We start from the raw sequence: 115,343 nt of genomic DNA on the forward strand, positions 1-115,343 counted from the left end.
ACACCAGCACCGGAATCGTGTTGTCCGGGAGGCGATATCCGCCGTACCGCTCAGACATACCGCTCCTCCAGGACGGGCATGGCGACGACGGCGTGCGCGTTGGTACCCGCGACGCCGAACGAGGAGACCGCGCCGTAGCGCACGCCGTCGGCCGGATCCCACGCGGTCAGTTCGGTCGCCAACCGCAGGCTGGTGCCGTCCCAGTCGACCGCGTCGGTCGGGTTGTCGGCGAACAGGCTCGGCGGCACCTGACCGTGCGCGCCCGCCAGCAGCACCTTGATCAGGCCCAGCGCCCCGGATGCGGCCTGGGCGTGGCCCGCGTTGGATTTCACCGAACCCAGCAGCGGCCCGCGCTCACGCTCCGGCGCGCCGTACACCCGGCTCAGCGCGGTCAGTTCCAGCGGATCGCCGACCGGGGTGCCGGTGCCGTGGCCCTCGATGACCCCCACCTGATCGGCCGAAATGCCCGCGGCGGCAAGGGTTCTCTCGATGAGCCGTTGTTGCGCGCCCGCGCTCGGCACCGCCAGCGGGGCGCCCTTGCCATTGTGGTTGACACCGGTCGCCAGGAGGCGGCCGTAGATCCGGCGGCCCTGATCCCGCGCCCGCGACTCCCGTTCCAGCACGACCACGCCCGCGCCCTCGCCCCACAGGGTGCCGGTGGCGTCGGCGGCGTAGGCGCGGCAGTGGCCGTCGGTGGCGAGGGCGTTGTTCTTGGCGAATTCGAAGAACGCGGCGGGCGAACCCATGACGCACACGCCGCCCGCGAGCGCCCACTCGCATTCGCCGGTGCGAATCGCGGTGGCGGCCAGGTGAATCGCCGAGAGCGCCGAGGCGCAGGCGGTGTCGACGCTGAGCGACGGCCCGACCAGGCCGAGGCCGTGCGAGATGCGGCCCGCCACCGCGCCCAGCGCCGTGCCCGTGGCGCGGTAGCCGCTGTGTTCGGTGACCGCCGCGCTGCTCGGCCCGTATTCGGTGATCGATACGCCCATGAAGCAGCCCGCCTCCGCGCCGTCGAGCGCGCCCGGGTTGAGCCCGGCATGCTCGACCGCCCGCCAGGCGACCCGCATGGCGACGCGCTGCTGCGGATCCATCGCGATCGCCTCGCGCGGGGTGACGCCGAAGAACTGCGGATCGAATTCCGTTGCGCCGTCCAGGAATCCACCCGCGTCGCGGACCCGGCTCCAGCCGTCGAGCCGGTGCAGCGACAGCAGCCGCTCGATCGGCCACTCGCGGTCGCGCGGGAACGGGCCGATCAGTTCGCGGCCCTCGGCCAGCGCCGCCCAGAACTGGCCGGGCGTTTCGATACCGCCCGGCGCCTCGATCGCCATGCCCGACACCACGATCGGATCGTCGTGGTCGGTCATCGGACCGAACTCGGTTCGGGGGCGAGCAGTTCCACGATTCCGGCGATATTGGCGTCGAGGTAGAAGTGGCCGCCGTCGAAGAGGGTCACCTCCACGTCCTGCTCGCTGTGCCGGTCCCAGGCGTACAGATCGCGCGGCGTGACGAAGGTGTCCTCGCTGCCGCCGAGCACGTGGATCGCGGCGCGCACCGTGACATCCGGCGGGCAGCTGTAGGCGTCGAAGGCGCGGTAGTCGGCCTTGACCACCGGCAGCGCCATCCGCATCACCTCCCGGCTGGCCATCACCTCTTTACCGGTGCCCTCCAGGGAACCGAGATGGTCGAGAATTTGCTCGTCCTCGGTCGGATGCGGCGGCAATTCGGCGGCGCGGCCCGGGGCTACCGCGGCCGAGGCGGCCAGCAGCCGTACCGGCACATCGGCGGTCTCGGCGGCGCGGACCAGTTCGAAACCGACCATCGCGCCCATGCTGTGCCCGAAGACGGTCAACGGACGGCCCGAATGATGCTCGGAGGCAACGAAATCGGCGAACGCGCCCCGGGCGATCTCGGGGATCGTCGCGCACGCGGCCTCGCGGGCGCGGTCCTGGCGTCCGGGATACTGGAAGATCACGACGTCGAAGTGCGCGCTGAACGCCTTGGAGAACGTGCGGTAGGCCGAGGCACCGGTACCGGCGTGCGGGCAGATCAGAAGGGGCGGAAGGTCGGCGGACGCCGGCTTGTGGAACTGCCGGACCCAGCCGAGTGGTGCTGGCATGACGAAGAACTCCTGCGATACGGGCGGGTCACTCGGGCGCGTCGGTGAGATAGCCACCGCGAGCGAAGAATTCGGCGGCCGGACGCTCGCCTCCGGCCGCAGTGCGCACGCGCCGGATCACCAGTCCGTGATTGCCGCCGCGGAACGCGTCCGGGCCGCAGACGACCGCGCCGCCGCCCTCCTGCACGATCACCCGGCCGGGCGTGCCGCCGTAGCGGGCCTCCGACACCGCGGCCTCGAGCACCTCGACGCGTTCGCCGCGGTAGTAGGTGAACGCGCGCGGATACGGCGCGGACAACGCGCGCACGAAACGTTCCAGATCCGTTGCGGGCCAAGACCAGTCGATGCGGCTGTCGCGATCGGAGCGCTTGTGGAAGTAGGTGCGCTCGGCCTTGTTCTGCGGACGCCAGCGGGCGGTACCGGTGTCCAGGGCGTGGAGTGCCTCTTGGAGCGCGCCCGGGATGAGTTCCATGGCGGCCACGACCAATTCGGTGCCGGTGGCGCCCGGCGGCACCGGCAGCGCGCGCTGCACCAGGATGTCGCCGGTGTCCAGGCCGTCGTCCATGCGGTGGACGGTGAGGCCGATCTCTGATTCACCGCTGATCAGGGCCCACAGCACCGGGGAGAAGCCGGTGAACTTCGGCAGCAGCGAATCGTGCAGGTTCAGCGTGCCGTGCGGCGGCAGGTTGTACAGCTCGGCGGGCATCCACGTGTACCAGCTGTTGACCACGATGAGGTCGGGCTCGGCCCGCTTGACCAGATCGATGGTCTCGGCGTCGGCCCGCTCAGTGAGGTGGACCGGGATTCCGTGCTCGCGTGCCAGCTCCTCGACCGAGTCGTTCCAGATCGCCTTGTAGGACTGGGCGCTGGTCGGATGGGTGACGGCGAGCACCACCTCGTGTTCCGAATCGATGAGGGCCCGCAGGGTTTCACGACCCCAGGTCTGATAGCCGAACGACACGATACGCATTGAACCTCCAGTTAACTAAGCTGAGCCTAACCTATCTTCGCCCGCCCAGAACAGACCTCCCCCGCGAACGCGCGCCGCGGACCGGTGCGGGCGCGAGGACGCGATCGGACAGTTCGCCCAGGCAGCTGAGGTTCGGGAAGCCGGGACCCTGGGACAGTGCGGCGAGGTTGGGCAGGTAGAGCTTGGCGTCGAGACCGGTGACGGCGAGGTCGTAGCCGATGGCCGTCTCCACGCGCTGTTGGGTGAGCGGCCCGCCCACGGCGAGTTCGAGCAGATCGGCGGCGTCGGAGTCGAACAGCTCCAGGAACCACAGCGGCTGCCCGCCGGTGGCGTCGATGACCAGGTCGAAGGTGTGAATGTGGTCCGGGCGCGGCAGGTTTCGCAGGGTGAGCGCGACGCCGTCGCCGTGACCGGCGACGCGGATGACGCGGCCGCGCAGGTGGTGGACGCGATTGTCGCTCATCAGGCTTTCCTGCACGCGCACCGAGAACACGCCGCGGTCGGCACGCCGGATGACCTCGCGGCGTTCGTCGATGCTCAGACCCGCCCACGCGGTCGGATCGCTGAACAGGGCGTTCTCGAAATAGCTTTCGCCGCGGGTGTAGATGGTGGCGTTCGGGGAGATCACCGAGACGGTGAGCACGTCGTGGCGGACCAGTTCGTCCAGGGCCGAACCGGCGGTCTCGCCGCCGCCGATGACCGCCGCGCGCGAGGAGGCGGGCAGGCCGCGCTTACCCGCGAGGTCCCAGAAGTCGGCGATGCTGAGCACCCTGGGGTGGTCGGCGAGGGCGCGGCGGCTGTCGCCGGGGCCGGTGATCATCAGGGCGTCGGCGTCGATTTCGGCGGTGCCGCCGCCGGATTCGTCGACCGTGACCAGCCAGCCGTCCGTCGCGGGACGGATGCGGCGCACGGAGCCGGAGACGATCTCCGCGCCGGATCTGGCCGCGACCCATTGCAGATAGCGCGCCCACACGTGATGGCGGGGGCTGGGTCGCCCGCGGTCCACCCATTCGGCGTAGGTGCCGTTCTCGACGAGGAACGAGGTCCAGCTGTAGGCCGTCATCGCGGCATCGATCTCGCGATTGCGGCCGCGCGCCCAGGTGGACCGGTACGGGAACCCCACATCCTTCTCCGGGCTGGTCCCCAGCCGATGCTGCCCGTCGGTCCAGCCCCCACTGGGCAGCCAATTGCCGCCCACGGCATGGCTTTCCACCACGATCACCCGCGGCGCGGAAAGCCCCATCTCCCGAAGGACCCGCGCCTTCGCCGCGACCGCCATGGCCTTCGGCCCGGCCCCGACCACGAGAAGTGTGTCCACTGGGAGCTCCGATCCCTACGAGTAAGCGTTACCTACGTTTGCATAGGCTTACCTTATATCGCTCGGCGGGGCCAGCCGAGGGGTATGGGAGATCGGGGTGGTGCTCACCACGTACCGGTGGTGCGGGGCGGGTGCGTTCCGGTTATCCCAGGTTCTCGACGGTGATCGGCTCGATGCCTTCCTCCGGGGGCAGCGGGAAACCGAAGACCTGGCTGTAGAAGCTCAATTCGGCGTCGAGGGCGCGGCGGATGTTCTCGGCGCGGCGGAAGCCGTGTTGTTCGCCGTCGAAGACGAGGTACGCGACCGGGATTCGGCGTTCGCGCAGGGCCGCCACGATCATCTCGGACTGATTGGGCGGGACCACCGCGTCCTCGCTGCCCTGGAGGACGATCAGGGGCCTGCGGAGTTGGTCGACCCGATGGATGGGGGAACGGTCGCGGTAGACGTCCCGCCGGGCGGGGTATTCGCCGATGAGGCCGTCGAGGTATCGGCTCTCGAATTTATGGGTGTCGGCGGCGAGGGCCTCGAGGTCGGCGACGCCGAAATGGTCCGCGCCCGCGGCGAATACGGTGTCGGGGCGGGCCAGGGCGGCCAGGGTCGTGTAACCGCCCGCGGAGCCGCCCCGGATAGCGAGGCGGCGCGGATCGACGCGGCCCTGGTCGCCGAGCCAGCGGGCGGCGGCGAGGCAGTCGGCCACGTCCACGATTCCCCATGCGCCCGTGAGCAGTTCGCGGTAGGCCCGGCCGTAGCCGGTGGAACCGCCGTAGTTGACGTCGACGACGGCGAAGCCCCGGCTGGTCCAGTACTGGGTCTGCGGTGACAGGGCGGGGATCGCCAGCGCGGTCGGGCCGCCGTGGATCATGACCAGCAGCGGCGGGAGTTCGCCGTCCGGGCGGTCGAAGTCTCCATTCGCGGGCGGATAGAACAGGGCGTGCGCGGTCCGCGGCGCGCCGGAGCCGTCGACCGACGGGAAGGAGATCGGCTCGGGGACCGAGATCGACGCGGCGTCGAGCCCGAGGTCACGCGGTGGGCGCAGCACCTCGATACGCGGTGTGCCGTCGGCGATTTCGACGCGATACACCCCGGGTTCGGCGGTCGGGGTGGCGGCCACCACGACGACGGCGTCGGCCGCGACCCGCGCGACGGCGGCGATCGCGGAGAACGGCACCTCCAGATCCGTCACCGAGCCGTCCGGAGCGCGCAGTCCGAGTCCGTCGTAGCCGTCGCGCCAGCGCGCGAACACAATGCCCCCGTCGCCGAGCACGGCGTACCGCGCCGAACCCAATTGCCAAGCGGGCGTGCCGATCTCGGCGTTCATCTCGATCACCGGGGCGACCTCGCCGCCCGGCGTCCAGCGGTAGAGGTTCCACCACCCGTTCCGATCGGACAGGAACAGCAGCGAACCGTCGTCCTGCCAGCGCGGTTCCTGCACCGACTCCCCCGGCCCGCCCGCGACGATCGTGTCGGCGCCGCTGGTGAGATCACGCACCCGCAGCACGGTGTCGTCCCACGGCATGGCCGGGTGATCCCACGACACCACCGCGAGCGCGCGCCCGTCCGCGCTCACCCGCGGCGCGACGACGAAGTCCGGGCCGCTCACCAGCACCTCGGGCACGCCGTCCGCCGCCAGCCGGACGATCTCGTTGCGCACATCGACCGCCCCGCGCCCGCCGACCGGATGGTGCTCCCGCACGGCCACGACGGCGGTGCCGTCCGGGACGACCTCGCCGTCGCCGTATCGATCCCCGCGCGGCGCGGCGGGCACCGGGGTCATCGCCTCCGGCGCGCCCCCGGGCGTCAGCCGATACAGGCGCTGATCGGCCCAGTTCGCGAACCAGACCACGCCGTCGCGAACCCACCACGCCGCTCCCCCGTACTCGTGCACCGCCGTCCGCGCGTCCATGCCCTCCGGCAGCAGATCGGTCAGCGTTCCGTCCGGTTCCCGGCGCACGATCTGGGTGCGCCCGCCCTCGTCCGGTCGCCCCTCCGACCAGTAGACGTCGTCCCCGTCGACCCGCACCTCCCCCAATCGCACCGCCGCGGCGACGACGAGTTCGGAGGTGACCGGGGTCGGCCACGACCCGAAAGGCGACTGTGTGCGGTTCACGGACCCAGGCTAACCGGCGTTCGAGTCGGGACGCGTGCACGAGGCGGAATGGACTGGGCGGCAAGGGTGTTGTCGGACGCGACGGCGTTCTTCTATCGAGGAGGCGATATGACGGGTTCGGCGGTCATCGACGAGGGAACCGAGTTCGGGGGGCGTGTCGTGGAGCGCCTCGGGAAGGAGGCGCTGGGGTGGCTGACCACCGTGGGGCCGAGCGGGACGCCGCAGCCCAACCCGGTGTGGTTCCTGTGGCACGGCGGCGAACTGCTGGTGTTCAGCCGTCCGGACCAGGCGAAGCTGCGCAATATCGCGGCGAACCCGCGGGTCGCCCTGAACTTGAACAGCGGCCCCGACGGCGGTGACATCGTCGTGCTGACGGGTGCGGCGCGGATCGATCCGAGCGGGGCCACCGCCGACGAAATCGACTCGTACACAAGCAAATACCGCGAGAACATGGACCGGCTGAAGTACACCCCAGAGGGCTTCTACGGTGACTACTCGACCTTGATCCGAATCGTCCCCGATCGGGTGCGCGGCTTCTGAAACGACCGGTAGCCGGATCGTGTTACCCGCCAGCTACTGTCGTAGGCGATGAGACGCAGGCAGCGGCCGCCGTTGGGTAAGCGGCACGGATTGGATCCCGCGCGGCTCCGGCTCCCCGAGGACGGCGCGTGGGTGACCATTCGCGACCATCTGGTGGAACGGCTGCCGCGGGTGCCCGCCGACCGGATCGATCAGCTGCTGGCCGAGGGCGCGATCGTCGATCTGGACGGTCCGATCGCGCCCGACGCGGCGTATGTGCCCGGTGGGGCGGTCTGGTTCCACCGGGATCTGCCCGTCGAGACCGAGGTGCCCTTCGAGATCACGATCGTCCATCGGGACGACGCGTTGCTGGTGGTCGACAAGCCGCACTTCCTGTCGACGATTCCGCGCGGGCAGCACATCCTCCAGACCGCGCTGGTGCGGTTGCGCCGCGAACTGGATCTGCCCGATCTGATCCCCGCGCACCGGCTCGACCGGGCCACGGCCGGACTCGTGCTGTTCGTCATCGATCCGGCCCGCCGGGGCGCGTACCAGACGCTGTTCCACAAGCGGCGGGTGCACAAGGAGTACGAGGCGATCGCGCGCTACGATCCGGAGCTCACCCTTCCGCGCACGATCCGCAGCCGAATCGTCAAGGAGCGCAACATCCTTCGCGCGTTCGAGGTGGACGGCGAACCCAACGCCGAGACGCGGGTCGAACTGCTCGAGCACCGCGACGGCCTCGGGCGGTATCGGCTGGTCCCGGCGACCGGGCGCACCCATCAGCTGCGCCTGCACATGAACGGACTCGGCATCCCGATTCTGGGGGACGACTTCTATCCCGAGATCACCGACCGCCCGGTCGACGACTTCACCCGGCCGCTCCAGTTGCTCGCGACCGCAATGGAATTCACCGATCCGATCACGCGCGAACCCCGTCGCTTCCGGACCACCCGCACCTTGCAGGCGTGGACCGACCCGCGGGGCTGGGCCGCGGGCCGGTCCGGGTGAGGGATCGTCAGACTTCGACCGAGGGCCGAATGTCGGTGTCCTCCTTGGGTTCCCGTACCGCGTCACCGTGGCCGGGCCACCAGGCGATGTGTCCGATCAGCGCGGTCAGCGCCGGGGTGAAGAACATCGCCATGACGAACGCGGCGATCGCGATGCCGACCGAGATGGCGAATCCCATCTGCGACAACACCGTATTGCCCGCGAGCATCATGGAGGCGAACGTGCCCGCCAGGATGACACCGGCCGCCGCGATGGTCGGACCGGTGTGCCGGACGGCCAGCGCCGCCGCCTGCCGGGGTTCGTTGCCCTCGCGGGCCTCCTCCCGCAACCGCGCCACCATGAGGATGTTGTAGTCGGTGCCGAGCGCGACCACGAACAGGTACATGATCAACGGAAGCGTGAAGATCAGCCCGGTCTGGCCCTGGAGATGCTGGAACACCAGCACCGCCGCGCCCAGCGTCGCGGCGAAGCCCAGGAACACCGAGAACATGAGGTACCACGGCGCGACCAGGCTGCGCAGCAACAGCGCCAGCACGATCATGATCAGGATCGCCGCCACGGGGAACACCACGGCGTAGTCGTGATTCATGGCGGCCTGGAAGTCGACGAACACCGACGTCAGACCACCCACGACGGCCGTGCTGCCCGGTGGCGCCGCCGCGTGCGCCGCGTCCCGCAGCGGACCCCGCACGGTGGCGAGGGCGGCGTCGGATTCCGGCGCAGACGCCAGGGTGACCTTGAAGTCGGCGACCGTCTTGTCCACGGACACAACGGGATCGGCGACCTGCCCGACGCCGTCGACGCGCAGCGCGTTGCGATAGGCCGTCAGCTGTTCGTCGGTCAGTGGACCGGGCGATTTCAGCAGCACATCGGAGGGCTGGGTGACGCCCGCGGGCAGGCCCTTGAGCAGATCCCTGCTGTACACCACCGATTCCGAGGCGTCGGAGGTCGATCCGGAGGTGAGATCGAAGGTCGGGTTGAAGCCGATCGCGATGGCGCCGAAGGCGATCAGCAGCAGGCCGGACACCCCCGCGAAGACCGCCGGACGCCGTCCGAGCGCGCCGCCGACGGCGCCGAACCGCGCCCCCTTCGGCTCGGACTTCCACGCCTTCGACGGCCAGAACACCTTGGTGCCCAACAGCGATACGATCGCCGGAACCAGCGTCAGCCCCGCCAGCAACGCCACCGCGACCGCGATCGCCAGCGCCGGACCCAGCGAGCGGAACATGCCGAGCGTGGACAGGATCAGCGCCATGAAGGCGATGATCACCGCGCCCGCCGCCGAGGTGATGGCCTCGCCGACCCGGCTCACCGCCGACACCATGGCCGTCTTCGGATCCTCGCCCGCCCGCAACCGTTCTCGATAGCGGAACATCAGGAACAGTATGTAATCGGTACCGACGCCGTAGAGCACGACGACGAGGATCGAGCTGACCGAACTGTCGATCTTCAGATCGAAACCCTTGCTGACCCAACCGATCAGGCCGTTGACCACACCGGTGACCGCGCCGATCACCACGATCGGCAACAGCGCGATGACCGGGCTGCGGAAGATCACCAGGAGCAGGGCCAGGATCAGCACGATCGTGGCGATGCCGATGATGGCCAGACCCTTGGTCGAGGACTCCTGCGCGTCGAGACCCTGCGCGGCCTGACCGGTGATGCCCGCCTTCAGATCGGTGCCGTCGACCTTGGGGTGCAAGGCCTTTCGCAATGCCTTGACCGCGTCGGCCTGGCGCGTGTCCCCGGCGCTGGTGATCTTCGTCATCTGCACCGCGGCGATCTGGATCAGGCGGTTCTCCGACGGCGGCGTCGCCTGGATCGCGGTGACGTCGGCCAGGTGGGCATCGCTCAGCTGGGTGGTGACGGCCGCGACGGTCGCGGCGTCGGCGTCGGTGAGCGGCGCGCCGTCGGACCGTTCGAAGACGATGATCGCCGCGGGCGCGGACACCTGCGGGAACGCCTTCTCCTGGAGCTGCGCCGCCTGGATCGACTCGTAATGCGAAGGCAGGAAGTCGGATTGGTCGGTGGTGGAGGTGAGCTTCGGCGCCGTGGCGACCACGGCGATGACGATCAGCACCCACAGACCGATGGTCTTCCACGGATGGCGGACGACCAAGCGGCCCAACCGTGCGAACATGTCGAAAGTTCCTTTCCCGTCGACCGGGTGTCAGATGTTCAGATCCTCGGTGTACGGGGTCTCCACCGCGGCGACGACCCGGCGATGCAGTTTCGCCGGGATGTGCTCGCGCAGTTCGTCGATCGAGTCGACGATCTCGACGGAGTAGTCCCCCCAGTCCGGCTCCTCGGGCCCGAGGCCGAACAAGTTGCGCCAATTCTTCCAGCTCGAACCCAGGTCCGCCACAACATTTTTGCGGTTCGGAAACTCGGCCCATTCGGCCATGTGGCGCTGCACGACGAACTTGCCGGTGCGGCTGCGGTAGACCTCGTGACTCTCGATACCGACCTTGGTGCAGTCGCGCGTCCGGGCCAGGAAGCGGCCCATGAAGCGTTTGCCGCGCAGGCCGTTGGGGCCGTCCTTGACGACGATCTCGCGCAACGCGTCCTCGAGCACGTTCGCGGGTTCCGATTCGGTGGTCATGACTTCTCCATTCGCGGATTGACTCCTGTGACGCACCCGGGTCCGCGCGTCGGGCTCGACGGCCGTCGCGCCCTGCGCTGACTATACGTAGACGTATACATATAGAGCAAGGGGTAGTTCGGCCCGACATGCCCGCGGCGCCCCGAGCGGATGAACGTAGACTTGCCGCGATGTCTCGAAGCGATAACGCCGACCCGCCCCGACGCCTGCACGCCTGGCTCGACGTGGCCGTCGTTGTCGTCGTGCTGGCCGGGACGAATCTGATCGCGCACTTCACCTCGGCGTGGGCGAACGTCGTCACGGTGCCGCTCGCGGCGATCGCCCTGGTGGGCCTGATGCGGCGACGTGGACTCGGCTGGGCCGAACTCGGGCTCTCGCCGCGGCACTGGCGGCGCGGGACGGTGTACGCGCTCGGCTCGGTCGGCATCGTGCTGGCGGCCGTCGGCGTCGGCGCGCTGCTGCCGATCACGCGGCCGTTCTTTCTGGCCGATCGATATGCCACGGTGTCGGGCGCGCTGGTCGCCTCGATGATCGTCATTCCGTTGCAGACCGCCATTCCGGAGGAATTGGCGTTTCGCGGCGTGTTGCACGGCGCGCTCGACCGCGCGTCGGGGGTGCGGGGCGTATTCGCCGCCGGTTCACTGCTTTTCGGGCTCTGGCACATCGCCTCGTCGCTCGGTTTGACCAGCGGCAATCGCGGATTGAGCGGCATTCTCGGCGGCGGGGTGGCCGGGCAGGTCGCGGGCATCGGCCTCGCCGTGGTCGCGACGGCCGCGGCGGGGGCCGTGTTCACCTGGTTGCGGCGTCGCAGCGGCAGTCTGCTCGCGCCGATCGCGCTGCACTGGTCGCTCAACGGCGCCGGCGCGTTGGCCGCCGCGCTGGCGTGGCATGTCGCATTTCGCTGATCCCGAAAGTCGCCGGTAGCGGGGCGTTTTCGGGCGCGTCACCGAACTGGTGTTCGGATCGAGCATTGACCACGGACAGGTCACGGATTACTCTCACCTCGATCACACATACGTTCGAGTGATCGCCCTCAGGCATTGCACCACGCGGAAACGCACACCACCCCGCCGAGCGGAGCGAGGCCATGAAAGACGAGTCCGGCACTTCCGAGATCGCGGCGTTGGCGCAGCGCGTGGCGACCGCGCGCGGCAAACTGCCGCTGCAGAGCGACCCCGCGCTGTTCGACGAGCTGTCCGAGGCGGAACTCGCCGCGGAACGCGAACTGGCCGAATGGATTCGGGCCCAGCGCCGCCGCCAGCGCCGCCGGGCCGTCGCGGCCGAGCTGACCGCCGAGAAGCGGGACCGGCGCGTCGCGCTGTCGGTGCGCCGCGCCGAGGACGCCGACCTGCGCTGGCATCGTCGCGCGCTGGCGGCCCGCCGTCGCGTGTCGAGCCCGGACGCCCGTCTGGCCCAGCTGTATCGCCGCGCCGAATGGTCCTCGCGCGCCCTGATCGGCGTGGTCGTGCTCGGGATGCTGTGGGCCGGGGTGAACGTGCAGCACAACCTCGTGCCCAGCGGCGATATGCGCGACCCGCTGTACTGGCTCAGCTACGGCTTCGAGGCGATGATCTCGATCCCGATCATCACCATCATGGTCGTGGCCACGACGGCCGCGCGCTGGGGACGCGAAATCGCCCGGGGCAAGGTGGTTTTCCTGGAGGCGGCCCTGCTCGGCGTCACCATCGCGTTGAACGCGGGGCCGCATCTGGTTTCGCATGCACCCGCTCGTGCCGCGGAGGCCGCCGTCGCTCCCGTGATGGTGGGCGTGGTGATCTGGCTGCACGCGTGGGTGTCGGCGCGGTACGCGCAGTTGATCGACGCGGTGCCCCTCGAGGATCGGGACGCGGAGTCGACGGTCGTCACCAGTGAGCGGGCGGATGTGGCGGACGGATTCGGCTCGGCCGGGCTCGCCCTCACGTCGGGATACGCCACCGGTGGCCGGGAGCTCGGGGAGGGGTACGCGGACGTCTTCCCCGGGCCGTATCGCGCGCCCGAGCCCGTGGTGGAGTACAACCCGGAGCATCGGGAAGCGGCCGAGACGACGGGGCGGAACGGCCACGCGCATACCGAGATTCGGACGTCGGTCGCCGGGGCGGAGCCGAATTCGGCCGCGTCGCACGGCCGTAACGGTCACGCGCACCCGTCGGAGCCGAGCGAGCCCGTCCTCCGCAACGGCCACCGAATTCCGAACGACCAGAACCCGACTCCCGCGAGAAACGGCTCGCACAACGGGCACCCGGTGCTGTACCCCCTCGGTGCCGAGCCGGGCGGGGACGTGGCGCCGAAACACACTGCGGCGGAACAGATTTCCGAGCGCGACGATTCGGACCGGCCGGACGCGAACGACGCGACACCCCCTCCGGGCAGCACGGGAAAAGACCGGGCGCCCAAGGAGAATCGACCCACGAGTAAGCGAACAGCCGGGGCCGAACATCCTTACACCCGGCGCCCCCTCCCCGCCCCGGAACCCGAGACGGGCAGGTCCCGCACCCACGAGGCGATCGACCGCGCGACCCAGCTCGTCCTCGACGACGCCCCCCTCGACCCGCCCTCGCCCCGCCGCGCCTACCCCGTCGCGGCCCCCGCCCCCGTCGCAGTGAACCCCGACGACGAGATCGACCCCGAACCTCCGACCGAGGACGACACCGACTACGCCGCCGAAATAGACGACGTGGAGGTGTGGGCCGTGGCTCGCGAGATCTCCGAACGCGGCCTGTCCAAACTCCCCGTCGAGCAGCTCGCCGAAATCCTCACCCTCGCCGACGAATCCTGGACCCCCGTAGCCATCGGCGCCAACATCGGCCTCCCCGGCTCCCGAATCCTCGGCATCCTCGACGCGGCCCGCAAAATCCGCCGCCCCTATGCCATTTCGGGCTGAGCGAGCGACCCGGCGGGGCGCGGCCGCGATCAGACCGCGGCGGCGGCGGTGCGGATGAGGTTCGCGACGACGTCCGGGCGGGAGACGTAGATGGCGTGGCTGCCGGGGGTTTCGGTGATGGTGGCGCCGATGCGTTCGGCCATCGACAGTTGGGCGGCGGGCGGGATCATTCTGTCCTCGGTGACGTGCAGGTACCAGCTGGGCTTGCCGCGCCAGGCGGGGTCGGTGATCGCTCCGCCGAGCGCGTCGAGACCCCAGGGGACCTGGGCGTCGGCCAGGAACGCGGCGTCCTGCGCGGTGAGGTCGCCCGAGAAGGAGTCGTGGAACTTGGTTCGGTCCAGGAACAGGTAGCCGTCGACGGGCGGCAGGATCGGGGGCTGCGGGCCGTCCTGCGGGAAGGTGGCGAGGAGGCTGTTCACCGATTCGTCCTTGTCGGGGGCGAAGGCGGTGATGTACACCAGGGCACCGACCTTGGGGTGGGTGCCGGATTCGGTGATGACCGCGCCGCCGTAGGAGTGCCCGACGAGGACCGCGTCGCCGTCGACGCCGTCGAGGATCCGACGGGTGGTCGCGGCGTCGTCGGCGAGGGATGTGGTGGCGTTCTGGACCACGCGCACGCTGAAGCCGTCGCGAGTGAGTTCGTCGTAGACGCCGCGCCACCCGGCGCCGTCCACGAAACCACCGTGGACGAGCACGATCGTCGGTTTGCTCATGGCAACCTCCTCGTCGGCAGGGCGGCGGGATTCGCGCACCCGGAACTGCCGGTCACATCGTCGGTGATCAGGGGTGGTTCCGGCGCGGACGTCCGCGCACTCGATGGGGACGAGAGCGCATCATCGCCTTCCGGGCGGCGGGCGTGCCCACGCCGCAGTGCGCCGGGGCTGATTCCGTAGGTCGCGCGGAAGACCCGATGGAATCCGCTGATATCGCCGAAGCCGTTGCGATGCGCGAGCGTCGCGATGCTCAGGTGCGCCCACCGGCGTTCGAGCAGTTCGGCGCGCACCCGCGTCAGACGGCGACGGCGAATGTACAGCGCGACCGACTCGTTCTCCGCCTGGAACAGCTTGTGCAGGTATCGCGTCGAGATGTGCGCCGCCGCGGCGATGTCGTTGGGCGACAACGCCGGGTCCGAAAGATGTTGCTCGATATAGGCTTTGACGCGCGTCGTCAGACTCCGCTGCGCGGCATCGGCGTGCCGGACCTCGCCGGGTTCGGCGAGCAGGCAGACCGCCAGATCGGTGGTGCGGGCCAGGATCTCCTCGGACCGGGACTCCGGCACGTCGGCACCGTGCCGGACGAGGTCGAGCACGAATCTGCCGACCACTGCGGACAATCCGTGCCGCCCGGACAGCACCCGCCCGCTGACGCCGCGGCGCTCGCCCTCGCCGAGCGGCACCGCGTCCGAGGGCACCGACAGCACCGATACCGACCACGGGCGGTAGAACGTCCAGGTGAACGGCCGCGAGTTCTCGTAGACGACGAAATCGCCCGGCATCAGCTCGGCGATCCGACCGTCCTGCTCCAGGGACGCGGCACCCTCGGTCAGGACGGCGATCTGGAAGTACGCCGCGTCCGATCGCCGGATGCACCGCGGCGTCCGCCGATGGATGTGCGGGCTCGCGGTCAGCTCGGCGAACAGCATCCGGCCGCGGACCGTCCCGGTCAGCCGCGCCATCGGGTCCGGGGAAAGGTCCCAGCCCTCCAGGTTCACCGGCGCGAAGGTGTCACCGAGGACGTGATGCCAATAGCCCTCCAACTCGGAGGGTTCGACCTCGTCGGTCGCCGCGGAGATATCGGGCACAGCCCCCATCCTCCCCGCCGCCGCGCCGACGATGTCGAAATCGGGACGAATTCGTCTCGCCCGCAATGGGTTCGGCCGAGCGTGCCGCCGGGTGCGGAGTGTCGGCCGATTCGACGCCGGTCGGCGCTCTACGCTGGGCCGATGCGCCTAGGGGTGTATCTGCCGCCGTTCGGGGAACTGGCCGATCCGCGGGTGCTGGCCGATCTCGCGGCCGCGGCCGAGTCGGCGGGTTTCGACGGGGTCTTCGTCTGGGACCACGTGGTCCGGCCGCGGCATCCGGGGTTGCCGGTGTGCGATGCGTGGATCGCCTCGGCGGCGATCGCGGCCGCGACCCGCACGGTGCGGTTCGGGCCGCGCGTGACGCCGTTGTCGCGGCGGCGGCCGCACGAGGTGGCACGGCAATCCGTGGCCCTGGACCAGCTCGGTGGAGGACGCTTCGTCCTCGGCGTCGGGTTGGGGTCGAACAACGGCGGTGAGCTCACCGCGCTGGGCGAGGAGGCCGATCCGCGGGCGCGGGCGCGGCTGCTCGACGAGAGCCTCGAGGTGATCACCGCCCTGTGGCAGGGCGGGGTGGTCGAGCACCGCGGTCCGCACTTCCGGGTGGACGGGTTGAGTTTCCTGCCCCGCCCGGTACAGGTTCCGCGCATTCCGATCTGGGTGGCGACGCAGTCGCTGCACCGCGCGCCGCTGCGGCGGGCGGCCCGATTCGACGGGTGCTGCCCGGAGGCGTCACCCGCCGATCTGACCGCGATGCTCGACATCATCGCCGAATTCCGGAGCGGCCTCGACGGTTTCGAGGTCGCGGTCGCGGGCACCGCCGACCGCGACCCGGACGAGTACCGCGCCGCCGGAGCGACCTGGTGGCTGGTGCAGATGCCGGAGATCAGCACCCGTTCCGAGGCCGCGGCGGTGATCCGCGACGCGGCGGCCCGTCTGATCGGCACCGGCCGGTGATCCGCGACGCGGCGGCTCGCCTGATCGGCACCGGCCGGTGATCCGCGACGCGGCCACCCGCCTGATCGGCACCGGCCGGTGATCCGCGACGCGGCCACCCGCCTGATCGGCACCGGCCGGTGATGCCGCGAGCGCAAGGCGTCAGCTGATGGTGGTGCCCGACCAGCCGAAGCTAAAGCTGTGCCCCTTCGAGGTGCAGTACAACGCACCCCGGCCGCCGCCGGTGCAACTGGCCCCGCCGTTGGTGAGGGTGCCCGAAATCTGTGGGCTGCCAGCGATTCCGTGAGGGCCGGTGAGGCCGAACGTGGGATGCGCGGGCAGGAACGGCAGATCGATCGCGAGATCGGGAACCTGGATCCCGTACAAATTGGTGCCACCGGGGATATCGCACCCCACATCGCCATTGGCGTGTATCGAACAGTTCGAACCGGCGTAGCTGAAGTACACGGTGTCGTTGTCCACGGCCTGCGCGGGAGCCGCGCCCGCGACCGCGCCGCCCGCCATGGTGAGTGCCGCGGCGAAAAGCGCCGATCCGGCGAGATATTTGATCTTCACCCGATCGAGTCAATCAAAGATTCTTCCGGATAGCATCTTTCGACGCAGGCGCGCCAATCCTCCAGCGCGCCCGCGAGATCCGCCGCCCGGCGGCCGTTCAGCCCAGCCCGAAATTCGGGCGCCCCATCCACCAATTGCCCGGGGCGTCCGGGTCGGGATTGGACCAGTAGTCGATCACCGCTCGGCGGAACTCCTCCGGGGACAGGCGGCCGTCCCCGTCGGTATCGAGGTGGGTGAATGCCTCGTGGATCTCGGCCTCGCTGAGGTTGGGGAAGTGGCCGCGTTGGAAGGCCAGGAATTCGGCGGGGTCCACGGTGCCGTCGGCATCGGTGTCGGCGATGGCGAGGAAGGCGTCGGCCAGGGCGCCCACGGTGGCGTCGGCGGCGGCCGGGTCGTCGGCGAGGCCGCGGGTGGAGGTGACGAACTGCTCCTTGGTGATCGCGGTGCCGCCGTCGGGAATATGGGGCAGGTGCAGGTCGCGCCAGATCGCCACGTACGCATCGATAATGCTGCGTTCGGCGTCGGAGCCGGGCGGATGTCCCAGCCCGGCGGCGGCGCGCTGGCCGTAGAGGACGTGGTCGTGCTCGGTCAGCCGACCGTCGCCGTCCACATCCAGATGATCGAATCCGTGGCTGATCTTCGCTGCGAGAAAATCGGGTACCGACATGACACACCTCCGCGGCAGGCCGGGTCGACGCGACCCGGATCGGGTGGAACCACACAGATGTTGCTCAGCGTCCCCAATGGTAGGGATCGAACGACTTCAGGAACCGAGAAGTCGCGCGGGCGTTACCAGTTGGTTGTGCACGACCACGTCGAACCATTCGGCGACCGTGCCGCCGGACAGGTGGTAGGAGGCGTCCTCGGCCGGATCATATTCGGGACCGATGAGCCGGGTCTTCGCCGGTCGATCCAGCCAGGACCGCACGTCGTCGCCGGCCGCGCGCAGATCCAGCAGGAAGGCGTCGGCCCCGCCGAGCGAGGCTTCGGCGAAATCCGCTGGCGGCGAGGGGAATTCGTAGGCCATGGAGGTCCCGTGGTCGAAGGTGAGCCCCACCGAGAGGTAGCCCGGCCCGAAATGCCGCCGCAGATACCCGCCCGCGTTGCGGTGCGTCACCCACCGACCCGCGAAGCGGACGGTGCGCGCCGCCGCGGCGGCCGTGTGTGCCGTCCCGCCCCAGTAGACGATCCTGTCCCCGGTGTTCTCGTGCCACCGGATCACGTTGTCCGCCAACATCCGTTCGATCTCCTCGAGCCCGCCCGTCCCCGGCCCGACGTACCGATCGGGCTCCGGGTGGGCGATCCGCACGGGATCCGCCGGATGTCGCCGATTGTGGTCCCGCAGCCGGACGAGGACCTCGAGAAGCTCCTCGGTGCGCCAGAAGCTCCGCGCGTGCGCCAGCAAGGCGCGCGGGTCGCCGCTCCCGTCACGCACATACGCGTCGGCCGCGGCGCTGACGGCGTCGTCGCCCTCGAGGACGACGGCACGGAAACCCTTGCGCTCCACCAGATATCGGACGAGCCGATGCGCCACGGCGGACAACTCGCGCGTATCCCGCGTCGCGGCGCCGAGCGCCACCACGCTCGCCTCCCCCACCATCTCGCCGAACGGTCCCAGATCGGTGAGCGCCGCCGCCGGGTCGAGCGTGCGCAGCGGATGAGCTTCCCGCTCGACCCAGGAGCCGACGGCGGTGCTGAACGTTGTCATGCGGCCAGCCTGCTACCTGAACCGAAGTTCAGGTCAAGGCCGCCGGATTCAGCGCTGCCGCCAGCTCAACGGCCCCGGCAGGTCGACGCTGTTCTTCCGGCTGCGCGAATTCCACGACCACGGCCCGATCTTGATGCCCCACGAGGACAGACCCGACCGCGTGAAGTTGAACTTCAGCGGCCCGAAGGATTTACGTTGACGGAAATTGATGGGCATGACGACCTCCTAGAACTCGTTCCCTGGATAACCGGCGGGCACGACGCTAATCCTGTGCGCGCGTGACACGGGCCACCGCCAGTCCTGGCACGACCTTGCCATTGCTAGCAAGACATTGCGCCGCAGCGGTTTTCGATAATCCTCGGCTCGGCCGCTAGGCTTTCGTCCGAGGGCCGTGAGGGAGGATTCGCATGTTCACGCGGGCGAAAATCTGTGCCGGAGTGGTGTTTTGCGTACTCGCCGTCGCGCCGTTCGGCGGTGTGGCGCAGGCGGAGCCGAGCGGGGGCAGCGGGTGCGGCAACGGCGATCTCACCTGGGCGGTGGACCAGCCGATCAATATGATTCCGCGACAGGTCACCTTCACCACGGCGGGGGTGCTGCGGGACTGCGTGGGGCTCGACGGGATCGGCGGGGCCACGGTGGCGGGGGTGCACGAGTCGGTGTCGAGTTGCCTGCGGCCCGCGAAGGGTCCGCTGACGTTCACCATCTACTGGTCGGACGGGGAGACCAGTACCGTGCGCGGGGAGTGGCCGGTGGGGATCGTGCAGCCGACCGTCGGCGAACTCGATGTCATCGACGGGCTGGGGGCCGGACGCCGGGTGCGGATCGTGGCGGACTACAACGTGCTGACGCCGGAGATGATCGGGGGCTGCCTCGGCGCGGGCGTGCTGTCGGGCACCGGGAAGGTGATCACCGTCGCCTTCGTCTGACGGTGATTTCGCTCGCGGGTGCGCGAATTCATTGCCTGCCGCCCGCGGGCGTTGTTAAGGTCCGCTGCGTACACGTTCTCAGGGCGGGGTGGAATTCCCCACCGGCGGTGATGGCATTCGGGCAGGTCCGGGTGTCCGAGCCCGCGAGCGCCACGGCCGCGAGGTCGTGGGTCGAGCAGATTCCGGTGCGAATCCGGAGCCGACGGTCACAGTCCGGATGGAAGAGAACGCGGGACCGGGGCGGTCGTGCGCGGCCGCTCGGCGTTCGCGTTGCCCTGGGTGACACCGCGAACATGGAGGAACTATGTCACCCACGTCCCACCGCATCGCCCTCGTCGCCGCGCGCTGGCACGCCGACATCGTCGACAAGGCCGTCGCCGCCGCCCGAGCCCGGCTCGCCGAGCACGGCTACCCCGAGGTCGAGGTGATCGAGGTGCCCGGCGCCTTCGAAATCCCGTTGCGGATCAAGCGATTGGCGACCAGCGGGCGGTACGCCGCCCTCGCCGGCTGCGCCCTGGTGGTCGACGGCGGCATCTACCGCCACGACTTCGTCGCCTCGACGGTCGTGGACGCGCTCATGCGCGTCCAACTCGACACCGATGTCCCGGTGTTCTCGGCCGTGCTCACCCCCCACCACTTCCACGAACACGGCGAGCACCTCACCTACTTCGCCCGCCACTTCGAGATCAAGGGCACCGAACTCGCCGACGCCATCGCGGCCACCCTCGACGCGCCCGTGGGCGTGAGTTAGCGGCCCACCCTGAGTCAGCGCGGGAACTCGGGTTCCGGGGTCGCGGGGGGTGGGAGGACCGAGCCGGGGAAGCTGGTGCAGGCGTGCAGTTCGTAGGTGAAGATGCCCGCCCGCACGCCCGGGTCGGCGTCCAGGAGTTCGCGGGCGCGGTCGAGGCCGACGGTCAGGATCGCCGCCCCGGCCATGGACGAATCGTCGCGGATCGGACAGATGATCGGCATGATGCCGTCCAGTTGCAGCGACATATTGCGGCGGCCGTGCTCCCAGATGATCGGAAACGCCTGTTGCGCATCGAAATCCGGCGCCTTCCGCAGCAGCACGAGGGTGTACGGCGCGGCCTGCGCGATCCGCGTGCGCATCATCTCGTCGCTGACGTCGGCCATCGGTCCTCCCGCGGTTGTCGAAAACGCCTCAGGCGCTGAGGTTCTCGTCCTCGTCGGTGTCCTGGTCGGCCTCGGCCGGGGCGGCATCGAGGGCGATCTGGTCGGTGGCGGCGGCCATCCGCAGACGTTCGGCGACCTCGTTGAAGATGTAGAAGTTGGGGATCGTGCCCACCGGGGCCAGCGAGATCCAGTGGCCGTCGCATTTGAGGCGGACCATGCCGTCGCGGGCGTCGATGGTCTGCACCCGTTCCCACGCGTAGGCGACGCCCTGGTAACCGATGTCGTCCAGGCTCACCGTGATCTCCCCGAAATCGACCGTGCGGCCCGCGTCGATGGCGGCGACCACGCGCGGCAATTGCGTTGCGGTGACGGCGGATTGGATGTGCGGACCCCATTCCCGCGCGTTCGCGAACAGCTGTTCGTCGAATTCGGCGTGCGCCCCGCCCGGTCCGGTGACGGTGAACGAATAATCGGTGGCCGCGGCGTCGGCGGGGCGGAAGGGGATCACCAGCTGCCGGATCTGGACGGTCTCCCAACGGAACGCGACGATCTCCTGGCCCGAGAAGTACACGGTCATGCCGTGGTCGAACAGGTCCAGCCGGGCGCCGCGGCGGCGTCTGTTGTGCTGGCCGCGCAGGCCGAGGGCCGACAGCGGCACCAGAGCCAGCACGGCGACCGCCGCACTGCCGACGAGGGATCCCGCCGTCGCGCAGATGACGCCGACGACGAGCAGTCCGCCCGCCACCAGCGCACAGCCGCGCACGACCGTGTCGTTGCTGATGGGAGCGGGCTGGAACGTCTGCCGATGTGCGCCCAGCCGCTCGTACTCGGACATGAGGTGGATGAGCTGTGTCAGGGGCACCGGTCGCCGGCCATCGGTTCCCCCGTCGCCGCGCTCCAGCGTGCTCGGGGTGGTGGTCAATATCCCTCCAATAGGCGGTTTCTCCGCGCGAAGCGTATTCCACCGGGTCGCATCGTGCTACCGGTATGCGCATTCGACGCGCCGAAAGTTCGAACTCCCGACCGGCGAAATTCTCACACGAAACAAAACGCCTGGCGAAATTCAGCGCACCGGAGCGTACTCCCGCGCCGACGGCCGCGCGCCCAGACCCGCCACCATCGCCAATCCGGCGCCCGCGCCGAGGCCGAGCACGCCCGCCGCCCCGAATCCCGCCGCCGAACCCCCGGCGTCGATCGCCAACCCGGCCATGCTGCTGCCGATGCCGGTGCCCAGCGTCATCGCCGCCCCGTGCCAGCCGATCGCCTCGCCGCGCCCGCCCTCGGGCACGATCCGGCTGAGCTGGTCGACGGAGGCGGTAATCGTTGGCGCGCACAGCAGTCCGGCCACCAGCCCGGCGACGGCCAGCGGGAACGGACCGTTCGCGAGGGCCATCGGCAGCGTCACCGCGCCGAGCCCGGCCAGCAGCAGGAACGTCGAGATCGACCGCCGCATCGCGCCGTACACCAAACCGCCCACCAGCGAACCGAATCCCCACACCGCCATCACCACGCCCAGCCAACGCTGCGCCCCGAATTCCCGGATCGCGGAGACGAAGGTGAGTTCGGCGGCGGCGAGCACCGCCACCGCCGCGGTCGCGCCCAGGCAGACGGCGACGAATTCGACGCGGAACCAGTGCCGCCGGAGCACCACCGACGATCCGTCGCCGGATTCGCCGCGCAGGGGCGGATTCCACCACCACATCAGCGCGCCCGCCAGGATCATCGACCACTCCACGCCGAACAGCACCGTCCCGGTCGAGCCGACCGTGGTGGCCGCGACGCTGATGACGGGCCCGATCATGAACGCCGCCTCCACCGACACCGACTCGAGGGCCAGCGCGGCCTGCCGGGTGCGTTCGGTGGTCGCCGCGATCACGGCCTGCCGCACCACCCCGAAGACGGGGATATCGAAAAGCCCTGCCGCGGCGGCCAATACGAGCAACGGGACATAGGAGACGAACGGGGCGATCGACCAGCAGACCGCGCCGACGACGAGCGAGGGCGCGAGGGTACGGCGCAGGCCCAGGCGATCCAGCATCCGTCCCCGCCACGGACCGCTCGCGGCCGTGCACAGGGTCACGACCGTGGCGAGCGCGCCCGCCTGCGCGTAGGAGCCGTGCAGTGTCTGCACGACGTGCAGGGCCAGCAGGACGGTGGCGGCGAAGAACGGGATGCGCACGAGCACGCCCAGCAGCAGCACGTTGCGCACCGCCGCGGCGCTCAAAACCTCTCGGTACGACCGCATTCCATCGAGCCTGACAGGTGCGCCGTCGGCGCGCCACGGAATTATCGGGCGACCGCGGCGGCGTGCACCAGGTCGTGGGCGAACAGGCTGCGGGCGGTGTCGAGCAGGGTGTCCTCGGTGGAACGCGGTGTCCAGCCGAGGGTTTCGCGTGCCTTGACATTGCTCGCGCGGCGGACCCGGCCCAGGTTCGGACCGAGTTCGGCCATGCCGGGGACCATCTTGGCAGCGGCCTTGACCATCCACAGCGGCAGCTGTTTGGTGGGGACGCGGTCGGCGTCGGGGCCGAGCCGGTCGCGCAGCAGCGCGGCGATATCGGGCATGGCGATGACGTCCCCCGCGGCGGCGATGAAGCGTTCGCCCGCGGCGGCCGGGTGGGTCATGGCACGCAGGTGCAGATCGGCGACGTCGCGCACGTCGACCACGGCGAAGGTGAGCGGCAGCAAGGCGGGCGCGGTGCCGTCGAGCAGTTTCAGGATGAGCGGGATGGTCGTCGAAAAGCGCGGTCCCAGAACGGGTCCGAAGATGCCGACCGGATTGATCACCGACAGTTCGAGACCGCCCTCGCGGGCGACGAAATCCCAGGCGGCGCGCTCGGCGAGGGTCTTGGACCGGACGAACGGCGCGAGCGCGGGCTCGTCGAGATTCGTCCATTGTTCCTCGGTGAAGGGGCGTTTCGTATCCGGGTGGCCGTAGGCGATGGCGCCGAAGGAGGAGGTGACCACGACGCGGCGGACCCCGGCGGCCCGGGCCGCGCGCAGCACCCGCAGGGTGCCGTCGCGCGCGGGGACGAGCACCTCGTTCTCGTCGGCCACCTGGCCCGCGGGTACCGGCGAGGCGACGTGCAGGACGTAGTCGCACCCGTCGACGGCCTCGGCCCAGCCCCCGTCCCCGGTCAGATCGGCCGGAACGACCTCGACCGCGTACGGGTCGGCGGCCCCCGCGGCCCCCACCTGTTCCCGAATCCGTTGCGCCGCAGCATTGTCCCGCGCGGTCGTCCGCACGCGATACCCCGCGCCTTGCGCCTGGGCGATACACCGGGTGGCCAGAAAGCCGGTCCCACCGGTCACGAGCACTGTTTCATCCGCCATACCATCGCCATCCGTTTCGTATCGGGGTCACAGGTATTCAGAAAGCGCACAACTCGGAAAGAACTCGGCGCAGTCTAGCGGACGATCCCTTTGGCCCAGAGCAACTACCTCTTGTCCCTGAGCGAAGCGAAGGGCCTACCGAGATGGGTTGCAGAACCCGCAGATTCCGCTAGCGGGCAGCTGCACGAAACACTCCCCGCACATCCGCGCCCGAGCCGGTTCGGCCTTCGGCTCCACGCGCTCGACGCTCAACCCACGCTTGGCCGCGACCTTCGGCGTCAACGGCGGAACCCCAACGGGCACATCGGTCCCATGCGCCGCGTAGCACTGCCACCGCGCGTACGCGGCATGCAATTCGATGTCCTCCGGCACCGGCAGCCCCGCCAACTCGAGCACATACCGATAACTGTCGGTGACGGTGTGGTTGGGCCGCACGCACAACGCCGTCAACGGCGGCTCCCCCGCCGCATGGCACCGCCGCGCGACCTTCCGCAACACGGCGTCCACCCACGTCCGCGTGGGCGCCCCGGTCCGCACCCCCGACATCTCCTGCACCTGCGCGCCGAGATCGTTGATGGTCACGAAATGCCCGTAACCCTTTGCGGTTTCGACGAGCACCCCGTGCGCGGCCAACGCCCACGCCACCGTCGCGTCCCGAAACGAAACCGCCGCCCCATCATCCACCCGCCAGGCCGCGGGAGAAGCCGTCACTGCCCCATTCATAGCCCGCCTACGGTAGCGAATCGAGGGGGCGACCCGCCAGTCGGCGCGCGGCGTGTCGGCCCCACGACGAAGGCCCGCTCCCCCGAAAGGGAAGCGGGCCTTCGTGTTTCGAGCCTCGGAGAACGGCCTACTTGGCCTTCTCCAGGACCTCCACCAGCCGCCAGCGCTTGGTGGCGGAGAGGGGGCGGGTCTCCATGAGTTGGACGCGGTCGCCGACGCCGGCGATCTCGTTCTCGTCGTGGGCCTTCACCTTGGAGGTGGTGCGGATGATCTTGCCGTAGAGCGGGTGCTTCACCCGGTCCTCGAGCTCGACCACGATGGTCTTGTTCATCTTGTCCGAGACCACGTAGCCGATCCGCACCTTGCGGCTGCCGCGCTCGATTTCCTTGGCCGGCGTCTTGGCCGGACCCTTGGCATCACTCATGCCGCGTCTCCCTTGTCCGCCGGGGCCGAGGCCAGGCCGAGCTCGCGCTCACGCATGACCGTGTAGATACGAGCGATCTCGTGACGGACCACACGCAGGCGACGGTTGTTCTGCAACTGGCCCGTCGCCATCTGGAAGCGCAGGTTGAACAGCTCTTCCTTCGATTCACGCAGGCGGGCGACGAGCTCCTCCTCGGTGAGCTCGCGCAGGTCTGCGGCCGGAGTTCCGGTAGCCATCAGAACTGCTCCTCCCTCGTCACGATCCTGCACTTCATCGGGAGCTTGTGCATCGCGCGGCGCAGGGCCTCGCGCGCGGTCTCCTCGTTCGGGTACGACATTTCGAACATCACGCGACCGGGCTTGACGTTCGCGATCCACCACTCCGGCGAACCCTTACCCGAACCCATGCGGGTCTCGGCGGGCTTCTTGGTGAGCGGCCGATCCGGGTAGATGTTGATCCAGATCTTGCCGCCACGGCGGATGTGGCGGGTCATCGCGATACGCGCCGACTCGATCTGCCGGTTGGTGACGTAGCCCGGCTCCAACGCCTGAATGCCGAACTCGCCGAACGACACCGAGGTGCCGCCCTTGGCCATACCGGAACGGCCGGGGTGATGCTGCTTGCGGTGCTTGACCTTGCGAGGCATCAGCATGGGTCAGCCCTCCTGGGTCTCTGCCGGAGCGTCGGCCACCGCGGTGGCGGCACCCGAACGCCCGGCCTCGGTGCTGGTCGCCGTGGTGCCCTGCGAGCCCGAACGGCGGGGACGGCTCGGCCGCTCACGACGTTCGCGACGCTCGCCGGACGGCGCGGCGGTCGCGGTGACCTCACGCTTGCCACCGACGATGTCGCCCTTGTAGATCCACACCTTCACGCCGATGCGGCCGAAGGTGGTCTTCGCCTCGTACAGGCCGTAGTCGATGTCGGCGCGCAGCGTGTGCAGCGGCACCCGACCCTCGCGGTAGAACTCCGAGCGCGACATCTCCGCACCGCCGAGGCGGCCCGAGCACTGCACCCGGATGCCCTTGACGTTCGGCGAACGCATGGCCGACTGGATGGCCTTGCGCATGGCACGCCGGAACGCGACGCGGTTCGACAGCTGCTCGGCCACACCCTGCGCGACGAGCTGGGCATCGCTCTCGGGGTTCTTGACCTCGAGGATGTTCAGCTGCACCTGCTTCTTGGTGAGCTTCTCCAGCTCGGCGCGGATGCGGTCGGCCTCGGCGCCGCGACGGCCGATCACGATGCCCGGACGCGCGGTGTGGATGTCCACCCGCACGCGATCCCGGGTGCGCTCGATCTCGACCTTCGAGATGCCCGCCCGCTCCATGCCGGTGGCGAGGAGCTTGCGGATCGCGACGTCTTCCTTCACGTAGTCCGCGTACTGCTTGTCCGCGTACCAACGCGACTTCCAGTCGGTGGTGATACCGAGGCGGAAGCCGTGGGGATTGATCTTCTGTCCCATTTACTGCGCCCCTCCCTTCCGGCGATTACGTGAGGAGGCACTGGCAGCGTTAGGCAAGCTCTCGACCTCGATGGTGATATGGCTGGTCCGCTTGCGGATCCGGAACGCCCGGCCCTGCGCGCGCGGCTGGAACCGCTTCAGGGTGGCGCCCTCGTCGACGTAGGCCGTCGAGATCACCAGGGTGTCCGGATTCAAGCCGAAGTTGTTCTGGGCGTTGGCCGCCGCCGAGGCCACGACCTTGGCGACCGGCTCGCTGGCGGCCTGCGGCGCGAACTTCAGGATGTTCAGCGCGTCCTCGACCCGCTTGCCGCGGACCATGTCCACGACGCGGCGAGCCTTCATCGGCGTCACGCGAACGAATTTCGCGGTCGCGCGCGCGGTCGTGATCTGAGTATCAGTGCTCATCGCCGCTTGCTCTTCCGATCTTCCTTGACGTGGCTCTTGAACGTCCTGGTCGGCGCGAACTCACCGAGCTTGTGCCCGACCATGTTCTCCGAGACGAACACCGGCACGTGCTTGCGGCCGTCGTGGACCGAGAACGTGTGCCCGATGAAGTCGGGAATGATGGTCGAACGACGCGACCAGGTCTTGATGACCTGCTTGGTGCCCTTCTCGTTCTGGACGTCCACCTTCTTGAGGAGGTGTTCGTCGACGAACGGGCCCTTCTTGAGGCTGCGAGGCATGTCTTGACCTCCTCCTTAACGCTTCTTGCCGCGGCGGCGGACGATGAGCTTGTCGCTCGGACGGTTGGGTTTACGGGTACGGCCCTCCGGCTGACCCCACGGCGAGACCGGGTGGCGACCACCGGAGGTCTTGCCCTCACCACCGCCGTGCGGGTGGTCGACGGGGTTCATCACGACACCACGGACCGTGGGGCGGCGGCCCTTCCAGCGCATGCGACCGGCCTTGCCCCAGTTGATGTTCGACTGCTCGGCGTTGCCGACCTCGCCGACGGTGGCGCGGCAGCGCACGTCGACGCGACGGATCTCGCCGGAGGGCATACGCAGGACGGCGTAGGCGCCTTCCTTACCCAGCAGCTGGATGCTCATGCCCGCGGCCCGGGCCAGCTTGGCGCCGCCGCCGGGACGCAGCTCCACCGCGTGGATGGTGGTACCGGTCGGGATCGAGCGCAGCGGCAGGTTGTTGCCGGGCTTGATGTCCGCACCGGGACCGGACTCGATCCGGGTGCCCTGGCTGATGCCCTTGGGCGCGATGATGTAGCGCTTCTCGCCGTCGGCGAAGTGCAGCAGCGCGATGTTCGCGGTCCGGTTCGGGTCGTACTCGATGTGCGCGACCTTGGCCGGGATGCCGTCCTTGTCGAGGCGACGGAAGTCGATGATGCGGTAGGCCCGCTTGTGCCCGCCACCGCGGTGACGAGTCGTGATGCGGCCGTGGGCATTTCGACCACCGGACTTGCTCAGCGGGCGCAGCAGCGACTTCTCGGGCGTCGACCGGGTGATCTCGGCGAAGTCGGAGACGGACGACCCGCGGCGTCCGGGGGTTGTCGGCTTGTACTTACGAATTGCCATGAGTTCTTCTCTGCTTTCTGGAATCCCCGCCGCTTACGCGACCGGGCCTCCGAAGATCTCGATGGGCTTGCTGTCGGCCGAGAGGGTCACGAGCGCGCGCTTGGTGTCCTTGCGCTTGCCGTAACCGAAGCGGGTCCGCTTGCGCTTGCCCTGACGGTTGGCGGTGTTGACGCTGGTCACCTTCACGCCGAAGACCTTCTCCACGGCGATCTTGATCTGCGTCTTGTTCGCGTCCGGGTGCACCAGGAAGGTGTAGGTGCCCTCTTCGATCAGTCCGTAGGACTTCTCCGAGATGACCGGCGCCAGCAGGATGTCGCGGGGGTCGGCTTGCACTTGGGTGGGCACGATTACTTCCCTTCTTCCTGTGCGGCCTCGGCGGGGCCGTGCACGAAGGCGTTCAGGGCCTCGACGCTGAACACCACGTCGTCACTGTTCAGCACGTCGTACGTGTTGAGCTGATCCGGGGCGATCGGGTGCACGTTCTGCAGGTTCGCCACGCTCTTCCAGGCGGCGAGATCCTCGCGGCCGACGACGACCAGCAGCTTGCGGCGGTCGGTCAGCTCGGCCAGGAAGCTCTTGGCGGCCTTGGTCGAAGGCGTCTGTCCCGCAACGAGTTCGGTGATCACGTGGATGCGCTCGCTGCGCGCGCGATCCGACAGCGCGCCGCGCAGGGCGGCGGCCTTCATCTTCTTCGGCAGCCGCTGGCTGTAGTCGCGCGGCTGCGGGCCGTGCACGGTGCCACCGCCGGTGAACTGCGGGGCGCGGGTCGAGCCCTGACGGGCGCGGCCGGTGCCCTTCTGGCGGTACGGCTTCTTGCCACCGCCGCGGACCTCGCCGCGGGTCTTGGTGGCGTGCGTGCCCTGGCGGGCCGCGGCCTGCTGGGCCACGACGACCTGGTGCATCAGCGCGATGTTGGCGGTCACGTCGAAGATCTCGGCGGGGAGGTCGACGGTGCCGTTGGTCTTGCCGCCCGGCTCTTTGACCGGCAGCGTCAGGTTGGTCTTGGTCTCGGTGCTGGTCATGCCCGGGCACCACCCTTCACAGCGCTCTTGACGATCACGACGCCGCCCCTGCGGCCCGGGATCGCACCCTTGATCAGGAGCAGGCCGTTCTCGGCGTCCACCTTGTGGACCGAGAGGTTCTGCGTGGTGACGCGGTCGTTGCCCATCCGGCCGGACATGCGCATGCCCTTGAACACGCGACCCGGGGTGGAGCAGCCGCCGATCGAACCCGGCCGGCGGTGCACGGCCTGCGCGCCGTGCGAGGCGCCCTGGCCGCGGAAGCCGTGGCGCTTCATGGTGCCGGCGAAGCCCTTGCCCTTGCTGGTACCGGTGACGTCGACGAACGCGCCCTCTTCGAACACCTCGGCGCTGATCTCCTGGCCGACCTCGAACTGCGAGGCGTCGGCGACGCGGATCTCGGCGATGTGGCGGCGCGGGGTCACGCCCGCCTTGGCGAACTGGCCGGAGACCGGCTTGGTGACCTTGCGCGGGTCGATGGCGCCGAAGGCGACCTGAACGGCGGAGTAACCGTCGCGCTCGACCGTGCGGATCTGGGTGACGACGTTCGGACCGGCCTTGACGACGGTCACGGGAACGACGCGGTTCTTTTCGTCGAAGACCTGGGTCATGCCGAGCTTGGTGCCCAGGATGCCCGCGGCCGGACGAGTCTTGTTGTCAGTCATATTCGAGGTCCCCGTCACTGAATGTTGACGTCGACACTGGCCGGGAGGTCGATGCGCATGAGGGCATCCACCGTCTTCGGCGTCGGGTCGAGGATGTCGATCAGCCGCTTGTGCGTGCGCATCTCGAAGTGTTCGCGCGAGTCCTTGTACTTGTGCGGCGAACGGATGACGCAGTACACGTTCTTCTCGGTCGGCAACGGCACCGGCCCGACGACGCGGGCACCGGTGCGGGTCACCGTCTCGACGATCTTGCGCGCAGACGCGTCGATCGCCTCATGGTCGTAGGCCTTGAGCCTGATGCGGATCTTTTGTCCCGCCACGCTGAGTGTCCTTTTCTCCGCTTTCGTCGTACTCCCGGAGTCGCCTCCCGAAGCACCCTCGTTTGCATGCCCGAACCCGAAGAAGTCACAGCAGACGTGTCCGTCTCAACCAACGACCGGGACTGGACCCGATCCATCGCCGCTGTTCATCTGTCATGGTTCTTCCGGTCCACGCGGTCGGGCGTGTCGCTTTGCCGCTCATTCTTCGGCCCCGGCATGGTTTCCCCTGGGCCTCGGAACGGTGTCCCGGACGTATGCCCGCCGGACTCGACGGGATACAAGTTGGGTACTGCTCGCCCGCTCCGATCAGGTCGAATGCCGCATGGACAGACGCCACCCGGTGCAGGCAACCCGAACAGTATGCAGGACGGCCGGGGGCGCCTCCAAATCGGGGGTGCTGTGACTCCCGCGACGCCTTACAGCGCCAGCTCGAGCCGCCCCGGTCGAGTCCGGCGCCAGACCACCGCGACGAACACCAGCAGCCCGACCAGCGGCAACGAGCCCACGACCCAGCTCAGCGCGAGCGGCGGGCCGGGCTGATCGAGCACGCGGACGTGATCGAGCACCCCCTCGCCGTGCCCCTGCGGCCCGTCGATGGCGAAGGTGAAACTGTAGTCGCCGGGATCGTCGTACGCCTTCACGTCCAATCCCCACGAGTCCAGTTTGCGGGGGTGGCGGACCAGCGGCCGGGTGCGGTCCTTCAGCCCCGGACCGCGGACCGTGAGCGTGCCGGACTTGTCCGCGATGCCGCCCTCGGGCGCGAAGGTGAAGTCCAGCGAGCGCATCGCGCGGATCGGCCAGGTGGAGAAGCCGACGGTCACCGCGTAGGGCCCCGCCTGCACGCGTTCGGTATGGACGATGTTCACCGGCGCGTAGGCGGCCGCCGGGCCCGCGGTGACCAGGGCGAGCACGACGAGGGTCGCGAGCGCGACCAGGATCCGGCGGGTCATCGGTGAATCTCCTTGTCCGGGGCCAGCATTCGCAGCATGGCGGCGAATCGGCCGCCGAGGAATCCGGCGAGCAGGCCGAGCGGGACGCCGACCACCGCGGTCGCCAGCACCTCGCGCGCGCCGACGTGCGCGCCGGGATCGGTGAGCGCGAATTGCAGCGGCATGGTGACCGCGATGATCACCCCGACGACGACGCCGAGCGCCGGAACCAGCTTGCGGGCATCGATCGCCCGCGCCCGCCCCCACCGGAACGCGCCCTCGACCACGAGGGCGGCCACGCCCAGGAACATCGGCATCATGCTCGGGAAGGTCGGTGGGCGCGACCGCAATCCGTCGCGCAATGGGAGCCCGACCGCGTGCGCGTACACCTGCACGGCCCACGGCGAGAACCACCACAGCAGCGCCTGCAACGCCCCGACCGCCAGCGCCAGCACCAGCGCCGCGCCGGGCCGATCCAGCAGGAGCGTCCCGACGATCAGCAGCAGCGACGCGCACAGCACCGCACCGGCGAACACCGGATCCACCGGCAGGTCCAGCCGATCGAAGGCCACGAACGGAATCGGCATGTGCGACACCAGGACCGCGACGGCCGCGACCACCCCGGCCCGGCCCCAGAGTTCGTCGCGGTGGGCGGCGAACACGATCAGGCTGCCGATCATGGTGATGGTCATCGACAGGAACAGCGCCACGTGCGAGGGCGTGTCCAGGACCGCGTCGAAACCGTAGATGGAATGCCATTCGAGATCGAGCAGGCCGTAGAGCAGGAACGACGCCGCGCCCGCCCCCGACACCATGTACCCCAGCGGGACCGTGAGCGCCCCGCCGAACACGCGGACCGGGGTGCCGCCCGCGCGCGGCACCGGCCGCCCGGCCCGCTGCGCGGCGGTGGCCAGCAGCACCATGGCGAGGCTGGCGAATCCGGAGATGGCGCTGCCGGAGTAGAGGAACAGGTGCGGCAGCGTGAAGAAGGTGTCGGGCCCGACATCGTTGTGCCACTGGATGTCCCAGCTCACCCCGACGGTGGTGACGACGGTGCCGAGCAGGACGATCCAGGCGCCCGCGCGGGCGGCCGTGCCGGTGTCCGGCGGCGCGTCGGTCGTGACGGTGCTCATCATCTGCCTTCCTCGATCCACAGGGGGAATTCGATTCGATCCTCGCCCCCGGCGGTGACCAGCGACAGCCGCAACTGCCAGGGGCCCGCCGACATGAAGTGCACCGACTCGGCGCGGAAATGCCCGGGGCTCAGGGTGTTCGCCATGACCGGGGGCGCGGCGTAACCCATGCGCGGTTCGATCGCCTCGAGATGGACCATGGCGTCGGTGTCGTGACCGTCCCGGTCGGTGAGGGCGATATCGACCACGCTGCCGCCGGTGCGGGGCGGACGCACGGTGACCGTGACGAGGTGCCGTTCGGTGCCCGAGCGCAGCGTGAGCGATCCGGCGGGCCGCGGCCACAGCAGCCAGGCGAGGAGCACGACCAGGGCGACGATCGCGGCGAGGCCGAAAACCGTTGCGCGCCGGGCGTTCCGGGAGACGGTCATCGCGGCATCTCCTCGGCCGCCGCCACCTCGACGACGATCGGCACGGTCAATACGGTGTAGTCGCGTTCGGCCTGGACCCAGACGCGGTAGCGGCCCGGGGCCGGGAAGGTGTAGGTGAACGGCACGTCCGGCCCGTAGGCGGCGACGGTCTCGTCCGGCGTGCTGTCCCCGTTGACGACGGGCATGAGCATCGGTCCCCCGCTCGATTCCGCCATACCGGACATGTGCCCGGCGTGCGCGGACCCGGGCATCGATCCCATGGGGTGCGCGTGACCCCACACCGGCGAATCCCGCACGGCCGCCGCGATATCGGCGGTGTCGGCGATCGGTCCGGCGACGATCAGATGGCCGACCATGCCGAGCCAGGGTTGCAGTTCGGGCCGGTCGCCGAACCGGGCGGTCAGGGTGGTCGGCGTTCCGGCGCGGGGCGATGTGGTCGTGATCGTGACCGGGACGCCCCCGACGGTGGTCGCGGCGGTGCTCCCGGCGGCGACGCGGACTGGTTCTATGGGCGCGGCGGCCGCTCCGGGGCCGACGGTGAAACCCGTTGCGGCCCGGACCAATTGCACCCCGCCGCCGCGCCGGGCCAGTTCCGCCGCCACGGCGTACCGGCCCGCGGAGGACGGCGTCAGGTGCGCCTCGTAGCGCCCCGGCCCGGTCCGGATGGGATGCAGATGCAGCAGGTCTCCGCTCGGCCCGACCACCAGCAGATGCATGAGCGCGCTGTCGTGCACCAGCAGATCGTCCACGCTCGCGCCGGTGGCGGCGTCGGTGAGCGCCAGGCGCACCTCGCCCGGACGGCCCGCCGTCAGTTCGCCGTTCTCGACCGTCAGCAGCACCGGCGGCCGGGAGAAGTCCGAAAGCCGGGGCTGCCCTTGGGCATAGGGGTTCGTGAGGTTGTCCACCGTCGGATCGAGCTGCACACCGGGCTGCGGGGGCAGGGGCATCGAGGCCGACAGCACGGCCGCCGTGGCCGCCACCGCGACCCCGGCCACCATGCCGCCCGCCGGGAGCGCGGCCCAGGCGGTGCGACGCGCCCGGACCGCCACGAGGATCGACACCGGCAACAGCACACCGGCCACCAGGAAGCCGCCGTACACCACCCGTTCGGGCGGCGAGACGACCTGGGCGGGCACCGCGAACGGAATGCGGGCGACCCGGGTGCCATCACCGAGGGTGAGTTCCCACGGTCCGGCGCGGTCCACGGTCAGATCGGTGCCGTACATGCCCGGGGCGGCGGCCAATTCGAGCTCGCCCCGCGCGGTCGGCGCGCCCGGTGCTGGCCGATCCGCCGCCGCGCCCAAGGGCACCACCGCCACCGCGAGCCGGCCCGGGGCGGTCCCGGCGTGCGTGACGGCCTCGACGCGCAACGGGCCGGGAATCGAGGTCACGCGCCGCAGCACGATGGTGAGTTCGCGGTCGCCGAGGGTCTGGGCGACCTGGATGTCGTTGCCGAACGACGGCGAATCGGCCTGGGCCGGTGCGAGGTTCGCGAGAACGAGGATCAGCGCGGCCACCAGTAGATACATCACGCGACCCGGAACGGCGCGTTGGCGGAGGGTGGTCACGGGGTCATGGTAGGAACGCGGCGGACGCGAGGGCATCACGCTCCGAGGTGATCCCGGATCCCCCGCGAGAGTGACGCGCTCTCGGGGGGATTCGGGGTCGGCGACCGTCAGTCCAGGTCCTGCACGACGATCGTGTTGTGGCCTTGGTAGACCGACGGGTTGACGAGGGCGAAGCCGATCCGGCCCTGCGGGGCGCGCGCGGCCTCGGTGAACACGGCGGGCAGATCGGCGTAGACGTAGTAATCGTCCTGCGGCAATTGGGATTTCGCGTCGACCCAGTACTGGGTGTTCGGGAAGACCCGCTGCAACACCGCCGGAACGGGGCTGCCCGCGACCGCGACCGTCTCGTTGTGGTCGAGGCCGACGCCGAGCACGATGCCGCTCTCGGTGTCGTTGATGACCGGCTTGAAGGCGGCCGCCGGGCCCGCCGTGACGGCCGCGGCGACGACGCCGCCCGCGAGGGCGGTGCCGATCGTCGCGGCGATGGTTCGAATACGCATGGCTCAACGTAGCAAAGACCACCGAACTTACTCAGAAGTAAGATAGCGGTATGACGAAAGAGACGACCACCCTCCGCGGCTGGAAGCGGCTGCCCGACAACCGGCTGGGACACACCCTGTTCTCGCTGGCGATGGTGGCCCGGGTGCCCTACTTCGGCACGGTGCTGCCGACCGTGGTGCGGCTCGAGCCGGGCCTGTGCGAGGTGCGGGCGCCCAAGTGGTTCGGCATCCACAACCACCTGGGCACCTTCCACGCCATCGCCGCCTGCAACCTCGCCGAGGTGGCCATGGGAATGCTCAGCGAGGCAACGGTTCCCACCACGCACCGCTGGATTCCCAAGGCTATGAACGTGCAGTACCTCAGCAAGGCCGAGACGGGATTGCGCGCGGTCGCCCAACTGCCCGAGGTGCCCGACTTCGACGCGCTCACCGAGGGCCGCGACCTCGTGGTGCCGGTGTCGATCTACGACGCCTCGGGCCAGGAGGTGGTGCACGCCGACATCACCACCTGGATCACCCCGAAGTAGGTCAGCAGGGCGGCGCCGCGGCATCGGCCAGGGCCGCGGCCACCAGGGCCACCGCGCGCCGATCCTCCAACAGCCCGGAGTGGTCGACCGGATGCGGCCCGGCGCAGCCGTCCTGCACCCAGAGGTTGCGGTTCGCGCCGCCCGGCGCGGCCAGCAGGGCGGTGTCGGTCGGGGTGATCACCTCGTCGTCGCGGCTGGCGATGGCCGTGTAGGGGATGCCGGGCAGCGTCTCGGCGGGCGAGTTGAGTTGTGCCAGAACGGCGGAGCCGACGGTCTGCTGGACGCCCGCGCTGCCGAACACCTGGGCCGCGATGTGCGGTCCGTCCAGACCCAGCCGGGCGAGGTCCGGATATTTCGCGGGCAGGTCGGCGAAGGTCGACCCGCGGTAGGGCGTGCCGAGGGTGACCACGCGGGTGGCCTCGTTCGGATGCGCCCGCAAGTACTGCCGGATCACCGTGCCGCCCGTCGAATGCCCCACCAGCGCAACGCGTTCCGCCCCGGTCGCGACGCGCACGCTGGTCACGAAGGCGGCCAGTTCCGTCGCCGAGGTGGCGATGTCGGCCACCCCGTACAGCGTCCGGCCCGACAGCGCGGCGCCGATCGGACCGAGTCCGGGCCACGCGGGACCGGCGTTCCCGCTGACCGCAGTGGTGAGCACGGGCGCCCGGCCGAGGTTGGCGGCGAACACGCAGTACCCCTCGGCGCGCAGCGCGGGCGCCAGGACCGCGAAACTGCGCGGCGCGTCGGTCGCCGAACCGTGCACCAGCACAACGGGATTCGGCTTGCCGGGCGCGGGGCGGCAGGCGAAGTCGTTGGCCCCCTCGAGGCCCGGGACCTCGACCGGCTGGGCGGCGGCCGGGGCCGCGAGCGCGAGCGCGCCCGTGACCAGCGACGCGACCGCCACCGCCAGGCGGCGGGAGATCGAGCCCATCGTCAGACCCCCAGCCCCGCGGCCAGCACCGGCCACGAGTCCTTCAGATCGTCCTGCCAGTAGCCCCACGAGTGGGTGCCGGTGGGCCGGAAGTTGTAGGTCGCCGGAATGCCGAGGCTGTCGAGCCGGGTGCGCATATTGCGCGAGCAGTAGTCGGCGCCCGCCTCGATGACCCCGCCGACCACGATCTGATTGGCGAACAGCCACGGCCCCGGCAGCGAGTACTTGCCGCCGTAGACGTCGTAGACGCCGGGGATGCCGGTGCCGTTGGAGATGTAGATCGCCTTCCCGCGCAGCCCCTCGGCCTGCACGTACGGGTCGTTGCGCACCCAGTTGGGGTCGTCGGGCGGGCCCCACATGTTCTGGACGTTCGCCAGGCCCCACTCCTCGACGGTGAGCCGGACGAACTCGTGGCCGATGGGGTCGCTGGTCTGCGCGCAGCCGCTGTAGGCGGCCACGGCCTGGTACAGGTCCGTGGTGGTGGCCGCGAGCGCGAGGGTGGTGGTCGCCGACATGGAATAGCCCGCGATGCCGTTGCGGCCGTTCGCGTTCAGATGGGCGTTCAGCAGGGGCGGCAATTCCTCGGTCAGGAAGGTGCGCCATTTGTTGCGGCCCAGTCGCGGGTCGTCGCGCTCCCAATCGGCGTAATAACTGAACATGCCGCCGATGGGTGTGACGACATTGACATTTTTATCCGAAAGGAATTGCCAGGCATCGGTTTTGGTGGCCCAGGTCGCGCCGTCCTCGCCGCCGCCCGCGCCGAGCAGTAGGTACAGCACCGGCCGCGGCACGCTCTGATCGGCGGCGCGCTGCACCTGCACGGGGATGTCGGCGTCCATGGCCGCGGAGTGCACGGTCAGCGTCTGATGCCGGGCGTCGTCGGTGGTGACCTGGACGATCGCGGGTTCGGCGGGTGCGGCACGGCCGGGCGCCGCGGTCAGCCCGCTCCCGGCGGCGAGCACCGCGGCCGCCGCGATCCATCCGGCGGCCCGCCACCGACGCCGGGTCCGCACCTCGTTCTTGTTCACCCGCTCAGGTTATGAACGCTCCCAACGCATTTCACGACAGAATTTGCTGGGACAAGATTTTTCGGGGCGTAACACCGGGTGGCCGGAACCCGATACGAACCGCTTGGTTGAATTGACCCATGAGTGGTCGGCGGGTCCGGGCGGATGTGTGTGTGGTGGGGCTCGGGCCCACCGGTCGGGCGCTGGCGCACCGCGCGATGCGGGCGGGGTTCGACGTGGTCGCGATCGACCCGCGCCCGGAACGGCCGTGGGTGCCGACGTTCTCCTGCTGGGCGGACGAGTTGCCGGACTGGTTGCCCGACAGCGCCGTCGCGTCCCGGATCGCCGCGCCGACAGTATGGACCACGAGCGAGCATCGCATCGATCGGCCCTACTGCGTACTGTCCAAACACGGCCTGCGCGCGGCGCTCCCGCTCGACGAGGCGACCGTGCTGACTGGCCGGGCCACCGCGGTCGGCGCGCGCCGGGTGGAACTGGGCGACGACACCGTCGTGACCGCGGCGGTGGTCTTCGACGCGCGCGGGCTGCCCTCCCCCGGCTCCCGGCGCACCGCCAGCGCGCACGGCATCTTCGTCGACGCCGAGCGGGCCGCGCCCATGGTCGGCGAGGGCGAGGGGCTGCTGCTGGACTGGCGCCCCGAGAACGGGGCGGGGCCCGACGAGCCGCCGTCGTTCCTCTACGCGGTGCCGCTCGGCGACGGCACGGTCGTGTTCGAGGAGACCAGCCTCGGCCTGCGCGGCGGGATGCCGCAACGGGAACTGCGGCGGCGCACGCTGAATCGGCTTGCCGCGCACGGGATTCGATTACGCGGCGACGAACCGAGCGAGGCCGCGCACTATCCCCTGGATCAGCCGCCGCCGCGCCCGGGTTCGTCGATGGCGGTGCCGTTCGGAGCGCGCGGCGGCATGATGCATCCCTGCACGGGCTACAGCGTGGCCGATTCGCTGGCCCTGGTCGACACCGCGATCGAGGCGGTGCGGGCCGGACGGGACCCGATCCGGGACCTGTGGCCGCTGCGCGCGCGGCTGGTGTACTGGATGCGGGAGCGGGGGTTGTGGGGGCTGGGGAGATTGACCACGGCACAGTCGGTCTCGATGTTCGAGGCGTTCTTCACCGCCTCGCCGCGCCAGCAGCGGGCGCTGCTGTCGGCGCACGAGGACTACGCCGCCCTGGGGGCGGTGCTGTTCCTGACCGTGGCGCGGACGTGGCCGTTCCGGTGGCGGTTCGATCTGGTGGGCTGGACCAACCGCGACCGCTGGGTGGGTTACGAGTACGGGCCCTCAGACCCAGTTCTCGATCCAGTACTTCCAGATGACGGGGGCGTAGGCCGCTAGCGGCGGCACCACGATATCGGTGCCCGCCAGCGCGATCGTGGTGTTGCGGCAGTCGAACCAGCAGCCGAACTCGCTGTGCTCCAGCACATCCCGGGGCACGCCCAGTCGCGGCAGCACCCAGCTCGCGCCGGGCACCCGCAGGAACAGCTCGAGGGTCTCCTTGGGCATCACCTCGACCAGGCGCGGCGCCCCGGCCTGATCGGCGAACAGGTTCAGCACGTCGGCGGCGGTCTGGCGGCGCGGATCGACGAGATGGTAAGTGCGCCCGGATCTTCCGGGCAGGTGCGCGATGTGGTCCAGGGCGCGGGCCACGAAATCGACCGGAACCATATTGGTTTCGCCGAGTTTGGGCACCACCAGCGGCAGCAGCCGCGGCAGCTGCGCGGCCATCCGCAGCAGCCGGAAGAGGTGGTACGGGCCGGTGATGCGGTCGATCTCGCCGGTGCGGGAGTGGCCGATCACGATGGCGGGCCGGTAGATCCGCCACGGCACCCGATCCTGGTCGCGGACCGCGCGCTCGGCCTCGAACGCGGCCCGCTGGAACGGGGTGAGCAGCACCTGCCCGATATCGAACATGTCCTCGGTGTAGAGCCCCTCCACCGCACCGGCCACCTCGACCGTCGACACGTGGTGCAGCATCCGGACCTCCAGCCGCTCGGCGACCTCGACCAGATGGCGCGTCCCGAACCCCGTCGCGTCGTGGCCCCCGGCCAGATGGAAGACGTGCTCGATCGAACCCCGGTGGCGCGCAAGCCAATCCGGGTCGATTCCGAGCCCGTGCACGTCCAGATCCCCGCGCACGGCACGCACCCGGTCCCCGCCCACCCACTCCCGCACGCACCGATCGAACCGGTACGCCGAGTCCACCCCCGGCCGCACCACCACGAAGACCTCGTCACCGCGCTTCAGCAACTCGGGGACGAGATATCGCCCGATCCACCCAGTAGCCCCGCTGACCAGGTATGCCATAGCGTCAGCCTATCGCCAGGGGTATGGACGAGATCACCGGCACTAGCCGAAGACGGCCTTGCGCTTCTGGAGCATGGCCGACGCGCCCTCCGTGAAATCAGCCGATGTCAAAAGCTCCATCTGCCCGGCCTTTTCGGCCACGAGCGCGGTGTCGAGGGAGGCGAGGGCGGCCTGGTTGAGGGCGCGCTTGGTGAGTTCGAGGGCGCGGCGGGGGCCGTTGGCCAGCTTCGCGGCCACCGCCTCCACCTGGGCGTCGAGTTCGTCGGCGGGCAGGACCGCGGTGAGCAGGCCGTACCGCTTCGCCTCGGTCACCGGCAGCCGCTCGCCCAGCAGGGCCAGTTCGGCCGCGACCGCGCGGCCCGCGGCGGCGGCGACCATCGCGGCGGCCCCGCCGTCGGGCATCAGGCCGATATTGATGAAGGCCAGCAGCAGGTAGGAGTCGTCGGCGGCGTAGGTGAGGTCCGCGGCCAGGGCGATGCCGACGCCGATCCCGGCCACCGCGCCCTTGACGCGGGCGATCACGGGCACCGGCGCGTCCACGATCGCGCGCACCAGGCGGTTGGCCTGATCCATGGTCATCTCGGGGGTGACCCCGCGCGCGACCTCGGCCGCCGAGGCGGACAGGTCCGCGCCCGTGCAGAAGTCCGAACCCTCGCCGGTCAGCACGATCGCGCGCACCGACGTATCGTGTGCCACCTCGGTGAAGACGTCGGCGAGCGCGACCATCGTGTCGTAGTCGATGGCGTTCTTGCGCCGGGGGTTGGTGATCGTCACGCGGAGCACCCGGCCGTCCCGGATCGCGCTGAACTTGGTGCCGGTAGTCGGTTGGTCGAGCTGGCTCATTGCTACTCCCGGAAGTGGACCGCCGCCGCTGACGCACGCGCCAGAATTGTGGTTAACTTTGCGAATTGTGGTTAACTTAGGTTGACTGGTCGGGCGCTGTCAACAACGGCGGCTCGATAGAAGGAGAGGTGTATGGTCGCGGATCGCAGCGAGGCCGGGCTCGCATCCGCGCGACGCCAACCCGTCCAGCGCCGGCCCAAGGATCGCAAGGCGCAGATCGTGCGGGTCGCGGCCCGCGCGTTCAGTGAACGGGGCTATCACCCGGTCGGCGTGGACGAGATCGCTGCCGAGGTCGGCATCTCCGGTCCGGCCCTGTATCGCCACTTCACCAACAAGTACGCACTGCTGGTCGCCGCGGCCGAGGCCGGGGCGCGGCAGCTGCTCGAGGTCGCCCAGGGCACCGACGACCCGGAACTCGATCCGGAATCACGACTCACCGCGCTGATCCGGGCGCTCGCCGAGCACACCATCGAGGTGCGCCGCGAGGGCGGGCTGTACCGCTGGGAGCGCCGGTATCTCGAGCGCGAGGACCGCGTCCGCATCCGGGAGATCTACGACGGGCTGCACGCGACGGTCGAGGGTGCCCTCGCCGCGCGGCGACCCGAACTGCCCGACGCGGACGTGCGGCTGCTCGCGACCGGCATGCTGGGCGCGATCGGCAGCATCACCGCGCACCGGACCGCGCTGGCCACGGGACGGCTGACCGAACTGCTGATCGACATCTGCCACGCGCTGCTCGTCACCGAGCTGCCGCCCGCGCCGACGCAGCCGGCCCCGCGGTCGCCCGTGCGCGGCCTGCCGCTGAGTTCGAAACGCGAACAGCTCCTCACGGAGTCGATCCGGATCTTCGGCCGCCAGGGTTATCACGAGGCCAGCATCGAGGAGATCGGCGCGGCCGTGGGCATCAACGCCTCGAGCGTCTACCGCTACTTCACCAGCAAATCCGATCTGCTGGCCGCGGCCTTCCACCGCACCGGCGAGCGGGTCGCGATCGCCAATGCCGAGGCCCTCGCCGAGGCGACCAGCCGCGCCGACGCCGCGACCCGCATCGCCGCGCGCTTCGCCCGGCTCACCTTCGCCATGCCGGAGATCCTGCCGGTCTACTTCGCCGAGTTCTCCAATCTGCCCGCCGCCGAACAGCAGAAGCTGCGGTCCATCCAGCGGCAGAACGTGCTCGAGTGGGCGCATCTGCTCGACGGCGATCCGGCCGAGGCCCGCTTCCGCGTACACGCCGCCATCGCCCAGGTGGTGGACGCCGGGCGGCGGCTCAAATTCGATCCGCGGCCCGAAAGCCTCGCGCGCGTCCAGGCTTTGATGACCGCGGTGCTGCTGGGCTGATGGCCCCCGTCTCGGCGGCCCGGCGGAGGGACCCGCTTCTCAGGCCCCCGTCTCGGCGGCCCGGCGGTATCCGCGAATCGCGGGGTAGGTGAAGACGACTACGAACCCGACCACCCAGGCGAGGGTCTTCAGCAACGGCACCGCGACCGGGCCGTCCCAGGCCAGCCCGCGCATGGCGTCGATGGCCGTGCTCATGGGCTGGTTCTGCACGGTCTTCTGCAACCACATCGGGTAGGCGAAGACCGGCACGAAGCCGGAGTTGAAGAACATCAGCAGCGTATTGATGATGCCGATGACGTTCACCAGCATCACGCCCTCGGAGAAGGTGGCCAGCGCGGTCACCAGCACCGCGAACGCCACCCCGAACAGCACCGGGATGAGCACCACCGCGATCGAGGCGAGCGGCCCGTTCCAGAACCGGAAGCCGATGCACACCCCGACCGCGATGACGAACAGCGTGGTCACGAACACCCGGACCGCCTCGGCCAGCAGCCGTCCCGTCAGCCCCGCGGCCCGATGGATGGGCATTGTCCAGAACCGGCCCAGCAGGCCCGTGTACTTCTCGCCCTTGAACCCCAGCGCGCTGACCACCGCCCCGGACATGGCCGCCACGAGCGTGATCATCGGGACCGTGCCGTAGACACTCGGCATCCCGGTCGCGCGGGTGATCGAATCGCCCAGCACCACCCGGAACATGAGCAACGTCAGCGCGGGATAGAGCAGCGTCTGAATGGTCGTCGCGGGATCGCGCGCCCACACCAGCAGCAGCCGCTTGCACTGGATCAGGCTGTGCCGCACCCACGTCGACACCGCGCGCTCCGAGCGCGGCGCCACGACCGGCAGCACGCCGACGGATTCGATTCGATCGACGGTCTCCACAGCACTCACGAACGCCTCACACTCGCCCAGATCGCCAGCGGCACGAAGCACGCCGCGAGTCCACCCAGCCACACCAACGGCACCCACAACACGTGCCAGCTCACCCCGCCCGCCGCCATATCGCGCATGGCGAAGGAGAACTGCGAGATGGGCTGATTGCGCACGAACGGTCGAATCCAGTGCGGGAAGCCGCTTTCCGGCACGAACCCGCACGAGAGCATCCCGAAGATCAGCGTCGGCAGCGTCAGCGCCTGACTCAGCGACTCCGGGCTCTTGGTCAGACACCCCAGCGCGTCGGCCCCGATCGCCAGCACGGTCCCCACCGCGAGCGAGAACGCGCAGAACAACGCGGCCTGCCCGAAGCCCGCGACGAACCGGAAGCCGATGATGTACCCGAAGACGATCGCCGCGATCAGCGAGGTCACCGAGCGCACCAGACCCGCGGAGATGCGCGAGGTGAGCGGGACCAACATGCCGATGGGCATGGTCTGCATCCGGGTGTTGAGCCCGGTCATCGATTCGAACGCGGCGATCTGCGCGTTGGACATCATCGTGAACGACATGGTCTGCAACACGATGATCGGCATGACGAACTGGGCGTAGTCGATGCCGCTGAACTTCATCACGAACTTCAGCGGCAGATAGAAACCGAGCGTGAACACCAGCGGCGTGACGACCGCGACGATCAGCTCGCCCTTGGTGGCCATGGTCCACACGATGCGCCCGGTCAGCGCCCGCCACTGGGCGAAGGCGGACAGCCGCGCGCGGGGCATGTCGCTGAACAGACGCGCCCGCGCGTCGAGGGCGGGAGCGCTCACGGGCGGCCGCCCGAGTGGCCGGTGATCGAGAGGAACACGTCGTCGAGCGAGGGCCGCCGCAGCGCGATGTCGGCCAATTCGACTCCCGCCGAATCCAATCGGCGCAGCGCCTCGGCGAGGGTGGCCGCGCCGTCGGGGGCCGGGATCGAGACCCGGTCGGACCCGTCGAGTTCGGCGCGCACGGTCTCGGGGACCAGATCGCCCAGGGCGTCGACCGCGGCGCGCAGCCGGGTCGGGTCGAGCGGAACCACCTCGCAGTAGCTGCCGCCGGTCTTCTCCTTGAGTTCGTCGGCGGTGCCCTCGGCGATGACCGTGCCCTTGTCGATGACGATGATGTTGTCCGACAGGACGTCGGCCTCCTCGAGGTACTGGGTGGTGAGCAGGACCGTGATGCCCTGGTCCTTGAGGGCGTTCACCAGATCCCACACGCCCTGGCGGCTGCGCGGGTCCAGGCCGGTGGTCGGCTCGTCGAGGAAGACCACCTCGGGCCGCACGACCAGTCCGCAGGCGATGTCGACGCGGCGGCGCATCCCGCCCGAATAGTGCCGGACCGCACGCTTGCCCGCGCTCACCAGATCGAATTCCTCGAGCAGGGTGTCGGCGCGCTGTCGGGCGGCCTTCTTGCTCAGACCCATCAGGCGGCCGAACAGTTCGAGGTTCTCGCGGCCGGACAGATTCTCGTCCAGGGCGGCGTACTGCCCGGTCATCATGATCGAGCGGCGCACGCCGGCGGGATCCTTGCTCACGTCGTGTCCGGCCACCACGGCCGTGCCCGAATCGGGGCGCAGCAGGGTGGACAGGATCTTCACCGTGGTCGTCTTGCCCGCGCCGTTGGGGCCGAGAATGCCCAGCACCGAGCCGCGTTCGGCGGTGAAGCTGATGCCCCGCAGGGCGTGGACGTCGCCGAAGGATTTGCGGACCTCCGAGACCGCCACGGCGGGCGCACCCGGCGCGGGGTGCGATTCTGCGTTGTCCAAGCTCGGCATCAACTCTCCACTATCGGGGCCCGGGGGGCGTCGAATGGTGATCCCTTCCAACCGCGCCGATGTTACTGGTCGTGCGCCTCGGTACCCAGTTCGCGAATCGGATATTTGTGTCTTTACTCACAATTCGTAATACCTGTCGGTACGACTCCGGATCGGCGCTGGTCCGGGGCCGGACCATCCGGTATGCCGCGCGGACCGCTCCTTGTCCGTGCAACGTCCGCGCCCATAGTGTGGCGGACGAGGGGAACCGACACCGACTCAGCTGTTCGAGAGGTGACCAATGGCCGAGTCCGCCCGAGCGCACACGGCGGCGCATCCGCCGGGCCGCTCGAAGGTCCTGACATCCTATGATCCGCGGACCGGCGAGGCCGTGGGCGATCATCCGATCATGGGCACCGGCGAGGTGACACGTACCGTGCGGGCCGCGCGGCAGGCCGAGAAGTGGTGGACCTCAATCGGTTTCGCCGGGCGGCGGCGCTGGCTGCTGGACTGGAAACGCGCGATCGCCCGCAATGCCTCGGAACTGGTGGAGACGGTCTGCGCCGAGACCGGCAAGCCCGAGGTGGACGCGGCCATCGAGGTCATGCTCGCGGTGGAGAATCTGGACTGGGCCGCGCGCAACGCCGAATCCGCCTTGGGCCGAAGGCGTCTGGGCTCCACCTGGCTCACCCGCAATCAGCGCGCCTCGGTCGGCTATCTGCCGTTGGGCGTGGTCGGGGTGCTCGGGCCGTGGAACAATCCGGTGTTCACGCCGATGAGTTCGATCGCCTACGCCATGGCCGCGGGCAACGCGGTGGTGTTCAAGCCCAGCGAACTCACCTCCGGCGTCGGCGTGTGGCTGGCCGACAGCTGGGCGCGGCTGGCCCCGAATCAGCCCGTGCTGCAAGCGGTTACCGGCGACGCCGGCACCGGGGTCGCGCTGTGCCGGGCGCGCGTGGACAAGATCGCCTACGCCGGGCCGGAAGCCGGTGCGCGCGAGGTCATCTCGCTGTGCGCGCAGACCATGACGCCGGTGGTGGTGGAGCGCGCGGGTAAGGGCTCGATGGTGGTGCAGGTCGACGCCAAACTCGACGATGCCGCCGAGGCAGCGGTTTTCGGGGCCATGTCCAACGCTGGGCAGAGTCCGGCCGGGATCCAGCGGGCCTACGTCGCCGAATCGGTCTACGAGCCGTTCCTGGAACGCGTTGTGGCCCAGGCCCGTAAGCTGCGGCCCGGCGGCGACCGCAAGGCGTCCTACGGTCCGATGATCCTCGAGGCGCAGATCGAGGTGGTGCGGCGCCAGGTCACCGACGCGCTCGCCCGCGGTGGGCGGGCGGTGGTGGGCGGGCTGGAGTCGTTCCGGGAGCCCTATATCGAGCCGATCGTGCTCACCGACGTGCCCGAGGAGAGCCTGGCGATCACCGGCGAGGCGGTCGGGCCGGTGCTCATCGTGAACCGGGTGGCCACCATGGACGAGGCGGTGGAGCGGATCAACGCCGCCGACCACGGGCTCACGGTGCCGGTGTTCAGCCGCGACGTGAGCGCGGTCCCCGAACTCGCCGAACGCATCAGAACCGGTGTGGTGACCATCAATTCGTCGATGACCTACGCCGGGATCCCCTCGCTGCCGTTCGGCGGCGTCGGCGAGTACGGCCAGGGCCACGCCCACGGCGAGGCGGGCCTGCGCGAGTTCAGCCGCACCCTCGCCATCGCCCGCAAGCAATACCGCGCCCCGGTCAACCTCTCCACCTTCGACCGCCACCCCCGGCATCTGCGGATCGCCCGGCTCATCTTCCGGCTCCGGCACGGGCGGATCTGACGGGTCGGTCCAGTCCATCCCCCTACGCGACGGATGTGGCGGACCGGGCGCAACTCTTCAGGGAGGCGATGTAGGCGGCCATGGCGTCGCGGTTGCGGGTGAGCAGGTCGATGCGCTGGGTGAGGCGGGCGCACTGGTCCTCGAGGGTGGCGAGGATCTCCGGGGAGGCGTCGGCGAAGTGGATGTCGTCGGGGTCGCCCAGGCACGGGAGGATCTGCTTGATGAGGCGGGTGGGCAGGCCCGCCTCGAGCAGGCCCCGGATGTGGATCACCTGGTCGACCAGGCGCTCGTCGTAGTCGCGATAGCCGTTGGCGCAGCGGGCGACTCGAATGAGGCCCTGTTCCTCGTAGTAGCGCAGCAGGCGCGGGGAGGTGTTGGTGCGCCGGGCGAGTTCACCGATTCGCATATGCTCCACCTCACAAGGATTCGGCTTGACCTTCACATCTGTGTGAGGGTTTCAGCATAGCGGCATGAGCACCGACATCACCCTCTACGACTACAGTCCCATCACCGAGCGGGAGCCGATCCACTGGCCCGACGGCAAGCGGATCGCGTTCTACGTGGGGTTGAACATCGAGCACTTCTACGTCGATCTGCCCGGCACCTCGACCTACGAGGGCACGACCGCGCTGGTGCCGGACGCGCTCAACTACGGCTGGCGCGACTACGGACCCCGGGTGGGCATCTGGCGGCAGATCCAACTCCTGGACAAGTACGGGATTCGCGCCAGCGCGCTGCTGAATTCCGATGTGGCCGAGCGTTATCCACAGATCATCGCCGCCGGGCGCGAGCGCGACTGGGCGTGGCTGGCACACGGCAGCAGCAACAGCCACCTGCACACCGGACTCGCGGAGGACGCGGAGCGCGGCGTGCTGCGCGACATCGTCGAGACCATCGAGAAGGCCACCGGGCAGCGGCCGAACGGCTGGATGGGTCCGGGCCTGACCGAAACCTTCCACACCCCGCGGCTGCTGGCCGAACTGGGCCTGAGCTACGTCCTGGACTGGACCAACGACGATCAGCCGTATCGGCTGAATGTGCCCGGGCTGCTGAGTGTTCCGTACTCGGTGGAGCTCAACGACATCGGCGTCTTCGTCACCAAGGGACTGACCGGACCGGACTTCGTGCGCATGGTCACCGATCAGGTCGATCAGCTGTACGCCGATTCCGCCGACAGCGGGCGGGTGCTGGCATTGGCCTTGCATCCGTTCGTCACCGGGCAGGCGTTCCGGCATCGGTATCTGGACGAGGCGCTGGACTACGTCGTCAATCACGAAGGGGTGTGGGTCACCACGAGCGACGACATCGCCGCGCACTTCGCGAATCAGGACCCGGTGACGGTCAAGTAGATCAGCGCACTTCGTACTCAGGACCCGGTGACAGTCAAATAGATCAGCAGCACGTTGAGGGTGCTGATGACGGCGGCGATCAGCCAGGCGAGCGCGGTGGTCACGCGATGGTTGACGTGCTCCCCCATCAGGGCGCGGTCACTCGTGAAGCGCACCAAGGGAATCAGCGCGAACGGGATGCCGAACGACAGCACCACCTGCGAGACGATCAGCGCCCGCGTCGGATCTATGTTCGCGGCCAGGATGATCAGCGCGGGGACCAGCGTGACCAGCCGCCGGGCCAGCAGCGGGATCCGGCGGCGCAGCAGGCCCTCCATGATCATGGCCCCGGCGTAGGCGCCCACCGACGTGGACGCCAGCCCCGACGCGAGCAGGCCGACGGCCAGCAGCAGCGCGGCCCACGGCCCGAGCGAATCGCGCACCGCCGCATGGGCGGACTCGATGGAGTCGACGTCCTCGCGTCCGCCCAGCGTGTGCGCGGCCATCAGCAGCATGGACAGATTCACCGCGCCCGCGATGAGCATGGCCGTGCCCACGTCCCAGCGGGTGATGCGCAGCAGGCGAATTCGCGTCGCGCGGTCCTCGGACCGGCCGTGCCGGTCCCGGGTGAGGGCCGAATGCAGATAGATCGCGTGCGGCATGACCGTCGCCCCGATCATGGCGGCGGCCAGCAGCACGCTCTCCGGGCCCGAGAAGCGCGGCAGCAGACCGCCGATCGTGTCCGGCACCGACGGCGGCGAGATGACCACGCTCGCCACGAACCCCACCGCGATGATCGCCAGCAGCCCGATGATGACCCGTTCGAACGGCTTCTGCCCGCGCCGGTTCTGCACGGTCAGCAGGACCATCGACACCACGCCGGTGACGAGCCCGCCGACCAGCAACGGCAACCGGAACAGCAGATGCAGCGCGATCGCCCCGCCGACCACCTCGGCGAGATCCGTTGCCATGGCGACCAATTCGGCCTGCGCCCAATAGGCCAGCCGCGTCGGCCGCGTCGCCCGATCCCGCACCACCTGCGGCAACGTCCGCCCGGTCACCAGCCCGAGCTTGGCCGAGAGGAACTGCACGAGGGCGGCCATCGCATTGGCCACGACGATCACCCACACCAGCAGATAACCGAACCGCGCGCCCGCGCTGATATTGGCGGCCACATTCCCCGGATCGACATACGCGATCGCCGCGACGAAGGCCGGCCCGAGCAACACGGCGGCCGAGCGCACGCGGCGCAGTGCACCCCTGGGTTCGGCCACGGTCGTACTCATATATGGAGTTTACGGGCACCCTAACTTTTTGTTGAGGGGTGTCCGGAAAAATGTGATTCGGGCTACTTGCGCGGTATGCCCTGCCCTCGGCCGCTGGGGCGGCCGAGGGCAGGGACAGAGGAGGCCGCGCTCCCGAGGAAAGGACAGGGCACGCTGCATGGGCGGGAAAGAGGAGGCCGCGAGCCCACCCTCCCCCGGGCGGCCTTCCCCTTGTCCCTGCATCCGGCCGCCCCAGCGGCCGGATGCAGGGCGAAATGAACTCGGAGACAGACCCTTTGGGCTAGATCCCCAACCCGTGGGCCAGCACGGGCCACGAGTTCATGAAGTCGTCCCGCCAGTAGCCCCACGAGTGGGTCCCGGAGTTGCGGAAGTTGTAGGTGGCGGGGATGCCCAGGTTGTTCAGCTTGGTCTGGAGGTTGTGGCTGCAGTAGTTGGTGCCCGCCTCGATGACGCCGCCGATGACGATCTGGTTGCCCAGGCCGTAGGAGCCGGGGAGGGCGTAGGGGCCGTCGAGGGTGTCGTACTGGCCGGGCAGGCCGTTGCCGCTGGAGATGTAGAGCTCGGTGCCGCGCAGCTTCTCGGCGTTGATGTACGGGTCGTTCTCCACCCAGGCGGGGTTGTCGTCGTCGCCGTACATGTTGCGGACGTCGCCGCCGCCCCACACGTTGACGGTCAGCTTCACGAATTCGCGACCGGCCGGGTCGGCGGTCTGGGCGCAGCCGGAGTAGGCGGCCGCGGCCTTGTACAGGCCGGGCTTGGCGATCGGCAGGTTCAGCACGGTGGTGCCGGAGGTGGACAGGCCCGCGATGGCGTTGACGCCGTTGGTGCCCAGCGCGCCGTCGATCAGCGGGGGCAGTTCCTCGGTGAAGAACGTCTTCCACTTGTTGCGGCCCAGCACCGGATCGTCCTGCAACCAGTCGGTGTAGTAGCTCCACTTGCCGCCGATGACCTGCACGACATTGACGTTCTTGTCGGCGAGGAACCCGTTGACGATATCGGTCTTCTTCACCCAGGAGGCGTCGTCCTCGCCGCCGCCCGCGCCGTTGAGCAGATACAGCGACGGCCGCGGCACCGAGGCGTCGGCCGGACGCTGGATGTCGACCGGGAAGGTCTCGTCCATGGCGGCCGAGTAGACGTAGAGCCGGATGTTGCGGTCGTCCTTGTAGGTCGCCTTGCTGATGTGGGATCCGTCGGGCGCCTTCGGGTCGGCCAGCAGACTCTTCGACGCGATGATCGGGTCGTCCGCCGAGGCGTTGGTCGCTCCGACTCCGGCGACCACGCCGGCGAGAACTCCTGTTGCCGCGAGCACTGCCGCAGCCCTGAGACCACTACGCCGGAAGTGTCGACGAATCAATGTTCACACCTTCGCTATCCGCTCGATTGCCTGTTCAAAGCGCCGTTTGGCCCGGGTCGGACAGCCGACCCCACGGTTTGCTAGTCGTTCGTTCAGTGGCGCTCGTTACGTGACGCCCGCCCCATCATGCCATCGCGGCCGCGCTGGTTCGCGACCGACAGCACATGTCCCAATCGCGGACCGAGATCGGCCAGCGCCTCGGCCGAGGTCATCTGGTCGTGGGTCGCGGCGACGGGGTGATCGGTGATCTCACCGTCCACGTAGAAACGCCAGTTCCGGGCGGCCGTGTCGTGGCCGAGCGCGCTGAAGTAGTCGAGCCGGCCCCGGAACACCGCGGGCGAGTACTCGGCGATGAGTTCGGCCGAGCGGACCGCGCTGCGATAGATGCGCCGCACCCGATCGGGCGTCAGCACGGCCATATCCGGCGGGATGGTGGCGTGCAGCGCGGCCACCGCCTCGTCGCTCAGCTCGTGGATGTCGCCCTCGCCGACGAGCGCCTCCGCGCCGATCCCGATCTCCGCCAACGCCTCTCGAATGGCGGTGCGGAAGTCGGCGACGTCGATGTCGGGGTGGCTGTCCAGCATGGCCAGCAGTTCCACCTGTTCGCCGCTGCCCTGGAGCGCGGTCGCGACGGCGTGCGCGAGCACCCCGCCCAGCGACCAGCCGAGCAGCCGGTACGGGCCGTGCGGCTGTACGGCGCGGATCTCCGCGGCGTAGCGCACGGCCATCTCGGTGAGCGAGTTGGGCAGGTAGCCGTCCTCGGTCAGTGCCGGGGATTGCAGTCCGTAGATCGGGGTGTCGTCCAGGTAGCGCGCCAAACCGGCGTAGCACCAGGACAATCCGTACATCGGATGGATGCAGAACAGCGGATTGCCCGCGCCCTCGGCCCGGATCGGCAGCAGCACCGACAGCGCCGCGTCGGAGTCCTGGTCGAAGTCGTGTTCCCGCGACAGCGCGGCCAGGATCCGCTCGCTCAGCGTGGCGACGGTCGCGCCGGTGAAGAACCACTGCACCCGCACCTCGGCCCCGGTGAGCGTGCGCAGCCTGCTGACCGCGCGGGTGGCGACGAGCGAGTTGCCGCCGAGATCGAAGAAGTCGTCGTCCAGCCCGACCCGCTCGGCGCCCAGCACCTCGGCGAACACGTCGGCCACGGTCTGTTCCAGCGGTGTCGTCGGCGCTCGGTACGGCCGCCCGGCCGCCCGCGGCACCGGCAGCGCCTTGCGGTCGAGTTTGCCGCTGGCATTGAGCGGCAGTTCCGCCAGCACCACGACCGTGGCCGGAATCATGTACGCGGGCAACGATTCCCGGGCCCGCCCGAGCACCGCGCCCTCGTCCACCGTCCCACCGGGGGGCGGCACGAGATAGGCGACGAGCCGATCCCCCGAGCCGTCCCGCACCAACGAGACCACGGCGTGCCGCACCGACTCGTGCGCGGCCAGCACCGATTCGATCTCCCCCAGCTCGATCCGCTGCCCCCGCAGCTTCACCTGAAAGTCGGTGCGCCCCAAATACTCCAGCACGCCGTCCCGCCAGCGCACGATATCGCCCGTGCGATACAGACGCCCGCCGCCCGATGCGCCAGCCGCGCCCCCCGATTCGCCAGCAGCACCCCGCGATTCGCCAAGCGCGCCCCCCGGTCCGCCAGCAGCGCCCCTCGATTCGCTAGGCGCGCCCCCTGATTCGCCAAGCGCGCCCCCTGATCCGCCAGGTGCGCCCCCCGATCCGCCAAGCGCGCCCCCCGATCCGCCCGTCGCACCCCCCGGTACCCCGAAGGGGTCGGCCACGAACCGCTCGGCCGTGAGCGCGGGCGCGCCCAGATAGCCGCGCGCCAATTGCACACCGGCGACGTACAGTTCGCCCGGCGCGCCCGGCGGCACCGGCCGCAGTTGCCGATCCAGCACGTGGACCCGGGTATTGGCGACGGGCAATCCGATCGGCACGTTCCCGGCTGGCGCGGTGTCCACCGGGTACGCGGTGACCACGGTGGCCTCGGCCGGGCCGTACCAGTTCACCAGCTCGGCCTGTTCGAAGCGGGCCGCGAAGGCCGCCGCGGTCTCCCCGGTCAACGCCTCCCCCGCGGCGAACACCCGGCGCAGCGCCGGAAGTCCCTGCGCCACATGCGGATTGGCGGCCGGATCGAGGAACGCGTCCAGCATGGACGGCACGAAATGCACCGTGCTCACCGAACGCTCCTCCATGAGCCGCGCCAGATAGGCCGGATCCCGGTGCCCGTCCGGTTCGGCGATGACGACGGCCGCGCCGGTCTGCAAGGGCCAGAACAGCTCCCAGGTGGAGATGTCGAAGGTGATGGGCGTCTTGTGCAGCACCACGTCGCCGGTGTCGTGCGGATAGGTCCGCTGCGCCCACCGGAACTGGTTGACCATCTGCCGGTGCGTGATCACCACGCCCTTGGGGCGGCCGGTGGAGCCGGAGGTGTGGATGACATAGGCGACGCCGTCCGCGCCGACCTCGACCGGGGCGACGCTCCGATCGGTCGACAGGTCGGTGACGTCGAGCACGAGAGCGCCGGTGTCCGTGGCGAATCCGTCGCGCCCGGTGGTCAGCACGCACACCGGATCGGCGTTGGCGAGCACGAATTCGTTGCGCTCGGCCGGATGGTCCGGATCGATCGGCACGTAGCCGCCGCCCGCCCGCAGCACCGCGTAGATCGCCAGGACCAGTTCGATCGAGCGCCGCATGGCCACCGCGACCAGTTGCTCGGGCCCGACCCCGCGCGCGGCGAGGGCGGCGGCCAGCGCGCGGGAACGCTCGTCGAGTTCGCGGTAGCTGAGCGTGGTGTCGCCGAAGTGCAGCGCGGGAGCGTGCGGGGTGCGGGCGACCTGGGCGTCGAACAGCGTCAGCAGCGTCGCGTCGTCGTCGACCAGTTCGGGGGCCGCGGTGGCGTTGCGTTCGGCGAGGGCGGCGCGCTCGTCGTCCAGCAACGCGTCCACCTCGGCGACACGAGCCTGCGGGGTAGTGGTGAAGCGGCCGATCAACCGCGAAAGCCGTTGCGCCAGCGCCTGTGCCGTCGATTCGTCGAACACGTCGCGCAGATACTTCAGCGACACCCGCAACTGCTGATCCAGCACCACCATCACGGTCACCGGATAGTGCGTGCCGTTGACCGACCCGACACCGGAGACGCGCATGCCGTCGATGGCGCTCGCCCGGTCCAGTCCCTCGCGGTCCACGGGGAACGATTCGAACACCACCAGCGAGTCGAACAGCCCCTCCACGCCGACGGTCTCCTGGATATCGCTCAACCCCAGGTAGTGATAGTCGAGCAGATCGGCCTGCTCGCCCTGCAACTGCCGCAGCAGCCCGGCCAGGGTGTCGTCGGCGCGCAGCCGCACCCGCACCGGGATGGCGTTGAGGAACAGGCCCACCATCGTCTCCACGCCCGCCAGTTCCGGCGGCCGTCCCGAGACGGTCGCGCCGAACACCACGTCGTCGCGGTCGACGCTGCGCCCGATGAGCAGACCCCACGCCGCCTGCACGACGGTATTGACGGTGACGCCGAGCCGGGCGGCCAGCCGGGTCAGGGCGGTGGTGTCGGCCACCGGTAGTTCGAAGCCGACTTCGCCCACGCCCGAGGCGATTTCGCGGCCCGGATCGACCGGCGCGAGCGGGGTGGGTTCGGTGATCCCGGCCAGCGCGGTCCGCCACGCGGCGCGCGCGGCGTCCGGATCCTGGGCGACCAGCCAGCGCAGATAGTCGCCGTAGGAGTGCACGGGCGGCAGCTGCCGCGAGCGCGGCCCGAGCGCGTACAGGATGAGCAGATCCTGCATGAGCAGCGGCATCGACCAGCCGTCGATGAGGATGTGATGGCTGGTCACCAGCAGCCGGTAGGCGTCGGCGGCGGTGCGGATCAGGGCGAAGCGCAGCAGCGGCGCGGTGCGCATGTCGAAGCGGTCGGCGTAGTCGGCGGCCTCGATCCGGGCCAGCTCGGCGCGCGCCTCGGCCGGGCTCAGATCGGCGAGATCGACAGCGCGCCAAGGCAATTCGACCCGGTCCAGCACCACCTGCACCGGCCTGCCGTCGGCGTCGTCGGCGAAGGCGACGCGCAGATTGTCGTGCCGGTCCAGCACCGCCTGCGCCGCCTCGCGCAGCCGCCGCTCGTCCACCGTGCCGTTCAGGTCGAGGCTGAACTGGGTGGTGTAGACGTCGACCGACGCGTCGGCGAGCAGCGCGTGGAACAGCATCCCCGACTGCAACGGGGTGACCGGCCACACGTCGATCAGATTCGGGTACGCCGCGTGCAGCCGATCGATATCGGCCTGCGCCGGACGCACCAGCGGGAAGTCCGAGGGCGTGAAACCGCCCACGCCCGAACGGGTTCCGTGTTCGGCGAGCCCGCCCAGCGCGCGCACCCAGTGCCCGGCGAACTCCTTGATCCGCTCGACGTCCAGCACGGCCGTGGCGTAGTCGAACCGGGCCAGCAGCCCGTCCTCGGTGGCGTCGACGGTCAGATCCAGGAACAGGTCCGCCGCGGGGGTGTCCGGATACGCGTGCGCGGGACGCAGATCGCGGTAGCGCAGCGCCGCCCGGCCGTGCGCGAGCGCGGCGAGAGCGTCGGCGGTGCCCGGATTCAGATAGCGCAGCAGGCTGTAGCCCACCCCGTGGTCGGGCACCGCGCGGCGCGACTCCTTGATCTGGGCCAGCGCCCGGCCCGCGGCCGGTCCGCCGACGAGCGCGTCCTCGACGTCGACGCCGTCGAGGCCGAGCACCAGCGGGAATGTGGTGGTGAAACCGCCCACGGTGCCGAAGGATCCGGGCCCGGTGACGGTGCGGCCGTCGGCGGCCAGTTGCACGACCGGTCCGATCAGCGCGGCCGCGGCCCCGTGCAACGGCGGCCGCAGCGCGAGCGCGAAGGCCGTGACGAGCACGTCCTCCACCGAGGCGTGATAGGCGTCGGCCACCGCGCCCACGGCGGCCGCGCCCTCGGCGGTGATGACCAGCGACACCCGCCCGCGCGCGGTGAGGTCGACGCCGTCGATCGGCTCCTCGGCGGGGACGGACGCGAGTTCGGTGCGCCACCAGGACAATTCGCCGGTGGTGGCCGGATCGGTGGCGCGCTCGGCCAGGGCGCGGGTCACCCGTGCGGGTCCGGCGTCGAGGGCCGCGGCGGCGGCGTGCCCGCCGGACCAGGCCGCGGACAACTCGTCCACGATCACCCGCCAGGACGCGTCGTCGACGACGATGCCGTTGGCGACCACGACCAGCGTGCCCGGCGCGGGGTCGGCGTCGGGTTCGGTCGGGGCGATCAGGCCGAAGCCGATATTGCGACCGGCGAACGGATCGAGTTCGGCGGCGAGCGTGCGCAGCGCCACCTCGGCGCTGTCGTCGGCGGGCACGAATCGCCGCAACTCCGCCGGTTCCGGCCGCTCCGGAAGGGCAAGGCGCGGTTCGGGTTTCGCGGACGCCTCGGCGGCGGGCGGCATCGGCAGCAGCCGGGTCTCGGGATCCGCGGCGACGGGCAGGATCTGCGTCTTGGCCTCGGCCCAGTCGGTGTCGAGGACCTCGCCCGGCGCGGCGACCGTCGGCACCGGCAGGAACCGGGTCGCGTCCGTCTCGACCGGTTCCGCGGCGACCACCGGCGGCGACCCGTCGGCCGGTTCCAGCCGGGCCGAGAGCATCGGATGCCGCTCCAGCACCGAGTCGACGGCGGCGGCGATGCGGGCGGGCGGGCAGTCGCTCGGGATGCTCAGGGCGATGGCGCGGTTGTCGCGACCGGCGGGGTCGATCTGCAACAGCCGCACCGCCATCGGCGGCAGCGGCAGCGGACCGGTGGCCGCGGCCGGTTCGGCGGTGTCGGCGTCGACGGTCGCGGCGCGGGCCAGCGCCTCGACCGTGCGGTTCTCGAACACGTCGCGCGGGGTGAGGTGCACGCCGCGCCCGCGCGCCCGCGAGACCACCTGGATGGAGACGATGCTGTCGCCGCCGAGGGCGAAGAAGTCGTCGTCGAGCCCGACGCGGTCCCTGCCGAGCACCTCCCCGATCACCTCGGCCACGACCTGTTCGGCCGGGGTACGCGGGGCGCGGTAGGCGCGGGTCTCGAGCACCGGCTCCGGCAGCGCCCGGCGGTCCAGCTTGCCGACCGGGGTCAGCGGAATCTCGTCGAGCACCACGATCGCGGTGGGCACCATGTATTCGGGCAGCACGCGGCCCAATTCCTCGGTGAGCGCGGCGGTGTCGAGCGTGACCCCGGGCGCGGGCCGCACATAGGACACGAGAATCGTTGCGCCCGCGTCGGTTTCGTGCCCCACGGTGACCGCGAAGTCCACACCCGGCCGCGCGGCGAGCGCGCTGTCGATCTCGCCGAGCTCGATCCGGAACCCGCGCACCTTGACCTGGAAGTCGTTGCGGCCCACATACTCCAGCACACCTTCGCCCCGCCGCCACCGCACCACATCGCCGGTGCGGTACAGGCGTCCGCCGCCCTCATTCTGGACCCCGAAGGGGTCGGCGACGAAACGGGCGGCGGTCAGCCCCGGCCGATCGTGATACCCGCGCGCCAACTGAATACCGCCGAGATACAACTCCCCCGCCACGCCCTCGGGCACCGGCCGCAGCCGCGCGTCCAGCACCAGCGCCCGAATCCCCCGGATCGGCCCGCCGATGGTCACCGGCTCGCCCGGAGTCAGCGGGTCGCTGATATTGGTCATGACCGTGGTCTCGGTCGGCCCGTACCCATTGTGGAATCGGCGCCCCGGCGCCCCGGCCCATTTCGCGGCCAGTTCGGCGGGCACGGCCTCGCCACCGGCGACGATCACCTTCATCTCGGCGAGCGCGGCGGGGTCCAGCGAGGCCAGCACGGACGGGGTGAGGAAGGCGTGGGTGGCGCGTTCGCGGGCGATCAGGTCGGCGAGTTCGTCGCCGCCGAAGGTGCGCGGCGGCACCAGCACCAGCGCGCCCGCGCCGCCGACGGCCAGCAGCAGTTCCAGCACGGAGGCGTCGAACGACGGCGAGGCGAAGGCCAGGGCGCGCGAATCATGGTCGAGCCCATAGCGTTCCACCTGTTCGGCACTGAAGTTGGCCAGCCCGGCGTGGGTGACCACGACGCCCTTGGGCAGCCCGGTGGAGCCGGAGGTGTAGATGACGTAGGCGGCGTTGCCGGGTCGCAGCGGCGCGAGGCGATCGGCGTCGGTGATCGGCTCCCCCGACAGCGAATCCACCTGGTACGCGAACTCCGGGGTGTCGAGCACGACCCAGCCGCCGCTCACCTCGGGCAGTTCGGCCACCACCGCGCGCAGCGTCACCCCGAGCGCGGCACGGGAGTCGGCCACCATGTGCGCGATCCGGTCGGCCGGATAGGTGGGATCCACGGGCACGAACGCCGCCCCCGACTTGGTCACCGACCAGAGCGCCACGACCGCCTCGATGGAGCGCGGAATGGCCACGGCGACAAGCACATCGGGGCCCGCGCCGAGTTCGACGAGCCGCCGCGCCAGCTTGGACGAGGCGAGGTCGAGCTGGGTGTAGCTGTAACTGCGGCCCTGATAGACCACGGCCGGGCCGTCGGGGTTGGCGTCGACCGCGGCGGCCATGAGGTCGGGCAGCGTGCGCGGCGGAACGGCGGGGGCGCCCGCGCGGCGGACCAGGTCGGCGCGTTCGGAGTCGTCGAGCAGATCCAGGTCCCCGGCCGCGGTGGCGGGCGCGGCGGCGACGGCGGCCAGCAGGCGGCGGAACCGGCGGCCGAGGTCGGCGACCGTGGCCTCGTCGAAAAGGTCACGCGCGTAGGTGATCTCGGCCGCGAGCCCGGCCTCGGAGCCGTCGGCGGCGCGCTGTTCGCGCATGGTCAGCAGCAGATCGAACTTGGCGGTGTCGGCGGCCGGGTCGAGCGCGGTGAAGCTCAGGCCGGGCAGGTCGAAGGCGGTCCCGGCGAGGTTCTCGAACGACAACGCCACCTGGAACAGTGGGTGCCGGGCGGCGGAGCGGGCCGGGTCGAGCGCCTCGACCAGTCGCTCGAAGGGGATGTCGGCGTTGGCGAAGGCGCGCAGATCGGTTTCGCGGTTGGCGGCCAGCAGCTCGGTGAACGGCCGATCGGGCGCGACCCGGGTGCGCAGGACCAGCGTATTGACGAACATGCCGATCAGATCGTCGAGTTCGGCCTCGCCGCGGCCCGCGATCGGGGTGCCGATCGCGATGTCGTCGCCGCCCGACAGCCGCGCCAGGAATACCGCCAGCGCGGTGTGCACGACCATGAACAGCGTCGCGTTGTGGCTCCGGGCCAGCTCGGCGAGGGCGCGATGGACCTCGGCGTCGACCACGAAGTCGGTCTTGCCGCCCGCGAAGGTCTGCGCGGGCGGGCGCGGCCGATCGGCGGGCAGGGTGAGTTCGTCGGGCAGATCGGCGAGTTCGGTTGTCCAATAGGCCAATTGGGCGCCCGCGAGGGATTCGGGGTCGTTCTCGTCGCCGAGCACCCGGCGCTGCCACAGCGCGTAGTCGGCGTACTGGATCGGCAGCGGCGCCCACGCGGGCGCGCCGCCGCCGGAGCGCGCGACGTAGGCCACCATCAGGTCGCGGGTGAGCGGGCCCATGGACCAGCCGTCGGCGGCGATGTGGTGGGCGACGAAGACCAGCACGTATTCGGTGGCCGAGAGCTGGAACAGCCCGATCCGGAACGGGATCTCGGCGCTGACGTCGAATCCGGCGCCGACCATCCGGCCGACCTCGTGGGCGACGCGTTCCTCCCCGATCGTCACGGGTTCGAGATCCACCGGCACCTCGGCGACCGGCAACACCCGCTGCACGGGCCGCCCGTCGATCGCCGGGTAGACGGTCCGCAGGATCTCGTGCCGCGCGACGAGATCCGCGACCGAGCGCCGCAGCGCCGCCACATCGAGCGCGCCGGAGAGCCGGATGGCGACGGGAATGTTGTACACGGCCGCGGCGGTGTCGAATTGGTTGAGGAACCACATGCGCTGCTGCGCGAACGACAACGGCACCCGGTCGGGGCGTTCGACGGCGACGAGCGGGGTGCGGGTGGTCTCGCTCGCACCGCGTTCGACCTTCACCGCGAGCGTGGCCACCGTCGGGGCCTCGAACAGCGCGCGCACCGGCACGCGGGTGTCCAGCGCCGCGCCGACCCGGGCGGCGACCTGGGTGGCCAGCAGCGAGTTGCCGCCGAGGGCGAAGAAGTCGTCGTCCGCGCCGACCCGGTCCACCCCGAGGACCTCGCGGTAGACCGCGGCCACGATCTCCTCGACCGGCGTGCCCGGGGCGCGGAACGCGGCGGCCTCGAATTCGGGTTCCGGCAGCGCCTTGCGGTCGAGTTTGCCGTTCACGGTCAGCGGCAGCGCGTCGAGCACCACGAACGCCGACGGGATCATGTAGGAGGGCAGCGCGCCGGACAGGGCCGACTTCACCCGCGCCACAACGATATCCGCGTCGGCGGGCACGAGGTAGGCGACGAGCCGGTCGCCGGTACGGGTGTCGGAGGTGGCCAGCACGACGGCGCGGGCGATCTCCGGCAGCGCGAGCAGCGCCGCCTCGATCTCCCCGAGTTCGATGCGGAAGCCGCGGATCTTCACCTGGAAGTCGGTGCGGCCCCGGTATTCCAGTTCGCCGTCGCGCCAGGCGACGAGGTCGCCGGTGCGGTACATGCGGGTGCCGATTTCGCCGTTGGCGCCCCCCTGTCCCCCGAAGGGGTCGGCCACGAAGCGGTCGGCGGTCAGATCGGGGCGGCCGAAGTAGCCGCGAGCCAGTTGCGCGCCCGCGAGGTACAGCTCACCGGGCACCCCGTCCGGCACCGGACGCAGCCGCGAATCCAGCACGTACACCCGGCTGTTCCACTCGGGCAGGCCGATCGGGACCGCGACGGTGTCGGCGTCGGTGACGCGGTGGGCGGTGATGGAGACGGCCGCCTCGGTCGGGCCGTACAGGTTGAACAGTTCGACGCCGGGGTGCGCGGCGCGCAGGCGTTGGGCGAGCGCGCCGGGCAGGGCCTCGCCGATGGCGAGCACCCGGCGCAGCGGGCCCGCCCCGGTGCCGACGGTCAGCAGCGCGTCGAGCATGGACGGCACGACGTGCAGGGTGGTCACGCCCTCGCGCGTCATCAGCTGGTGCAGGTACACCGGGTCGCGGTGCCCGTCGGCGGTGGCGATCACCAGGCGACCACCGCAGACCGCCGCGGACCAGAACTCCCACACCGACAGATCGAACGTCGCGGCCGTCTTCAACAACACCGCGTCATCCGCACCGAGCCCGAATTCCGCCGTCTTCCACAGCAATTGGTTCACCACGGCCGCGTGCGGCACCGCCACACCCTTGGGACGACCCGTGGAACCGGAGGTGAAGATGACATACGCCGTGTTCTCCGGGCGCAGCGGCGCGCGGCGCTCGGCGTCGGTCACCGGTTCGTCCGGGAAGTGCGACAGGTCGAGTTCGTCGAGCCGTATCAGCGGGGCCGGGAGGCCGGAGAGGACGCCGCCGGTCCGGCGGGTCGCGGGGAGGGGCGCGGGTTCGGTGCGGGCCGGGATGGAGTCGCGGCGACCGCGCCAGTCGAGGGTGTGGCCGCGGTCGGCGGAGGTGGCGCGCGGGACCGGTGCCGGTTCGGCGGACTCCACGGAAACCGTTGTCCCGGAGGCGATCTCGGTGGTAGTGAGCACGCACACCGGATCGGCGGCGGTGAGGATGTAGCGGATGCGTTCGGCGGGCTGGTCGGGGTCGACGGGGACGTAGGCGCCCCCGGCCGCGGTGACGGCGTACATGGCCACCACGAGGTCGACCGAGCGCCGCAGTGCCAGCGCCACCCGGGTCTCGGGTCCGACGCCGAGCGATACGAGGTGCCGGGCGAGGCGGTGGACGCGCGCGCCGAGTTCGCCGTAGGTGAGTTCGAGCCGTCCGTCGACGCTGTCGGGGAGGTCGGCGACGAGCGCCACGGCGTCGGGCGCGGCCGATATCGAGCGGTCGAGCAGATCGCCGAGGGTGAGGTCGGTGTCGGTCGGTTGCGCGGTGTCGTTGCGGGACACCAGGATTCGGTCGCGTTCGGCGGCGGTGAGCAGTTCGATGTCGCCGACGGGGGTGTGGGCGTCGGCGGCGACCGCGGCGAGCAGCCGGGTGAGGCGTTCGACGAACTCCGCGGCGGTGTCGTGGTCGAAGAGGTCGGTGGCGTAGGTCAGGAAGCCACCGATACCCTCCGCCTTCCCGTCCTCCCCGTAGGCGTCCGCCACGATCAGGTGCAGATCGAATTGCGACACATCGAGATCCGCGTCCACGCCCCGCACGATCAGACCCGGCAGATCCAGCTGCGTCCGCGCCACGTTCTGGAACGACAAGCCCACCTGGAACAACGGATGATGCGCGGTCGACCGACGCGGATTCAACACCTCCACCAGCCGCTCGAACGGCACATCCGCGTGCGCGAACGCCTGGAGATCCACCTCGCGCTGCCGAATCAGCAACTCCCCGAACGACTCCGAACGATCCAGCCGCGTCCGGAACACCACCGTGTTCACGAACATGCCGATCAGATCGTCCAACTCGGCCGCACCGCGACCCGCCACGGGCGTTCCGACCGCGATGTCGTCGGTTCCCGACAGCCGCGCCAGCAACACCGCCAGCGCCGAATGCACGACCATGAACACCGTGGCCCCGTGCGCATGAGCGAGTTCGACCAGCCCCGCGTGGGTTTCGGCATCGATCTCGACCGGGACGCGCGCCCCCGCGAGGGTGGCCACGGCCGGGCGCGGCCGGTCGGTGGGCAGTTCGAGCAGGTCGGGGAGGTCGGCGAGGTGCCGCCGCCAGTAGGAGATCTGCCGGGCGGCGATGGATCGGGCGTCGTTCTCGTCGCCGAGCACCGCCCGCTGCCACAGCGCGTAGTCGGCGTACTGCACCGCCAACGGCGGCCACGCCGGGGCCTCCCCCGACGTGCGCGCCGCGTACGCGGTCATCACATCGCGCACCAACGGACCCATGGACGAGGCGTCACCCGCGATGTGATGGACGACGACGGCCAACACGTATTCGCGCTTCGAGCCGGGCGCCAGATCCGAGATCTCGAGCAGCCGCACCCGCAGCGGCACCTCGGCGGTGACATCGAACGGGGTGGCCGCCAGTGCGTGCACCGCGGCCGGGACATCCGCGGCGGCGATGCGCTCGACGCGCACGCCCAGCCGGGTGTCCGGCGGCAGGATCACCTGCACCGGACCCTCCGGCGTCTCCGGGTACACCGTGCGCAGCACCTCGTGCCGGGCCACCACGTCATCCAAAGCGGCACTGAGGGATTCGGCGTCCAGACTGCCGGTCAGACGCAACGCGAACGGCAGATTGTAGGCCGCCGACCCCGCGCCGTCGTCGAAGCGGTTGAGGAACCACATGCGCTGCTGCGCCAACGACAGCGGCAGCCGCTCCGGCCGCTCGACGCTGCCCAGCGGCACGGCGGTATCGAAATGGGCCTGCGATTCCACGGCCGCGGCCAGGTCGGCGACGATCGGCGTCTCGAACAGCGCGCGCACCGGCACCCGGCCACCGATGGCCGCGCCGACGCGGGCGACGACCTGGGTGGCGATGAGCGAGTTGCCGCCGAGGGCGAAGAAGTCGTCGTCCGCGCCGACCCGCTCGACTCCGAGCACCGCGCCGAAGATCTCGGCCACGATCTCCTCGACAGGTGTTGCGGGAGCGCGGAATTCGCGGGCGGCGAAGGTGGGTTCGGGCAGCGCCTTGCGGTCGAGCTTGCCGCTGGCATTGAGCGGGAACTCCGCGAGCGGCACCACGGCCGCGGGAATCATGTAGGCGGGCAACGAATCCGACAGCGCCGCGCGCAGCCGCTCGGCGTCGATCCGCTTCCCCGGCGCGGGCACCGCGTAGGCCACCAACTGCTCGCCCAGCGTCGACGGCACCACCAGCGCCACCGCCTGACTCACCGACGACTGCGCCAACAACGCCGTCTCGATCTCCCCCAGCTCGATCCGCTGCCCCCGGAACTTCACCTGGAAGTCCGTGCGCCCCAAGTAATCCAGCCGCGCGGGCAGATCGCCGGACGCCGGACGCCACACCACCAGATCCCCGGTGCGGTACATGCGCGACCCGGCGGACCCCTGCACCCCTCCGCCAATGGCGCCCCCTTGTACCCCTCCGCCAATGGCGCCCCCCTGTACCCCGAAGGGGTTGGCCACGAACCGATCCGCCGTCAGATCCGGCCGCCGCACATAGCCGCGCGCCAGCTGGTCCCCGGCCAGATACAGCTCCCCCGGAACCCCGGGAGGCACCGGGCGCAGCCGCGCGTCGAGCACGTAGACCTGAGTGTTCCACTGCGGCAACCCGATCGGGACCGTCGGGCGGTCCTCGCCCCAAGCGGGCCAGTAGGTGACCGAAACGGCCGCCTCGGTCGGCCCGTACAGATTGTGCACCCGCGCGGGCGACACCCGATGCAGGGCGTCCACGGTCTCCGGGGGCAGCGCCTCGCCGATGACCAGCACGTCCTGCAACGACGGGCAGGCGTGCGGGGAAGTGTGGGTGGCGAAGACGGTGAGCATGGACGGCACGAAATCGGTGACCGTGACATGTTGCGCCGCAATCGTTTCCGCCACGTACACCGGATCCCGATGCCCGTCGTGCGTCGCCACGACCAGCTTCGCCCCCGCCCGCAGCGGCATGAAGTAACCCCACAACGACACATCGAACGTCGTCGCCGTCTTCTGGAGATACACATCGCCCGTACCCAGCGGGTAGGCGGCGAGCATCCAGGTGATCTGGTTGTGGATGGCCGCGTGCGAGATCGCCACGCCCTTGGGGCGACCGGTGGAGCCGGAGGTGAAGATGACGTAGGCGGGATGCTCGGGCCGCAGCGGGCGCACGAGTTCCCCGTCCCGGATCGGGCTGGGATCGAAGCGGCTCAGATCCATGGTGTCCAGCCGCAGCAGCGGGGTGTCGATCGGCACCGCGACCGAATCGGCGACGGTGGTCACCACCACGATCGGGCGGGCCGTGTCCAGGATGTGGGCGATGCGCTCGGCCGGATGATCCGGATCCAACGGCACATACGCACCACCGGCCGCCACGATCGCGTACATCCCCACGACCAGATCCAACGACCGCCGAATCGCCAACCCCACCAACGACTCCGGACCCACGCCGCGCGAAATCAACAGCCGCGCCAGCTGATTCACACGGGCGTCGAACTCGGCGTAGGTGAGGGTGTCGCCCTCGTAGCTCACCGCGATCGCGTCCGGGAACTCCGCCACCGCGCGCCGATAGCCGTCGAGCAGCAGTTCCGGTTCGACCGGATAGCCGGTGTCGTTCCAGTCGTACAGGATCCGCTCGCGCTCGTCCGGGCGCAGCAGCTCGATATCGCCGACGGGTCGCACGGGATCGGCGGCGACCGCCTCGAGCACGCGCAGCAGCCGGTCGGCGAATCCGGCCACGGTGTCCTCGTCGAACAGGTCGACGGCGTAGGTGAACAGCGCCGACATGCCCGCGGCGCGCGGCAGCACGGTCAGCTGGAGATCGAATTTGGCGACGGCGCCGTCGAATTCGAGCGCCTCGGCCGACAGACCCGGCAGCTCCAGCCGCGGCTTGTCCATGTTCTGGAAGAACAACGCCACCTGGAACAACGGATGATGCGCCTGCGACCGCACCGGATCGAGCACCTCGACCAACCGCTCGAACGGCAACTCCGCATGCGAGAACGCCGCCAGATCGGTGTCCTTCACAGACGCCAGCAACTCGTCGAACGATGCGCCCCCGTCGACCCGGGTCCGCAGCACGAGCGTATTGACGAACATGCCGATCAGCCCGTCGAGTTCGCGCTCACCGCGTCCCGCGACCGGGGTGCCGATGGCGATGTCGTCGGTCGCCGACAGCCGCGCCAGCAGTGCCGCGAACGCGGCGTGCACCACCATGAACAGCGAGCCGCCGCAGCGCTGGGCGAGCCGCTCGAGGTCGGCGTGCAGCTCCGCGTCGATCTCGAAGGCGTATTCCGCGCCGCGCCCGGACGCCACGGTCGGGCGGGGGCGGTCGACGGGCAGGTCCAGCCGATCGGGCAGGCCCGCCAGGGCGTCGCGCCAGTACGAGATCTGTTTCGCCGCAAGCGAATCCGGATCGGACTCCGCCCCGAGCACGGTGCGCTGCCACAGCGCGTAGTCGGCGTACTGCACCGGCAGCGGCGGCCACGACGGGACGGCCCCGTTGCGGCGGGCGAGGAACGCGGCCAGCAGATCGCGCATGAACGGCCCGACCGAGGCGCCGTCGGCGGCGATGTGGTGCGCCACGACCGCGATGACGTGATCGTCGGGGGCCAGTTCGCCCAGGCCGATGCGCAGCGGCACCTCGCTCGCGACGTCGAAGCCGGTGAGCGCGTATCCGGCGACCCATTCCTCGATCTCGTCCTCGCGCAACGGTTTCGGCGCCAGATCGGGGGTGGCCTGCGCGGTGGGCAGGATGACCTGGTGGCCGGTGCCGTCCACGGCCGGGTAGATCGTGCGCAGCGTCTCGTGCCGTTCGATCACGTCCGCGACGGCCGCGGCGAGCGCGTCGACGTCCAGATGTCCGGTGAGCCGGATGGCGAACGGGATGTTGTCGGCCGGGGAGGCCGGATCGAACTGGTTGAGGAACCACATCCGGCGCTGGGCCAGCGACAGCGGGATGAGTTCGGGCCGGGGCATGGCGGTCAGCGGTAGTCGATCGCCCTCGCCCTTCAGCGGTTCCAGCCGCACCGCGAGTTCGGCGACCGTGGGCGCCTCGAACAGCAGCCGCGCGGGCACCCGGGCCGAGACGAGCGCGCCGAGCCGGGCCGCCACCCGGGTCGCGACCAGCGAGTTGCCGCCGAGTTCGAAGAAGTCGTCGTCGGCGCCGATCGGGGTCTGCGGATCGAGCAGTTCGGTGAACACCCCGGCGACCAACTGCTCGAGGGGCCCCTCCGGGCTGCGGAAACGCTTGGTCTGCAACACCGGTTCCGGCAGGGCGGCGCGATCGAGCTTGCCGACCGGGGTCAGCGGGATCTCGTCGAGCACGGTGATCGAGGTGGGCACCATATGCCCGGGCAGGCTGCGTTCGGCGTGCGCGGTCAGGTCGGCGACATCGATGGCCGCGCGGGGCGCGGGGTGCACATACGCGGCGAGGATGGTGGCGCCGCTGTCGAGGGTGTGCCCGACGGTGACGGCGAAATCGACCGCCTCGTGCGCGGCCAACACCGCGTCGATCTCACCCAGCTCGATCCGGAACCCGCGGATCTTCACCTGGAAGTCGTTGCGGCCCAGGTATTCCAGCGCGCCGTCGGCGGTGCGGCGGACGAGGTCGCCGGTGCGGTACAAGCGGGTGCCGATTTCGCCAGAGGCGCCCCCCTGTCCCCCTCCGCCACCGGCGCCCCCCTGTACCCCGAAGGGGTTGGCCACGAATCGGGCGGCGGTGAGCCCGGGCCGAGCATGATACCCGCGGGCCAGTTGCGCACCGGTGATGTAGAGCTCGCCGACCGTGCCGTCGGGAACCGGCGAAAGCCGTTCGTCCAGAACGTATTCGGTGATATTGCGGATGGGCCCGCCGATGGTGACCGGCGCGCCGGGCTGCAACGGCGCGCTGATATTGGTCATGATGGTGGTCTCGGTCGGGCCGTAGCCGTTGTAGAACTCGCGCGGCCGCCCGGTCGAGCCGATCCGGAACACCCAGCGCCGCACCAGTTCCGGCGGGCACGCCTCGCCGCCCGCCACCACCACCCGCAGATCGTCCAGGCCGGTGGGGTCGACCGAGGCGAGCGCGGCCGGGGTGATGAAGGCGTGCGTCACCTCCTCGCGGGCGAGCAGCGCCGCGAGTTCCTCCCCGCCGAACACCGACGGCGCGGCCACCACCATGGTCGCCGCGCCGCCGACGGCGAGCAGCAGTTCCAGCACCGACGCGTCGAACGACGGCGACGCGAAATGCAGTGCGCGCGAATCACCGTCGACGCGATACCGTTCCCGTTGCTCGTCGCAGAAGCTCGACAACCCGGCCTGGGTGACCACCACGCCCTTGGGCTTGCCGGTCGACCCGGAGGTGTAGATGACATAGGCCGGATGTTCGGCGCGCAGCGGACGCAGCCGGTCGGCGTAGGTGACCGGATCGGCGGAGAACTCCTCGAGCCGCGCGGTGAGGGCGGCGTCATCGATGGTCAGCCACTCGACCTCGGGGGGCAGGTCGGCGCGTTCGGCGGCGACGGTGAGGCCGACGACCGCGCGCGAATCGGCGACCATGTGGGCGACGCGTTCGGCCGGATAGTTCGGGTCCACGGGCACGAAACCCGCGCCCGTCTTGGCGACGGCCCACACCGCCACCACCGACTCGATCGACCGCGGGATGCCGACCGCCACCAGATCCTCCGGCCCGATGCCCCGCTCGATCAGCAGGCGGGCCAGGCGGGTGGAGCGTTCGTCGAGTTCGGCGTAGGTCAGTTCGGCGAGGGTGGCGGTGGCGTCGGCGAACACGACGGCGAGCGCGGCCGGATCCACCTCCACCGCGGTCGCCAGGAGTTGCGGCAACGTGGTGACACGTGGTCTGCGGGTACGGGTCGGACGGACACGAGCGGGCCGGGTCATGCCGTGATCGCTTCCCACGCCGCGTACCACCCGACCACCCGAACCACGTCTCTCACCCTGCCTGTCGTCGCCCGTGCGCTGTCCCAGCGCCACCCTAGGGTCAATCGAGCACAGCCACCACGTCTGTTACTGCCGCGTGACCCGACCATTGTCCCGGACGGGGCGCGACAGGTCACGCATCCGGCTGATCGCCGCCCAGCAGCCGGGCCAGGACCGGGCCGATCTCGGCCAGTCCGGCGGGGCCCGCCAGCTCCTGATGGGTGGTGGGCACCGGGCGGTCGACGATCCGGCCGTCCACGTAGGGCGCCCAATCGGACGAGGTCAGGCCGCGGGCGGCGTTGTAGGGGTCGTTCGCGGCCCGGAAGAACTCGACCGTCCCGCGGAACACGCCGGGCCGATGGTCGGCCGCGAGTTCCACCCCGCGCACCGCGGCGCGATAGATCCGCAGCACGTCCTCGGTTGTCAGCGTGATCACGTCGGCGGGGACCGAGGCATGAAGGGCCGCGAGGGCCTCCTCGCTCAGCTCGTGCGGATCGCCCTCGGGCAGCGCGTCCTCGCCGATGCCGAGTTCGGCGAACGCGTTGCGCAGGGTGGCGCGGAAGTCGGTGACGTCCAACTCGGGGTAGCCGTCCAGGATCGCCAGCAGCGCCACCTCCGCGCCCGCCGCCTGGAGTTCGGCGGCGACGGCGTGTGCGAGCACCCCGCCCAGCGACCAGCCCAGCAGTCGGTAGGGCCCGTCCGGCTGCACCGCGCGGATCTCGGCGGCATAGCGAACGACCATCTCCCGCAACGACTCCGGCAGGTAGTCCTCGCTCAGCGCGGGCGACTGCACGCCCCACAGCGCGGCCCCCGGCACGTGCGCGGCCAGCCCGGAGTAGGCCCAGGCCAGACCGCCCATGGGATGGATACAGAACACCGGCACCCCGGTGCCGCCGCTCAGCGGGAGGACGACGTCGAAGGCGGTCGAGCTCGCGGGGTCGTGCGCGTCGATGCGGCGGGACAGCCCCTCGACGGTGGCGTCGCCGAACAGCCACGGCACCTCGATGTGGGTGGACCCGGTCGCCTCGCGCAGCCGCGCGACGGCCCGCGCGGCCAGCAGCGAGTTGCCGCCGAGGGCGAAGAAGTCGTCGTCCACGCCCACCCGGTCGACCCCGAGCAGATCGGCGAAGACGGCGGCGACGGCTCGTTCGGTCAGGGTCCGCGGTGCGCGGAAGTCGTTGCCGCGCACCAGTTTCGGCTCGGGCAGGGCGCGGCGGTCGAGTTTGCCGTTCGGGGTGAGCGGCAGCGCGTCCAGCACCATGATCACATCGGGAACCATGTAGCCGGTGAGGAATTCGGCGACCTCGGCGCGCAGTTCGGCCGGATCGCGGTCGGCCGCGACGACATAGCCGACGAGGCGTTCGCCCGTGCGCTCGTCGCGCCGGACGACGGCGGCGGCCTGTCCGACCCCCGCGCAGCGCAGCAGCGCCGCCTCGACCTCGCCCAATTCGATACGGAAACCCCGCAATTGGACCTGCTGGTCGCCGCGGCCCGCGTACTCGAGCCGCGCCGCGTCGCCGGTCTCGCGCCAGCGGCCGATGTCGCCGGAGCGGTAGAGCCGCGCGCCCGGCGGGCCGAAGGGGTCGGCCACGAAGCGGGTGGCGGTCAGGCCGGGACGATTCAGGTAGCCGCGCGAGAGCTGTTCGCCCGCGACGTACATCTCCCCGGGCACACCGGCCGGAACCGGATGCAGCCGCTCGTCGAGCACGTGCACGGCCAGGCCGGGCAGCGGCCGCCCGATCACGCTGGCCGGATCCGAGGTCAGCGCGTCGTCGATCACCTGGAACGACACGTGCACGGTGGTCTCGGTGATGCCGTACATGTTCACCAGGCGCGCCTCGGGATGCGCCGCGCGCCACGGCGCGACCCGCCGCGGATCGAGGGCCTCGCCGCCGAACACGATGTGCCGCACCGCGAAATCGCCCGGCGTGGCGGCGGCGCGATCGGCGGCGACGAGCTGATAGAACGCCGAGGGCGTCTGGTCGAGCACCGTCACCCGTTCGCGAATCAGCAACTCGCGGAACGCTTCCGGCGATCGCGAGGTCGGGTGGTCGACCACGACCACGCTGCCGCCGGTGGCCAGCGCCGCCCACAGTTCCCACACCGAGAAGTCGAAGGCGAACGAGTGGAACATCGTCCACACGTCGGTGTCGTCGAATTCGAACAGCGGTTGCGCGTTGGCCAACAGCTGCAACACATTCCGGTGCGAGACCGCGACGCCCTTCGGGACGCCGGTGGAGCCGGAGGTGTAGATGACGTAGGCCAGATCGTCCGGGCGCAGCGGACCGCGGCGGTCGGCGTCGGTCACCGGGCCGTCGTCGAAGCCCGCGGCGCGGTGCGTCAGCAGGGTGGGGATGCCGTGCGGGGGCAGGGCGTCGTGCAGTTCGTCGGTGGTGAGGACGTAGGCCGGGGCGGCGTCGGCGAGCAGGAACTCGAGTCGCCGCCGCGGGTAGCCGGTGTCGATGGGCAGGTAGCCGGCGCCCGCCTTGAGCACCGCCAGCAGCGCGATCGGCAGTTCCTCGGTGCGCGGAACGGCCACGGCCACCAGGGTTTCCGGGCCCACGCCGCCCGCGATGAGGGCGCGGGCGAGCCGGTTGGCGCGGCGGTCGAGTTCGGCGAAGGTGAGCGTCCGCTCCCCCGCCCGCACGGCCGTCGCGTCGGGCCGCCGCCGGACCTGGGCGTCGATGAGCGCGACCAGTGACGGTTCGGTGGCGGTGCGCGGCGGCGCGAGCGGCGCGTTCCAATCGCGCAGGGCGCGTTCGCGTTCGGCGTCGGTGCGCAGTTCGATATCGCCGAGCGCGGTGTCGGCGGCCACCAGACCGGTCAGGACCCGGCGGAAGCGGTCGGCAAAGCCGCGCACGGTCGCCTCGTCGAACAGGTCGGTCGCGTAGGTGAGGGCGGCGACGAGCCCGCGCGGTCGGCCGTCCGGATCGGTGTTCTCGGCGACGGTGAGCTGGAGGTCGAATTTGGCCGGGGTGGGCAGCGCGTCCAGGCCCGACACGGTCAGCCCGGGTAGTCGCAGTTCGTCGGTGGTCAGGTTCTGGAAGGCCAGCGCCACCTGGAACAGCGGGTGCCGGGCGGTGGAGCGGACCGGTTCGAGCAGTTCCACCAGGCGTTCGAACGGCACGTCGGCGTGCGCGAACGCGCCGATGTCGGTGCGGCGCACCGCCTGCAACAGCTCGTCGACGGTTCCGGCCGGGTCGATCTCGGTGCGCAGCACGAGCGTGTTGACGAACATGCCCACCAGATCGTCGAGCGCGGCCTCGCCCCGTCCGGCGATCGGGGTGCCGATGGCGATGTCGCGGGTGCCCGACAGCCGGGCCAGCAGCACCGCGAGCGCGGCGTGCACGACCATGAACAGGGTGGCGTTGTGGGCGCGGGCGAACGCCTTGGACGCGGCGTGCAGGTCGGCGTCGATGTCGAAGGTGACCGTCGCGCCCCGGTAGCTGGCGACGGCGGGCCGCGGCCGGTCGGTCGGCAGGTCCACCTGTTCGGGCAGGGCGGCCAGCCGCTCGCGCCAGTACGAGACCTGTTGCGCCAGCGCCGATTCCGGGTCGTCCTCGGAGCCGAGGGCGCGTTGCTGCCACAGCGCGTAGTCGGCGTACTGGACCGGCAGCGGCGCCCAGGCGGGCGGTTCCCCGGCGGCGCGGCCGGTGTAGGCCAGGACGAGGTCGCGGGTGAGCGGGCCCAGCGACCAGCCGTCGGTGGCGATGTGGTGGGCCACGAACACCAGGATGTGCTCGGTCTCCGACAGTCGCAGCAGCGCGGTGCGGACGGGCACCCAGGCGGTGACGTCGAAGCCCGCGGACACGATCTCGGTGACGACGCGCTCGAGTTCGGCGGGTGTGATCTCGCGCGGCTCGGTGTCGAGGTCGATCGCGCGCGGCGGGTGCACGAGTTGCACCGGGCCGGTGCCGGTGAGCGGGTAGGTGGTGCGCAGGATCTCGTGCCGGGCGACCACGTCGTTCACGGCCCACCGCAACGCGGTCACGTCGAGGTCGCCGGAGAGCCGGATGGCGACGGGGATGTTGTAAACGGCTGCGGCGGTGTCGAATTGGTTGAGGAACCACATGCGCTGCTGGGCGAACGACAACGGCACGCGGTCGGGGCGTTCGACGGCGACGAGCGGGGGCCGCGCGGCATCGGCGGAGCGTTCCACGGCCGCGGCGAGGGCCGCGACCACCGGGGTCTCGAACAGCGCGCGCACGGAGACCCGGGTCTCGAGCGCCGCGCCGACGCGGGCGGCGCCCTGCGTCGCCAGCAGCGAATTACCGCCCAGGGCGAAGAAATCGTCGTCCGCGCCGACCCGCTCCACCCCGAGCACCTCGGCGAACACCGACGCCACGACCTCCTCGATCGGCGTCGACGGCGCACGGAACACCGTGCTCTCGAACTCCGGCTCCGGCAACGCCTTACGATCCAGCTTGCCGTTCACATTCAACGGCAACGCATCCAACACCACGAACGCCGACGGCACCATGTACGACGGCAACGCCGCCGACAACGCCGACTTCACCTGCGCCACATCGACTTCCGCGCCGGAAGGCACCAAATACGCGACCAGCCGATCACCGGTCCGCTCATCGGATTTCGCCAGCACGGCCACCTGAGCGACCTCCGGCAACGCCAGCAACGCCGCCTCGATCTCACCGAGCTCGATCCGGAAGCCGCGAACCTTGACCTGGAAGTCGGTGCGGCCCCGGTATTCCAGTTCCCCGTCGCGCCAGGCGACGAGGTCGCCGGTGCGGTACATGCGAGCGCCCGGGATTCCGAACGGGTCGGCCACGAATCGTTCGGCGGTCAGATCGGGTCGCGCGAAGTACCCGCGCGCCAGCTGCGCGCCCGCGAGGTACAGCTCACCGGAGACGCCCTCGGGCACTGGGTGCAGGCGCGAATCCAGCACGTACACCTGGCTGTTCCACTCCGGCACGCCGATGGGGACCGTGGTGGTGTCGGCGTCGGTGACGCGGTGGGCGGTGATGGAGACGGCCGCCTCGGTCGGGCCGTACAGGTTGAACAGTTCGGTGCGCGGTCGCGCGGCCCGGAAGCGCTGGGCGAGCGCGCCGGGCAGGCCCTCGCCGATGGCGAGCACCCGGCGCAGGTTGGGGATGCCACCGTCGGTGAGCAGGGCGTCGAGCATGGACGGAACCGCGTGCAGGGTGGTCACCCGCGCCCGGGTCATGAGTTCGTTGAGGTAGGCGGGGTCGCGGTGGCCGTCGGCCGAGGCGATCACCAGGCGACCACCGCTCGCGGCGGCGGACCAGAACTCCCACACCGACAGATCGAACGTCGCGGCCGTCTTCAACAACACCGCGTCATCCGCGCCGAGCCCGAATTCCGCCGTCTTCCACAGCAATTGGTTGACCACGGCCGCGTGCGGCACCGCCACACCCTTGGGACGACCCGTGGAACCGGAGGTGAAGATGACATACGCCGTGTTCTCCGGCCGCAGCGGCGCGACGCGCTCGGCGTCGGCGATCGGTGTGTCGGCCAGCTCGCCCACGGTCAGATCCTCGAGCCACACCACCGGGGCGGCCGTGGTGGCGAACGCGGCGGCGGTATCAGACAGCACGCACACCGGCGCGGCCGTGCCGAGAATGTAGGCGGTGCGCTCGGCGGGCTGGTCCGGATCGACCGGCACGTACGCGCCACCGGCGGTCGCCACGGCGTACATGGCCACGACCAGATCGGCGGAACGCCGCAGGGCCAGGGCCACCCGCGATTCCGGGCCGACGCCCAGCGAGATCAGGTGGCGGGCAAGGCGATTCACCCGGCGGGACACCTCGCCGTACGTGAGCGATTCGCCGGTGGCGTCGTCGATGAGGGCGACGGCGTCGGGCGTCGCGGCCACGGTGGCGGCGAGCAGTCCGGCGAGGGTGCGGTCGTGGGCGGCGCGCAGCGTGGCCGAGTCCAGCGGGTAGCCGGTGGCATTGGGCCGGGTCAGGATGCGGTGCTGTTCGGTGCGGTCGAGCAGCGGCAGGTCGCCGACGGGCGTGCTCGCGTCGGCGGCGACGGAGGTCAGGACGCGGGCGAGGCGGTGCGCGATCGAGGCTGCGGTGCGCTCGTCGAACAGGTCGGTGGCGTAGGTCAGGAACCCGCCGATACCGTCGGCGCTCCCGTCCTCCCCGTAGGCGTCCGCCACGATCAGGTGCAGATCGAACTGCGACACATCCAGATCCGCGTCCACGCCCCGCACGGTCAGACCCGGCAGATCCAGCTGCGTGCGGGCGACATTCTGGAACGACAAACCCACCTGGAACAACGGATGATGCGCCGTCGACCGACGCGGATTCAACACCTCCACCAACCGCTCGAACGGCACATCCGCGTGCGCGAACGCCTGCAGATCCACCTCCCGCTGCCGAACGAGGAGTTCCGCGAACGACTCCGAACGATCCAACTGGGACCGGAAGACGACGGTATTGACGAACATGCCGATCAGATCGTCGAGTTCGGCCTCACCGCGACCCGCCACGGGCGTCCCGATCGCGATGTCGTCGGAACCCGACAATCGCGCCAGCAACACCGCCAACGCCGAATGCACCACCATGAACACCGTCGCCCCGTGTTCGCGCGCCAGGCTCACCAGTCGCGCGTGCGTGCGGGCGTCCACGGCGAACGGCACCCGCCCGCCCGCGAGGGTGGCCACGGCGGGCCGGGGGCGGTCGGTGGGCAGTTCCAGCAGCTCCGGCAGCCCGGCGAGTTCCCGTCGCCAATACGAGATCTGCTGGGCGGCAATGGAATCCGAATCCGACTCGTCGCCGAGGACGGCGCGCTGCCACAGCGCGTAGTCGGCGTACTGCACCGCCAACGGCGGCCACGCCGGGGCCTCCCCCGACGTACGCGCCGCGTACGCGGTCATGACATCACGCACCAACGGACCCATGGACGAGGCATCGCCCGCGATGTGATGAACGACCACCGCCAGCACGTATTCCGGTGTGGGCGAATCGGTTACGCGCAGCAGTCGCACGCGCAGCGGCACCTGGGTCGTCACGTCGAACGGCGTGGCGGCCAGCGTGTGCACCAGTTCGGGCACCTCGGCCGCGGTGACGGCCTCGACGGTCACGCCCAAGCGGGTGTCGGGCGGCAGGATCACCTGCACCGCGCCGTCGGGCGTCTCGGGATACACGGTGCGCAGCACCTCGTGCCGGGCCACCACGTCATCCAAAGCGGCACTGAGGGATTCGGCGTCCAGACTGCCGGTCAGGCGCAACGCGAACGGCAAGTTGTAGGCCGCCGACCCCGTGCCGTCGTCGAAGCGGTTGAGGAACCACATGCGCTGCTGCGCCAACGACAACGGCAGCCGCTCCGGCCGCTCGACGCCGCCGAGTTCGACGGTGCGACGCCCGTGCGACCGCGATTCCACGGCCGCCGCCAGCCCCGCGACCGTGGCGGTCTCGAACAGCGCGCGCACCGGGATGCGGGTGTCGAGCAGGGTGCCCAGCCGCGCCACCACCCGGGTGGCGATGAGCGAATTGCCGCCGAGGGCGAAGAAGTCGTCATCCGCGCCGACCCGTGGCAGCTCCAGCACCTCGGCGAAGACCTCCGCGACCAGTTCCTCCACCGGCGTCGCGGGAGCGCGGAATTCGCGGGCGGCGAAGACCGGTTCGGGCAGCGCCTTGCGGTCGAGCTTGCCGCTGGCATTGAGCGGGAACTCCGGCAGTGGCACGATCGTCGCCGGAACCATATAGGCGGGCAACGTCTTCGCGACGGCGTCGCGCAGTTCCTCCGCGACGATGCGGTCGCCCGGCACCGGCACGGCGTAGGCCACCAGCTGCTCACCCAGCGTGGACGGCACCACCAGCGCCACGGCCTGACTCACCGACGACTGCGCCAGCAACGCGGTCTCGATCTCACCGAGCTCGATCCGCTGACCCCGGAACTTCACCTGGAAGTCCGTGCGCCCCACGTAATCCAGCCGCGCGGGAGCGTCGGCGTCGGCGTCCCGCCAGATCACGAGATCGCCGGTGCGGTACATGCGCGACCCGTTCCCGAAGGGGTTGGCCACGAACCGATCCGCCGTCAGATCCGGCCGCCGCACATAGCCGCGGGCCAGCTGGTCCCCGGCCAGATACAGCTCACCGGGGACGCCCGCCGGAACCGGACGCAGCCACGAGTCCAGCACGTACACGCGAGTGTTCCACTGCGGCAGGCCGATCGGCACACTCGTGCGATCGCTGTCGCGGGCCTCCCAGTAGGTGACCGACACGGCCGCCTCGGTCGGGCCGTACAGGTTGTGCACGCGCGCGGTGGTGACGTGACGCAGCGCGGCGACGGTCTCGGGCGGCAGCGCCTCACCGATGACGAAGATGTCGCGCAGGGTCGGGCACGCGCCGGCGCTCAGGTGCGCGGCGAAGACGGTGAGCATCGACGGCACGAAATCGGTGACCGTGACATGCTGCGCCGCAATCGTTTCCGCCACGTACACCGGATCCCGATGCCCGTCGTGCGTCGCCACCACCAGCTTCGCCCCGGCCCGCAACGGCATGAAATACCCCCACAGCGACACATCGAACGTCGTCGCCGTCTTCTGGAGATACACATCGCCGGGCGTGAGCGGGTACTGCGCGAGCATCCACTCGATCTGGTTGTGGATGGCGCGGTGCGAGACGGCCACACCCTTGGGGCGGCCCGTCGAACCGGAGGTGAAGATGACGTAGGCGGGATGTCCCGGCCGCAGGGTCGCGCGCCGGTCGGCGGCGGTGATCGGGGCGGCGGAGTGGCCGGACAGGTCGAGTCGATCGATCTCGAGGACCTCGGCGCCGGGCAGCGCCACGGCGTCCCGCCCGGTGGTGAGTACGCACAGCGGCTGGGCGGTGTCGAGAATGTGGGCGATGCGCTCGGCCGGATGATCCGGATCCAACGGCACATACGCGCCACCGGCCGCCACGATCGCGTACATGCCGACGACCAGATCCAGCGACCGGCGAATCGCCAACCCCACCAAGGTTTCCGGGCCGACCCCGGCCGAGATCAGCAGGCGTGCCAGCCGATTCACGCGGGCGTCGAACTCGGCGTAGGTCAGCTCGTCGCCCTCGTAGGCGACCGCCACCGCGTCGGGGAACCGCGACACCGCGCGGCGATAGCCGTCCAGCAGCAGTTCCTGGGGGACGGCCTGGCGGGTGTCGTTCCAGCCGTGCAGGATTCGCCGCAGCTCCTCGTCGGAGAGCAGTTCGATCCCGCCGATCGGCAGCCGCGGCTCGGTGGTCACCGTCCGCAGCACCCGGGCGAACCGGTCCGCGAATCCGGCCACCGTGGCCTCGTCGAACAGGTCCGCCGCATAGGTGAACAGCGCCGAGAAACCGGCCGGCACGCCGTCGTCCGCGCGCGGCACGATGGTCAGTTGCAGATCGAATTTCGCTACCGCGCCGTCGAATTCGAGCGCCTCCACCGACAGACCCGGCAGCTCCAGACGCGGCTTGTCCATGTTCTGGAAGAACAGCGCCACCTGGAACAACGGATGATGCGCCTGCGACCGCACCGGATCGAGCACCTCGACCAACCGCTCGAACGGCAACTCCGCATGCGAGAACGCCGCCAGATCGGTGTCCTTCACCGCCGCCAGCAACTCGTCGAAGGACAGCGCCGCATCGATGCGGGTGCGCAGGACCAGGGTGTTGACGAACATGCCGACGAGATCGTCGAGTTCGCGCTCGCCGCGCCCCGCGACCGGGGTACCGATCGCGATGTCGTCGGTCGCCGACAGCCGCGCCAGCAGGACCGCGAATGCCGCGTGCACGGCCATGAACAGTGACGCGCCCGCGCGCTGGGCCGAATCCAGCAGCCCCGCATGGGTTTCCGCGTCGATCTCGAAGGCGAATTCGCCGCCGCGGCCGGAGGCGGTGACCGGACGGGGCCGGTCGGCGGGCAGGTCCAGTCGATCCGGTAGACCCGCGAGGGCATTCCGCCAGTACGAGATCTGTTTCGCCGCAAGGGATTCCGGATCGGACTCCGCCCCCAGCACCGCGCGCTGCCACAGCGTGTAGTCGGCGTACTGCACCGGCAACGGTTCCCAGGCCGGAACCTCGCCGGTGTGGCGGGCGAGGTAGGCCGTCATGAGGTCGCGCACCAGCGGCGCGATCGACGTGCCGTCCGCGGCGATGTGGTGGACGGTGACGGCGAGCACGTAATCGGATGCGGCCGAATCCAATTCGAGCAGCGCGATGCGCAGCGGCACCTCGACGGTCACATCGAAGCCGGTCAGCGCGAAGTCGGTCAGCCAATCCTCGAGTTCGATCGCCGCGACGGGTTTGGCGGCGAGGTCGGGGAGGGCGCGTTCGGGCGGGAGCACCAGCTGATAGCCGGTGCCGTCCTCCGCCGGGTAGACGGTGCGCAGGGTCTCGTGGCGTTCCACCACGTCGGCGACCGCGGCCTCGAGCGCGTCCACGTCGAGTTCGCCGGTGAGCCGGATGGCGAACGGGATGTTGTTGGCGGCCGAGGCGGTGTCGAACCGGTTGAGGAACCACATCCGCTGCTGCGCGGGCGAGAGCGGAATCCGGTCCGGCCGCTGCACGGGCGCCAGCGGCAACCGGTCACCCGCCCCGGCGAGCGCCGCGATCCGGGCCGCCAACTCCGCGACCGTCGGGGCCTCGAACACCTGCCGGGCGGGCACCCGGGTGCCGATCTCGGCCCCCACCCGCGCCGCGACCTGGGTGGCGATCAGCGAATTGCCGCCCAGTTCGAAGAAGTCGTCGTCCGCGCCGATCTCGGTGTCGCGATGCAGCAGCTCCGCGAACGCGGTGGCGACCAGGATCTCGTACCGGCCCTCCGGCGCGCGGAAACGCTTGGCCTGCAACACCGGTGCGGGCAGGGCGGCGCGATCGAGTTTGCCCACCGGGGTCAGCGGGATCTCGTCGAGCACCATGATCGCGGTCGGCACCATGTGCGCGGGCAGGCTGCGCGCGGCGAAGGCCAGCAGTTCGTCCACGTCGACGGCGGACCCGGCCGCGTGCACGTAGGACACCAGCACCGTCGCCCCACCGGGCAGGGCATGGCCGACGGTGACGGCGAAGTCGACCGCCTCGTGCGCGGCCAGCACCGCGTCGATCTCGCCCAGCTCGATCCGGAACCCGCGGATCTTCACCTGGAAGTCGTTGCGGCCCAGGTATTCCAGTTCACCGTTCGCGGTCCAGCGGACGAGGTCGCCGGTGCGGTAGAGGCGGCTAGCCGCCCCACCATCCCCGAAGGGGTTGGCCACGAACCGGGCGGCCGTCAACTCGGGGCGGGCGTGGTAGCCGCGCGCCAATTGCGCACCGGCGATGTACAACTCGCCCACCGCACCCGGAGGCACCGGCGAAAGGCGTTCGTCCAGAACATATTCGGTGATCGCTCGGATCGGGCCGCCGATCGTCACCAGCTCTCCCGGGACCAGCGGGGCGCTGATATTGGTCATGATGGTGGTCTCGGTCGGACCGTAACCGTTGTAGAACTCCCGGTTCCGGCCCCCCGATACGGGAATCACCCAGCGCCGCACCAGATCCGGCGGACACGCCTCACCACCGGCCACCACCACGCGCAGATCGTCCAGCCCGGCGGGATCCACCGAGGCCAGCGCAGCCGGGGTGATGAACGCGTGGGTCACCCGCTCGCGCCGCAGCAGCGCGGCCAACTCGTCGCCGCCGTACACCGTCGGGGCGACCACGACCATGGTCGCCGCGCCGCCGATGGCCAGCAGCAGTTCCAGCACCGACGCGTCGAACGACGGCGACGCGAAATGCAGTGCGCGCGAGGCGCTGTCGACACGGTAACGCTCGCGCTGCTCGTCGCAGAAGCTCGACAACCCGGCCTGGGTGACCACCACGCCCTTGGGCTTGCCGGTCGATCCCGAGGTGTAGATGACATAGGCCGGATGTTCGGCGCGCAGCGGTCGCACCCGGTCGGCGTTCGTCACCGGCTCGGTCGAACAGCGTTCCAGCCGAGCGCGAATGCCGCCGTCGACGGTCAGCCACTCCACACCGCCGGGCAGCCGATCGCGCACCGCCGACACCGTGAGGCCCAGCGCCGCACCGGAATCGGTGACCATGTGCGCCACCCGCTCGGCGGGATAGTTCGGGTCCACCGGCACGAAACCCGCGCCCGTCTTGGCGACGGCCCACACCGCCACCACCGACTCGATCGACCGCGGAATGCCGACCGCCACCAGATCCTCCGGCCCGATGCCCCGCTCGATCAACGCGCGGGCCAGCCGGGTGGAACGTTCGTCGAGTTCGGCATAGGTCAGCTCGGCCAGTGTGGCGGTCGCGTCCGCGAGGACGACGGCGACGCCGTCCGGATTCGCCTCGACGGCCGTCAGCAGCAGGCGCGGCAGCGTGGTCACGCGGGGACGACGGGTCCGCGCGGGTCGCTGCCGGACCGGGCGCGTCACGCTACGAATCCGAACATCAGACTGAAACCTTCTATGTGCAAACAACGAATCTTCGCAATCTTGCCTTGCTCGCGCCGATACCGCATCCTTGCTGGTTACGCACGCCCAAGATTCCGAGGTCACGAACGGTCGGTAGCTAACGGCTATCTTTCGGCAGCAGTTCGTCCAGGGCGACGACGACCTCGGCGGCCCCGAATTCCGGCATCGGTATCGGACCACGCTCGATCACCACGGCCCGCAGATCCTCGAGCGGTTCCGGATCCAGTCCGGTGAGCCCGTCCGCGTCGGTGAACAGGTGCGTGACCCACTCGTCGGCCAGCGCGGCGCTGCTCGCGTCGGCGGGCAGCACCAGCGACGCGCCGGTGGCCCCCGCCGCGACGATCTCCACCAGACCGGCGACGGCGTCGGCCCGGCCCTGCCGGAACGTGCGCGATTCGAAGGTGAGATCGGTGCGCGCCCGCACCCGGTCCACCGTCGCGGCCAACCCGTCGTAGCTCAGCACGATCGACCCGACGCCGGTCCGGTCCGGTGCGGCCGGGTCCGGGACGGTCCCGACGGCCACGAAGACCGGATCGGCCCCCCGCAGCGCGCGGGTGCGGTTGGCGTACGTCACCGGGCGCGCGGACTCCCCCGCGATCTCGGCGACCACGTTCGGATCGTCCAGCACCAGCCAGTCGATACCGCCCGGCTCCCCGGCGACCACGGCCGAATCGGCCAGGCCCACCTTGGTTTCCAGCGCGGTGGGCAGCGCGCCGCCCAGCGACGGCACCACCGCCGCACCGGCCTTGAGCACCGCCCAGGTGGCCACGGCCGCCTCCACGCCCCGCTCGATCCGCAGCGCGACGCCGACGCCCGGCCCGCAGCCGCGCCCGATCAGCACCCGCGCCAACCGCGAGGACCGCGCGTCGAGATCGGAGTAGCTGACCGCGTCCTCGCCGAAGGCGAGCGCGGGCCCGTCCGGATCGTCCTCGACGGCCGCGGCCAGCGCCTGGGGCAGCGTGGTGCCGATGGTGGTGGCGGATTCGACCGGTTCGGTCCGCTCCGGCTCGGGCCGCTCCGCGCCCTCCTCGAACAGGTCGATCGCGCCGATCAGGATCTGCGGATCCGCGGCGACCGCGGCCAGGATGCGTTCGAAGCGGCGGCCCAGCGCCCGCACGGTCGACTCGTCGAACAGGTCGGTCGCGTAGGTCAGCACGGTGATCAGATCGCCCGGCGCGCCGTCGGGCCCGTTGCGCGGCTCGACGGTCACCTGGAGATCGAATTTGGCGGCCACCGCGTCCGAGTCCAAGGCGGTGACGCTCAGGCCGGGCAGTTCGAGGGTCGGGGCCTCGGTGTTCTGGAACGACAGCACCACCTGGAACAGGCTCTGTGCCCCGGACCGGCCCGGGGCCACCACCTCGGCCACCCGCTCGAACGGGATGTCGGCGTTGGCGAAGGCGGTCAGATCGGTCTCGCGGGCCTTCTCCACCAGCGCGTCGAAGGTGTCGGCGGTGCTCACGCCGGTCCGCAGGGCCAGCGTGTTGACGAACATGCCGACCAGATCGTCGAGCGCCCGCTCGCCGCGGCCCGCGATCGGCGTGCCGATCGCGATGTCGGCGTTGCCGGACTGCCGGGCCAGCAGCACGGCCAGCGCCGCGTGCACGACCATGAACAGCGACGAATTGTGTTCGCGCGCAAGGCGCAACAGGCCCTCGTGCACCTCGGCGGGCACCAGGAAGCCGACCGAACCGCCGCGCATCGACGGCACCGCCGGACGCGGCCGGTCCGCGGGCAGCAGCGGGGTCGTGGACAGGCCCGCGAGCTGGTCGCGCCAGTACGCCAATTGCCGTGCGGCGACGGAGTTCTCGTCGTCGTCGGAGCCGATCACGGTGCGCTGCCAGATCGCGAAGTCGGCGTATTGCACCTCGAGCGGGGCCCAGCCGGGCTCGTTGCCCTGACTGCGGGCCAGGTACGCGGTCACCAGGTCGCGGGCCAGCGGCGCCATCGACGCGCCGTCACCCGCGATGTGGTGCACGACGAGCGCCAGCAGGTATTCGTCGCCGCCGCGCAACAGCAGCGCGCGCACCGGAACCTGTTGCGTCACATCGAATCCGGTGGACATCAGCTCGGTGACGCGGCCGATCGGATCGTCCGTCGTCTCCACGGTCAGGCCCTCGGGCAGCGCGTCGGCGGCCGGGAGGATCTCCTGATACGGCAGCCCGCCCGGCCCGCTGGCCGGGTAGCGGGTGCGCAGCACCTCGTGCCGCTCCACCACATCGGCGATCGCCTGCCGCAGCGCGGGCACGTCCAGCGCGCCGGAGAGCCGGATCGCCAACGGGATGTTGTAGGACGGCGAGTCGGGGTCGAGCTGGTTGATGACCCACATCCGCTGCTGCGCCAGCGACAGCGGCACCCGGTCGGTGCGCGGGGCCGGGAGCAGTTTCGGCCGCGCGGCGCCGCCCGCCGCGCCGGGCACCACGCGGGCCGCGAGCGCGCCCACCGAGGACGCCTCGAACAGCTCGCGCACCACGAGATTCGCGTCCAGCGCCTCGTTGATCCGCGCCACCGCGCGGGTGGCCAGCAGCGAGTTGCCGCCGAGGGCGAAGAAGTCGTCGTCCAGGCCCACCTCCGGCGCGCCGAGCAGATCGCCGAACACATCGGCCACGGCCTGCTCGATCGGCGTGCCCGGGGCGCGGTAGGCGGCGGCCGAGCCGAGGAACTCCGGCGCGGGCAGCGCCCGGCGGTCGAGTTTGCCGTTCGGCGTGAGCGGCAGCGCGTCCAGCACCACGACGGCGTCGGGAACCATATAGCCGGTGAGGAATTCGCTCACCCGCGCGCGCAACGCGGCAGAATCGAGGTCCGCGCCGCCCTCGGGGACGACGTACCCGATCAGCCGATCACCGGCGTGCTCGTCCGCGCGGACCAGCACCACCGCCTGGCTGACGCCGGGGCAGCGCAGCAGCGCGGCCTCGATCTCGCCGAGTTCGATGCGGAATCCGCGCAACTGCACCTGCTGATCGCTGCGCCCGGCGTATTCGAGCGCGGCCTCGCCGTTGAATCCGGCCCAGCGGCCGATGTCGCCGGTGCGGTACATGCGCGCACCGGGCGCGCCGTACGGGTTGGGCACGAAGCGGGTGGCGGTCAGCCCGGGGCGGCCCAGGTAGCCGCGCGAAAGCTGGTGTCCCGCAACGTACATCTCGCCCGCGACGCCGACCGGGGCCGGATGCAGCCGGTCGTCGAGCACGTAGGTCTCGAGGCCGGGCAGCGCGCGGCCGATGACGCTGGCCGGGCTGTCGGTGAGCCGCTCGTCGAGTTCGAGGAACGACACGTGCACGGTCGTCTCCGTGATGCCGTACATGTTGATCAGCTGCGGCGCGTTCGCCGGATGCCGCTCGTACCAGCGCGCCAGCTGGCGCAGATCCAGCGCCTCGCCGCCGAACACCACATAGCGCAGCGCGAACTTGTCCGCGTCCGAACCGGCGGCCCGATCGGCCTCGGCGAGCTGGTAGAACGCCGAGGGCGTCTGGTTGAGCACGGTCACCCGTTCGCGAATCAGCAACTCGCGGAACAACTCCGGCGACCGGGAGGTCGGGTAGTCCACCACCACGACCGCGCCGCCGTTCGCCAGCGCGCACCACAGCTCCCAGACCGAGAAGTCGAAGGCGAACGAGTGGAACAGCGTCCACACGTCGGTCTCGTCGAATTCGAACAGCAGCTGCGTGTTGGCGAACAGCTCCAGCACGTTGCGATGCGAGACGCCCACGCCCTTGGGCACGCCGGTGGAACCGGAGGTGTAGATGACGTAGGCGAGGTTGTGCGGCCGCAGCGGCGCGATCCGCTCCTCGTCGGTCACCGGCTCGTCGGCGAGGGTGTCGGTGTCCTCCAGCAGTACCACCGGAACGTCGGTGGGCGGCAGCGACTCCAGCGCCTCGGCGGTGGTGAGGAGGCAGGTGGGCGCGGCGTCGCCGAGCACGAACTCGAGCCGCTGCCGCGGATAGGTGGTGTCGATCGGCAGGTAGCCCGCGCCCGCGACGAGCGCGCCCAGCAGCGCGATCGGCAGCTCCTCGGTGCGCGGAACCGCCACGGCCACCAGGGTTTCCGGCCCCGCGCCGCGCGCGATCAACGCGCGCGCCACCCGGTTGGCCCGGCGCTGGAGTTCGCCGAACGAGATCGTGGTGTCGCCGAACCGGATCGCCGCCGCGTCCGGCCGCCGCCGGGCCTGGGCCGCGATCAGATCGGGCAGCGTGACCGCGGGCACCTCGACGCCGGGCGCGTTCCATTCGCGCAGGACGAGTTCCCGCTCGCCCGGGGCGAGCACGTCGATATCGCCGACGACGACGGCGGGTTCGGCGGCGACCGCGTCCAGCACGCGCCGGAAGCGGTCGGCGAAGTCCTGCACGGTCGCCTCGTCGAACAGGTCGGTGGCGTAGGTGAACGCCGCCGACATGCCGCGCGGCACCCCGTGTTCGTCGATGCGCTCGACCATGGCCAGTTGCAGATCGAACTTGGCCAGCGGGACGGCCATGTCCACCCCGGACACGGCCAGACCGGGCAGTTCCAGCCGGGTCTGGGCCAGGTTCTGGAAGGTGAGCATCACCTGGAACAACGGGTGGCGGCTCGCCGAGCGGACCGGGTCGAGCAGCTCCACCAGCCGCTCGAACGGCACGTCGGCGTGCCCGAACGCCTCCACATCGGTGCCGCGGATCGCGCGCAGCAGTTCCTCGAACCGCGCGGCCGGATCGACGTCGGCGCGCAGCACGAGCGTATTGACGAACATGCCGATCACATCGTCCAGCGCGGCGTCGCCGCGACCGGCGACCGGCGTGCCGACGGCGATGTCGCGAGTGTTCGACAGCCGGGCCAGCAGCACCGCGAGCGCGGCGTGCACGACCATGAACAGCGTCGAATTGCTCTGGTGCGCAAGGCGGTTCAGCGCCGCGTGCACCCCGGCGTCGATCTCGAAGCCCAGTGTCGCGCCGTGATTGGTCGGCACCGCCGGACGCGGGCGGTCGGCGGGCAGATCCAATTGTTCGGGCAGCGCGGCCAATTCGCGCCGCCAGAACGAGATCTGCTGCGACAGCAGCGATTCCGGATCGTCCTCGGTGCCCAGCGTCTCGCGCTGCCAGAGCGCGTAGTCGGCGTACTGCACCTCGAGGGGAGCCCATTCCGGCCGTCCGCCGCGCACGCGGTCCAGATAGGCCGTCATGAGGTCGCGGGTGAGCGGGGCCATGGAGAAGCCGTCGCCCGCGATGTGGTGGATCACGCACACCAGGACGTGTTCGGTGGCGGAGAGCCGGATCACCCGCAGCCGCAGCGGCGGCGCGACGGTGACGTCGAATCCGGTGACGACGGTCTCGGCGACCAGGTCGAACACCTCGGCCTCGGTCGCGTCGACGACCGGAACGTCCGGCAGCGCACGGGGATCCGAGGCGGCGAGCACCAATTGGTAACCCTCGCCGTCGAGGTCGGGGTAGATCGTGCGCAGCACCTCGTGCCGCTCCACCAGATCCCGCACGGCCGCGCGCAGCGCGTCCAGATCCAGGGCGCCGCTCAGCCGCACCGCGACCGGGATGTTGTTGACCGCGGCCGCCGGATCGAACCGGTTGAGGAACCACATGCGCTGCTGCGCGTACGACAGCGGCACCCGTTCGGGCCGGGCCATGGGCCGCAGCCGCTGTCCGGCCGCCGACCCCGCGTGCTGCTCGACCCGCTGGGCCAGCGCCGCCACCGTGGACGCCTCGAACAGCAACTGCACCGGCACCCGCAGATCCAGCGCCGCGCCGATGCGCGCGGCGGCCTGCGCGGCCAGCAGCGAGTTGCCGCCCAGTTCGAAGAAGTCGTCGTCGGCGCCGACCCGGCCCGGTTCGTCGGCGGTGCCGGGCACCAGCAGCGCCGCGAACACGTCGGCGACGATCTCCTCCACCGGGGTCGCGGGGGCGCGGAATTCCCGTGCGGCGAAGGTGGGTTCGGGCAGCCGGGCGCGATCCAGCTTGCCGACCGGGGTCAGCGGGATCTCGTCGAGCACCATGATCGCGGCCGGAATCATGTACGCGGGCAACGACTCCGACAGGAAGTCCACGAGCGCGCCGGTGTCCACGGTGGTTTCGGCGCGGGGCAGCACATAGGAGACCAGCGCGGTCGCGCCCGAGGGCAGAGCCCGGCCGAGCGTGGCGGCGAAGTCGATGTCGGGGTGGGCGGTGAGCGCGTTGTCGATCTCGCCGAGTTCGATGCGGAAACCGCGGATCTTCACCTGGAAGTCCGACCGGCCCAGATATTCGAGGGTGCCGTCGGACTCGTTGCGGCGCACCAGATCTCCGGTGCGGTACAGCCGCGCGCCCGCGGCCCCGGCCTCCGCGCCGAACGGACTCGCCACGAAGCGTTCCGCGGTCAGCCCGGGACGACCCAGATAGCCCTGAGCCAGCGCCGGACCGGACAGATACAGTTCGCCGATCACCCCGGCGGGCACCGGGCGCAGCCGCGAATCCAGCACGTACGCACCGACTCCCGCGATCGGCGACCCGATCGTGATCGGCTCGCCCGGCCGCAGCGGGGCGCTGGAGGTGGCCAGGATGGTGGCCTCGGTCGGACCGTAGCCGTTGTAGAACAGCCGATCCGCGCCCGCCCAGCGGCTCACCAGTTCGGGGCCGAACTTGTCGCCCGCGACGACGACCGCCTCCAGGTCGTCCAGCCCGGCCGGATCGACCGACTCCAGCGCGCCCGGGGTGATGAGCATGTGCGAGATCTGTTCGCGCCGAAGCAGATCGCTCAGCTCGAAGCCGCCGAACACCTCCGGCGGCGACACCACCAGGGTCGCGCCCGAGGAGAACGCCAGCAGCAGTTCCAGCACCGAGACGTCGAAGTTGGGCGAGCAGACGTGCAGCACTCGGGATTCCTCGCCGACCCCGTAGTGCTCGCGCTCGGCCGCGACCAGCGAGCCCAGCCCGGAGTGGGTGACGACCACGCCCTTCGGGCGGCCGGTCGAACCGGAGGTGTAGATGACATAGGCCGGATGCTGCTCGGTCAGCGGGCGCACCCGGTCGGTGTAGGAGATCGGATGCGACGGCCGGTCCGCGATCCGCGCGGCCACCACCGGATCGTCGAGCTCGAGCCAGTACACGCCAGTGCCGAGCGCGGTGCGGTGCGCGGAGGTCGTGAGGCCCAGTGCCGCACCGGAATCCGCGACGATGTGGGCGATCCGCTCCGGCGGATACGTCGGATCCACCGGCACGTAGGCGGCGCCGGTCTTGGCGATCGACCAGACCGCGAGCACCGATTCGATGGACCGGGTCATCCCGATGGCGACGACGTCCCCCGCGCCGAGGCCGCGCTCGATCAGCTCGCGCGCCAGCCGGGAGGACGCCTCGTCGAGTTCGCGATAGGTCAGTTCGCGCGCCGGCGCGGCGTCGGTCCCGGGGAACCGGATCGCCACGGCGTCGGCCGCGGATTCCACCGCCGCGGTGAGCAGCTGGCCGAACAGCGGGGCACCCGACCGGCGGCGACGACCTCCACGAGCGGAACGGCGGGCAGTGTCCATGGGAGTGCTTTCACCTCTCGCGTTCATCAGGTCCGCACGGCCGACCGACGTCGACGTCCCCCACCCGCGGTCCGAGCAATCATATAGGGGTGCGTGGTACGGCGGCTCGCGCCCGAGCTACGCACTACTCATCGGTAGAAGGGGGACCGAACGTTGCGGCGGCGGCCCGATTCGATGGATTCGTCACATTCGGAGACGATACGCGGGAATCACAGCCACCCCCGCCTCATGGCCTGCACCCCCGCCTGGAACCGGGTACTGGCCCCGAGCCGTTCGAGCAGGCTGGCGGTGCGGCGCACGACAGTGCGGCGGGACATGCCGAGCCGCCGCGCGATGGTGTCGTCGGTGGCGCCCAGGCCCATCAGGGTGAGGATCGCGCGGTCGCGCTCGTCGAGCGGTTCGCTCGGATTCACCGAGATGGGCGCGGCCAGCGACCAGAGCACGTCGAAGGTGCGAACGAGCAGGTCCAGCGTCGGCGACGGGCCGATGCGCAGGCCCATCGGATCGCCGCGGCGCTCGTCGTGGTGCAGCATCAGGCTCGCCCGCTCGCCGTCGGCGATGAGGACCTTCACCGGCGGATCGGGCAGGGTGCGGGCCTGCGCGCCCGCGGCGGTCACCGCCAGCGCGTGCCGCAACCGGTCGGCGTCCTGATAGATGGTGTCCTGATAGAGCAGCTGATACCGCACACCCGCCTCGATGCGCGCGGTCTTCAGCTCGAACAGCCGCTCGGCGCGCTCGTCGTCGCAGACGTAGGGGCCGCGTTCCACCAGGCGCACGGTCTTGCACGCGTTGCGCTGCAAGTCCTCGAATTCGGCGATCATCTCCCGGGTCTCGTACATCGGGACCACCGTGCCGTCACCGCGCGCCGAGCGCCGCACCGACCGGAACGTCTCGCCCAGGCGCGCGGCGGCCGCGTGCATGCGCGCGGTCTGCGCCTGCCGACGACGAGACTCGGCCTCCGACAACGCTTCCGGGGCGTGCGCGTCCCAGACCACGCCGTCGTCCTCGATGCGGACCACCGCCTGGAGCTCGACCAGTTCCGCCAGCGCGGCCGCGACCGCCTCGGGCGGCTCGCCCAGGTGCTCGGCCAACTCGGTCAGGCCGATTCTCGGATGCTGAACCAGGGCCGCGTAGGCGCGCCCGAGCAGCGACTCGGCTTCGAACAGCTCGTGCAAGCCCGTCAAACCACAAACCCCCACTACCGCTCACCACGCGTGGGGCGCGGCTGCCGGTCTCGTTCCTAGTCCCGCCCCGGACCCCACTGCTGCTCGGACAGCGTGACGCCCTTGCTCGCCATATAGGGGGCGGGATCGATCCGGTTGTCGTTGGCATCCCAGATCTCCATGTGCAGGTGCGGCCCGGTGGAGTCGCCGCGGTTGCCGACGGTGGCGATCACGTCACCGGCGTTCACCCGCTGCCCCACATGGGCGAGGATGTCGTTGACGTGCCCGTACACCCCGGTGGTGCCGTCGTCGTGCTTGACCCGCACCCACAGCCCGAAACCCGACGCCGGGCCCGCCTCGATCACCGTGCCGGACTCCACCGAGTGGATGGGCTCGCCGATCGGATCGGCGAAGTCGACGCCGTAGTGGAAAGCGCCCCAGCGCCCGCCGTATCCGGAGCTCACCACGCCGGACACCGGGCGGACCGCCTGCGCGGGGGCCGCCTGCTGCTGCAAGCTCTTGATGACCTGCTCGGCCTGCGACAGCGGGCCCGCGACCTCGGGCGGCAGGTTCTGCAAACCGAAGGGCGCGGGAGCCGGGGCGGGCGCGGCGACCGGCGCGGGGGCGGCGACCTCCTCGGTCTCGGCGACCAGCTTCGGGCCGGTCTGGACCTGCTTGGCCTCCTTCACCGGCTCGGAGGCGACGTCGAGGGCGATCGTGTCGGTGTCATTGGCGTTGTGCCCACCGGCCAGTAGCGGCGACGCCTGAGCCAGCTGGGAGGCGGTGCCGATCAGCGCGCCCGCCGCGACCGCGGCGCTGGCCGCGAGCTTGACGCGATCCGCGGTGCGGGATTCGGACCGATGCCGGGTCGGCCGACCGGCAGCCCCGTCTTCCAGCAAATCCCAGACAGATACCGAAGTGGCGGTCTCACGATGGTGCGGCAAGGCTCGTCCTAGTGTCGATCACTGGTCCTGCCGCCTCGAAACCCGGGTTCGGTAACGATTCGGCATCTGTTGTGACGGAAACTGTACTCCGTCGTGACCTTTCCGCAACCTTCTGAGCGAAAATCACAGCTCGAGATCAAACTGGAGGGGTGATCCTCGACGAACTGCGGACTCCGATCGTGCTGGCGCCCATGGCGGGCGGCCCGTCGACGCCCGAACTCGCGGCGGCCGTCTCCGACGCCGGGGGGCTCGGCTTCCTCGCCACCGGCTACCTCGGCGCGGACGACAGCTTCGACCGCGTCGCGCGCGTACGCGAACTCACCGACCGCCCGTTCGGGGTGAATCTGTTCGCCCCCGGAACACCCACGCCGACGGAGCAATTCGCCCCGTACCTCGATCGTCTCGGCGGCCGCTACGACCTCGGCGAGCCGAGATTCGACGACGACGACTGGGCGGCGAAGCTGGCCCGGCTGGCGACCGATCCGGTGCCGGTCGTGTCGTTCACCTTCGGCTGCCCCGACGCGGCCGAGATCGCGCGGCTGCGCACGGCCGGGTCGGAGGTGTGGGTGACGGTGACCTCGGTGCCCGAGGCCCGCGCGGCGGTCGAGGCGGGGGCCGACGTGCTCATCGCCCAGGGCGCCGAGGCGGGCGGGCATCGTGCGACCTTCGTGGACCGGGCCGAGGACGACGCCACCGATCCGCTGTCGGTGCTCGCGCTGCTGCAACTGCTCACCGCGGCGGTCGACGTGCCGATCGTGGCGACCGGCGGCATCGTCACCGGCGCGGGCATCGCCGGGGCGCTGGCCGCGGGCGCGGCGGCCGCACAGCTGGGCACCGCGTTCCTGCGCTGCCCCGAGGCGGGCACCGCGAGCGTGCACCGCGACGCCCTGCCGATCGCGACCCCGACGATGCTCACCCGCGCGTTCAGCGGCCGCCGGGCGCGCGGACTGCGCAACCAGTTCATGCTCGACCACCCCGACGCCCCGGTCGCCTACCCCGAAATCCATTACGCCACCGGGCCGTTGCGCAAGATCGCCCGCGCCGAGGGCAATGCCGACGCGGTGAACCTCTGGGCAGGTCAGACCCATGTCCTGGCCACCGACGCACCCGCCGCGGAGGTGGTGCGCACCCTGACCGCCGACACGAAATCCGCGCTGAAGCAGGCACTCTCGTCGCGAATCCAGGATTGTTGACAACGTTTTTCGTTTAGAATCATGGGGCACCATCCGCCCATCCCATGAGGAGAGCGTCATGTCACTGGACGTCCCAACCGCACTACTCGAACGGGCCGAACGCGGTGAGGTCAGCGACGCGGAGTTCGTCGAATGCGTGCGCGACTCGCTGCCCTACGCGTACGAGGTGGTCAGCCGGGTTGCCGACGAACTGCGTTCCGGCACAGCCGCATTCGCGGACAATCTGGTCGCACCGCCCGACGAGACGGCCCGCGGCCAGCTGCTGCGCGCCATGGCCTCCGACGCGATCCGCGGCGGCCTGGAACGGCATTTCGGGGTGAAGCTCGCCTTCCAGAACTGCCACCGGGTGGCCGCCTTCCGGCTGTCGGAGGTGGGCGGCGAGACCTACGGCCGCTTCATCTCCACCCGCGCGCAGCTGCTGAACCAGAGCCCCGAGCTGCGTAACTGCTGAAACGGGTGAAACCGGCGCGCGCGGAAGGGGATCGCTCGCGCCGGTTTCCCTGCGCCGCAAGCCTTTTCAGGGTTTGCGGCCGATACCCGCCCAGTACCAGGCGGATTCGCGATCGGCGGCCGTCGCCGCGGCCGCGTCGTCGGCGAGGTCGGGTCGCCAGGTGACCACCGGAACCACCCCGGGATCGAGGATTTCCGTTCCGGCGAACAGGTTTTCGGTCTCGGCGCGGCTGCGCGGATAGAACGTGATCCCGGCCTGCTCCGACGCCAGCACCACGTTCTTCATCGCCCGCGCGTCGAAATCCGCTGTGGGATGGGTGATCACGAGGCAGCTGCCGGACGGCAGCGCGTCCAGCAGGCGCGCCAGGATGCCGTGCGGATCGTCCTCGTCGCGGAAGTACATCAGCACCGCGACCAGCATCAGGGCCACCGGCCGATCCAGGTCCAGCGTCTCGGTGAGCACCGGTTCGGCCAGGATCGCCGCCGGATCGTGCAGGTCGGCGTGGACGAATGCGGTCGCGCCCTCGTCCGTGCTCGCCATCAGCGCCCGCGCGTGCGCCAGCACGATCGGATCGTTGTCCACGTACACCACGCGCGCGGCGGGATCGATCCGCTGCGCGATCTCGTGGGTGTTGCCCGCGGTCGGGATGCCCGTCCCGATGTCGAGGAACTGGGTGACGCCCAACTCCGCGATCGCGAATCGCACCGCGCGCGCGAGGAACGCGCGATTGGCGCGGGCCATCTCGCGAATGGCGGGAACGTGGGCGGCGATGGCGTCGCCGAGGGCGCGATCGGCCGGATAGTTGTCCCGGCCGCCGAGCCAGTAATCGTAGACCCGGGCCTCGTGGGCCACGCTGGTATCGATCGTGGTCGGTAATCGGGATGCGGTCCGCGCCTTGCTGTCCGACATGGTGAACTCTTTCCTGTCACGTACGGCTCAGGATAGGTCGGCGAACCCTCGGCACGCGGGCTTTCCGTGGAGAAAACGGCGGGATATGCCAAACGGAAATGGCGACTCTCCAGTCTGTCGCAAACATTTGGCAAAGGCAGTTCTCACAGCTCGCGCAGCACGCGTTTGAGCACCTTGCCGGTCGGGTTGCGCGGCAGTTCGTCGAGGAACACCACCCGGCGCGGAATCTTGTAGCGCGCCAGATGCGAACGCACGTGCGCCTTGATCGCGTCGTCGTCCAGTTCCGGATCCGCGCGCACCACGAACGCCTCCAGCCGCGCGCCGAACCGTTCGTCGGGCACGCCGAGCACCGCGGCCTCGCGCACGCCCGGATGCGCGTTGAGCAGTTCCTCGATCTCGCCCGGGAAGACGTTCTCGCCGCCGGAGACGATCATGTCGTCGTCGCGTCCGTCGATGAAAAGCCTTCCGGCCGAATCGAAATGGCCCATATCGCCGGATGCGGTCAGGCGCCCGACGCGTTCCTTGTCGCCGCCGCCGGTGTAGCCCTCGAACTGCACGGCGTTCGCGACGAACACCCGTCCGGTCGTCCCGCGCGGCACCTCGCGGCCGTGGTCGTCGAGGATCCGCACCACCGCGCCGAGCACCGGCCGCCCGACGCACCCGGGTTCGGCGGCCAGATCGCGCGGGGTGGCGACGGTGGCGTAGGCGATCTCGGTGGAGCCGTACATGTTGTAGATCACCGGCCCCAGCGATTCGGTCACGCGGCGGCACAGCTCCGCGCCCAGTTGCGCCCCGGCCACGAAAACGATTCGCAGCGAGGACAAGTCGCGCCCGCGCAGCTCCTCCGGTTCCAGTTCGGCGATGCGGGCGAGCATGACCGGCACGGCCACCAGCGCGGTCGCGCGGTGCCGGGCGATGCTGTCGAGCACCCGCCGCGGCTCGAAGCGCCGCCGGATCACCAGCGTGCAGCCCAGCCCGAGCGACAGCAGCGCCATCGAGAAGCCGAGCGTATGGAACAGCGGCGCAGGGCATTCGGTGACCTCGCGGGTGCGGAACGGCACCCGGCTCAGCAGCGCGCCCACCGGTTCCAGCGAGCGCGGTTCCGGCCGGGACGCGCCCTTGGGCGTTCCGGTCGTCCCACTGGTCAGCAGGATCACCTTGGCCGCGGTTCCCGGGGCGGGCGGCGGCGCGGGCGACCCCGCCGCGATGAGCGCCTCCAGACTGGAGGTGTGCGCGGTGTCGGTCCAGGCGCGGTAGGCCCCGCGCCGGGGGCTCAGATCGCCGAGGATGGGCTCGTACTCCTCGTCGTAGACGAGCAGATCCACCGCCTCCCGCCGGGCCACGTCGTGCAGCTGCGGCCCCGCGAAATCGGTGTTGAGCAGGATGATCCGGGCGCCGCACTTGGCCGCGGCGAAGACCGCGTCGAGCAGGCCGCGATGGTTGCGGGCCAGAATCGCAACGCCCTCACCGGTTTTCAGCCCGCGCTTGCGCCACTCGTTGGCCAGCCGGTTGGAGCGCTCGTCGAGATCGCGGAAGCTCAGCGTGCCCAGTTCGTCGACGAGCGCGGCCCGATCGCCGTAGCGCGCGGCCGAAAAGCGAAGGGCCGCGGGCAGAGTCCCGTAGCGCAGCAGCGCGGCGCCCGCCGACAGCAGGGTTCGGGGCGATTCGACGCCCACCAGACCGCTGCCCACGGCCAGGCGCAGCGATTCCAGTTCGACCCAGGCGCGGACACCCAGATCCCGGAGCAGGGACGTGGTCATGGGCGAACTCCGTTGCTCTCCATCAGGTTACGCCCCGCCCGCGGCCGAGTGGCCGCGGGCGACGCGGGGTCAGCTGCCGTGCGTGCGCAGCTGATACAGGCCGGTGGTCTCGGCGACCACGACCCCGTCGGCGTCGGTCACGCTGGCGTGCAACGTGAAATCGGCCTTGCCCTTCGCGTCCGCCTCGGCGGTGATCCGGGCGATCTCCTCCGCCGACAGCGAAGCCTCCGCGCGCACATCGGTTTTCGCGGGTTTGCGGAAGGCGATCCGCAGATCCTTCACCAGCGGGTAGTACTTCGCCACGTCGAAGGTCGCGAGCGGGATCGCACCACCGAGCACCTCGGCGACGGTGAACAGCACCCCCGCGTACATGACCCCGAAGTGGTTGCCGTTGCCCTCGATCGGCACGGTCGTCCGCGCGTAACCGGACCGCACCTCGAGCGCCCGCACACCCATCTTGTGCGCGATCGGAATGGTGAACTCCAGCGCGCTGTTCACCATGTCCGCGTACGCCGGCGCGTCGCTGTTCGTCTCGGCCATGCTCGGTATCCCTTTCCTGGACCACGTGTCGGCTCAGGGTACGACATGCTGTTGGCATGGCGTCAATACCGGCCTCGCGCGGTCTCCGGCCCTCGGGCTGCGGGACGAGCTAAGTCAGTGTGGTCACCTTCAGTTCGCCGTTCCCGTAGCTCGCCCGTAGCCGCTTCTTGTCGAACTTGCCGACGCTGGTCTTGGGGATCTCGTCGATGAACGTCCAGTGCTCGGGCAGCTGCCATTTGGCGAACTTGTCGGCCAGGAACTCGCGCAGTTCGTGCGGTTCGGCCGTGGCGCCCTCCTTGAGGACGATGGCGACCAGCGGGCGCTCGTCCCACTTCTCGTCCGGCACGCCGATGACCGACGCCTCGGCCACGGCCGGGTGACCCATGACGGCGTTCTCCAGATCCACCGACGAGATCCATTCGCCGCCGGACTTGATCACGTCCTTGGACCGGTCGACCAGGGTGAGGAAGCCGTTGGGGCTGATCTTGCCGACGTCGCCGGTGCGCAGCCAGCCGTCGTCGAACTTCGCCGGATCGACCACCGGGCCGTCGGGCGAGTAGTAGGACCCGGTGATCCACGGCCCGCGCACCTCGAGCTCGCCGAGCGACTCGCCGTCGTTGGGGACCACGCTGCCGTCGTCGGCCACCAGCCGCGCCCGCACCGAGGCGGGGAAGCGGCCCTGGCTGACGCGGTACTCCCACTCCTCGTCGCCCTCGGCGTCCCGAGGCGGATGCGCGACGCTGCCCAGCGGGGAGGTCTCGGTCATGCCCCAGGCGTGCAGCAGGCGCACCCCGTGCTTCTGCTCGAAGGCCCGCATCATCGACGGGGGCAGCGCCGAGCCGCCGACCACCACGGTCCGCAGGTGCGAGATGTCCTGCGGATTGGCCTCGAGCCCGGCCAGCACGCCGCCCCAGATGGTCGGCACCGCGGCGGCGAAGGTCGGCTTGACCTGCGCCATCATCTGCAACAACGGGCCTGGCTGGAGGAAGCGGTCGGGCATCAGCACATGCGCGCCCGACATCATCGCGGCGTAGGGCAGACCCCAGGCGTTGGCGTGGAACAGCGGGACGATGGCCAGCACGGTGTCGCGCTCGCTGAAGCCCATCCCGCTCGGCGAGATCACCTGCATGGCGTGCAGCCAGTTCGAACGATGGGAGTAGACAACGCCTTTCGGGTCGCCGGTGGTGCCGGAGGTGTAGCACATTCCGGCCGGGGCGTGCTCGTCGATCACCGGGAAGTCGTACTCGGCGGGCTGGGCCGCGAGCAGTTCGTCGTAGGCGTGCACGGTCACCCCCTGGGGCGCCTGCAAAGCGGCGACGTCGCCGTTGACCACGATCACGTGGCGCACGGTTTTCATACTGGGCAGGTACTGCCCGAACAGCGGCAGCAGCGAGCCGTCGACCAGGACCACCTGATCCTCGGCATGGTTGGCCACGTAGACCAGCTGCTCGGGGAACAACCGGATGTTGAGCGCGTGCAGCACCGCGCCCATCGCGGGCACGGCCGCGTAGACGACCATGTGCTCGTTGTTGTTCCACATGAAGGTGCCGACCCGGTCACCCTCGCCGATTCCCAGACCCCGCAGCGCGTGTGCCAGCCGGGCCGATTGCTCGCCCAGTTCCCGATAGGTCATGGTGCGCAGCCCGTCGCCCGTCCACGTCGAGACGGTGCTGTCGCCCTGGAATGTCGCCGCATACCGGAGCAGCGTCGCCAACGACAGCTGCTCGTCCTGCATCGTGCTCCACATGTGTACCGCTACTCCTTAACCGGTGAACTGAGTCACACATGCGCGAGGATAGCGGAATCCGTTACCGCTGGTGGCACGTACCAAGGGGATGGCCGATCGCACGCGACGAGCCGCTGCTCGCCGCGTGCGATCGCCTCCGTCCCGGGGCGCACCCGCCTGCGACGACACCCCCTGCGGCACCGCCGAAGGCCCCAAAAGCGCACCGGGACAGGCTTTTTCGAGAAATGGTTGGTGCGCAATACTAGTGGGTAACCGGAAGGGTTGTCCACCCGGCGGCGAACACCGGTGTTCGCCGCCGATTAGCCACGAGCGCCGCCTAGAGTGCGAGAGGGAATCTCGTGGAAGGACCGCCATGCCCGTCGAACGCCTGCTGCCCACCCCCGAAGCCCGCGATCTGCTGGACCTGACCCGCGAGATCGCCGACAAGGTGCTCGAACCGTATGCCGCCGAGTACGAGCGCGCCGAGCGCTACCCGGCCGAGGCGTTCCGGGCGCTCGGGGCCGCGGGTCTGCTGAGCCTGCCGTACCCGGAGGAGTTCGGCGGCGGCGATCAGCCCTACGAGGTGTACCTCCAGGTGCTCGAGGAGCTGGCCGCGCGCTGGGCGGCGGTCGCGGTGGCGGTCAGCGTGCACAGCCTGTCGTGCCATCCGCTGTTCGTGTTCGGTTCCGACGAGCAGAAGCGGCGCTGGCTGCCGGACATGCTGGGGGGCGGCACGATCGGCGCGTACAGCCTGTCCGAACCGCACGCCGGCTCGGACGCCGCCGCGCTGCGCTGCCGGGCCGTGGCCGTCGACGGCGGGTACCGCGTCACCGGCTCCAAGGCGTGGATCACCAACGGCGGCAAGGCCGATTACTACACGCTGTTCGCCCGCACCGGCGAGGGCTCGCGCGGGGTGTCGTGCCTGCTCGTGCCCGCCGACACCGAGGGCCTGTCGTTCGGCAAGCCGGAGGAGAAGATGGGCCTGCGCGCGGTGCCGACCACGACCGCCGCCTACGACGACGCCTTCGTCCCTGGCGACCGCCTCATCGGCGAACCGGGACAAGGACTTTCGATCGCTTTCAGCGCCCTGGACTCCGGCCGCCTCGGCATCGCGGCCATCGCGACCGGACTGGCCCAGCGCGCCCTCGACGACGCCGTCGCCTACGCCCGCGAGCGCGAGGCGTTCGGCAAGCACATCATCGACCATCAGGGCCTGGGTTTCGTGCTGGCCGATATGGCCGCGGCCGTGGACTCCGCGCGCGCGACCTACCTCGACGCCGCCCGCCGCCGCGACGCCGGTCTGCCCTATTCGCGGCAGGCCAGCGTCGCCAAACTCGTCGCCACCGACGCCGCCATGAAGGTCACCACCGATGCCGTGCAGGTCTTCGGCGGATACGGCTACACCCAGGACTTCCCCGTCGAGCGGTACATGCGCGAGGCCAAGGTCATGCAGATCTTCGAGGGCACCAACCAGATTCAGCGCCTGGTGATCGCGCGCGGGCTCGCGGGCTGAAAACTGGCCGGAAATATCGATCGAGTGTCCGCTGTTCCCTTCGTCCGCCGAGGTGAGCGACCTACTCTTTCCGGTATGAGTGAGTCACCGTCCATTCTGATCATCGGCGCCGGATTCGCGGGCCTCGGCCTGGCGCTGGAGTTGCGCCGCGCCGGGATCGAGAGCTTCACGATTCTGGAGAAGGCCGACGATCTGGGCGGGGTGTGGCGGGAGAACACCTACCCCGGCGCGGCGTGCGACGTGCCCTCACCGCTGTACTCGTGGTCGTTCGCGCCGAAATCCGATTGGCCCCGGCGCTTTTCGCAGCAGCGGGATATTCATTCCTATATGCGCGGCGTCGCGGAGAAGTACCGACTGCCGGAGAAGATCCGCTTCGGCACCGAAGTCACCGACGCGGAGTTCGACGAGCGACGCGGGGTGTGGCAGGTGCGCACGGGCGACGGGACGATACTGACGGCCGACGTCCTCGTCTCCGCGGTCGGCCAGCTGTCGCGCCCGGCGCTGCCGAACATTCCGGGGTTGGACACCTTCGCCGGGGAGTCGTTCCACTCGGCGGAGTGGAATCACGATGTCGATCTGACCGGAAAGCGGGTGGCGTGCATCGGCACGGGAGCCAGTGCGATCCAATACATTCCGGAGATTCAACCGGTCGTCGGGCATCTGACGCTGTTCCAGCGCTCGGCGGCGTGGGTGCTGCCGAAGTGGGACACGGTGTACAGCCCCCTGCATCACGCGCTGTTCAAGTACTTTCCGCCGTCGCGGTTGGCCGAACGGTTTTTGATCTGGTCGACGTTCGAATTCCTGGCATTGGCGCTGACGGATGTGCCGGCCATCAAGTACCCGGTCATCGCACTGGCCGACCGGCACCGCGCGAAGCAGGTCCCCGATGAGACGTTGCGCCGCAAGCTGACTCCCGACTACGCGGCGGGTTGCAAGCGTGGGCTGTTCTCCAACGACTACTTCCCCGCCCTGGCCCAGCCGAATGTCACGGTGGAGACGACGGCCATCACCGAGGTGACTCCCCGCGGCATCCGCACCGCCGACGGCGTCGAACACGAGGCCGACGTCATCATCTTCGGCACGGGCTTCAAGGGCACGGAGTTCCTGGCCCCCATGAACATCTACGGCTCCGGCGGCCGCAAACTCTCCGACGAGTGGTCCCCCGAAGGCGCCCGCGCCTACCTGGGCATATCCGTCCCCGGCTTCCCCAACCTGTTCCTCATGTACGGCCCGAACACCAACGTCGGCGCGGGTTCCATCATCTACATGCTCGAATCCCAGGCCCGCTACATCCGCCAGGCCGTCCGCCACCTCGGTTCCGATGGCCGCCCGCTCTCCGCCCGCCCCGAGGTGGAACAGTCCTGGGACGACTGGCTCCAGAACCGCCTGAAGAACACCCCCTGGAACTTCTGCTCCAGCTGGTACCGCAACGCCTCCGGCCGAATCACCAACAACTGGCCGGGGGCGACGGTCCTGTTCCGTTGGAAGACAAGACGTTTCGCCCCCTCCGACTACGAGACGACCCCTCCCCCCACATCCTGACCCACCCACCCCACCCCTACGATGCGACCGATCGGGGGCCTAGCAGGTAAACTCCGGCCAAGGCCCAGCCTCCGTAGCTCAGGGGATAGAGCAACCCTCTCCTAAAGGGTAGGTCGCAGGTTCGATTCCTGCCGGGGGCACCGAGGTGCGATGCCGTTTCCGCAGTTCAGCGCGTCCACCTACCCCGGACATCGCCTCCGGATCGCCAACGAAACCACGCCGGTCGAACAGTCGAGCGGGTACAAGTTTCCAGAAACCAGGTAAATGGGATTCTCCCGAATCTCATTCTCCTGTCGATCAATCCTGCTACCGTCAGAACGCCTGACAGTGCACATTGATTGATACCTTCCGGGGGACGAGGTAACCCGATGCCACTAATCGCGGTTCTGATAGTCGCAGCGCTGATCCTGCTGGCGGTCCAGTGGGCCGCCGCGAACTGGCTACCGATCGCAGCGGTGATTGCCATTGCGCTCGGTACGTGGGGTCTCGTCTTGCTGGTCCGGCACCTACGCATGAAGCGGTATTTCGCCAGCGAAGAATTCTCGGCCCATAAGGCCGCGGTCGCCTCGTTCGTCGCCGAGCACAATGAACTCGCACAGTACGTCGGCGAGATCCGCGATCGAGGCACATTCGCGATCGGTGGGTCGTCGAGTGGGGCGCGGGCGCATTTGGCGACCTTTCAGAACACCAGTCGGCACAAGTATCGGCGCGACCGAAACGTCGCCACCTATCAGACGCCGTTCGTGCACAACTGCTCATTGCAGGTCGCCCGCAATGCCAGCGCCGACCCGATCAAATACGTGATGAAGTACTTCAATATCAAGGCCACGGAGACCGATTTGGCCGACGTCGAGGGCCTGGGCGACGGCATCACCCGTCTGGAAGATGCCATTACCAATCTCGCACAGCGTGAAGCTACCATCACCCAGTCGATCAACCCGCCCCGGTTCATCATGAAACACTACGCGGACAAATTCATGGAGCATGTCGGGGTCGAATTGTCACCTATCACGGTGCCCTATCCGGTTTACGTGTTCGAGTACGTCAGCGCCGGGGGAAACAGCTCACAGCGCACGACCGTGACGCTCAACCGCGAAACGATCGACGCGATGATCGAGACGATGTCGGAGAGAATCAAATTCCGTAAGAGCGTGGCGGGTCAGCGGGCGCTGATGACCTCGGCACTGCGAACCATGATCAAGGAGCGAGATCGCTACGCCTGTCGATACTGCTCCGTCTCACTTGCCGACGAGCCGCACCTCCTGCTCGAGGTGGACCACATCACACCCGTATCCAAAGGCGGCCTGACCACCCCCGACAACCTCCAGACCCTGTGCTGGCGATGCAACCGGACCAAATCGAACAAGGTCGTCGCCAACTGATCTCACCCGTCCCGAGTGAAGCCGGACCCCGAAACTCCCTGGTTCGCTGAATACATCCCAGCAGCCGGTTCAGGAGTATTCGTGGCCCCCAGCACCCCGCGCGGAGTCCTCGTCCCCCTCGCGCTCGCCCAGTTCATCTGTAGCTTCGCCGGGTCGAACATGAACGTGATGATCAACGACATCGTCGACGATCTGCATACGACGGTGTCCGGCGTGCAGGCCGTGATCACCATATTCCTGCTGGTCATGGCCGCGTTGATGATTCCGGGTGGGAAGCTGGGGGATCGGTATGGGCGGAAGCGGTGCTTCCGGGCCGGGATGGCGATCTACGGGGTCGGCGCGCTGCTCAGCGCCGCGGCGCCGGGGCTCGGCGTGCTGATCATCGGGAACTCGATTCTCGAGGGAGTGGGTACGGCGTTGCTGATTCCACCGGTCTACATCCTGACCACCCTGTTGTTCACCGAGAATGTCTCTCGGGCAAGAGCTTTCGGGGTGATCATGGCCATGGGCGGGATCGGGGCGGCGGCCGGGCCGTTGATCGGCGGCCTGATCACCACCGCGCTGAGTTGGCGAGCCGCGTTCCTGTTCCAGGCTCTCGTCGTGGTGACGATCGCCGTGCTGGGCCGCCGCATCGAGGACCCACTGCCGCCGGACCCGAACCGCCCCTTCGACACCACCGGGGCCGTGTTGTCGGCGACCGGGCTGGCTCTGCTGGTTCTCGGAATACAGTTCGCCGACAACGACATTCGCTCGGCACTCATCCTGGCGGGCCTCGGCGTCGCCGTGCTGGGATGCTTCTGGCTCGCCATCCGCGCCTCCGAGCGGGCGGGCCGCGAACCGCTCATCGAGAGCGGCATGTTCACCCAGCGGACCGCCAACCTCGGCCTGGTCACGCAGCTCACGCAGTGGCTGATCCTGATGGGCACCTCGTTCGTGGTCGCGACGTATTTGCAGGTCGTGCGGGGTTACAGCGCCGTGCAGACCGGCTTGATCTTCACCGCGGCCACCCTGGGCCTGCTCGTCTCCTCGCTCGCCGCCGCCCGTTTCGCACGCCGGCGTTCGCCGCGCTTCCTGATCCGAACCGGCTTCCTCGTCACCCTCGTCGGCGTCGCCCTCCTTATCGCCCTGACCGGCACTTCCCCGAATCCGTGGGCCCTCACCCCGGGCCTGCTGCTCATCGGCCTCGGACTGGGGGTCATGCTCACCCCGTCGGTCACCGTGGTCCAGTCCGGTTTCGGCGAGGACAAGCAGGGCGAGATCTCCGGATTGTCGCGCAGCGCATCGAATCTCGGCTCCGCGTTGGGCACCGCCGTCGCGGGCACCATCCTCGTCGCCGACCTCACCACCCACGCCTACGCCACCGCGATGACCTGCCTCGCGGCCGTCGGAGCGGTCGGCTTCATCGCCGCGTCGTTCCTCCCTCCGGGCCGCGATTCGGCGGCTGGACCCACATCGCGCGCGGGCACCCACCGGTGAACTGTCGAATTCACCGATCGTTCGGCCGCCCGACCGCGACCACCGGGCATCGAAACAATTCATCGAAACCCTGTCCGAAATTCCCGCCCCACAATTCCCCCGCCGGTTTTGCCCCACAACGACCATTCCCAAAATTTCCCCCCATCCGGAACCACCCCAGCTCCGAAGACTCAATGACACGGCCACCCCTCGGTGCCCGAGTCCCACAACTGCCGGTCCACAGACCAGGCAGTATTCCACCTACACGAGGAGAACCCATGCACAACGTGCAGTTTGTCGGTCTGGTCAGCGATCTGCTCGGTCCGGTGAAGAACCTCGTTTCCGGGCTGCTCGAGCTGCTTCTCTGAGCATCTGTTTTTCGGACGACGATGTCGCGCACGGGGGCGGGCAGCCGCTGCCGTGTGCGGCGCGGCGGGTACCGAATTCTAGGGAGTAGGACGATGGTCGAATTGGTGGCGCGGCTGGTCGTGGGCGGATATTTGATCGCCCGGTCGGTGGGTGTGTTGCGCTCGGTGCCGGTGTGGCGGCAGGTCTGGCTGGCGGTGGCGCAGCTCGTGCCCGTTCGGCTGGTCGGGCCGGTCGCGACGTTCGTGCCGATCGCCGAGTTGATCACCGGAATCACGGTGGTGCTGGGCGCGTTTCGCGCGGTCGCGGTGCCCGCGGCCGCCGCGCTGCTCGCCCTCTCCACCGCGGCGTTCGCCGTCGCGCACGCGCGCGGGCTCGTGCTCGCCGCGGGTCGGCTGTCGCGGCTGCGGCCGCTGACCTCTCGTTACGCCGTGCTGCGCAACGCGCTGTTCGTCGTCGCGCTGGTGGCGACGGTCGGGCGGGGTGGCGATTTCGCGACCCTGGCCCGATTCGATTCGCTGACACAGGCGGTCACGGTGCTGGCCGTGCTGGGAGCCGTGAGCGTCCTGATCGTGATGTCCCGTCGCGCTCGGCGGGAACGGCTTCCGGCCGAACTCGTGAGCGCCTGAGCGAGAAGGAATGGCAATGCTCTCCCGACGCAATATGTTCCGATTCTCCGGTGCGGCCGCGGTCGCGGCGGTGGCGGTCGCCGTATTCCCGGAATTCGCCAATGCCGAACCGGCCCAAGAGCTGGTGTACCGCGAGACGGCGAAACCGTACGGAAAGGGTAAATATGGCTACAGAACCGGCACTTATCAGCGCGAAAAGAAGCGCTGACCCGCCGTGTGAACCCGCCGTCCGCCCGCGTCGCCGAGGCGCGGGCATCACCCTGATCGGCGATTTCACCCACGCCGACGGCTACGCGCGCACGCACGAATACCTGGCCCGGGGAATGCACCGGGCCGGTTTTCGTATCGACGTGGCGCCGCTGCGCGCGGACGACCGCGACCATTCGGCCGAGTTCCGCCGGATGGTCGCGGCCTCCTCCGCCCGGGTCGACGGACCGGTCCTCTACAGCGGCTGTCCCGGCCGCCCCGAGGTCGACACCCTCCTCGGCACCGACCTGTTCATCCGGGCCACCTGCGACAGTTCGCGCATCCCGTCGCACTGGATCGCCCCGCTGAACCGGGCCCGCGCGATCATCGTCCCCAGCCCGTACGTGGCCGAGGTCTTCCGTTCCTGCGGCGTCACCCCGCCGATCCACATCGTGCCCAGCGGCGTCGACCCGCGGTTCTGCTCGCCCTGTGATCGCTCGGGCCGAAAGACGTTGACCACGTTGATGATCGGCATGATGGAGTCCCGCACCGACAACTACCGCCAGGGCATCGAGGCGTGGCAGGAGGCGTTCGACGACGATCCGGACGCCCGCCTGGTCGTCAAGTCCTGGCAGGGCTGGCCGGACTGCCACACCGCCGCCGACCCCCGCATCCACATCGAGACGTTGTCCGGTCCCGCTCGCACCTCCCCCAACTGGTACGACGAGGCCGACGTCCTGCTCGCGCTGGGAAACGAGGGCTGCGGCACCTCCGTGCTGGAGGGGATGGCGGCCGGACTCCCGGTGATCGCCCTCGCCGCCGAGGGGCAGGCCGACATCTGCCGCGCGGCCGCCGACGCGATCCTGCCGGTTCCGCCCGTCACCTGGCGGCCGTACGAACACCCCTACGGTGAGCCCGAGCACGGCGTCGTCGGGGTTCCGGAGGTCGACGACATCGCCGCGCGGCTCCGCTGGGTCGCCGACAATCGGCGCGCGGCAAACGAACTCGGTAGCAGGGCCGCGGCGTGGACGCGGCGGCATCGCGACATCTGGAACTGCGCACCCGAGGTTCTCACGGTGATCGCCGAACACACCCACCACAAGCGTTTCCCGTTCCGCGACCGCACCCTACCGCCCTCCGCGCCGCCACTCGTCATTAAAACCTCTCCGCGCCAGGAGATCCCACAAGTCGGTGCTCCGCCGCTGTGGACCTACCGCCCATCCGAACCGACCCCGCTCGGCCTCGTCACCCTCTGGTCACCGGATATCGACCATTGGGCCCGTCCCTACGCCGAGGACAAGCAAACCTATTGCGAGCGACACGGTTTCGCGTTCTACGGCTACACCGACGTCTTCACCACCGACCGCGCCCCGCACTGGTCCAAGATCCCGGCGGTCGAACGGCACCTGCGCGAGCACGAGTGGCTCTACTGGATCGACGCCGACGCGGTCATCACGAATTTCGACTTCGATCTGCGCGCGCTGTGCGACGACGCCTACGACCTGATCGTCACCCACGACGAACTCGGGTTGAACTCCGGCAGCTTCCTCATCCGCAACAACGAGGTCACGGGCGAACTCCTGCGCCTGGCCTGGAAACAGGATGTGACCGCGCTGTTCTACGAGCAGACGGCCATGACCCGGGCCATCGCGCTGCTCCCCCGCCTGCGGGTGAAGGTGCTGGAAAAGCGCACGATGAACAGCTTCTGGAACGAACACCGCCCGGGCGACTTCATCATGCACGCCGCGGGCCAGCCCACCGACGTGAAGATTGCGCTGCTCAACGCCTTCCGCGATCACGCGCTGGGTTGCTGACCCCGTCGAAAACCAAACACCCCGCCTCGGCCAGCGAGGCGGGGTGTTCTCGTTCACCGGCCCTACCGCCGGAACCAGCGGCCTTTCGTCCCGACCAGGAAGCGCTCGCGCGGCGCGAAGCACCACGCCCACATCCGGCTGAGCACCGCGACGGCGAGACAGCACAGCAGAACCGCCAGATACCCTGTCATGGAGTCGGTTTCGAGCGGACGCCGAGCACCGGTCCGTACCGGATCGCCGGTCACCGTTCCGATATCCGTGGCGGACACGTACTTCCGCTCGTCCACGGCCACCGGAAGGGGATCGGTAACCGAATCATTCTGCGGCGCCGCTGTTTTCGAAGGCACGGGAGCGGCCAGCCGTGGACCGGACAGGTCGTGCGCGGCCGCCGTCAACCAGTCCGTCACGAACTGCGTCGCGGACCGCCCACCCGCGATCCCGAGCACATAGGACCCGTGCAGCCGCCCGGTATCCAGATAATGCGCCCAGATCGCCGGATCCGCGGTACCGGCCGCCTCGTCCAGCAGCTGCCCCACTGTATCGAACAGCTGCGTGAACAGGCGAAACGGCGGCCGGTCCGGCGCCGGACGATGCACGGCCGTGACGATCTTCTCCGCGAGCCGCCGCAACCCGTCGAGCGGATCGGCGGCCGCCAGCACATACGCGACCTCGTCCGGCTTCAACACCGCCCCGGTGAGCGCGACGACGGTGTTGAGCGCCCGGGTCGCGAGTTTCAACAGCGCGCCGCGCGCCTCCGCCTCCTTGGGCTCGGCGCGCGGATCCGACATCTCGGCGAGCCGCCGACTGAGCGGCTTCTGCGGCGAAAGCGCCAGCGTCCCCAGCGAATACCCGGTCAGATCGTGATCGGCGACCTGCACGGCCGTCTTGGCGGCCGTACTCGCCAACGCGTCCGCGATCGACGCGAGCGTCGCCAGCGGATCGGCCGGGTCGAGATCGGCCTGCCCCGCGATATTGACCGCCATCCGCAACATGGGCAGATCGGGCGGCGCGTCGCAGGCGAGATCCCCCGGCAGGCACATCGAGGCCACCCGGCCGTCGAGCGCGCCGAAATCCGCGACGATGTCCTGATCGGGCCCGATGCCGCCGCCCGGCAGCGCGGGCTGCGGAAACGCTTGCACCCGTTGCACTTCCGTCCCCGATGTGCCCGGCGCCGGGGCCGGGGCGTGCCGCGCGGGAGCGCCCGGGAACAGCGGCGCACCGGGTTGGCGGGTCGGATCGGCGATCAGGGCCACGGCCGCGACCCGGTCGGCCGGAATCCGCCCGCGTCCCCGGCCGATCTCCCGGGCGAAGATCGAAACCACATGCGCGCCTTGCGAATACCCGACCAGCGCCAGTTCGCTGTGCGGGCACTCGCTCGTCACCGCCGTCGCCATCTGCCGCAAGGCGTCCAGACCACCGGTCACCGACATCGAATAGGGCACCGGCCCGCCCGGCACCGCTCCGCCGAAGGCCGCCGCGTAGGGCACGTAGGCGCGGCCGACCAGATCGCGCGCCGCGGTCACGACCGGTTCGAGCACGGTGCCCAGCATTCCCGAATCCGCGGCGACGGGTGCGTCGGGAGTCGACTGCCCGGTGCCCTGCACCGCGAGCACGTACAGCCCCGGACAGTTCTGGAGCGGAAGGGAGATCGGGGTGGGCTCGGCGCGTGCCAGGGTGGGCACGGCACCGAGAGAGACCGCCGCCAGCGCGACGGCAAATCCTTTACGCATTCTGCTCCGCCCCTGGGATGGATTCGGTCGCGAGATATTCGGAGCATTCCTCTGTCCCGGATGGAACGAATTCCGTCCGGTCGTGTTTGCTCGGGTTACGGAACCAGTATCGAAACGACCGAATCCAGTAACAATCCGACAAGTCGCCCGACGACGCTGAACAGCATTCGAATCTCCTCCTGCGCGAATTGGTCAGGGACGGAAATTTCCGGCCGATACTACATTCGAAGCCCGGCCGGGTTCCGGATGGGTGCTCGCGTGTCTGGCGGACCCGGCCACCGCTCGGTATGTTGCACCCATGTCGCGTCGACGTTGGGGCCGTTGGGTTCTCGGCCCGTGCGTCGTCGCGCTGACCGCCACCGGCTGTATCGGCGCGGTCGACCGGGCCGACTTCGAGCAGGTGGTGCGGGCGCGCGGCGGCGGCCTGGTCGCCGCGCTCCCCGCCGGGGCGGTCACCGCGCTCGCCGACCGGCTCGGGGTCGCCGATCCGGAGGCCACCGTCATCCTGCTGACCGCGCCGGAGTCGGAGCGATTCGAGATCGCCATGATCGACCAGCCCGCGCACGTCACCCGCTTCCTCGGCGACGGCGCCGGACTCGCGAGCCGGAACACGACGGCGCGCTTGCGGATTCGCGATCCGCGCCGGTCCGACCAACTCGACGACTACACCTACACGCTCGGCGCCCTCGGCGAGCCCACCCCCGTGCGCGTGTACGCGGGCGATCTGACCGACACGGCCTTCGCGATCGGGGAGGTGTCGGCGCTGACGCGACTCGAGGAACTCGTCGACACCTCCGTCACCCGCAGCGGTCTCGAGCGAGCGTCCGCATCGGCGGTACTCGTCCACCGATCCGGCGCGAACGTCCTCGTCACCGTGAACGTCACCGCGCCCCGCGGCGCGGCGATCGCCCAATTCGACGCCACCGGAACCTTTCTCCGATCGCAACGGATCTAGCCGTGCTGCCGAAACTCGCCGGACTGGTTTTCGGAATAACGATGTTCACCCTCCTGCTGTCCGTGATCTGGCCCGCCGAAGCCGAATTCACCGCCCCCCTCTTCTGCTCACCCCCCTACCACGACCCCATGGTCGTCTCCGACACCTTCCACGACTCCGAAGGCACCTCCACCAATTTCACCCTCTACTGCGTCGGCCCCCGAGGCGAATTCACCGACGAGGGTTTCCTCCTCCCCTGGCTCACCCTGGTCGCCGCCCACACCACCCTCGCCACCCTGATCGTTCTCCTCGTCACCGCCCTGCGCCGCCGCACCGACGAGGTCCCGCGAGACACCGGCCATATCGGCACCGAGCTATAGCCGACGCGGCTCGAAAGCCGATGCGCGCATTCGGGATCCGATCACCGACCTGGCAGAGTGAGGGCCGTGTGGGTTCGATGGATCATCGCGGCGGGTGCGCTCAGTGTGCTCGGCGCGCACGCCGGACTCCGAATGCTCTCGCGCGGAAGGCGTTTCACGGTAGCGACCGCGCCCCCGGCCCCTACCGTCATCGTGCCAGGGGCCAAGGTCGCGCCCGACGGATCACCCCTGCCATACCTCCGCGGCCGCCTGGACGCCGCGATCCACCTGGTCCGGGCAGCAAAGGCCGACACAATCCTCATCTCCGGCGACGCCGCAGGCGAATCCGGAAACGAGATCGCCGCCATGCGCACCTACCTCCTCACCCACGGCATACCCCCAACCACAATCCGATCCGACGGCGAGGGTCTGACCACCCGAGCCACCTGCCAGCGAGCCAGAAAACTCTTCGACATAACCGAAGCGATCATCGTCACCCAACCCCAACACCTCCCCCGAGCCATAGCCCTGGCCCGCCACGCGGGCATAGACGCCCACGGCGTAGCCGCCCCCTGTGACTGCCGCCGAGAAACCCTCATCCGCAACACCCTCCGCGAATGGCTGGCCGCCCCCAAAGCCATCCTGACCATGGCATACACCAGCCGCTGACCCCTATCAGCCCCGTATCAGCCCCCCAGCCGACAGTTCTCCCCATGACCACCCCAGCAATCGCAGCCGCCGCCCTGCGAAAGTCCTACGGCGACAAGAAGGTCCTCGACGGTATCGACCTGACCATCGAGGAAGGCCGGATCTTCTCCCTCCTCGGCCCCAACGGCGCGGGCAAGACCACCACCGTCAACGTCCTCACCACCCTGCTGAAGGCCGACAGCGGCACCGCCCGCGTGGCCGGCCACGACATCGCCGCCGAACCGGGAGCCGTGCGCGCCGCCATCGGCGTCACCGGCCAGTTCGCCGCCGTCGACGACCTGCTCACCGGCGCCGAGAACCTCCAGCTCATGGCCGACCTGCACCGCCTGAAGGGCAAGGCCGCCAAGCAAACCGTCGCCGAACTCCTGGACCGGTTCGAGCTCACCGAGGCCGCGGGTAAACGCGCCGCCACCTACTCCGGCGGGATGCGCCGCAAACTCGACCTGGCCATGACCCTGGTGACCAAGCCGCGCATCATCTTCCTGGACGAGCCGACCACCGGACTGGATCCGCGCAGCCGCCGCACCATGTGGGAGATCGTGCGGGAGTTGACCTCCGAGGGCGTGACGATCTTCCTCACCACCCAATATCTGGAGGAGGCCGATCAGCTCGCCGACCGGATCGCCGTGCTCGACCAGGGCCGCATCGTGGCCGAGGGCACCGCGGACGAGCTCAAGCGCAGGGTGCCGGGCAGCCACATCCAGCTGCGGTTCGCCCAGGCGAGCGATCTGGAGGTCGCCGCCCGCGTCCTGCCGGACGCCACCCGCGACGACGAATCCCTGACCCTGCGCGTGCCCGGCAACGGCGGCACGAAAACCCTTCGAGCCCTGCTGGATCGGCTCGCCGAGCACTCCCTCGAGGCCGACGAGGTCGCCATCCACACCCCCGATCTCGACGACGTCTTCCTTTCCCTGACCGGTCACGCCACCACGGAGGCCAACGCACAATGAGCACCCTCACCGCACCCTTCGCCGATTCCTCGATCATGTTGCGCCGCAACTTCAAACACATCGCGCGCAGCCCCGTCACCATCTTCAACGCCGCGCTCATGCCGGTGGTGATGATGCTGATCTTCGTGTACGTCTTCGGCAGCGCCTTCGACGTCGGCGGCGACTACATCGACTACGCCACACCGGGTTTGATCCTGCTGGCCATCAGTTACGGGCTGTCGGGCACCGCGGTCTCGGTTAGCGGCGATATGGCCAAGGGCATCATCAACCGGTTCAAGGTCATGGACGTCTCCCGCGGGGCCGTGCTGACCGGGCATGTGGTCGCCACCATCCTCACCAACGCGGTCGCCATCGCGGCCGTGCTGGCGGTGGCGTTCGCGCTCGGATTCCGTTCGCCCGCAACAGCTCTGGAATGGCTCGGCGCGATCGGTGTCATGGCCGCCACCTCGGTCGCGGCCTCCTGGCTCACCGTCGCGCTGGGCATGGCCGCCAAGACGCCGGAATCCGCGGGCATGTCCGTGGTGCCGCTGATCATGCTGCCCTTCGTGAGCAGCGCGATCGTGCCCGCCGAGAAGATGGGGCAGGGCGTGCGGCAGTTCGCGCAGTACCAGCCCTTCACGCCGATCATCGAGTCCCTGCGCGGCTTCCTCACCGGCCATCCCTCCGGCGGCTACACCGCCGCGGCGCTGGCCTGGTGCGCGGGCATCGGCATCATCGGATTCCTCTGGTCGCGAGCCACTTTCAGCAAGCGAGCGTAGCGGCGACCAGCTCCGCCGGACTCTCCTTCGCACCCGCCCTGGCCGCCTCGGTGAACGCCGCTTCACCGAGGCGGCTTCGTGCCGTCCGCTCGATGCGGCCCGCGTCGGGGATGAACCGTTCCGGCAGGCCGCGGGCCGTCTCGCTCGCGCCGAGCAGCCGCGCGGCCAGCTCGGGCCGGTCGAGGCGCAGCGCCAGATCCGCGACCCCGACCAGCACCTGCGCGACCAGCGGCCCGTACCCCGTTTCGTCGGCGGCCCGGAACGCCGCGGCCCGATGCTCGCGCGCCTCGGCCACGGTCTCGGCGAGATAGCCGAGCAGGGTATGTCGCACGGCAACGACGTACAGTTGCCGCGCGTCGTCGCCCAGCGCGGCGGTCGCGGCATCGAGCTGGCGACGCGCCTCCGCGGTGTCCCCGCGCCACCGGGCCCATTCGGCCTTCGTCAGCGCGAGTTCGGCCAGGGCGTTCGCCCACGCGGAGCGGCTCGCGAACCGATCCGCCTCGGCCATGGCCGCGGCGCTGGCCCGCTCGTCCCCCAGCAGCCAGTACAGCTGGGCCTGCCGCGCCCGCATCAGGAAGACGTCCTCGATCGCGCCGATCTCGGTGACGACCGCGACCGCCTGCTCCAGAGATGTTGCCGCCCTGGCGAATTCGCCGCGGGTGGCCATCCGGTTCGCCAGTTCGGTCAACGCGAACGAGATCCCCCAGCGTTCACCGACGGCCCGGAACTCCGCGAGCGCGGTCTCCAGATACTCGTCGGCCGCGCGCCCCTCGTGCCCGAGCGCGATGCGCGCCTTTCCCAATTGCAGCCGGGCCAGCGCGCGCACCCACGGATCGTCGTGGGCGAGCAGCGGCTCGAACGCGGTGAGGAACGCGTCTCCGCCCCGCAACATGCGTTCCATCGCTTCCACGAAGCCCAGCAGCGGGTAGCCGCCGCGGGCGCGGCGACCGTATTCGTGCGCCTGGTGGATGCGATCGGCGATCTGGTGTTCGTCGTTCGGCCCGGAACTCAGGAAGTGCACGATCAGACCGGCCACCCGCGCCCGGATATCGTCGTCCACCTCGCCCGCGAGATCCGCTGCGGCGGTGAGGAATTCCATGCCCTCGGCCTTGTGCCCGCTGAGCCACCAGTACCAGCCCGCGGCGGCCGCGAGCGCCATCGCCCCGGCCGCGTCCGCCGCCGCGAGCGCGCCCCGCATGGCGGCGGCGATATTGTCGTGCTCGGCCTCGAGGACGGCCAGCCACTCCAGCTGGTCGGCGCGGCGCAGATGCGGTTCGGCGGTCTCGGAGAGTTCGGCGAAGTACGAAAGATGCGCTCGCCGTGCGCTTTCCGCTTCCCCCGATTCGGTCAGCCGGTCCCGGGCGTACTGTGCGATGGTGCCGAGCATCCGGTAGCGCGGCTCGCTGTCGCCGGTGGTGACCAGCAGCGACTTCTCCGTCAGCGCGGTCAGCAGCTCGAGCACCTCCCACGACTCGACCGTCTCGGTCGCGCAAACTTGTTCGGCCGCTTCGAGATTCGCGCCTCCGGCGAAGATGGCGAGTCTGCTCAGCACGGTGCGCTCGGCGTCGCTGAGCAGTTCCCAGCTCCAGTCGACCACCGCGCGCAGCGTCCGGTGTTGCGGGATGGCGGTGCGGCTGCCGCCGGTGAGCAGGCGGAAGCGGTCGTCGAGGCGATGGGCGAGCTGGTCGAGCGACATGGTGCGCAGCCGGGCCGCGGCCAGTTCGATGGCGAGCGGAATGCCGTCCAGCGCGCGGCAGATCCGGACCATGGTGGTCAGGGTGGCGGCGTCGGTGCCGAGGTCCTGGCGCACCGCGCCCGCGCGGTCGCGCAACAGCGTGACGGCCGCGGCGGATTCGATCTCGTCGGGGGTGGCGTCGGGCGCGGGCAGCGTCAGCGGCTCGACCTGCCACAGCGCCTCGCCGGTGACGCCGAGCGGTTCGCGGCTGGTGGCGAGGATCCGCAGCCGTGGGCATTCGCCGAGCACGCGGTGTGCGAAGGTGGCCGCGGCCTCGATGACGTGCTCGCAATTGTCCAGCACCAGCAGCGTTTCCCGGTCCCGGATCGCGGCGACGAGGCGGTCCATCGGCTCCGCGTCGGGCGCCCCGCCGAGCAGCGCGTCACGGAGACCGAAGGCGGCCAGGGCCGCCTGCGCCACATCGCCGTCCGCGCCGACCGACGCCAACTCCACCAACCAGGCCCCGTCGGGAAGATCGTCGAGCAGGGTGCGCGCGGTCTCCAGGGCCAGCCGGGTCTTGCCCGAGCCGCCGGGCCCGGTGAGGGTGGTGAGCCGATGCCAGGCGAGGAGTTCGCGCACGGCCGCGATATCGGCGTGTTTGCCGACGTAGCGGGTCAATTCGGCCCGGATGTTGGTGCGCCGGTCGTTCTCCTGCGCGCCGACCTCCCCGCGCAGCAGCGCGACGTGCAGATCCGACAGCTCCGGCGAGGGGTCCACGCCGAGGGTGTCGGCGAGCACCTCGCGGGCGCGCTGATACACCAGCAACGCCTCCGACCCGCGTCCCGCGGCGCCCAGCGCGCGCATGAGCGCGCCGATCAGCCGCTCCCGCACCGGGTTTCGGGCCACCAGTTCGGTCAGCTCGGCCACCAGCCCCGCCCCGCGCCCGAGCCGGATCTCCGCCTCGACCCGATCCTCCAGCGCCGCCAGGCGCAGACCCTCGAGCCGGGTGACGACGGCCTCGAACGCCTCGCTGTCGGGCACGTCGACGTCCTGCATCGGCGTGCCGCGCCACAGCTCGAGCGCCTCGCCCAGCACCCGGGCGCGATGCTGGTCGCCGCCCTCGCGCGCCTGCTCGAGCAGCCGCTCGAACCGCACCGCGTCCACATCCCGCGGCGACACCGCCAGTCGGTATCCGCCCGCCTGCCCGTCCAGCGTCCCGTCCGGCAGCACCCGGCGCAGCCGCGACACCAGCGCCTGCAACGCGTTCGCCGCGTCCGCGGGCGGCCGCTCACCCCAGATCCAGTCCACCAGAGCCGTTTTCGACACCACCCGCCCCGGTTCGAGCGCGAGGGCGACCAACAACGCCCGCAGCCGAGCCCCCGGAACCTCCACCGGCCCGTCGTCCGACCGGACCTCGAGCGGTCCCAGCATCCCGATCTGCACCGGACCATTCTGCCGAATGGGATGAACAGGGAGAACGAGTGGCCGGACCCAGCACCGAACGGGACCACCAGGACGTCAGCCCCGCTGTCAGGGCGCTGTCAGGCCGGTATCAGCCGAGGGCTCGACAGTGGTCACAGATCGAACGAACCCCCAGCTCGAAAGGCGAATATCATGACCAGCTTCCAGACCCCCGCCCCGATCGCCGTCACCGTCGACGTGCTCTCCGCCGACGTCACCGTGATCGCCTCGGACCGCGCCGACACCGTCGTCGAGATCCGCCCCGCCGACGCCACCAAGAAGGGCGATGTGCGCGCCGCCGAGCAGACCACGGTCGAATTCGACGGCGACACCCTGAGCGTCACGACGCCGCGGGACTGGCGGACCTACAGCCCGTTCGGCGGCAACCCCACCATCGCGGTGACCGTCGCGGTGCCCACCGGCTCCCGGCTCGCCGCCACCACCGGGGTCGGCCGCCTGCTGGTCACGGGCGAGATCGGGCAGTGCGACCTGGAGATCGCCGCGGGCGACATCATCGTCGAACAGCCCGGGGACTCGGTGACCGCGAAGACCGCCAAGGGCGATATCCGCATCGGCGAGGCCGTGCGCGGCGTGCTGCGCCTGGAGACGTCGGTGGGCGAACTCGAGGTGGGCATCCGCCCCGGCGGCGCACGGCTCGAGGTCAACGCGCTGAGCGGCACCGTGCAGAACATGCTGGATCCGGTCGCCTCGAACGCGGAGACCGTGCGGGTGCACGCGCGAAACGCGTTGGGCAACGTCGTGATTCGGCACGCGGCCACCGTCTGATCCGCCACCGATGAAGATCCGAGCGGACCGGGAGCGCTGCATCGGCGCGGGCATGTGCGTGCTCAGCGCTCCCGAACTCTTCGACCAGGACGACAACGACGGCCGGGTGCTGCTGCTGAGCGCGGCACCCGGCCCGGACGGCGAGGCCGCCGCCCGCGAGGCCGTCCGCATGTGCCCCTCCGGCGCGCTCACCCTCACCCCCTGATCCGAAAGGACCCTCCCATGACCCGCACGGTCCCCGTACCCCACGGCCTCCCCATGCACCGCGACGCGGGGCCGTTCGATCCGCCCCGCGACCTCACCCGGCTGCGCGCCGCCCACCCGGTCAGCCCGATGCTGTTCCCCGACGGCCACGAGGGCTGGCTCGTCACCGGATATGATGCGGCCCGAAAGTTGTTGGCGGACACCAGGTTCAGCTCGCGTCAAGACCTCGGCATCGTGCACGTACCGTTCGAGACGCCCGGGATGCCGGTGCCGACCGAACCGGCGCCGACGATCCCGGGCCTGTTCATCGCCATGGACCCGCCCGAGCACACCCGCCTGCGGCGCAAGCTGATCGGCGCGTTCACCGTCAAGCGCATGCGGCAGCTCGAGGACCACATCGTCGAGATCACCGAGCGTCGGCTCGACGAGATGGCCCGGCTCACCCCGCCGGTCGATCTGGTCACCGAGTTCGCGCTGCCGGTGCCCTCGCTGGTGATCTGCGAACTGCTCGGCGTGCCCTACGCGGATCGGGCGAATTTCCAGGTCAATTCGGCCAAGTTCCTGGTCCGGGACCAGTCGCTCGAGGAGAAGATGGGCGCCTACGGCGCGATGACCTCGTATCTGACCGACCTGGTCCTGAGCAAGCGCGCCGAACCGGGCGACGACCTCCTGTCCGATCTGGCCCGCGACGAGGACCTCGGCATCGACGAACTGGTGGGCATCGC

The 115,343-nt window shown here is 70.1% G+C and carries 84 protein-coding genes, 1 tRNA gene, 1 pseudogene and 1 riboswitch (2 of these 87 running past the window's edge); of the genes and pseudogenes, 30 read left to right on the forward strand and 56 right to left on the reverse strand.

Features of this window, described 5'->3' with window-relative positions:
* From nbtC to ACWDSJ_RS06245, 6 genes are all read right to left on the reverse strand, one after another.
* Nucleotides 1-58: the start of a nocobactin polyketide synthase NbtC gene (gene nbtC / locus ACWDSJ_RS06220; RefSeq protein WP_450029636.1), read on the reverse strand. 3,098 nt of this gene lie to the left of the window's left edge; the window shows 58 of its 3,156 coding nt (coding positions 1-58); it begins with the start codon at nt 56-58; the stop codon falls past the left edge of the window.
* Nucleotides 51-1,364 (reverse strand): beta-ketoacyl [acyl carrier protein] synthase domain-containing protein, encoded by a 1,314-nt coding sequence (locus ACWDSJ_RS06225; RefSeq protein WP_450029638.1) that lies wholly within the window; start codon nt 1,362-1,364, stop codon nt 51-53. Before ACWDSJ_RS06225 ends, nbtC begins: the two co-directional genes overlap by 8 nt.
* On the reverse strand, nt 1,361-2,116 hold the full coding sequence (locus ACWDSJ_RS06230) for a thioesterase II family protein (RefSeq protein ID WP_450029640.1): 756 nt from the start codon (nt 2,114-2,116) through the stop codon (nt 1,361-1,363). Before ACWDSJ_RS06230 ends, ACWDSJ_RS06225 begins: the two co-directional genes overlap by 4 nt.
* Nucleotides 2,117-2,144: 28 nt before the next feature.
* Nucleotides 2,145-3,086 (reverse strand): methionyl-tRNA formyltransferase, encoded by a 942-nt coding sequence (locus ACWDSJ_RS06235; RefSeq protein WP_450029641.1) that lies wholly within the window; start codon nt 3,084-3,086, stop codon nt 2,145-2,147.
* 31 nt (nt 3,087-3,117) lie between these two features.
* Entirely contained in the window at nt 3,118-4,404 is a 1,287-nt protein-coding gene (locus ACWDSJ_RS06240; protein WP_450029642.1) for a SidA/IucD/PvdA family monooxygenase, read from the reverse strand.
* Nucleotides 4,405-4,546: 142 nt separating this feature from the next.
* Nucleotides 4,547-6,511: a S9 family peptidase gene (locus ACWDSJ_RS06245; protein ID WP_450029643.1), complete on the reverse strand. Its 1,965-nt coding sequence runs from the start codon at nt 6,509-6,511 to the stop codon at nt 4,547-4,549.
* 108 nt (nt 6,512-6,619) lie between these two features.
* Between ACWDSJ_RS06245 and ACWDSJ_RS06250 the strand changes: the two genes are divergently transcribed.
* Nucleotides 6,620-7,051 (forward strand): TIGR03667 family PPOX class F420-dependent oxidoreductase, encoded by a 432-nt coding sequence (locus tag ACWDSJ_RS06250; protein WP_387362906.1) that lies wholly within the window; start codon nt 6,620-6,622, stop codon nt 7,049-7,051.
* Nucleotides 7,052-7,099: 48 nt separating this feature from the next.
* A complete protein-coding gene (locus ACWDSJ_RS06255) occupies nt 7,100-8,041 on the forward strand; it encodes an RluA family pseudouridine synthase (protein ID WP_450029646.1) in 942 nt (313 codons plus the stop codon).
* A 7-nt stretch (nt 8,042-8,048) separates the two neighbouring features.
* On the opposite strand, the gene ACWDSJ_RS06260 is transcribed toward ACWDSJ_RS06255, so the two are convergent.
* Nucleotides 8,049-10,181, reverse strand: a complete 2,133-nt coding sequence (locus ACWDSJ_RS06260; protein WP_450029648.1) for an MMPL family transporter — start codon at nt 10,179-10,181, stop codon at nt 8,049-8,051.
* Nucleotides 10,182-10,211: 30 nt separating this feature from the next.
* Nucleotides 10,212-10,643 carry an EXLDI protein gene (locus ACWDSJ_RS06265; protein ID WP_450029650.1) on the reverse strand — a complete coding sequence of 144 codons (432 nt, stop codon included), beginning with the start codon at nt 10,641-10,643 and terminating at the stop codon, nt 10,212-10,214.
* A 170-nt stretch (nt 10,644-10,813) separates the two neighbouring features.
* Here ACWDSJ_RS06265 and ACWDSJ_RS06270 point away from each other — a divergent pair, with 170 nt between their 5' ends.
* Both ACWDSJ_RS06270 and ACWDSJ_RS06275 read left to right on the forward strand, forming a co-directional pair.
* Nucleotides 10,814-11,548 (forward strand): CPBP family intramembrane glutamic endopeptidase, encoded by a 735-nt coding sequence (locus ACWDSJ_RS06270; protein ID WP_450029652.1) that lies wholly within the window; start codon nt 10,814-10,816, stop codon nt 11,546-11,548.
* A 182-nt stretch (nt 11,549-11,730) separates the two neighbouring features.
* Nucleotides 11,731-13,524 (forward strand): hypothetical protein, encoded by a 1,794-nt coding sequence (locus ACWDSJ_RS06275; protein ID WP_450029654.1) that lies wholly within the window; start codon nt 11,731-11,733, stop codon nt 13,522-13,524.
* A gap of 29 nt (nt 13,525-13,553) precedes the next feature.
* Here ACWDSJ_RS06275 and ACWDSJ_RS06280 read toward each other — a convergent pair whose 3' ends face one another.
* A complete protein-coding gene (locus ACWDSJ_RS06280) occupies nt 13,554-14,237 on the reverse strand; it encodes an alpha/beta fold hydrolase (protein ID WP_450029656.1) in 684 nt (227 codons plus the stop codon).
* Entirely contained in the window at nt 14,234-15,325 is a 1,092-nt protein-coding gene (locus ACWDSJ_RS06285; RefSeq protein WP_450029658.1) for a helix-turn-helix domain-containing protein, read from the reverse strand. Before ACWDSJ_RS06285 ends, ACWDSJ_RS06280 begins: the two co-directional genes overlap by 4 nt.
* A gap of 141 nt (nt 15,326-15,466) precedes the next feature.
* Between ACWDSJ_RS06285 and ACWDSJ_RS06290 the strand changes: the two genes are divergently transcribed.
* The gene (locus tag ACWDSJ_RS06290; protein ID WP_450029660.1) at nt 15,467-16,279 is read left to right on the forward strand and encodes an LLM class flavin-dependent oxidoreductase; all 813 of its coding nucleotides are present in this window, start codon (nt 15,467-15,469) and stop codon (nt 16,277-16,279) included.
* Between the two features lie 141 nt (nt 16,280-16,420).
* On the opposite strand, the gene ACWDSJ_RS06295 is transcribed toward ACWDSJ_RS06290, so the two are convergent.
* The 4 genes from ACWDSJ_RS06295 to ACWDSJ_RS06310 form a co-directional block, all read right to left on the reverse strand.
* Nucleotides 16,421-16,834 carry a hypothetical protein gene (locus ACWDSJ_RS06295; RefSeq protein ID WP_450029662.1) on the reverse strand — a complete coding sequence of 138 codons (414 nt, stop codon included), beginning with the start codon at nt 16,832-16,834 and terminating at the stop codon, nt 16,421-16,423.
* A 97-nt stretch (nt 16,835-16,931) separates the two neighbouring features.
* Entirely contained in the window at nt 16,932-17,501 is a 570-nt protein-coding gene (locus ACWDSJ_RS06300; RefSeq protein ID WP_450029664.1) for an EF-hand domain-containing protein, read from the reverse strand.
* Between the two features lie 96 nt (nt 17,502-17,597).
* Entirely contained in the window at nt 17,598-18,542 is a 945-nt protein-coding gene (locus tag ACWDSJ_RS06305) for an erythromycin esterase family protein (protein WP_450029666.1), read from the reverse strand.
* 48 nt (nt 18,543-18,590) lie between these two features.
* A complete protein-coding gene (locus ACWDSJ_RS06310) occupies nt 18,591-18,758 on the reverse strand; it encodes a DUF4236 domain-containing protein (protein WP_387362930.1) in 168 nt (55 codons plus the stop codon).
* Between the two features lie 191 nt (nt 18,759-18,949).
* On the opposite strand from ACWDSJ_RS06310, the gene ACWDSJ_RS06315 reads away from it, so the two are divergent.
* Together ACWDSJ_RS06315 and ACWDSJ_RS06320 are read left to right on the forward strand one after the other, a co-directional pair.
* Entirely contained in the window at nt 18,950-19,468 is a 519-nt protein-coding gene (locus ACWDSJ_RS06315) for a hypothetical protein (protein WP_450029668.1), read from the forward strand.
* A 70-nt stretch (nt 19,469-19,538) separates the two neighbouring features.
* Nucleotides 19,539-19,701, forward strand: a riboswitch (FMN riboswitch).
* A gap of 71 nt (nt 19,702-19,772) precedes the next feature.
* The gene (locus ACWDSJ_RS06320) at nt 19,773-20,219 is read left to right on the forward strand and encodes a 6,7-dimethyl-8-ribityllumazine synthase (RefSeq protein ID WP_450029670.1); all 447 of its coding nucleotides are present in this window, start codon (nt 19,773-19,775) and stop codon (nt 20,217-20,219) included.
* A 14-nt stretch (nt 20,220-20,233) separates the two neighbouring features.
* On the opposite strand, the gene ACWDSJ_RS06325 is transcribed toward ACWDSJ_RS06320, so the two are convergent.
* The 21 genes from ACWDSJ_RS06325 to ACWDSJ_RS06425 all read right to left on the reverse strand — a co-directional run bounded on the left by ACWDSJ_RS06325 (nt 20,234) and on the right by ACWDSJ_RS06425 (nt 34,635).
* Nucleotides 20,234-20,602 carry a hypothetical protein gene (locus ACWDSJ_RS06325; protein ID WP_387362936.1) on the reverse strand — a complete coding sequence of 123 codons (369 nt, stop codon included), beginning with the start codon at nt 20,600-20,602 and terminating at the stop codon, nt 20,234-20,236.
* 28 nt (nt 20,603-20,630) lie between these two features.
* A complete protein-coding gene (locus tag ACWDSJ_RS06330) occupies nt 20,631-21,437 on the reverse strand; it encodes a DUF6585 family protein (RefSeq protein WP_450029672.1) in 807 nt (268 codons plus the stop codon).
* A gap of 228 nt (nt 21,438-21,665) precedes the next feature.
* Nucleotides 21,666-22,847: an MFS transporter gene (locus tag ACWDSJ_RS06335; protein ID WP_387362942.1), complete on the reverse strand. Its 1,182-nt coding sequence runs from the start codon at nt 22,845-22,847 to the stop codon at nt 21,666-21,668.
* 41 nt (nt 22,848-22,888) lie between these two features.
* Entirely contained in the window at nt 22,889-23,935 is a 1,047-nt protein-coding gene (locus ACWDSJ_RS06340) for an NAD-dependent epimerase/dehydratase family protein (protein WP_450029675.1), read from the reverse strand.
* A 135-nt stretch (nt 23,936-24,070) separates the two neighbouring features.
* Nucleotides 24,071-24,646, reverse strand: a complete 576-nt coding sequence (locus ACWDSJ_RS06345; RefSeq protein ID WP_450029677.1) for a hypothetical protein — start codon at nt 24,644-24,646, stop codon at nt 24,071-24,073.
* 139 nt (nt 24,647-24,785) lie between these two features.
* Nucleotides 24,786-25,082, reverse strand: a complete 297-nt coding sequence (rpsQ, locus tag ACWDSJ_RS06350; protein ID WP_387362957.1) for a 30S ribosomal protein S17 — start codon at nt 25,080-25,082, stop codon at nt 24,786-24,788.
* Nucleotides 25,079-25,318 (reverse strand): 50S ribosomal protein L29, encoded by a 240-nt coding sequence (gene rpmC / locus ACWDSJ_RS06355; RefSeq protein WP_062507077.1) that lies wholly within the window; start codon nt 25,316-25,318, stop codon nt 25,079-25,081. The genes rpsQ and rpmC overlap by 4 nt, the downstream gene beginning before the upstream one ends.
* On the reverse strand, nt 25,318-25,734 hold the full coding sequence (rplP, locus tag ACWDSJ_RS06360; protein WP_387362961.1) for a 50S ribosomal protein L16: 417 nt from the start codon (nt 25,732-25,734) through the stop codon (nt 25,318-25,320). The genes rpmC and rplP overlap by 1 nt, the downstream gene beginning before the upstream one ends.
* A 3-nt stretch (nt 25,735-25,737) precedes the next feature.
* Nucleotides 25,738-26,544, reverse strand: a complete 807-nt coding sequence (gene rpsC, locus ACWDSJ_RS06365) for a 30S ribosomal protein S3 (protein WP_387362964.1) — start codon at nt 26,542-26,544, stop codon at nt 25,738-25,740.
* Nucleotides 26,545-26,949: a 50S ribosomal protein L22 gene (gene rplV / locus ACWDSJ_RS06370; RefSeq protein WP_387362967.1), complete on the reverse strand. Its 405-nt coding sequence runs from the start codon at nt 26,947-26,949 to the stop codon at nt 26,545-26,547.
* Nucleotides 26,946-27,227: a 30S ribosomal protein S19 gene (gene rpsS, locus ACWDSJ_RS06375; RefSeq protein ID WP_019931198.1), complete on the reverse strand. Its 282-nt coding sequence runs from the start codon at nt 27,225-27,227 to the stop codon at nt 26,946-26,948. Before rpsS ends, rplV begins: the two co-directional genes overlap by 4 nt.
* A 15-nt stretch (nt 27,228-27,242) precedes the next feature.
* Nucleotides 27,243-28,073 carry a 50S ribosomal protein L2 gene (gene rplB / locus ACWDSJ_RS06380; RefSeq protein ID WP_387362970.1) on the reverse strand — a complete coding sequence of 277 codons (831 nt, stop codon included), beginning with the start codon at nt 28,071-28,073 and terminating at the stop codon, nt 27,243-27,245.
* Nucleotides 28,074-28,106: 33 nt separating this feature from the next.
* Nucleotides 28,107-28,418, reverse strand: a complete 312-nt coding sequence (rplW, locus tag ACWDSJ_RS06385; protein ID WP_387362973.1) for a 50S ribosomal protein L23 — start codon at nt 28,416-28,418, stop codon at nt 28,107-28,109.
* Nucleotides 28,419-28,420: 2 nt separating this feature from the next.
* On the reverse strand, nt 28,421-29,095 hold the full coding sequence (rplD, locus tag ACWDSJ_RS06390) for a 50S ribosomal protein L4 (protein WP_387362976.1): 675 nt from the start codon (nt 29,093-29,095) through the stop codon (nt 28,421-28,423).
* Nucleotides 29,092-29,757, reverse strand: a complete 666-nt coding sequence (gene rplC, locus ACWDSJ_RS06395; protein WP_387362979.1) for a 50S ribosomal protein L3 — start codon at nt 29,755-29,757, stop codon at nt 29,092-29,094. The genes rplD and rplC overlap by 4 nt, the downstream gene beginning before the upstream one ends.
* A 14-nt stretch (nt 29,758-29,771) precedes the next feature.
* Nucleotides 29,772-30,077: a 30S ribosomal protein S10 gene (rpsJ, locus tag ACWDSJ_RS06400; protein ID WP_003938093.1), complete on the reverse strand. Its 306-nt coding sequence runs from the start codon at nt 30,075-30,077 to the stop codon at nt 29,772-29,774.
* A gap of 416 nt (nt 30,078-30,493) precedes the next feature.
* On the reverse strand, nt 30,494-31,027 hold the full coding sequence (locus ACWDSJ_RS06405; RefSeq protein ID WP_450029683.1) for a hypothetical protein: 534 nt from the start codon (nt 31,025-31,027) through the stop codon (nt 30,494-30,496).
* The gene (locus ACWDSJ_RS06410) at nt 31,024-32,142 is read right to left on the reverse strand and encodes a hypothetical protein (RefSeq protein ID WP_450029685.1); all 1,119 of its coding nucleotides are present in this window, start codon (nt 32,140-32,142) and stop codon (nt 31,024-31,026) included. Before ACWDSJ_RS06410 ends, ACWDSJ_RS06405 begins: the two co-directional genes overlap by 4 nt.
* Nucleotides 32,139-32,567: a hypothetical protein gene (locus tag ACWDSJ_RS06415; RefSeq protein ID WP_450029686.1), complete on the reverse strand. Its 429-nt coding sequence runs from the start codon at nt 32,565-32,567 to the stop codon at nt 32,139-32,141. Before ACWDSJ_RS06415 ends, ACWDSJ_RS06410 begins: the two co-directional genes overlap by 4 nt.
* Nucleotides 32,564-34,096 carry a hypothetical protein gene (locus ACWDSJ_RS06420; protein ID WP_450030012.1) on the reverse strand — a complete coding sequence of 511 codons (1,533 nt, stop codon included), beginning with the start codon at nt 34,094-34,096 and terminating at the stop codon, nt 32,564-32,566. The genes ACWDSJ_RS06415 and ACWDSJ_RS06420 overlap by 4 nt, the downstream gene beginning before the upstream one ends.
* A gap of 146 nt (nt 34,097-34,242) precedes the next feature.
* The gene (locus ACWDSJ_RS06425; protein WP_387362997.1) at nt 34,243-34,635 is read right to left on the reverse strand and encodes a hypothetical protein; all 393 of its coding nucleotides are present in this window, start codon (nt 34,633-34,635) and stop codon (nt 34,243-34,245) included.
* 50 nt (nt 34,636-34,685) lie between these two features.
* On the opposite strand from ACWDSJ_RS06425, the gene ACWDSJ_RS06430 reads away from it, so the two are divergent.
* Complete coding sequence (locus ACWDSJ_RS06430; RefSeq protein ID WP_450029689.1) at nt 34,686-35,162, forward strand: hotdog fold domain-containing protein; 477 nt, start codon at nt 34,686-34,688, stop codon at nt 35,160-35,162.
* A gap of 1 nt (nt 35,163) precedes the next feature.
* On the opposite strand, the gene ACWDSJ_RS06435 is transcribed toward ACWDSJ_RS06430, so the two are convergent.
* On the reverse strand, nt 35,164-36,093 hold the full coding sequence (locus tag ACWDSJ_RS06435) for an esterase/lipase family protein (RefSeq protein ID WP_450029691.1): 930 nt from the start codon (nt 36,091-36,093) through the stop codon (nt 35,164-35,166).
* Nucleotides 36,094-36,095: 2 nt separating this feature from the next.
* The gene (locus tag ACWDSJ_RS06440; protein WP_450029693.1) at nt 36,096-37,121 is read right to left on the reverse strand and encodes an alpha/beta hydrolase; all 1,026 of its coding nucleotides are present in this window, start codon (nt 37,119-37,121) and stop codon (nt 36,096-36,098) included.
* Between the two features lie 119 nt (nt 37,122-37,240).
* Here ACWDSJ_RS06440 and ACWDSJ_RS06445 point away from each other — a divergent pair, with 119 nt between their 5' ends.
* A complete protein-coding gene (locus ACWDSJ_RS06445) occupies nt 37,241-38,455 on the forward strand; it encodes a lycopene cyclase family protein (RefSeq protein WP_450029695.1) in 1,215 nt (404 codons plus the stop codon).
* Here the strand turns inward: ACWDSJ_RS06445 and ACWDSJ_RS06450 are convergent.
* Together ACWDSJ_RS06450 and ACWDSJ_RS06455 are read right to left on the reverse strand one after the other, a co-directional pair.
* On the reverse strand, nt 38,402-39,424 hold the full coding sequence (locus ACWDSJ_RS06450) for an SDR family oxidoreductase (RefSeq protein WP_450029697.1): 1,023 nt from the start codon (nt 39,422-39,424) through the stop codon (nt 38,402-38,404). The two genes, ACWDSJ_RS06445 and ACWDSJ_RS06450, sit on opposite strands and share 54 nt — an antisense overlap.
* Before the next feature lie 42 nt (nt 39,425-39,466).
* Complete coding sequence (locus ACWDSJ_RS06455; protein WP_450029699.1) at nt 39,467-40,267, reverse strand: enoyl-CoA hydratase; 801 nt, start codon at nt 40,265-40,267, stop codon at nt 39,467-39,469.
* Nucleotides 40,268-40,399: 132 nt separating this feature from the next.
* On the opposite strand from ACWDSJ_RS06455, the gene ACWDSJ_RS06460 reads away from it, so the two are divergent.
* Nucleotides 40,400-41,605, forward strand: coding sequence for a TetR/AcrR family transcriptional regulator (locus tag ACWDSJ_RS06460; RefSeq protein ID WP_450029701.1), 1,206 nt, complete (start codon nt 40,400-40,402; stop codon nt 41,603-41,605).
* Between the two features lie 39 nt (nt 41,606-41,644).
* Here the strand turns inward: ACWDSJ_RS06460 and ACWDSJ_RS06465 are convergent, their stop codons facing one another.
* Genes ACWDSJ_RS06465 through ACWDSJ_RS06475 form a run of 3 tightly spaced genes read right to left on the reverse strand, consistent with a single transcriptional unit; the run spans nt 41,645 to nt 44,288 of the window.
* Entirely contained in the window at nt 41,645-42,484 is an 840-nt protein-coding gene (locus ACWDSJ_RS06465; protein ID WP_387363100.1) for an ABC transporter permease, read from the reverse strand.
* Nucleotides 42,485-42,489: 5 nt separating this feature from the next.
* Complete coding sequence (locus ACWDSJ_RS06470) at nt 42,490-43,257, reverse strand: ABC transporter permease (RefSeq protein ID WP_450030015.1); 768 nt, start codon at nt 43,255-43,257, stop codon at nt 42,490-42,492.
* 41 nt (nt 43,258-43,298) lie between these two features.
* Entirely contained in the window at nt 43,299-44,288 is a 990-nt protein-coding gene (locus tag ACWDSJ_RS06475; RefSeq protein WP_450029703.1) for an ATP-binding cassette domain-containing protein, read from the reverse strand.
* Nucleotides 44,289-44,568: 280 nt separating this feature from the next.
* Between ACWDSJ_RS06475 and ACWDSJ_RS06480 the strand changes: the two genes are divergently transcribed.
* Nucleotides 44,569-46,086, forward strand: a complete 1,518-nt coding sequence (locus tag ACWDSJ_RS06480) for an aldehyde dehydrogenase family protein (RefSeq protein WP_450029705.1) — start codon at nt 44,569-44,571, stop codon at nt 46,084-46,086.
* Between the two features lie 22 nt (nt 46,087-46,108).
* Here ACWDSJ_RS06480 and ACWDSJ_RS06485 read toward each other — a convergent pair whose 3' ends face one another.
* Nucleotides 46,109-46,492: a MerR family transcriptional regulator gene (locus ACWDSJ_RS06485; protein WP_450029707.1), complete on the reverse strand. Its 384-nt coding sequence runs from the start codon at nt 46,490-46,492 to the stop codon at nt 46,109-46,111.
* Nucleotides 46,493-46,556: 64 nt separating this feature from the next.
* On the opposite strand from ACWDSJ_RS06485, the gene ACWDSJ_RS06490 reads away from it, so the two are divergent.
* Nucleotides 46,557-47,435, forward strand: a complete 879-nt coding sequence (locus tag ACWDSJ_RS06490) for a polysaccharide deacetylase family protein (RefSeq protein WP_450029709.1) — start codon at nt 46,557-46,559, stop codon at nt 47,433-47,435.
* 17 nt (nt 47,436-47,452) lie between these two features.
* On the opposite strand, the gene ACWDSJ_RS06495 is transcribed toward ACWDSJ_RS06490, so the two are convergent.
* The 7 genes and pseudogenes from ACWDSJ_RS06495 to ACWDSJ_RS06525 form a co-directional block, all read right to left on the reverse strand.
* Nucleotides 47,453-48,700 carry an Nramp family divalent metal transporter gene (locus ACWDSJ_RS06495; RefSeq protein WP_450029711.1) on the reverse strand — a complete coding sequence of 416 codons (1,248 nt, stop codon included), beginning with the start codon at nt 48,698-48,700 and terminating at the stop codon, nt 47,453-47,455.
* Nucleotides 48,701-48,980: 280 nt separating this feature from the next.
* Complete coding sequence (locus ACWDSJ_RS06500; protein ID WP_387363034.1) at nt 48,981-50,009, reverse strand: alpha/beta hydrolase; 1,029 nt, start codon at nt 50,007-50,009, stop codon at nt 48,981-48,983.
* Nucleotides 50,010-50,146: 137 nt separating this feature from the next.
* On the reverse strand, nt 50,147-67,492 hold the full coding sequence (locus ACWDSJ_RS06505; RefSeq protein ID WP_450030017.1) for an amino acid adenylation domain-containing protein: 17,346 nt from the start codon (nt 67,490-67,492) through the stop codon (nt 50,147-50,149).
* Nucleotides 67,493-67,733: 241 nt separating this feature from the next.
* A pseudogene (locus ACWDSJ_RS06510) lies at nt 67,734-79,910 on the reverse strand (amino acid adenylation domain-containing protein); the annotation flags it as partial.
* Nucleotides 79,911-80,103: 193 nt separating this feature from the next.
* Nucleotides 80,104-87,507, reverse strand: a complete 7,404-nt coding sequence (locus ACWDSJ_RS06515) for an amino acid adenylation domain-containing protein (protein WP_450029713.1) — start codon at nt 87,505-87,507, stop codon at nt 80,104-80,106.
* 182 nt (nt 87,508-87,689) lie between these two features.
* Complete coding sequence (locus ACWDSJ_RS06520) at nt 87,690-88,664, reverse strand: DNA-binding response regulator (protein ID WP_450029714.1); 975 nt, start codon at nt 88,662-88,664, stop codon at nt 87,690-87,692.
* Between the two features lie 56 nt (nt 88,665-88,720).
* Nucleotides 88,721-89,542 carry a M23 family metallopeptidase gene (locus ACWDSJ_RS06525; RefSeq protein WP_450029716.1) on the reverse strand — a complete coding sequence of 274 codons (822 nt, stop codon included), beginning with the start codon at nt 89,540-89,542 and terminating at the stop codon, nt 88,721-88,723.
* Between the two features lie 194 nt (nt 89,543-89,736).
* Between ACWDSJ_RS06525 and ACWDSJ_RS06530 the strand changes: the two genes are divergently transcribed.
* Together ACWDSJ_RS06530 and ACWDSJ_RS06535 are read left to right on the forward strand one after the other, a co-directional pair.
* A complete protein-coding gene (locus ACWDSJ_RS06530) occupies nt 89,737-90,780 on the forward strand; it encodes a nitronate monooxygenase (RefSeq protein ID WP_450029718.1) in 1,044 nt (347 codons plus the stop codon).
* Between the two features lie 58 nt (nt 90,781-90,838).
* The gene (locus ACWDSJ_RS06535) at nt 90,839-91,231 is read left to right on the forward strand and encodes an SCO5389 family protein (RefSeq protein ID WP_387363051.1); all 393 of its coding nucleotides are present in this window, start codon (nt 90,839-90,841) and stop codon (nt 91,229-91,231) included.
* Nucleotides 91,232-91,297: 66 nt separating this feature from the next.
* On the opposite strand, the gene ACWDSJ_RS06540 is transcribed toward ACWDSJ_RS06535, so the two are convergent.
* From ACWDSJ_RS06540 to ACWDSJ_RS06555, 4 genes are all read right to left on the reverse strand, one after another.
* The gene (locus ACWDSJ_RS06540) at nt 91,298-92,140 is read right to left on the reverse strand and encodes an SAM-dependent methyltransferase (protein WP_450029720.1); all 843 of its coding nucleotides are present in this window, start codon (nt 92,138-92,140) and stop codon (nt 91,298-91,300) included.
* A 143-nt stretch (nt 92,141-92,283) separates the two neighbouring features.
* Nucleotides 92,284-93,900, reverse strand: a complete 1,617-nt coding sequence (locus tag ACWDSJ_RS06545) for an AMP-binding protein (RefSeq protein WP_450029721.1) — start codon at nt 93,898-93,900, stop codon at nt 92,284-92,286.
* Between the two features lie 69 nt (nt 93,901-93,969).
* Nucleotides 93,970-94,440 carry a PaaI family thioesterase gene (locus ACWDSJ_RS06550; protein WP_450029723.1) on the reverse strand — a complete coding sequence of 157 codons (471 nt, stop codon included), beginning with the start codon at nt 94,438-94,440 and terminating at the stop codon, nt 93,970-93,972.
* 109 nt (nt 94,441-94,549) lie between these two features.
* Nucleotides 94,550-96,187: a long-chain fatty acid--CoA ligase gene (locus ACWDSJ_RS06555; protein ID WP_450029725.1), complete on the reverse strand. Its 1,638-nt coding sequence runs from the start codon at nt 96,185-96,187 to the stop codon at nt 94,550-94,552.
* 352 nt (nt 96,188-96,539) lie between these two features.
* Here ACWDSJ_RS06555 and ACWDSJ_RS06560 point away from each other — a divergent pair, with 352 nt between their 5' ends.
* The 8 genes from ACWDSJ_RS06560 (at nt 96,540) to ACWDSJ_RS06595 (ending at nt 105,053) form a co-directional block, all read left to right on the forward strand.
* Nucleotides 96,540-97,679: an acyl-CoA dehydrogenase family protein gene (locus tag ACWDSJ_RS06560; protein WP_450029727.1), complete on the forward strand. Its 1,140-nt coding sequence runs from the start codon at nt 96,540-96,542 to the stop codon at nt 97,677-97,679.
* Nucleotides 97,680-97,754: 75 nt separating this feature from the next.
* Nucleotides 97,755-99,221, forward strand: a complete 1,467-nt coding sequence (locus ACWDSJ_RS06565) for a flavin-containing monooxygenase (protein ID WP_450029729.1) — start codon at nt 97,755-97,757, stop codon at nt 99,219-99,221.
* Between the two features lie 67 nt (nt 99,222-99,288).
* Nucleotides 99,289-99,361 (forward strand) — tRNA-Arg (locus ACWDSJ_RS06570).
* A gap of 228 nt (nt 99,362-99,589) precedes the next feature.
* Nucleotides 99,590-100,603, forward strand: a complete 1,014-nt coding sequence (locus ACWDSJ_RS06575; RefSeq protein ID WP_450029731.1) for an HNH endonuclease — start codon at nt 99,590-99,592, stop codon at nt 100,601-100,603.
* Nucleotides 100,604-100,684: 81 nt separating this feature from the next.
* Complete coding sequence (locus tag ACWDSJ_RS06580; protein ID WP_450029732.1) at nt 100,685-102,079, forward strand: MFS transporter; 1,395 nt, start codon at nt 100,685-100,687, stop codon at nt 102,077-102,079.
* A 440-nt stretch (nt 102,080-102,519) separates the two neighbouring features.
* On the forward strand, nt 102,520-103,053 hold the full coding sequence (locus ACWDSJ_RS06585; RefSeq protein WP_450029733.1) for a MauE/DoxX family redox-associated membrane protein: 534 nt from the start codon (nt 102,520-102,522) through the stop codon (nt 103,051-103,053).
* Between the two features lie 10 nt (nt 103,054-103,063).
* Nucleotides 103,064-103,261 carry a hypothetical protein gene (locus ACWDSJ_RS06590; RefSeq protein WP_450029734.1) on the forward strand — a complete coding sequence of 66 codons (198 nt, stop codon included), beginning with the start codon at nt 103,064-103,066 and terminating at the stop codon, nt 103,259-103,261.
* Nucleotides 103,218-105,053 (forward strand): glycosyltransferase, encoded by a 1,836-nt coding sequence (locus tag ACWDSJ_RS06595; protein WP_450029736.1) that lies wholly within the window; start codon nt 103,218-103,220, stop codon nt 105,051-105,053. The genes ACWDSJ_RS06590 and ACWDSJ_RS06595 overlap by 44 nt, the downstream gene beginning before the upstream one ends.
* Nucleotides 105,054-105,115: 62 nt before the next feature.
* On the opposite strand, the gene ACWDSJ_RS06600 is transcribed toward ACWDSJ_RS06595, so the two are convergent.
* Nucleotides 105,116-106,783, reverse strand: coding sequence for a cutinase family protein (locus ACWDSJ_RS06600; RefSeq protein WP_450029738.1), 1,668 nt, complete (start codon nt 106,781-106,783; stop codon nt 105,116-105,118).
* 298 nt (nt 106,784-107,081) lie between these two features.
* On the opposite strand from ACWDSJ_RS06600, the gene ACWDSJ_RS06605 reads away from it, so the two are divergent.
* The 5 genes from ACWDSJ_RS06605 to ACWDSJ_RS06625 all read left to right on the forward strand — a co-directional run bounded on the left by ACWDSJ_RS06605 (nt 107,082) and on the right by ACWDSJ_RS06625 (nt 110,492).
* Nucleotides 107,082-107,738 carry a hypothetical protein gene (locus ACWDSJ_RS06605; protein WP_450029740.1) on the forward strand — a complete coding sequence of 219 codons (657 nt, stop codon included), beginning with the start codon at nt 107,082-107,084 and terminating at the stop codon, nt 107,736-107,738.
* Between the two features lie 2 nt (nt 107,739-107,740).
* Nucleotides 107,741-108,097 carry a hypothetical protein gene (locus tag ACWDSJ_RS06610; RefSeq protein WP_450029742.1) on the forward strand — a complete coding sequence of 119 codons (357 nt, stop codon included), beginning with the start codon at nt 107,741-107,743 and terminating at the stop codon, nt 108,095-108,097.
* 66 nt (nt 108,098-108,163) lie between these two features.
* Nucleotides 108,164-108,745: a SanA/YdcF family protein gene (locus ACWDSJ_RS06615; protein ID WP_450029744.1), complete on the forward strand. Its 582-nt coding sequence runs from the start codon at nt 108,164-108,166 to the stop codon at nt 108,743-108,745.
* A gap of 44 nt (nt 108,746-108,789) precedes the next feature.
* Entirely contained in the window at nt 108,790-109,734 is a 945-nt protein-coding gene (locus ACWDSJ_RS06620; protein ID WP_450029746.1) for an ATP-binding cassette domain-containing protein, read from the forward strand.
* Entirely contained in the window at nt 109,731-110,492 is a 762-nt protein-coding gene (locus tag ACWDSJ_RS06625; protein WP_450029748.1) for an ABC transporter permease, read from the forward strand. Before ACWDSJ_RS06620 ends, ACWDSJ_RS06625 begins: the two co-directional genes overlap by 4 nt.
* On the opposite strand, the gene ACWDSJ_RS06630 is transcribed toward ACWDSJ_RS06625, so the two are convergent.
* The gene (locus tag ACWDSJ_RS06630) at nt 110,476-113,610 is read right to left on the reverse strand and encodes a BTAD domain-containing putative transcriptional regulator (RefSeq protein WP_450029750.1); all 3,135 of its coding nucleotides are present in this window, start codon (nt 113,608-113,610) and stop codon (nt 110,476-110,478) included. The two genes, ACWDSJ_RS06625 and ACWDSJ_RS06630, sit on opposite strands and share 17 nt — an antisense overlap.
* Before the next feature lie 171 nt (nt 113,611-113,781).
* On the opposite strand from ACWDSJ_RS06630, the gene ACWDSJ_RS06635 reads away from it, so the two are divergent.
* The 3 genes in view from ACWDSJ_RS06635 to ACWDSJ_RS06645 are tightly spaced (at most 17 nt apart) and all read left to right on the forward strand, a layout consistent with a single transcriptional unit that may run on beyond the window.
* Nucleotides 113,782-114,414 carry a DUF4097 family beta strand repeat-containing protein gene (locus ACWDSJ_RS06635; RefSeq protein WP_450029752.1) on the forward strand — a complete coding sequence of 211 codons (633 nt, stop codon included), beginning with the start codon at nt 113,782-113,784 and terminating at the stop codon, nt 114,412-114,414.
* A 10-nt stretch (nt 114,415-114,424) separates the two neighbouring features.
* Nucleotides 114,425-114,619: a ferredoxin gene (locus ACWDSJ_RS06640; RefSeq protein WP_450029754.1), complete on the forward strand. Its 195-nt coding sequence runs from the start codon at nt 114,425-114,427 to the stop codon at nt 114,617-114,619.
* Nucleotides 114,620-114,636: 17 nt separating this feature from the next.
* Nucleotides 114,637-115,343: the 5' portion of a cytochrome P450 gene (locus ACWDSJ_RS06645; RefSeq protein ID WP_450029756.1), read on the forward strand. The gene runs 511 nt beyond the window's last position; 707 of the gene's 1,218 nt are visible here — the first part of the coding sequence; it begins with the start codon at nt 114,637-114,639; its stop codon lies beyond the right edge, outside the window.

It is taken from the genome of Nocardia sp. NPDC003482, from assembly GCF_053588115.1.

Bases quoted from the DNA above. Each gene is read 5' to 3' on its own strand.
- ACWDSJ_RS06475 (WP_450029703.1), bottom strand. From the start codon at position 44,288: ATGCCGAGCTTGGACAACGCAGAATCGCACCCCGCGCCGGGTGCGCCC.
- ACWDSJ_RS06470 (WP_450030015.1), bottom strand. From the start codon at position 43,257: ATGCCCCGCGCGCGGCTGTCCGCCTTCGCCCAGTGGCGGGCGCTGACC.
- rpsQ (WP_387362957.1), bottom strand. From the start codon at position 25,082: ATGAGTGATGCCAAGGGTCCGGCCAAGACGCCGGCCAAGGAAATCGAG.
- ACWDSJ_RS06335 (WP_387362942.1), bottom strand. From the start codon at position 22,847: ATGCGGTCGTACCGAGAGGTTTTGAGCGCCGCGGCGGTGCGCAACGTG.
- rpsS (WP_019931198.1), bottom strand. From the start codon at position 27,227: ATGCCTCGCAGCCTCAAGAAGGGCCCGTTCGTCGACGAACACCTCCTC.
- ACWDSJ_RS06405 (WP_450029683.1), bottom strand. From the start codon at position 31,027: ATGACCCGCCGGATCCTGGTCGCGCTCGCGACCCTCGTCGTGCTCGCC.
- ACWDSJ_RS06415 (WP_450029686.1), bottom strand. From the start codon at position 32,567: ATGACCGTCTCCCGGAACGCCCGGCGCGCAACGGTTTTCGGCCTCGCC.
- rplD (WP_387362976.1), bottom strand. From the start codon at position 29,095: ATGACCAGCACCGAGACCAAGACCAACCTGACGCTGCCGGTCAAAGAG.
- rplC (WP_387362979.1), bottom strand. From the start codon at position 29,757: ATGACTGACAACAAGACTCGTCCGGCCGCGGGCATCCTGGGCACCAAG.
- ACWDSJ_RS06280 (WP_450029656.1), bottom strand. From the start codon at position 14,237: ATGAGCAAACCGACGATCGTGCTCGTCCACGGTGGTTTCGTGGACGGC.
- ACWDSJ_RS06565 (WP_450029729.1), top strand. From the start codon at position 97,755: ATGAGTGAGTCACCGTCCATTCTGATCATCGGCGCCGGATTCGCGGGC.
- ACWDSJ_RS06560 (WP_450029727.1), top strand. From the start codon at position 96,540: ATGCCCGTCGAACGCCTGCTGCCCACCCCCGAAGCCCGCGATCTGCTG.
- ACWDSJ_RS06480 (WP_450029705.1), top strand. From the start codon at position 44,569: ATGGCCGAGTCCGCCCGAGCGCACACGGCGGCGCATCCGCCGGGCCGC.
- ACWDSJ_RS06250 (WP_387362906.1), top strand. From the start codon at position 6,620: ATGACGGGTTCGGCGGTCATCGACGAGGGAACCGAGTTCGGGGGGCGT.
- ACWDSJ_RS06330 (WP_450029672.1), bottom strand. From the start codon at position 21,437: ATGTCCGAGTACGAGCGGCTGGGCGCACATCGGCAGACGTTCCAGCCC.
- ACWDSJ_RS06585 (WP_450029733.1), top strand. From the start codon at position 102,520: ATGGTCGAATTGGTGGCGCGGCTGGTCGTGGGCGGATATTTGATCGCC.
- ACWDSJ_RS06595 (WP_450029736.1), top strand. From the start codon at position 103,218: ATGGCTACAGAACCGGCACTTATCAGCGCGAAAAGAAGCGCTGACCCG.
- ACWDSJ_RS06430 (WP_450029689.1), top strand. From the start codon at position 34,686: ATGACGAAAGAGACGACCACCCTCCGCGGCTGGAAGCGGCTGCCCGAC.
- ACWDSJ_RS06620 (WP_450029746.1), top strand. From the start codon at position 108,790: ATGACCACCCCAGCAATCGCAGCCGCCGCCCTGCGAAAGTCCTACGGC.
- ACWDSJ_RS06320 (WP_450029670.1), top strand. From the start codon at position 19,773: ATGTCACCCACGTCCCACCGCATCGCCCTCGTCGCCGCGCGCTGGCAC.
- ACWDSJ_RS06540 (WP_450029720.1), bottom strand. From the start codon at position 92,140: ATGTCGGACAGCAAGGCGCGGACCGCATCCCGATTACCGACCACGATC.
- ACWDSJ_RS06315 (WP_450029668.1), top strand. From the start codon at position 18,950: ATGTTCACGCGGGCGAAAATCTGTGCCGGAGTGGTGTTTTGCGTACTC.
- ACWDSJ_RS06555 (WP_450029725.1), bottom strand. From the start codon at position 96,187: ATGTGGAGCACGATGCAGGACGAGCAGCTGTCGTTGGCGACGCTGCTC.
- ACWDSJ_RS06305 (WP_450029666.1), bottom strand. From the start codon at position 18,542: ATGACAACGTTCAGCACCGCCGTCGGCTCCTGGGTCGAGCGGGAAGCT.
- ACWDSJ_RS06325 (WP_387362936.1), bottom strand. From the start codon at position 20,602: ATGGCCGACGTCAGCGACGAGATGATGCGCACGCGGATCGCGCAGGCC.
- ACWDSJ_RS06600 (WP_450029738.1), bottom strand. From the start codon at position 106,783: ATGCGTAAAGGATTTGCCGTCGCGCTGGCGGCGGTCTCTCTCGGTGCC.
- ACWDSJ_RS06625 (WP_450029748.1), top strand. From the start codon at position 109,731: ATGAGCACCCTCACCGCACCCTTCGCCGATTCCTCGATCATGTTGCGC.
- ACWDSJ_RS06235 (WP_450029641.1), bottom strand. From the start codon at position 3,086: ATGCGTATCGTGTCGTTCGGCTATCAGACCTGGGGTCGTGAAACCCTG.
- ACWDSJ_RS06225 (WP_450029638.1), bottom strand. From the start codon at position 1,364: ATGACCGACCACGACGATCCGATCGTGGTGTCGGGCATGGCGATCGAG.
- ACWDSJ_RS06290 (WP_450029660.1), top strand. From the start codon at position 15,467: ATGCGCCTAGGGGTGTATCTGCCGCCGTTCGGGGAACTGGCCGATCCG.
- ACWDSJ_RS06535 (WP_387363051.1), top strand. From the start codon at position 90,839: ATGTCACTGGACGTCCCAACCGCACTACTCGAACGGGCCGAACGCGGT.
- ACWDSJ_RS06255 (WP_450029646.1), top strand. From the start codon at position 7,100: ATGAGACGCAGGCAGCGGCCGCCGTTGGGTAAGCGGCACGGATTGGAT.
- ACWDSJ_RS06420 (WP_450030012.1), bottom strand. From the start codon at position 34,096: ATGTATCTACTGGTGGCCGCGCTGATCCTCGTTCTCGCGAACCTCGCA.
- ACWDSJ_RS06270 (WP_450029652.1), top strand. From the start codon at position 10,814: ATGTCTCGAAGCGATAACGCCGACCCGCCCCGACGCCTGCACGCCTGG.
- ACWDSJ_RS06485 (WP_450029707.1), bottom strand. From the start codon at position 46,492: ATGCGAATCGGTGAACTCGCCCGGCGCACCAACACCTCCCCGCGCCTG.
- ACWDSJ_RS06590 (WP_450029734.1), top strand. From the start codon at position 103,064: ATGGCAATGCTCTCCCGACGCAATATGTTCCGATTCTCCGGTGCGGCC.
- ACWDSJ_RS06435 (WP_450029691.1), bottom strand. From the start codon at position 36,093: ATGGGCTCGATCTCCCGCCGCCTGGCGGTGGCGGTCGCGTCGCTGGTC.
- rplB (WP_387362970.1), bottom strand. From the start codon at position 28,073: ATGGCAATTCGTAAGTACAAGCCGACAACCCCCGGACGCCGCGGGTCG.
- rpmC (WP_062507077.1), bottom strand. From the start codon at position 25,318: ATGGCTACCGGAACTCCGGCCGCAGACCTGCGCGAGCTCACCGAGGAG.
- ACWDSJ_RS06340 (WP_450029675.1), bottom strand. From the start codon at position 23,935: ATGGCGGATGAAACAGTGCTCGTGACCGGTGGGACCGGCTTTCTGGCC.
- ACWDSJ_RS06450 (WP_450029697.1), bottom strand. From the start codon at position 39,424: ATGGCATACCTGGTCAGCGGGGCTACTGGGTGGATCGGGCGATATCTC.
- ACWDSJ_RS06490 (WP_450029709.1), top strand. From the start codon at position 46,557: ATGAGCACCGACATCACCCTCTACGACTACAGTCCCATCACCGAGCGG.
- ACWDSJ_RS06640 (WP_450029754.1), top strand. From the start codon at position 114,425: ATGAAGATCCGAGCGGACCGGGAGCGCTGCATCGGCGCGGGCATGTGC.
- ACWDSJ_RS06575 (WP_450029731.1), top strand. From the start codon at position 99,590: ATGCCACTAATCGCGGTTCTGATAGTCGCAGCGCTGATCCTGCTGGCG.
- ACWDSJ_RS06460 (WP_450029701.1), top strand. From the start codon at position 40,400: ATGGTCGCGGATCGCAGCGAGGCCGGGCTCGCATCCGCGCGACGCCAA.
- ACWDSJ_RS06260 (WP_450029648.1), bottom strand. From the start codon at position 10,181: ATGTTCGCACGGTTGGGCCGCTTGGTCGTCCGCCATCCGTGGAAGACC.
- ACWDSJ_RS06495 (WP_450029711.1), bottom strand. From the start codon at position 48,700: ATGAGTACGACCGTGGCCGAACCCAGGGGTGCACTGCGCCGCGTGCGC.
- ACWDSJ_RS06275 (WP_450029654.1), top strand. From the start codon at position 11,731: ATGAAAGACGAGTCCGGCACTTCCGAGATCGCGGCGTTGGCGCAGCGC.
- ACWDSJ_RS06515 (WP_450029713.1), bottom strand. From the start codon at position 87,507: ATGAACGCGAGAGGTGAAAGCACTCCCATGGACACTGCCCGCCGTTCC.
- ACWDSJ_RS06410 (WP_450029685.1), bottom strand. From the start codon at position 32,142: ATGATGAGCACCGTCACGACCGACGCGCCGCCGGACACCGGCACGGCC.
- rpsC (WP_387362964.1), bottom strand. From the start codon at position 26,544: ATGGGACAGAAGATCAATCCCCACGGCTTCCGCCTCGGTATCACCACC.
- ACWDSJ_RS06300 (WP_450029664.1), bottom strand. From the start codon at position 17,501: ATGTCGGTACCCGATTTTCTCGCAGCGAAGATCAGCCACGGATTCGAT.
- ACWDSJ_RS06455 (WP_450029699.1), bottom strand. From the start codon at position 40,267: ATGAGCCAGCTCGACCAACCGACTACCGGCACCAAGTTCAGCGCGATC.
- ACWDSJ_RS06310 (WP_387362930.1), bottom strand. From the start codon at position 18,758: ATGCCCATCAATTTCCGTCAACGTAAATCCTTCGGGCCGCTGAAGTTC.
- ACWDSJ_RS06445 (WP_450029695.1), top strand. From the start codon at position 37,241: ATGAGTGGTCGGCGGGTCCGGGCGGATGTGTGTGTGGTGGGGCTCGGG.
- ACWDSJ_RS06545 (WP_450029721.1), bottom strand. From the start codon at position 93,900: ATGACCACGTCCCTGCTCCGGGATCTGGGTGTCCGCGCCTGGGTCGAA.
- ACWDSJ_RS06425 (WP_387362997.1), bottom strand. From the start codon at position 34,635: ATGCGTATTCGAACCATCGCCGCGACGATCGGCACCGCCCTCGCGGGC.
- rplV (WP_387362967.1), bottom strand. From the start codon at position 26,949: ATGAGCACTGATACTCAGATCACGACCGCGCGCGCGACCGCGAAATTC.
- ACWDSJ_RS06635 (WP_450029752.1), top strand. From the start codon at position 113,782: ATGACCAGCTTCCAGACCCCCGCCCCGATCGCCGTCACCGTCGACGTG.
- ACWDSJ_RS06265 (WP_450029650.1), bottom strand. From the start codon at position 10,643: ATGACCACCGAATCGGAACCCGCGAACGTGCTCGAGGACGCGTTGCGC.
- rplP (WP_387362961.1), bottom strand. From the start codon at position 25,734: ATGCTGATGCCTCGCAAGGTCAAGCACCGCAAGCAGCATCACCCCGGC.
- ACWDSJ_RS06605 (WP_450029740.1), top strand. From the start codon at position 107,082: ATGTCGCGTCGACGTTGGGGCCGTTGGGTTCTCGGCCCGTGCGTCGTC.
- ACWDSJ_RS06550 (WP_450029723.1), bottom strand. From the start codon at position 94,440: ATGGCCGAGACGAACAGCGACGCGCCGGCGTACGCGGACATGGTGAAC.
- ACWDSJ_RS06230 (WP_450029640.1), bottom strand. From the start codon at position 2,116: ATGCCAGCACCACTCGGCTGGGTCCGGCAGTTCCACAAGCCGGCGTCC.